The 115,343-nt window shown below is 28.6% G+C and carries 97 protein-coding genes, 1 tRNA gene, 1 riboswitch and 1 other annotated feature (1 of these 100 running past the window's edge); of the genes, 86 read left to right on the top strand and 12 right to left on the bottom strand.

All coding sequences use genetic code 11. The features are described from left to right. A protein-coding gene (locus ACYUEX_RS17415) for an FAD-dependent oxidoreductase (RefSeq protein WP_460289286.1) crosses the window boundary here: on the bottom strand, positions 1-364 show its 5' portion. Its footprint begins 2,264 nt before the window's first position; the window shows 364 of its 2,628 coding nt (coding positions 1-364); its start codon is at positions 362-364; the stop codon falls past the left edge of the window. Between the two features lie 453 nt (positions 365-817). On the opposite strand from ACYUEX_RS17415, the gene ACYUEX_RS17410 reads away from it, so the two are divergent. The 34 genes from ACYUEX_RS17410 (at position 818) to rlmD (ending at position 41,965) form a co-directional block, all read left to right on the top strand. Continuing rightward, positions 818-1,123, top strand: coding sequence for a DUF6514 family protein (locus ACYUEX_RS17410; RefSeq protein ID WP_460289285.1), 306 nt, complete (start codon positions 818-820; stop codon positions 1,121-1,123). A gap of 70 nt (positions 1,124-1,193) precedes the next feature. Next, entirely contained in the window at positions 1,194-1,562 is a 369-nt protein-coding gene (gene acpS, locus ACYUEX_RS17405) for a holo-ACP synthase (RefSeq protein ID WP_460289284.1), read from the top strand. Next, complete coding sequence (locus ACYUEX_RS17400) at positions 1,562-3,058, top strand: NAD(P)H-hydrate dehydratase (RefSeq protein WP_460289283.1); 1,497 nt, start codon at positions 1,562-1,564, stop codon at positions 3,056-3,058. The genes acpS and ACYUEX_RS17400 overlap by 1 nt, the downstream gene beginning before the upstream one ends. 74 nt (positions 3,059-3,132) lie before the next feature. Continuing rightward, positions 3,133-3,744 carry a germination lipoprotein GerS-related protein gene (locus tag ACYUEX_RS17395; protein WP_460289282.1) on the top strand — a complete coding sequence of 204 codons (612 nt, stop codon included), beginning with the start codon at positions 3,133-3,135 and terminating at the stop codon, positions 3,742-3,744. 251 nt (positions 3,745-3,995) lie between these two features. Further along, positions 3,996-4,238, top strand: coding sequence for a hypothetical protein (locus ACYUEX_RS17390; protein ID WP_460289280.1), 243 nt, complete (start codon positions 3,996-3,998; stop codon positions 4,236-4,238). An 8-nt stretch (positions 4,239-4,246) separates the two neighbouring features. Further along, positions 4,247-4,600, top strand: a complete 354-nt coding sequence (locus ACYUEX_RS17385; protein WP_411169133.1) for a type II toxin-antitoxin system PemK/MazF family toxin — start codon at positions 4,247-4,249, stop codon at positions 4,598-4,600. Between the two features lie 247 nt (positions 4,601-4,847). Further along, positions 4,848-5,672: a transketolase gene (locus ACYUEX_RS17380; protein ID WP_460289279.1), complete on the top strand. Its 825-nt coding sequence runs from the start codon at positions 4,848-4,850 to the stop codon at positions 5,670-5,672. Continuing rightward, positions 5,672-6,616 (top strand): transketolase family protein, encoded by a 945-nt coding sequence (locus ACYUEX_RS17375; RefSeq protein ID WP_460289278.1) that lies wholly within the window; start codon positions 5,672-5,674, stop codon positions 6,614-6,616. Before ACYUEX_RS17380 ends, ACYUEX_RS17375 begins: the two co-directional genes overlap by 1 nt. A gap of 251 nt (positions 6,617-6,867) precedes the next feature. Further along, the gene (locus ACYUEX_RS17370; RefSeq protein ID WP_460289277.1) at positions 6,868-7,713 is read left to right on the top strand and encodes a YitT family protein; all 846 of its coding nucleotides are present in this window, start codon (positions 6,868-6,870) and stop codon (positions 7,711-7,713) included. A gap of 44 nt (positions 7,714-7,757) precedes the next feature. Next, positions 7,758-8,594, top strand: a complete 837-nt coding sequence (locus ACYUEX_RS17365; RefSeq protein WP_411169129.1) for a YitT family protein — start codon at positions 7,758-7,760, stop codon at positions 8,592-8,594. 153 nt (positions 8,595-8,747) lie between these two features. Next, positions 8,748-9,434, top strand: a complete 687-nt coding sequence (gene ftsE, locus ACYUEX_RS17360) for a cell division ATP-binding protein FtsE (RefSeq protein WP_411169128.1) — start codon at positions 8,748-8,750, stop codon at positions 9,432-9,434. Further along, positions 9,424-10,314 carry a permease-like cell division protein FtsX gene (gene ftsX, locus ACYUEX_RS17355; protein ID WP_411169127.1) on the top strand — a complete coding sequence of 297 codons (891 nt, stop codon included), beginning with the start codon at positions 9,424-9,426 and terminating at the stop codon, positions 10,312-10,314. The genes ftsE and ftsX overlap by 11 nt, the downstream gene beginning before the upstream one ends. A gap of 140 nt (positions 10,315-10,454) precedes the next feature. Continuing rightward, positions 10,455-11,717: a S41 family peptidase gene (locus ACYUEX_RS17350; RefSeq protein ID WP_460289297.1), complete on the top strand. Its 1,263-nt coding sequence runs from the start codon at positions 10,455-10,457 to the stop codon at positions 11,715-11,717. An 11-nt stretch (positions 11,718-11,728) separates the two neighbouring features. Further along, positions 11,729-12,997 carry a PDZ domain-containing protein gene (locus ACYUEX_RS17345; protein ID WP_460289276.1) on the top strand — a complete coding sequence of 423 codons (1,269 nt, stop codon included), beginning with the start codon at positions 11,729-11,731 and terminating at the stop codon, positions 12,995-12,997. A gap of 103 nt (positions 12,998-13,100) precedes the next feature. Continuing rightward, positions 13,101-15,068, top strand: a complete 1,968-nt coding sequence (gene uvrB, locus ACYUEX_RS17340) for an excinuclease ABC subunit UvrB (protein ID WP_460289275.1) — start codon at positions 13,101-13,103, stop codon at positions 15,066-15,068. A gap of 141 nt (positions 15,069-15,209) precedes the next feature. Continuing rightward, a complete protein-coding gene (locus tag ACYUEX_RS17335; RefSeq protein WP_460289274.1) occupies positions 15,210-16,592 on the top strand; it encodes a WG repeat-containing protein in 1,383 nt (460 codons plus the stop codon). 21 nt (positions 16,593-16,613) lie between these two features. Then, complete coding sequence (locus tag ACYUEX_RS17330) at positions 16,614-17,510, top strand: radical SAM protein (protein ID WP_460289296.1); 897 nt, start codon at positions 16,614-16,616, stop codon at positions 17,508-17,510. Positions 17,511-17,557: 47 nt separating this feature from the next. Continuing rightward, positions 17,558-18,172 carry a DUF3267 domain-containing protein gene (locus ACYUEX_RS17325; protein ID WP_460289273.1) on the top strand — a complete coding sequence of 205 codons (615 nt, stop codon included), beginning with the start codon at positions 17,558-17,560 and terminating at the stop codon, positions 18,170-18,172. A gap of 337 nt (positions 18,173-18,509) precedes the next feature. After that, complete coding sequence (gene uvrA / locus ACYUEX_RS17320) at positions 18,510-21,335, top strand: excinuclease ABC subunit UvrA (RefSeq protein WP_460289272.1); 2,826 nt, start codon at positions 18,510-18,512, stop codon at positions 21,333-21,335. 76 nt (positions 21,336-21,411) lie between these two features. Then, the gene (locus ACYUEX_RS17315) at positions 21,412-21,864 is read left to right on the top strand and encodes an FHA domain-containing protein (RefSeq protein ID WP_460289271.1); all 453 of its coding nucleotides are present in this window, start codon (positions 21,412-21,414) and stop codon (positions 21,862-21,864) included. A gap of 10 nt (positions 21,865-21,874) precedes the next feature. Next, a complete protein-coding gene (locus tag ACYUEX_RS17310) occupies positions 21,875-23,110 on the top strand; it encodes an FtsW/RodA/SpoVE family cell cycle protein (RefSeq protein ID WP_460289270.1) in 1,236 nt (411 codons plus the stop codon). 51 nt (positions 23,111-23,161) lie between these two features. Next, entirely contained in the window at positions 23,162-24,625 is a 1,464-nt protein-coding gene (locus ACYUEX_RS17305; protein WP_460289269.1) for a peptidoglycan D,D-transpeptidase FtsI family protein, read from the top strand. 172 nt (positions 24,626-24,797) lie between these two features. Then, the gene (locus tag ACYUEX_RS17300) at positions 24,798-25,343 is read left to right on the top strand and encodes a dTDP-4-dehydrorhamnose 3,5-epimerase family protein (protein ID WP_411169117.1); all 546 of its coding nucleotides are present in this window, start codon (positions 24,798-24,800) and stop codon (positions 25,341-25,343) included. 127 nt (positions 25,344-25,470) lie between these two features. After that, positions 25,471-27,342 carry an excinuclease ABC subunit UvrC gene (uvrC, locus tag ACYUEX_RS17295; RefSeq protein ID WP_460289268.1) on the top strand — a complete coding sequence of 624 codons (1,872 nt, stop codon included), beginning with the start codon at positions 25,471-25,473 and terminating at the stop codon, positions 27,340-27,342. Between the two features lie 115 nt (positions 27,343-27,457). Beyond that, positions 27,458-28,378: a UDP-N-acetylmuramate dehydrogenase gene (gene murB, locus ACYUEX_RS17290; RefSeq protein ID WP_411169115.1), complete on the top strand. Its 921-nt coding sequence runs from the start codon at positions 27,458-27,460 to the stop codon at positions 28,376-28,378. A 156-nt stretch (positions 28,379-28,534) separates the two neighbouring features. Then, a complete protein-coding gene (locus tag ACYUEX_RS17285; RefSeq protein ID WP_322412585.1) occupies positions 28,535-29,017 on the top strand; it encodes an LURP-one-related/scramblase family protein in 483 nt (160 codons plus the stop codon). A 91-nt stretch (positions 29,018-29,108) separates the two neighbouring features. Then, positions 29,109-29,897, top strand: a complete 789-nt coding sequence (locus ACYUEX_RS17280; RefSeq protein ID WP_460289267.1) for a TIGR00266 family protein — start codon at positions 29,109-29,111, stop codon at positions 29,895-29,897. Between the two features lie 311 nt (positions 29,898-30,208). Next, the gene (rapZ, locus tag ACYUEX_RS17275) at positions 30,209-31,093 is read left to right on the top strand and encodes an RNase adapter RapZ (RefSeq protein WP_411170637.1); all 885 of its coding nucleotides are present in this window, start codon (positions 30,209-30,211) and stop codon (positions 31,091-31,093) included. Continuing rightward, a complete protein-coding gene (locus ACYUEX_RS17270; RefSeq protein ID WP_460289266.1) occupies positions 31,090-32,445 on the top strand; it encodes a gluconeogenesis factor YvcK family protein in 1,356 nt (451 codons plus the stop codon). The genes rapZ and ACYUEX_RS17270 overlap by 4 nt, the downstream gene beginning before the upstream one ends. 130 nt (positions 32,446-32,575) lie before the next feature. Beyond that, positions 32,576-33,526 (top strand): DNA-binding protein WhiA, encoded by a 951-nt coding sequence (gene whiA, locus ACYUEX_RS17265; protein WP_460289265.1) that lies wholly within the window; start codon positions 32,576-32,578, stop codon positions 33,524-33,526. Positions 33,527-33,559: 33 nt separating this feature from the next. Continuing rightward, a complete protein-coding gene (locus ACYUEX_RS17260; protein WP_460289264.1) occupies positions 33,560-37,117 on the top strand; it encodes a DNA polymerase III subunit alpha in 3,558 nt (1,185 codons plus the stop codon). Positions 37,118-37,533: 416 nt separating this feature from the next. After that, complete coding sequence (gene pfkA, locus ACYUEX_RS17255) at positions 37,534-38,493, top strand: 6-phosphofructokinase (protein ID WP_411169110.1); 960 nt, start codon at positions 37,534-37,536, stop codon at positions 38,491-38,493. Between the two features lie 117 nt (positions 38,494-38,610). Then, complete coding sequence (gene pyk, locus ACYUEX_RS17250; RefSeq protein ID WP_460289263.1) at positions 38,611-40,029, top strand: pyruvate kinase; 1,419 nt, start codon at positions 38,611-38,613, stop codon at positions 40,027-40,029. Positions 40,030-40,585: 556 nt separating this feature from the next. Then, complete coding sequence (gene rlmD / locus ACYUEX_RS17245) at positions 40,586-41,965, top strand: 23S rRNA (uracil(1939)-C(5))-methyltransferase RlmD (protein ID WP_460289262.1); 1,380 nt, start codon at positions 40,586-40,588, stop codon at positions 41,963-41,965. Positions 41,966-42,391: 426 nt separating this feature from the next. Here the strand turns inward: rlmD and ACYUEX_RS17240 are convergent, their stop codons facing one another. After that, entirely contained in the window at positions 42,392-42,562 is a 171-nt protein-coding gene (locus tag ACYUEX_RS17240) for a hypothetical protein (RefSeq protein WP_460289261.1), read from the bottom strand. 891 nt (positions 42,563-43,453) lie between these two features. Between ACYUEX_RS17240 and ACYUEX_RS17235 the strand changes: the two genes are divergently transcribed. From ACYUEX_RS17235 to ACYUEX_RS17160, 16 genes are all read left to right on the top strand, one after another. Beyond that, positions 43,454-44,344 (top strand): GGDEF domain-containing protein, encoded by an 891-nt coding sequence (locus tag ACYUEX_RS17235; protein WP_460289260.1) that lies wholly within the window; start codon positions 43,454-43,456, stop codon positions 44,342-44,344. Positions 44,345-44,645: 301 nt separating this feature from the next. Then, a complete protein-coding gene (locus ACYUEX_RS17230) occupies positions 44,646-45,476 on the top strand; it encodes a metallophosphoesterase family protein (protein WP_460289259.1) in 831 nt (276 codons plus the stop codon). A 500-nt stretch (positions 45,477-45,976) separates the two neighbouring features. Next, positions 45,977-47,455, top strand: a complete 1,479-nt coding sequence (locus tag ACYUEX_RS17225) for an Lsa family ABC-F type ribosomal protection protein (RefSeq protein ID WP_460289258.1) — start codon at positions 45,977-45,979, stop codon at positions 47,453-47,455. A 162-nt stretch (positions 47,456-47,617) separates the two neighbouring features. Next, entirely contained in the window at positions 47,618-48,652 is a 1,035-nt protein-coding gene (locus ACYUEX_RS17220) for a Cfr family 23S rRNA (adenine(2503)-C(8))-methyltransferase (RefSeq protein ID WP_460289257.1), read from the top strand. A gap of 642 nt (positions 48,653-49,294) precedes the next feature. Beyond that, complete coding sequence (locus ACYUEX_RS17215; protein ID WP_460289256.1) at positions 49,295-50,263, top strand: hypothetical protein; 969 nt, start codon at positions 49,295-49,297, stop codon at positions 50,261-50,263. Positions 50,264-50,577: 314 nt separating this feature from the next. Next, positions 50,578-50,819, top strand: a binding site (T-box leader). Between the two features lie 96 nt (positions 50,820-50,915). Further along, positions 50,916-52,493, top strand: coding sequence for an ABC transporter substrate-binding protein (locus ACYUEX_RS17210; RefSeq protein ID WP_460289255.1), 1,578 nt, complete (start codon positions 50,916-50,918; stop codon positions 52,491-52,493). A 76-nt stretch (positions 52,494-52,569) separates the two neighbouring features. Further along, positions 52,570-53,523, top strand: a complete 954-nt coding sequence (locus ACYUEX_RS17205; protein ID WP_460289254.1) for an ABC transporter permease — start codon at positions 52,570-52,572, stop codon at positions 53,521-53,523. A gap of 5 nt (positions 53,524-53,528) precedes the next feature. Beyond that, a complete protein-coding gene (locus ACYUEX_RS17200; protein WP_460289253.1) occupies positions 53,529-54,380 on the top strand; it encodes an ABC transporter permease in 852 nt (283 codons plus the stop codon). Between the two features lie 2 nt (positions 54,381-54,382). Next, the gene (locus tag ACYUEX_RS17195; protein WP_460289252.1) at positions 54,383-55,354 is read left to right on the top strand and encodes an ABC transporter ATP-binding protein; all 972 of its coding nucleotides are present in this window, start codon (positions 54,383-54,385) and stop codon (positions 55,352-55,354) included. A gap of 35 nt (positions 55,355-55,389) precedes the next feature. Continuing rightward, complete coding sequence (locus ACYUEX_RS17190; RefSeq protein WP_460289294.1) at positions 55,390-56,373, top strand: ABC transporter ATP-binding protein; 984 nt, start codon at positions 55,390-55,392, stop codon at positions 56,371-56,373. Positions 56,374-56,778: 405 nt separating this feature from the next. Next, positions 56,779-58,872 carry a 5'-nucleotidase C-terminal domain-containing protein gene (locus tag ACYUEX_RS17185; RefSeq protein ID WP_460289251.1) on the top strand — a complete coding sequence of 698 codons (2,094 nt, stop codon included), beginning with the start codon at positions 56,779-56,781 and terminating at the stop codon, positions 58,870-58,872. A 13-nt stretch (positions 58,873-58,885) separates the two neighbouring features. Then, entirely contained in the window at positions 58,886-58,987 is a 102-nt protein-coding gene (locus ACYUEX_RS17180) for a hypothetical protein (protein ID WP_411169097.1), read from the top strand. Positions 58,988-59,616: 629 nt separating this feature from the next. Beyond that, a complete protein-coding gene (locus ACYUEX_RS17175) occupies positions 59,617-63,399 on the top strand; it encodes a PAS domain S-box protein (RefSeq protein WP_460289250.1) in 3,783 nt (1,260 codons plus the stop codon). 250 nt (positions 63,400-63,649) lie between these two features. Next, positions 63,650-63,833: riboswitch (Lysine riboswitch) on the top strand. Positions 63,834-63,978: 145 nt separating this feature from the next. Then, positions 63,979-64,809: a transporter substrate-binding domain-containing protein gene (locus tag ACYUEX_RS17170; RefSeq protein WP_460289249.1), complete on the top strand. Its 831-nt coding sequence runs from the start codon at positions 63,979-63,981 to the stop codon at positions 64,807-64,809. 66 nt (positions 64,810-64,875) lie between these two features. Further along, positions 64,876-65,643: an amino acid ABC transporter permease gene (locus ACYUEX_RS17165; RefSeq protein ID WP_460289248.1), complete on the top strand. Its 768-nt coding sequence runs from the start codon at positions 64,876-64,878 to the stop codon at positions 65,641-65,643. Positions 65,644-65,669: 26 nt separating this feature from the next. Further along, entirely contained in the window at positions 65,670-66,410 is a 741-nt protein-coding gene (locus tag ACYUEX_RS17160) for an amino acid ABC transporter ATP-binding protein (RefSeq protein WP_460289247.1), read from the top strand. A gap of 154 nt (positions 66,411-66,564) precedes the next feature. Here the strand turns inward: ACYUEX_RS17160 and ACYUEX_RS17155 are convergent, their stop codons facing one another. Continuing rightward, positions 66,565-67,914 carry an aminotransferase-like domain-containing protein gene (locus ACYUEX_RS17155; protein WP_460289246.1) on the bottom strand — a complete coding sequence of 450 codons (1,350 nt, stop codon included), beginning with the start codon at positions 67,912-67,914 and terminating at the stop codon, positions 66,565-66,567. Positions 67,915-68,061: 147 nt separating this feature from the next. Between ACYUEX_RS17155 and ACYUEX_RS17150 the strand changes: the two genes are divergently transcribed. The 4 genes from ACYUEX_RS17150 to ACYUEX_RS17135 all read left to right on the top strand — a co-directional run bounded on the left by ACYUEX_RS17150 (position 68,062) and on the right by ACYUEX_RS17135 (position 72,220). Beyond that, entirely contained in the window at positions 68,062-68,997 is a 936-nt protein-coding gene (locus tag ACYUEX_RS17150; protein WP_460289245.1) for a DMT family transporter, read from the top strand. 425 nt (positions 68,998-69,422) lie between these two features. Continuing rightward, on the top strand, positions 69,423-70,076 hold the full coding sequence (locus ACYUEX_RS17145) for a lysoplasmalogenase (protein ID WP_460289244.1): 654 nt from the start codon (positions 69,423-69,425) through the stop codon (positions 70,074-70,076). A 292-nt stretch (positions 70,077-70,368) separates the two neighbouring features. Further along, on the top strand, positions 70,369-71,052 hold the full coding sequence (locus ACYUEX_RS17140) for an early set domain-containing protein (RefSeq protein WP_460289243.1): 684 nt from the start codon (positions 70,369-70,371) through the stop codon (positions 71,050-71,052). Between the two features lie 121 nt (positions 71,053-71,173). Continuing rightward, complete coding sequence (locus ACYUEX_RS17135; protein ID WP_411169087.1) at positions 71,174-72,220, top strand: hypothetical protein; 1,047 nt, start codon at positions 71,174-71,176, stop codon at positions 72,218-72,220. 128 nt (positions 72,221-72,348) lie between these two features. On the opposite strand, the gene ACYUEX_RS17130 is transcribed toward ACYUEX_RS17135, so the two are convergent. Next, a complete protein-coding gene (locus ACYUEX_RS17130) occupies positions 72,349-73,773 on the bottom strand; it encodes a spore germination protein (RefSeq protein WP_460289242.1) in 1,425 nt (474 codons plus the stop codon). 284 nt (positions 73,774-74,057) lie between these two features. Between ACYUEX_RS17130 and dhaS the strand changes: the two genes are divergently transcribed. The 8 genes from dhaS (at position 74,058) to ACYUEX_RS17090 (ending at position 84,185) form a co-directional block, all read left to right on the top strand. After that, positions 74,058-74,618 (top strand): dihydroxyacetone kinase transcriptional activator DhaS, encoded by a 561-nt coding sequence (dhaS, locus tag ACYUEX_RS17125; RefSeq protein ID WP_460289241.1) that lies wholly within the window; start codon positions 74,058-74,060, stop codon positions 74,616-74,618. A 619-nt stretch (positions 74,619-75,237) separates the two neighbouring features. Beyond that, positions 75,238-77,250, top strand: a complete 2,013-nt coding sequence (locus ACYUEX_RS17120; RefSeq protein ID WP_460289240.1) for a methyl-accepting chemotaxis protein — start codon at positions 75,238-75,240, stop codon at positions 77,248-77,250. Between the two features lie 224 nt (positions 77,251-77,474). After that, complete coding sequence (locus ACYUEX_RS17115; protein ID WP_460289239.1) at positions 77,475-77,843, top strand: rhodanese-like domain-containing protein; 369 nt, start codon at positions 77,475-77,477, stop codon at positions 77,841-77,843. 507 nt (positions 77,844-78,350) lie between these two features. Next, positions 78,351-79,139 carry an electron transfer flavoprotein subunit beta/FixA family protein gene (locus ACYUEX_RS17110; RefSeq protein WP_460289238.1) on the top strand — a complete coding sequence of 263 codons (789 nt, stop codon included), beginning with the start codon at positions 78,351-78,353 and terminating at the stop codon, positions 79,137-79,139. 11 nt (positions 79,140-79,150) lie between these two features. After that, entirely contained in the window at positions 79,151-80,353 is a 1,203-nt protein-coding gene (locus tag ACYUEX_RS17105; protein ID WP_460289237.1) for an FAD-binding protein, read from the top strand. Then, entirely contained in the window at positions 80,343-81,743 is a 1,401-nt protein-coding gene (locus ACYUEX_RS17100; RefSeq protein ID WP_460289236.1) for an FAD-binding oxidoreductase, read from the top strand. Before ACYUEX_RS17105 ends, ACYUEX_RS17100 begins: the two co-directional genes overlap by 11 nt. 125 nt (positions 81,744-81,868) lie before the next feature. Beyond that, positions 81,869-83,311 (top strand): FAD-dependent oxidoreductase, encoded by a 1,443-nt coding sequence (locus ACYUEX_RS17095; protein WP_460289235.1) that lies wholly within the window; start codon positions 81,869-81,871, stop codon positions 83,309-83,311. Next, positions 83,301-84,185 (top strand): tocopherol cyclase family protein, encoded by an 885-nt coding sequence (locus ACYUEX_RS17090; protein ID WP_460289234.1) that lies wholly within the window; start codon positions 83,301-83,303, stop codon positions 84,183-84,185. The genes ACYUEX_RS17095 and ACYUEX_RS17090 overlap by 11 nt, the downstream gene beginning before the upstream one ends. Positions 84,186-84,216: 31 nt before the next feature. Here the strand turns inward: ACYUEX_RS17090 and pflB are convergent, their stop codons facing one another. After that, positions 84,217-86,445 carry a formate C-acetyltransferase gene (pflB, locus tag ACYUEX_RS17085; protein WP_460289233.1) on the bottom strand — a complete coding sequence of 743 codons (2,229 nt, stop codon included), beginning with the start codon at positions 86,443-86,445 and terminating at the stop codon, positions 84,217-84,219. 265 nt (positions 86,446-86,710) lie between these two features. Between pflB and ACYUEX_RS17080 the strand changes: the two genes are divergently transcribed. From ACYUEX_RS17080 to ACYUEX_RS17050, 7 genes are all read left to right on the top strand, one after another. After that, positions 86,711-87,031: a (2Fe-2S)-binding protein gene (locus ACYUEX_RS17080; RefSeq protein ID WP_460289232.1), complete on the top strand. Its 321-nt coding sequence runs from the start codon at positions 86,711-86,713 to the stop codon at positions 87,029-87,031. Positions 87,032-87,260: 229 nt separating this feature from the next. Continuing rightward, positions 87,261-88,013: a DeoR/GlpR family DNA-binding transcription regulator gene (locus ACYUEX_RS17075; protein WP_460289231.1), complete on the top strand. Its 753-nt coding sequence runs from the start codon at positions 87,261-87,263 to the stop codon at positions 88,011-88,013. Beyond that, positions 88,010-88,915 (top strand): 1-phosphofructokinase, encoded by a 906-nt coding sequence (gene pfkB, locus ACYUEX_RS17070; RefSeq protein WP_460289230.1) that lies wholly within the window; start codon positions 88,010-88,012, stop codon positions 88,913-88,915. The genes ACYUEX_RS17075 and pfkB overlap by 4 nt, the downstream gene beginning before the upstream one ends. A gap of 197 nt (positions 88,916-89,112) precedes the next feature. After that, a complete protein-coding gene (gene rbr, locus ACYUEX_RS17065) occupies positions 89,113-89,700 on the top strand; it encodes a rubrerythrin (RefSeq protein ID WP_460289229.1) in 588 nt (195 codons plus the stop codon). Positions 89,701-89,899: 199 nt separating this feature from the next. Beyond that, positions 89,900-91,732, top strand: coding sequence for an ATP-binding protein (locus ACYUEX_RS17060; protein WP_460289228.1), 1,833 nt, complete (start codon positions 89,900-89,902; stop codon positions 91,730-91,732). Positions 91,733-91,751: 19 nt separating this feature from the next. Then, entirely contained in the window at positions 91,752-92,333 is a 582-nt protein-coding gene (locus tag ACYUEX_RS17055) for a response regulator (protein WP_460289227.1), read from the top strand. Between the two features lie 60 nt (positions 92,334-92,393). Further along, positions 92,394-92,684 carry a DUF3892 domain-containing protein gene (locus ACYUEX_RS17050; RefSeq protein WP_322413656.1) on the top strand — a complete coding sequence of 97 codons (291 nt, stop codon included), beginning with the start codon at positions 92,394-92,396 and terminating at the stop codon, positions 92,682-92,684. Positions 92,685-92,777: 93 nt separating this feature from the next. Here the strand turns inward: ACYUEX_RS17050 and ACYUEX_RS17045 are convergent, their stop codons facing one another. Together ACYUEX_RS17045 and ACYUEX_RS17040 are read right to left on the bottom strand one after the other, a co-directional pair. Next, positions 92,778-93,761, bottom strand: coding sequence for a DUF4097 family beta strand repeat-containing protein (locus tag ACYUEX_RS17045; RefSeq protein WP_460289226.1), 984 nt, complete (start codon positions 93,759-93,761; stop codon positions 92,778-92,780). Then, positions 93,761-94,462 (bottom strand): DUF1700 domain-containing protein, encoded by a 702-nt coding sequence (locus tag ACYUEX_RS17040; RefSeq protein WP_460289225.1) that lies wholly within the window; start codon positions 94,460-94,462, stop codon positions 93,761-93,763. The genes ACYUEX_RS17045 and ACYUEX_RS17040 overlap by 1 nt, the downstream gene beginning before the upstream one ends. A 566-nt stretch (positions 94,463-95,028) precedes the next feature. On the opposite strand from ACYUEX_RS17040, the gene sfsA reads away from it, so the two are divergent. Together sfsA and ACYUEX_RS17030 are read left to right on the top strand one after the other, a co-directional pair. Next, on the top strand, positions 95,029-95,724 hold the full coding sequence (sfsA, locus tag ACYUEX_RS17035) for a DNA/RNA nuclease SfsA (RefSeq protein WP_460289224.1): 696 nt from the start codon (positions 95,029-95,031) through the stop codon (positions 95,722-95,724). Positions 95,725-95,786: 62 nt separating this feature from the next. Then, positions 95,787-96,290, top strand: a complete 504-nt coding sequence (locus ACYUEX_RS17030) for an NAD(+) diphosphatase (RefSeq protein ID WP_460289223.1) — start codon at positions 95,787-95,789, stop codon at positions 96,288-96,290. A gap of 18 nt (positions 96,291-96,308) precedes the next feature. On the opposite strand, the gene ACYUEX_RS17025 is transcribed toward ACYUEX_RS17030, so the two are convergent. Next, the gene (locus ACYUEX_RS17025; RefSeq protein ID WP_411169067.1) at positions 96,309-96,653 is read right to left on the bottom strand and encodes a hypothetical protein; all 345 of its coding nucleotides are present in this window, start codon (positions 96,651-96,653) and stop codon (positions 96,309-96,311) included. A 3-nt stretch (positions 96,654-96,656) separates the two neighbouring features. Further along, positions 96,657-97,853, bottom strand: a complete 1,197-nt coding sequence (locus ACYUEX_RS17020; protein WP_460289222.1) for a DUF1576 domain-containing protein — start codon at positions 97,851-97,853, stop codon at positions 96,657-96,659. Between the two features lie 246 nt (positions 97,854-98,099). On the opposite strand from ACYUEX_RS17020, the gene ACYUEX_RS17015 reads away from it, so the two are divergent. The 7 genes from ACYUEX_RS17015 to ACYUEX_RS16985 all read left to right on the top strand — a co-directional run bounded on the left by ACYUEX_RS17015 (position 98,100) and on the right by ACYUEX_RS16985 (position 105,717). Beyond that, entirely contained in the window at positions 98,100-98,777 is a 678-nt protein-coding gene (locus tag ACYUEX_RS17015; protein WP_411169065.1) for a hydrolase, read from the top strand. A 175-nt stretch (positions 98,778-98,952) separates the two neighbouring features. Continuing rightward, positions 98,953-99,177 (top strand): DUF3006 domain-containing protein, encoded by a 225-nt coding sequence (locus ACYUEX_RS17010; protein WP_411169064.1) that lies wholly within the window; start codon positions 98,953-98,955, stop codon positions 99,175-99,177. Beyond that, positions 99,174-99,728, top strand: a complete 555-nt coding sequence (gene lepB, locus ACYUEX_RS17005; protein WP_411170635.1) for a signal peptidase I — start codon at positions 99,174-99,176, stop codon at positions 99,726-99,728. Before ACYUEX_RS17010 ends, lepB begins: the two co-directional genes overlap by 4 nt. Positions 99,729-99,753: 25 nt before the next feature. Continuing rightward, on the top strand, positions 99,754-101,646 hold the full coding sequence (gene ftsH, locus ACYUEX_RS17000) for an ATP-dependent zinc metalloprotease FtsH (protein ID WP_411169063.1): 1,893 nt from the start codon (positions 99,754-99,756) through the stop codon (positions 101,644-101,646). Positions 101,647-101,744: 98 nt separating this feature from the next. After that, the gene (locus ACYUEX_RS16995) at positions 101,745-103,844 is read left to right on the top strand and encodes a HelD family protein (RefSeq protein ID WP_460289220.1); all 2,100 of its coding nucleotides are present in this window, start codon (positions 101,745-101,747) and stop codon (positions 103,842-103,844) included. Between the two features lie 262 nt (positions 103,845-104,106). Then, positions 104,107-104,583 (top strand): hypothetical protein, encoded by a 477-nt coding sequence (locus ACYUEX_RS16990; protein WP_460289219.1) that lies wholly within the window; start codon positions 104,107-104,109, stop codon positions 104,581-104,583. 24 nt (positions 104,584-104,607) lie between these two features. Then, positions 104,608-105,717 (top strand): ABC transporter ATP-binding protein, encoded by a 1,110-nt coding sequence (locus ACYUEX_RS16985; protein WP_460289218.1) that lies wholly within the window; start codon positions 104,608-104,610, stop codon positions 105,715-105,717. Between the two features lie 145 nt (positions 105,718-105,862). Here the strand turns inward: ACYUEX_RS16985 and ACYUEX_RS16980 are convergent, their stop codons facing one another. Further along, positions 105,863-106,570: a superoxide dismutase gene (locus tag ACYUEX_RS16980; protein ID WP_460289217.1), complete on the bottom strand. Its 708-nt coding sequence runs from the start codon at positions 106,568-106,570 to the stop codon at positions 105,863-105,865. 109 nt (positions 106,571-106,679) lie between these two features. Here ACYUEX_RS16980 and ACYUEX_RS16975 point away from each other — a divergent pair, with 109 nt between their 5' ends. The 3 genes from ACYUEX_RS16975 to ACYUEX_RS16965 all read left to right on the top strand — a co-directional run bounded on the left by ACYUEX_RS16975 (position 106,680) and on the right by ACYUEX_RS16965 (position 109,401). After that, positions 106,680-106,979 (top strand): thioredoxin family protein, encoded by a 300-nt coding sequence (locus ACYUEX_RS16975; RefSeq protein WP_460289216.1) that lies wholly within the window; start codon positions 106,680-106,682, stop codon positions 106,977-106,979. Positions 106,980-107,136: 157 nt separating this feature from the next. Then, on the top strand, positions 107,137-107,835 hold the full coding sequence (locus tag ACYUEX_RS16970) for a response regulator transcription factor (protein ID WP_460289215.1): 699 nt from the start codon (positions 107,137-107,139) through the stop codon (positions 107,833-107,835). Positions 107,836-108,123: 288 nt separating this feature from the next. Further along, positions 108,124-109,401 carry a sensor histidine kinase gene (locus tag ACYUEX_RS16965; RefSeq protein ID WP_460289214.1) on the top strand — a complete coding sequence of 426 codons (1,278 nt, stop codon included), beginning with the start codon at positions 108,124-108,126 and terminating at the stop codon, positions 109,399-109,401. Between the two features lie 156 nt (positions 109,402-109,557). Here the strand turns inward: ACYUEX_RS16965 and ACYUEX_RS16960 are convergent, their stop codons facing one another. Further along, positions 109,558-109,818, bottom strand: coding sequence for a hypothetical protein (locus ACYUEX_RS16960; RefSeq protein WP_322379388.1), 261 nt, complete (start codon positions 109,816-109,818; stop codon positions 109,558-109,560). 161 nt (positions 109,819-109,979) lie between these two features. Here ACYUEX_RS16960 and ACYUEX_RS16955 point away from each other — a divergent pair, with 161 nt between their 5' ends. Next, the gene (locus ACYUEX_RS16955) at positions 109,980-111,482 is read left to right on the top strand and encodes an ABC transporter substrate-binding protein (protein WP_460289213.1); all 1,503 of its coding nucleotides are present in this window, start codon (positions 109,980-109,982) and stop codon (positions 111,480-111,482) included. A gap of 62 nt (positions 111,483-111,544) precedes the next feature. Here ACYUEX_RS16955 and ACYUEX_RS16950 read toward each other — a convergent pair whose 3' ends face one another. Then, positions 111,545-113,062 carry a hypothetical protein gene (locus tag ACYUEX_RS16950; protein WP_460289212.1) on the bottom strand — a complete coding sequence of 506 codons (1,518 nt, stop codon included), beginning with the start codon at positions 113,060-113,062 and terminating at the stop codon, positions 111,545-111,547. Positions 113,063-113,185: 123 nt separating this feature from the next. Between ACYUEX_RS16950 and rph the strand changes: the two genes are divergently transcribed. From rph to ACYUEX_RS16930, 4 genes are all read left to right on the top strand, one after another. Next, complete coding sequence (rph, locus tag ACYUEX_RS16945; protein WP_460289211.1) at positions 113,186-113,932, top strand: ribonuclease PH; 747 nt, start codon at positions 113,186-113,188, stop codon at positions 113,930-113,932. 5 nt (positions 113,933-113,937) lie between these two features. Continuing rightward, a complete protein-coding gene (locus tag ACYUEX_RS16940; RefSeq protein WP_460289209.1) occupies positions 113,938-114,549 on the top strand; it encodes an XTP/dITP diphosphatase in 612 nt (203 codons plus the stop codon). Between the two features lie 10 nt (positions 114,550-114,559). Next, entirely contained in the window at positions 114,560-115,039 is a 480-nt protein-coding gene (locus tag ACYUEX_RS16935; RefSeq protein WP_411169051.1) for a YfcE family phosphodiesterase, read from the top strand. A gap of 156 nt (positions 115,040-115,195) precedes the next feature. Beyond that, a tRNA-Pro gene (locus tag ACYUEX_RS16930) sits at positions 115,196-115,271 on the top strand. Positions 115,272-115,343: the final 72 nt, after the last annotated feature.

Below are 115,343 nucleotides of genomic sequence, written 5' to 3'. Positions count from 1 at the left end.
TTATTGATTCAAAGTCTCTATTTGCAATTTTTTTCATAAATTTAATTGCAGGAGCAGAGCCTACTACTTTGGCATTTGGTGAAATTTCTAACAACTTAGCCACTGATCCAGCATGATCAGGCTCAGTATGATCAAGAACGATATAATGAATATTTGTAATATCTATATCTTTTAATCTTTCTATATATTCATCAAAAAATTCAACCTTAACTGTTTCGAAAACAGCTGTTTTTTCACTTCCTTTAACAACATATGAGTTATAGCTTGTTCCGTAAGGTGTGTACATAATAATATCAAAAATTCTTAAATTTGGATCAAGAGCCCCAACCCAATGTATATCTTTTTTTAATTGTAAAGATTTCATAAATTTACACCTGCCTCAAATTAATATTATATAATAATAATTATTATAAAATTATTATATGTCTAATTATTAACAATATCAATAACTATTTAAAATATTTATTAATAATTTATATTTTATATTCCAGATTAATATAAGTATTTTTAAAGATATATATAGTCTAACAATAACATATCAATATTATTACTAAATCATCAATTATAGATATAAATTAGATAAGATTAATAATAAAAAGCAACAAATTCGACAAGAAGCTAATGTTATTTATAAAAATGTTTTATATTATTAAATAACTTTATGTTAAAAAAATATATTGAGAAAAAAATGTAAAAATATAAAGAAATATTTTAATGGTATAACAAACAATGTTTGACATTGTTTTGATAAATTTTATGATATGTTTTTATTGTAGTAGTTAATTAACCTAATATGGTTTATAAAGAGGGGGATAAAATGCATATTGTTGATAGTTTATACAATATTACAAAGAATGATAATAAGGAAAGCAGATATGCCTATAGAATGATAAAGGAGGATTTTTTTGGTGGACAAGCTTTTGGCATAGAGGCGGAAAGGCAAGACTTAGTTGAAGGAAATGTAATTACAATAGAAAGGGATGAGATTAGAAAAATATCTAATATTGAAGGAAAGGTTAAGGAACTTTTAAATTTAATATATGTTAATGAAGTGTCTCCAATACATCTTGTTGACATATTAGGAGAATATGTTGATAACTATGTATCAGATTTTAATTTGTAATTTTGAAGTAAGTTAAAAATCACATATAATCATATAGTATTTATAGTAAAATATATTAGAGGTGATTTTTATGATAATTGGAATAGGTACTGACATAATTGAAATAGATAGAATTGAAAATGCTATTAATAAAACAAATGGATTTATAGATAAGTTATTCACTAAAAGAGAAATTGAAATGTTTAAATCTAGAAATATGAGGGCAGAAGTAGTAGCAGGAAATTTTGCAGCTAAAGAGGCTATAAGTAAAGCCTTTGGAACAGGTATAAGGGGATTTTCTTTAAAAGAAATAGAGGTTTTAAGGGATAAGTTAGGAAAGCCTGAGGTATTTTTAAGTGATAATATAAATAACCTTATAGGTAAAAAATATAATATAAATATATCAATATCACATAATAATACGTCGTCAATAGCTTTTGCTATTTTGGAGGAAGCATAATGTATGTAATGTCAACAAATAAATGTATGTGTATAGATAAATACACCATAGAGAAAGTTGGGATACCAGGTATTGTCCTTATGGAAAATGCAGCAAATGAAGTAGTAAATAAAATTTTTAATATGGGAGAAAAATTTATTATTTTCTGTGGCAAAGGCAATAATGGTGGAGACGGGTTAGCTATTGCAAGAAAGTTAATTTTAAAAAATAAGGATGTGTTGGTAGTTGTCGTAAATAAAAATGATAACTGTTCTAATGAATTTTCTACTAATTTAGAAATAATAAAAAAAATTACATCAAAAATTACTTATATTAGTAATGAAAAGGACATAGAAAGTTTAATTTCTATCTTTAGTAGCTATAAAGTTGGAATAGACTGTCTTTTTGGAATAGGATTAAATAGAGAGTTAAGCGGATTATATATTGGTTTAATAGATACTATAAATAGATATGTGGAAACTAAAATAAGTATTGATGTACCATCAGGATTAAATGCAGATAATGGTGAAGTAATGGGGGCGGCTATAAAAGCTGATATAACTTATACATTTGAAGTTATAAAAAGAGGATTTATAGAGTATAAAGCATTAAGTTATTTGGGTAAACTTGAGGTTTTAAATATAGGTATTCCAGATTATGTTAAGCATGAAAACTCTGAAAAAATAACTATTTTAAAAAAAGTTGAGTATAGCAAATTGCTAAAAAAGAGAAATTTATATGACCATAAAGGAATGTACGGGAAAATTGCTATTTTAGCAGGTAGTAAAGGTTATACTGGAGCAGCATATATAACTACTGAAGCATGTGTTAAATCAGGTTCAGGATTAATTACCCTAGTATCTTCAGGATATGTCCAAGATATATTGAGTTGTAAGCTAGTTGAGGCTATGACTTTAGATATAAAGGAAGAGGAGAAAGTAAAAGGTTTATTGGAGAACTCAGATGTAATTGCGATAGGACCTGGTTTAACAGAAGGAGACTTATATAAAAATATACTAAAAGATATAAAAAGCTATGAAGAAAAATTTTTTGTAGTTGATGCAGATGGATTACAATTGATTTCAAAAGATAAGGATTTAATGAAAAGGATTAGAGGAAGGGCAGTCTTTACTCCACATCCGGGAGAAATGGCGAAACTACTAGGTAAATCAGTTGATTTTGTTGAAAGTGATAGAATAGGTATTGCAAAAAAATATGCAAAAGATAATGATGTAATAATAGTTCTAAAGGGGTACAATACTGTAATAACAAATGGTGATGATGTGTACATAAACAATACAGGGAATAGTAAGATGGCCTCAGGAGGAATGGGGGATTGCTTAACTGGAATAATATCATCACTTATAGGACAAAGACATTCTATTATGGATTCAGCTTTACTTGGTACATATATACATGGGTTAGCAGGGGAGCTTTCCTATTCCAATAAATATTGTACAGTAGCCTCTGAAGTTATAGAAAATATATCTAAAGTTATGGATTATATATCTAGATAAGTTTTAAAGTATGAATAAAATCCATCTAAAGCTAATATTAGTATTAATAAGTACTAAAGCTTTAGGGAGGATTTATGAAAAAGAAATTATTATTAATACTTATGGTATGCATACCAGTTATATTGATTCTTTTAGTGATATTATTTAGAATTACATCTGAGCCAAGTAATGAAGAGATAATAAAATCTCTAAGAGAAATAAAATGTTATAGTACAAAAGTAGAGTATATAATAAAAAATTCTAGGGGAGAGGAAAGAGAAGAAACTAAGCACTATTATTTAAAAGATATTGGTGAAAGAATTGACTTTGGAGAAGAAAGATCAAAGATATACAAAGATAATAAAATTATAGTTAAAGACAACATATCAAATAAAGAATATGCAATGGAAGATGATATGGATAAAATACATTCTTTAGCTTTTATGAATAAATTATTATCATACCCAATTAATGAAGATGGAATAAAAGAGGGACAAGAAGAGTGGGGAGACACAGAGTATATAGAATTTACCAGTGAGGTATTTTTAAAAAATAATCATTTAGATAAAATTAAGGTTTTCATAGATAAGAATGAAGAGACTCCAATTGGAGCCATCGTTTATGACAAAAATGGAAAAGATAGAATAAGGATTGTGTATAGGGATTTCCAAAAACTAAAGCAATTAGAGGATGGATTTCTAGATTAATTGATATAGAAACAAAGTAAAATAAAAATAACCAGTTCGATATTAGTACGCGTTAAGAGGTTAAAGAAAATGGAGTACATAAGTGTAAAAATAGTTTTATAAATTAAACCTTAATATTATTTTATTAAATTATAAAAAAACTATAGAAATATAAATTTAAACAAAGAATTTGAAACATATGTTTTGACAAAGTGACATAATTTGCAATATAATTGAGTTATACATAGATTTTTACTACCTGGAGGCAAATTATGTCTAATAAAGTTAAAAAACTAAATTTTATAAAAAATGTAGTTAAAATTAAAAAAAATAGTCAATTTATTGATTACAATTTAATAGAATATAATGAAGACCAACTTGATTTGGAATTTTTAGAATTAATGAAAGAGGGCTACAAAGAAATGTCTAAAATTAATTTGGAGCTTTCACAACTTCCTTTCGAGTGCGAAATTGCAGATATTAACGAATATGAGAACTGGCTTTGCGGAGTGTGATATTTCTAATGACGACTATGGTAGTAAAAAGAGGGGATATTTTTTATGCAGATTTAAGTCCTGTTATAGGTTCAGAACAAGGTGGGATTAGACCTGTTATAATAGTTCAAAATGATATTGGCAATAAATATAGTCCTACAGTTATAGTTGCAGCTATAACTTCACAAATAAATAAGGCTAAATTGCCAACGCATGTTGAAATTTCTTCAGAAGAATATGGATTGAATAGGGACTCAGTTGTTCTATTAGAACAAGTAAGAACTTTAGATAAAAAAAGATTAAAAGAAAAAATAGGGCATATGACAGATGCTGATATGAAGAAAGTTAATAAAGCCTTATTAATTAGTTTGAATCTTGCATAAATTTTTGAGAAAAAGAGTATATTAAATACTTAAGAAACCCGATTAGGGTTTCTTTTATTTATATAAAACATAGCAAAAGTGATATACTATTTTTAAATAGAGTATCACTTAAGTGTAAAAAATATATATTTTATTAAAAAACAGAACCAATAGTATATACAAAATAAAAATGTTATGCTAAAATAATTTTAGCGAATATAGGAAAATATATATTGACAGGTAAATTTAAATCTTAGGAGGATAAAAAATGATAAAAAATATTGAAGAATTAAAATCAGTAGCTAAAACTGTTCGTGGGGATATAGTTTCAATGCTAACAGAATCAGCATCAGGGCATCCAGGTGGTTCATTATCAGCGGCAGATATATTAACTACACTATTTTTTGGAGAAATGAATATAGACCCAGAAAATCCTAAGGACGAAAATAGAGATAGATTTGTATTATCTAAAGGACATGCAGCCCCTGTTTTATATAGTGTATTAGCAAGAAAAGGATATTTTCCTGTTGAAGAGCTTAAAACTTTAAGAAAAATTGGATCAAGATTACAAGGGCATCCAAGTATGAAATGCTTACCTGGAATAGATATGTCAACTGGGTCTTTAGGCCAAGGAATTTCTGCATCTGTAGGAATGGCTTTAGCAGGGAAAATTGATAAGAAGGACTATAGAGTTTATACACTTTTAGGCGATGGAGAGCTTGAGGAAGGCCAAGTTTGGGAAGCAGCTATGTCAGCAGCTCACTATAAACTTGATAACTTAACTGCATTTGTAGACTTTAATGGATTGCAAATAGATGGAGATATAACAAAAGTTATGAATCCATCACCAATAGATAAAAAGTTTGAAGCCTTTGGATGGAATGTATTAGTAATAGATGGTCATAACATAGAAGAAATAATAGATGCTATAGATAAAGCTAAAAATTGCAAAGGAAAACCTACTGCTGTTATATGTAACACTATAAAAGGAAAAGGTGTTTCTTTTATGGAAAATCAAGCAGCATGGCATGGAACAGCACCAAGTAAAGAACAATGTGAGCAAGCACTAGCAGAAATTGGAGGTAATAACTAATGAGTAAGAAGATTGCAACAAGAGAAGCTTATGGAAAAGCATTAGCATTATTAGCTAATGTTAATGAGAATATATTAGTTTTAGATGCGGATCTTTCTAAATCTACAAAAACTGCAGATTTTAAAGCTGTTTGTGAAGAAAGATTCTTTAATATGGGGATAGCTGAAGGAAATATGATGGGAGTTGCAGCAGGATTATCCACTTGTGGAAAAATACCGTTTGTTAGTACTTTTGCAATGTTTGCAGCTGGAAGAGCTTTCGAACAAATTAGAAACTCTATTTGTTATCCAAAATTAAATGTTAAAGTATGTGCAACTCATGCTGGTTTAACAGTCGGAGAAGATGGTGCATCTCATCAAGCTATAGAAGATTTAGCTTTAATGAGAAGTATACCTAATATGACAGTAATATGCCCAGCAGACGCAGTAGAGACAGAAGCTGCTATAAAAGCTATTGCAGAGTATGATGGACCTTGCTATGTTAGGCTTGGAAGAGCTGCTGTAAATGTTATAAATGATGAAAAAACTTATGAATTTAGAATAGGAAAAGGCGTGACATTATCAGAAGGAAATGACGTAACAATAGTTGCAACAGGAATAATGGTAGATGTTGCATTAGAAGCAAAAGAAGAATTAAAGAAAGATGGAATTAATGCAAGAGTAGTAAATATTCACACATTAAAGCCAATTGACAAAGAGTTGTTAGTTAAAGCTGCAAAGGAAACAGGAGCTATAGTTACTGTTGAAGAACATAATATAATAGGTGGACTTGGTTCAGCGGTTGCAGAAGTTTTAACTGAAGAAGCTCCAGTGCCTGTATTAAAGGTTGGAGTAAATGATGTATTTGGGGAAAGTGGATTGCCAAATCAATTATTAGAAGCGTATGGTTTAACAGCTAGTAATGTTATAGAAAAAGTTAAAAAGGCAATTTCTCTAAAAAAATAAAAAGTTTACTATAATAATTTAAATAAATTACTAAAAAAATAGCTATATTTACCACTAAAGCTGTAGAAAATTTCTACAGCTTTTTATTTTAAAATTTTAAATTACAATTTGCCAAAATAGTAATATAATAGTAACAGTGGTTTACTTAATTATTAAATGAAAATACTATAATATTAGGGTTAAAGCTGCGGATAGAAAAGAATAAAATGAGGAAAAATAATAGAAGTTCTCTAAGAAAGGGGCATATAATAATGAAGGAAAAAATAAAGGAATATGTTTTAATACTTACAGGTGTGTTTCTAGTTGCTATATCATTAGAATATTTTTTTATTCCTAATAATATAGCAGCAGGGGGATTGACTGGATTAGCTATAGTAATAAATCATTATATACCAGCGATGTCTACTGGACCATTAGTGTTTATTATGGATTTAATCTTGTTTGTAATCGGATTTATTTTTCTTGGGAAAAACTTTGGGGTCAAAACTATAGTATCTAGTTTTAGCTTGGCAGGAATGATGACAATAATAGAAAAATTTTTAAATCCTCAAGCAATAACAAATGATTTAATGTTAGCAGCAATATTTGGAACTCTTATAACCTCAATAGGAATGGCAATTGTGTTTAATGCAAATGCATCAACGGGTGGTACAGACACCATAGCAAAGATATTGAATAAATTTTTTCATATTGATATAGGTAAGTCATTATTATCAGTAGATTTTATAGTAACCTTATTAGGGGCAATTACTTTTGGCATAAACATAGGATTATATGGATTACTTTCAGTAATAATTAATGGAATTGCTATTGATAAAGTAATAGAAGGTTTCCATGTTTGTAAAGAAGTAACTATTATAAGTTCTAAAAATGATGAAATAGGTAGATTTATAATGAACGATTTAGAGCGAGGATGCACATATTTAAAAGGAGTAGGTGGATTTACCAATACTGATATTTATGTGATATATGCAGTATTGGGAAGAAGTGAATTTATAAAATTAAAGCAGTATATAAGTAAAATAGATCCTAAGGCTTTTATAACAGTTGGAGAAGTTCATGAAGTTATGGGAGAAGGATTTAAGAATATACAATAATTTTAGGGATGGGACTATTTATTAGAAGGAGAATAAAAAAACGTATGAATAAGTTAAAAGAATATATTTTATCAACTTTAGGAGTAGCATTAGTAGCAACAGGACTAGAATACTTCTTCTTTCCAAATAACATAGCAGCAGGTGGGGTATCTGGGTTGGCATTAGCGATAAATAAAATTATAAATATAAATCCAAGTATATTAGTATTTATATTTAACATTATATTATTTATCCTTGCATTTTTTTTGATAGGTAGTTCATTTGGGGCAAAAAGCATTTATTCAACCATTATGCTATCATTTTTTATGTGGATATATGAAGCATTTTTACATCCTAAAGCTATTACTGAAAATTTAATACTAGCATGTATATTTGGTTCAGCTGTATTAGCTATGGGAACAGCAATAGTTTTTTATCAAGATGCATCTACTGGAGGAACTGCAATAGTAGCAAAAATTTTAAATAAGTATCTTCATATACCAATTGGGCAGGGACTATTAATGGCAGATTGTACAGTTACATTATTAGCAATTTATTCATTTGGTGTTGAAAAGGGATTATTTGGACTTCTAAGTGCTATATTAATAGGAAATTTAGTTGATAGATTTATAGCTGGAATTAATCCAGTTAAACAAGTATTTATAATTACAAATAAAGAAAAACTAATAGTGGATTTTATAAATAATGAGATTGATAGAGGGTGTACTATTTTGTCGGGGAAAGGTGGCTATACAAAAGAAAATACAACTGTGATATATACAGTTTTAAGTTCTAAACAATTTATAACTTTAAAACAATTTATAAAGCATAGAAATCCAGAGGCTTTTTTAACAGTGAGTGAATCAACAGAGGCTTTAGGTAAGGGGTTCGCAGATTATTAAGAAATTAAGAGAATTCTGAAGAAAATAAAAAAAATATAGATTTTATTAGAAGTAAAAGTATAAAAAAAGTTTTTCCTTAGAGGATGTTATGCTATAATAACGCTATAGGTTTAGCAACTTTTAAAAAAATAGGCTGATGCGAGGTGTTTTGAAATGATAGAATTTAAGAATGTATCTAAGCTATATGATAACAATGTTAAGGCTTTAGCGGATGTAAATATAAATATAGAATCAGGTGAATTTGTATTTTTAGTTGGACCTTCAGGAGCAGGTAAATCAACTTTTATTAAGATGTTAATTAAGGAAACAGAACCAACAGTTGGAGAAATAGTAGTGTCAGGAAAGAAGCTTTCAACAATAACAAGAAGGCAAATACCTTACTATAGAAGAAAAATAGGAATGGTTTTCCAAGACTTTAGACTTATACCAACATTAAATGTATATGAAAATGTTGCGTTTGCTATGAGAGTTGTAGAAACATCAGCAAAGGATATAAGAAAAAGAGTACCAATGGTATTATCTTTAGTTGGTCTTTCCCATAAGTACAAAATGTTCCCAAATGAATTGTCTGGTGGAGAGCAACAAAGAGTGGCACTTGCAAGGGCTATAGTTAATAATCCTTCAGTTTTAATATGTGATGAGCCAACAGGGAATTTAGACCCAGAAACAGCTAAAGAAATAATGGATTTATTAGAAGATATAAATAGAGCAGGAACGACTATATTAATGGCTACTCATGCTAAAGAAATAGTTGATAATATGAAAAAGAGAGTTATTGCCATAGAAAAAGGATGTGTATCAAGAGATACTAAGAGGGGGATGTACGAAGATGAAGTTTAATACACTAAAGTACTTTTTTATAGATGCCTTAAAAAGTCTTAGAAGAAATAGAACATTAAGTATAGCAGCCATGATTACGGTACTAATAACATTCTTTATATTTGGTACATTTACTTTATTAGGGCTGAATTTTAATAAAGCAATAGAAGATGTAGCATCAAAAGTTGAAATAAAAGTTTACTTAAAAGAGGATGTAAAGTTATTAGATCAAAGAGAAATAGAAATGAAGCTTAATGAGCAAGATGGCGTTAAAGAAGTAATATATGAGTCAAGAGAAGAAGCTTTTTTAAATTTTAAAGAAAGTTTAAAAGATAATCCAGGATTATTACAAGGATATGATTTACAAAACAATCCACTTCCTAGCTCATTTATAGTAAAATTAAAAGATCCAGCTTATGCAAATGCTATTGGAAGCTCAGTAAAGGATATGACTGGTGTAGAAGATATTTCTAATCAACAAGAAATGATAAATGCAATAAGTTCATTTGTTGATGGAGTTAGAATAGCAGGATTAGTATTGTTTGTGGTATTTGTAGGAGTATCTATATTCTTAATTACCAACACAACAAAAATAACAGTGTATTCAAGAAGAAAAGAAGTTGGAATAATGAAATTTGTAGGTGCTACTGATTGGTTTATAAGGTGGCCATTTATAATTGAGGGTATGATAATTGGTATAGTAGGATCATTATTTGCAAGTTTATCATTATTTGCATTATATAAGTGGGCTTATGGATACATAGTGTCTAATATGTTCTTAGTTACATTAGTTACTCCTGGATTTGTTCTTGGAACCTTGACATGGATATTCATATTAGGAGGAACAATTGTTGGAGCAGTAGGAAGTTCTGTAGCATTAAGAAAATTCTTAGATGTATAAAATATAGAATAACAAGATAAAATAATTAATATGTTTTAAGTGGAGTATATACTCCACTTAAAACATATTTAAGGTAATCTAAGAGTATAGATAATGTATATACGACAGAATGAGTTTTTATGAAAGGAAGTATTAGGAATATGGAGGAGAATAACAGCAAAAATAAAAAAGTAAATAATAGCTCTAAAAAATCAATAATTATAGTGGCGATAGTTATAGCTTTTATATTTTCAAATATAATGTTTTTCTATATAGGAAATGTATTTGCATTTAGTGGATTAACATTAAAAAATGTAAGTGAAGATGTTGCCAAGGATTTAGGAGATATAAAAGACGTTAAGAAATATAACTTATTATTTCAAGTTAGGGAAGCATTATTAGCAAAGTATGATGGGCAAATAGATGATGATGTTTTGTTGGAGGCTGCTATAAAGGGAATGACTCAGTCGTTAAAGGATCCATATACTGTTTTTATGAATGCAAATGAATATAAATCATTTGTAGAGCAAAGTGAAGGCCATTTTGTTGGAATAGGAGCACAACTAGGTATTAAAGATGATAAGGTTACTATCGTAGCACCAATAGAAGGCTCTCCAGCTGAAAAAGCGGGATTAAAAAGTGGAGATGTCATATTAAAAGTAGATGGCACAGATATAGTTGAGCCTAATGTTGAAAAAACAATATCTATGATAAAGGGTGAGCAAGGAAAGCCTGTAACATTAACAGTTGCAAGAGCAAACTCACAAGACCTTGATATAACAATAGTTAGAGATGTTATTAAAGTAGTTTCAGTAAGAGGCGAAATTATAGATGGAAACGTAGGCTATATACAAATAGCATCTTTTGATGAAGATGTTGCAAAGAATTTTAAGGAAAAAATAATTGAATTAAAAAATCAAGGCATGAAAGGCATGATTTTAGACTTAAGAGGAAATCCAGGAGGTTTCTTAGGAGAAGCAGTTAATGTTGCTTCACAATTTATACCAAAAGGAAAGGTAGTAACATATACCGTAGACAAATATGAAAACAAACAAGAGTCAAAATCTGTAGGAGGAGAAGCTGAGGGCATGCCATTAGTAATATTAATAGATGGAGGAAGTGCATCAGCATCAGAAGTAGTTACAGGAGCCTTAAGAGATTATAAAGCTGGAACAATAGTAGGTACAACAAGCTTCGGTAAAGGTGTTGTACAACAACTTATAGAATTCAAGGATGGAAGTGGTGGATTAAAAGTAACAACTTCAAAATATTATACACCAAATGGAGAAAATATACACAAAATAGGAATAAAGCCAGATATAGAGGTAACTATTCCAGAAGAAATGTTATCAAAAGAGTATAATAGGAGTATAGATCCACAATTTAATAAAGGGCTAGAGGTTATAAAAGATAAGTTAAAATAGGAGGCTCAGAGATGGAGTTGATACTATATACATTAAGAACTGTAGCATATGCCATAATTGAGCCAATGCACATATTTATGCTAGTAGTTTTAGGAATAATGTTTTATTTAAAAAACAAAAGAATAACAATAATGCAAAAAATGACTATAGGGGAGAGTATAAATTCTCCTCTAGAGCTTACACTTTCTCAAATTTCATTAGGAATAATAGGCGGTGCAACAATAAGCTTAATTCTAAGTGGCTTAGGAATTGTATTCAATGAAAATTCTGGAATAGAAATAATGTTTATGATATCAGTTCTATTACTTTTTGTTAAAAAGAGATTCATATGTTTTTCATATTCAGGAGCTGTTTTAGGAGCAATAAGTATATTATCAAGTGTATTGGCTAATATAACAAATACTAAATCATATATAAATATAAATATATTAGCACTTATGACTTTTGTTGGACTTATGCACGTAGTAGAAGGATTTTTAGTAATCTTTGATGGAGGAAGAGGAGCGATACCTGTTTTTTCAAATAAAGATAATAAAATAGTAGGTGGCTTTGCTTATAATAGGTATTGGGCATTGCCAGTTGCTATATTCATAGCTTTTTCTGGAGATTTATCTAGTTTTGCTACAACAGCAATTGAAACACCAACTTGGTGGCCACTAATAAATCGAACAGAAACATTATTAATATTAAGTACAGCTATTATATCAGCAATTCCATTATATGGTGTTATAAGTTATAATTCTGTATCATTTACAAAGGGTAAAAATAAGAAACCAGTTTATTCAGGAATTGGAATATTAATTTATGGCATATCTTTAACAATTATAGCTCAATTAGCTCAATTTGGAATAATTGGACAAATTGTAGTTATAGTATTTGCACCATTAGCTCATGAAATTATGATAAGAATTCAGAAGAAATTAGAAGATTCTGGTGAATATATATATGTTACTGATGATAGTGGAGTATCTATATTAGAAGTGGCTCCTACTTCTCCAGCTTATGAAGCAGGTATAAGAAGAGGAGATAAAATAATAGAAATTAATAATGAAAAAGCTATGTCAGAAGTAGATATTTTTAAGATAGTTAAGGATAGTCTTCATGAAATTTCAATTAAGATAAAAAAGATTTCAGGAGAAATAGTAGATTTAAAAATAATTCCCAAAAATAAAAGACTAGGAATATTACTTGTACCTAAAATGGTAAATATAGATGATACATTAAATATAGATAATGATGATTTTAAGAAGGTATTAGAAGAAATGAAAAGGAAGCATTAAGCTTTCTTTTTGTTTTATAATAAAAAGATTATTATTCATTGAATAAGAAAGTTATAAAAGATAAAATATAAATATTAACAAATAATTTTATGGGGGTGAGTAAATGCCTGAATTTAAGATTGAATCAAAATTTAAACCTACTGGAGATCAACCGCAAGCTATAGATAGTTTAGTAAATTCTATAAATAAAGGGGATAAAGGGCAAACTTTATTAGGAGTAACTGGCTCAGGTAAAACATATACCATGGCAAATATAATAGAAAGAGTTCAAAAACCAACAATTGTTTTAGCTCATAATAAAACTCTTGCAGCTCAATTATGTTCTGAGTTTAAGGAGTTTTTCCCGAATAATATTGTTGAATACTTCGTTTCATATTATGATTATTATCAACCAGAAGCATATGTACCACAAACAGATACATTTATAGAAAAGGATGCATCAATAAATGATGAGATAGATAAGCTTAGGCACTCAGCTACATCAGCTTTATTAGAAAGACGAGATGTAATAATAGTTGCTTCAGTTTCCTGTATTTATGGACTTGGAAATCCAGAGGAGTATAAGAAGTTAACAATCTCTTTAAGAGCAGGAATGGAAAAAGAAAGAGATGAAATAATAAGAAAGCTTATAGAAATACAATATGAAAGAAATGATATAGATTTTTCAAGAGGAAGCTTTAGAGTTAGAGGTGATTCTTTAGACATAATCCCAGCATCTTCATCTAATAAAGGAATTAGAGTAGAATTCTTTGGTGATGAAATAGAGAGAATCAGAGAATTTGATGTTTTAACAGGAAATATATTAGGAGAAAGAAATCATGTATCAATATCTCCAGCATCTCACTTTGCTACTTCACCTGAAGTTTTAGAAAGAGCTATAAAAACCATTGAAGATGAATTAGAAGACAGATTAAGGGAACTTAATAGTCAAGAAAAGCTATTAGAAGCACAAAGGTTAAGACAAAGAACTAATTATGATATAGAAATGATTAGAGAAATGGGCTATTGTAGTGGAATAGAAAATTACTCAAGAATATTAGATAGAAGAGGGCCAGGAACCCCACCACAAACGCTACTAGATTATTTTCCAGATGACTTTTTAATGTTCATAGATGAAAGCCATGTTACTTTACCACAATGTAGGGCCATGTATGCAGGAGATAGATCTAGAAAAGATACCTTAGTAGAATTTGGATTTAGATTACCTTGTGCATATGATAATAGGCCATTAAAATTTGCTGAGTTTGAAAATAAGATGAATCAAGTAGTTTTTGTAAGTGCAACACCAGCACAATATGAAATAGATCATTCAACTAATATAGCTGAGCAAGTAATAAGGCCAACAGGTTTATTAGATCCAGTTATAGAAATAAGACCAGTAGAAGGTCAAATAGATGATTTATATGCAGAAATAAAGAAAACTACTGAAAAAGGGTTTAGAACACTTATTACAACACTTACAAAGAGAATGGCAGAAGACTTAACTAAGTACTTAAAAGACTTAGGTATAAAAACTACTTATATGCATTCTGATATAGAAACTATAGAAAGAATGAAAATAATAAGAGATTTAAGACTTGGAGAATTTGATGTATTAGTTGGAATTAACCTTTTAAGAGAGGGACTAGATATTCCAGAAGTTGCATTAGTTGCAATATTAGATGCTGACAAAGAGGGATTCTTACGTTCAGAGACATCACTAGTACAAACAATAGGTAGAGCAGCTAGAAACTCTGAAAGTAAAGTAATAATGTATGCTGATAATATAACTAAGTCTATGGATAAAGCAATAAAAGAAACAGAAAGAAGAAGAGAAATTCAAATTAAGTATAATGAAGAAAACGGAATTACTCCACAAACAATTATTAAGGGAGTAAGAGATGTAATAGAAGCAACAAAGGTAGCAGAAGATTCTGCGAGTTATGAAGTAGAAGAAGTAAAAGCGGTTTCTGAAAAAGATAAGAAAAAATTAATTAAGAAATACACAGAAGAAATGATGGATGCAGCTAAAAATTTACAATTTGAAAGAGCAGCAGAACTACGCGATATAATAAATAAATTAAAAAAGTAAATTAAATTTAGTTATAAAAGTATGGTGTATGATGTACTAATTCATATATCATACTTTATTAATTTAATTAAGGTATTTTAATTGTTCATTTTATAAATATATGGAATAATAATAATATAAATAGGGTTTTAGGAGGAATTCATGTCAAAGGGATTAAAGAAAAAATATATTGTTTTTATAATTATAAGTATAGTTATTTTGCTAGCATCGTTAATATCCGTACTAGTAAAATTAGGACTAGAATCATATAGTAAATTTAATGACTATAATTATGAAGCTAAAATAGAGGAAAACATAAATATAGAAGAAAATATTACTATAGAGAACGATAACAATATAAATAAGGATTCGGATAGTGAGGAGTTTAAATCTAATATATATGCTTTTGATAAAGATGGTTTATATGGATTTAAAAATTCATATGGAGATATTGTTATAGAGCCTAAATATAGTAGTGCATATGATTCATCAGAAGGGTTAGCTGTTATATATGAAAATGGAAGATATGGATACGTAGATTTAAAGGGAAATTTAGTAGTAAAGAATAAATATTATTATGCATCGCCTTTTAATAATGGACTTGCAGTAGTGGACTTTGAGGATGGTAAATCAGGAGTAATTGATAAAGAGGGAAATGAATTATTTAGAACAGATAAATATAGAATATTTAGAACAATAAATAACTATGTTGAGGTTGGAAATAATGATGAAAAAATAGGAATGGGCTACTTAGATAAGAGCGGAAAAGAAGTAGGACAAATAAAATATAATGTTTTAGGAAGTTTTGTAGATGGACTAGCTTTGGTTAAGTATGATGAGAAATATGGGTATATAAATGAAAAGGGAGAGGAAGTTATTCCGCTAATTTACGAATATGCAGAGGATTTTAGAAATGGATATGCTATTGTGAAGGATGGCGCAAGGTCAAAACTTATAGATACAAAAGGAAATGAAGTAAATAACCCAATAAGTTTCGAAAATTCGTATGATGGATTTATAGATGGAATAATAGTAGGAGAAGACGTAGATACTTCTGAAAATGTCGTATTAGATAAGAACCTTAATGAGATATATAGATTACCTATAGATTATATTTTTACGGGAACTACAAAATCAGGGGTATCTGTATTTTATAATCATTATAACGGGTTAAGCTTTATGGATTCAAAGGGAAATGAAAAGTTTAAGATTGATAATGTTAATATAAGGGTATATGACTCTAAAGATATAAAGGACTTTTTTATAATAGAAAATTATGACAGAAAAACTAAGGTTGGAGTTATAAATTTAGATGGAGAAGAAGTAATACCATTTAAATATTCTGATATTGAAGTAATAGATCAATTTTTTATTTGTACTAAAAAAGGATTTTTTAGAGACGATGTAGACATATATTACAGAGATTTAAAATTAACAAATAGTAAAATAAAAGCAGATTATATTGATAAGGCAGGGGAAGGAGTATTAAGCATAAGTAAAGGTGATAATATATATTTTCTAAATAAATACGGGCAAAAGTTTTAACTTACTTGAGGTGAAAAAGTGATAGATTTATTAGAAAACTGTAGTTTATGTCCAAGAAATTGTGGCGTTAATAGATTAAGTGAAAAAAGAGGATTTTGTGGAGCGGGAGATAAAATTAGGGTTGCAAGGGCCGCTTTACATTATTGGGAAGAACCCTGCATATCAGGGAATATAGGTTCTGGAACTGTATTTTTCTCTTACTGTACTTTAAAATGTGTATTTTGTCAAAATCATAATATTAGTCAGTGTAGCTTTGGAAAAGAGATATCTATTGATAGATTAGGAGAAATATTTATAGAATTGCAGGAAAAAGGAGCTCTTAATATAAATTTAGTTACTCCAACACATTATGTTCCTCAAATAATTGAAGCTATAAGAGTAGCAAGAAATAAAGGCTTAAATATACCAATAATATATAATAGCAGTGGGTATGAAAAAGTAGAGACTATAAAGCTACTAAAGGGTTATATAGATGTATATCTTCCAGATATGAAATATTTTGATAGTAAATATTCAGTTAAATATTCTAAGGCTAAAGATTACTTTTCATATGCAAAAGAAGCTATTGATGAGATGATTAATCAAGTAGGCGACGTGAAGTTTGATGAAAATGGAATAATAAAAAAAGGTGTAATAATAAGACACTTAATGTTACCAGGATTATTATTTGATTCTAAAAAAATAGTAGATTATATTCATAAAACCTATGGAGACAAGGTATATATAAGCCTTATGAATCAATATACTCCGTTAGAACATGTTAAGGAATATCCTGAAATAAACAAGCCATTAAATCAAAAACATTATGAAGCGCTTATTGATTATTCATTAGATATCGGAGTAGAGAAGGGATTTATTCAGGAAGAAGGAACAGCAAAAGAGAGTTTTATTCCACTTTTTAATTTTGAGGGAGTATAGTGAATATACTATAGAAATATAGATTTATATATGAAAGGATTTAATTTATGAGATATATAAAAAAAATACCTCCTACTGATAAAGAATTGAGTAATAAGTTAATATCAGAAGGATGGACAAAACTAAAAGAACCATCTAATTTATCGATAGCAACTTTGTTATCATTACCATTTATGCTTGTAAATGGAGGTGTTTATCTTCTAATTGTATTTTATTTATATAATCCATTAAAAGAACTTTTTTTTAGTGGAAGTGGCTTTAAACTTTCCTTTACATTAAATATATTTACTCTGATATATTTTTTTGTTATTTTAATATTTATGATAATACACGAATTTATCCATGCTTGCTTTATACCTAATGCATTAAAGTCAGATAAGACATATTGGGGTATAAATATTTTTTTTGGATTTATTTTTACTACTGAAAAAATCAGAAAGAATAGATTTTTAATTATTTGTATTATGCCATTTATTTTATTATCCATTGTATTACCCTTTATCCTTAATATTTTAGGGTGGCTAAATGGATACACCATATTACTTTGTTTAATAAATGCAATGGGATCATGTGTTGATTGTTTAAATATGTGTTTAGTTATGATTCAAGTTCCAAGAGGAGCATATATTGTTAACAATGGATTTGAAACATATTTTAAGTAAAGCACAATAACGATAAAAATTTTTGATAATTTAATCATTACTAAATTAGAGGTTGAATTTTTATTCATCCTCTAATTTTTCATACATATTTTAATACTATATTAAAATATAAGTTATTCTAGTACTTAAATAGATTTTACTAAATTTAATTGTTAGTAAAAATATAAAAAAAAGAAAATTAAGTTTATTATTCAGTAATTACTTCTATTAAATAATTTATTATGTAATTGACAATAATTATAATAAAACTTAGAATATAATAAAGAACGTTTGTTCGAGATTAAATTTCAAGAAAACTGAAAAACTAATGTTATAAAATAAGAAGGGGCATTTTAATATGAAAGATAAAATTATTATAAGAGGTGCAAAGGTACATAATTTAAAAAATGTCTCTCTAGAAATTCCTAGAGAGAAGTTAGTAGTTTTTACAGGGTTATCAGGATCAGGAAAATCATCATTAGCATTCGATACATTATATGCAGAAGGTCAAAGAAGATACGTTGAATCTCTTTCATCTTATGCAAGGCAGTTTTTAGGACAAATGGATAAGCCAGATGTAGAGTATATAGAAGGCTTATCTCCAGCAATATCTATAGATCAAAAAACAACAAGTAAAAATCCACGTTCAACTGTTGGAACTGTAACAGAAATATATGATTACTTAAGGTTATTATATGCAAGAGTAGGAAAACCATATTGTCCAAAATGCAAAATTCCAATTGAACAACAATCTGTTGATCAAATTGTGGATAGTGTTATGGCTCTTGGGGATAAAACTAAACTTCAAGTTTTAGCTCCTGTAATAAGGGGTAAAAAGGGAACTCATGAAAAAATATTAGACAATATAAAAAGAAGTGGATTTATAAGAGCTAGAGTTGATGGATCAATTTATGAACTAGCAGAGGAAGAAGTTAGTTTAGATAAAAATATAAAGCATAATATTGAAGCAGTTGTAGATAGAATAGTCATAAAAGAAGGCATAGAAGGAAGATTATCAGATTCTATTGAAACAGCACTTAAATTAGCAGAGGGATTAGTAGTTATAAATATTATTGATGGAGAAGACATATTATTTAGTGAAAAGTTTGCATGTTCAGAATGTGGTATGAGTATAGATGAATTAGCACCAAGATTATTTTCATTTAACTCTCCATTTGGGAAATGTGATTGTTGTGATGGATTAGGTACCTTAATTGAATTAGATGAAGATTTAATTATACCAAATAAAGACTTAAGCATACTAGAAGGTGCTATTGCTACTTGGGGAGAAGGTAGGCTAAAAGAAGACTCATGGACGTATGCTATATTAAAGGCTTTAAGTGAAGAGTATGATATAGATTTAGGTAGGCCTGTTAAGGAGCTAAGCAAAAAGGAATTAGATTTAATTCTTTATGGAACTGATGGTAAGAAGATGAAGGTGATTTACACTAGAGAAGGAGTTAAATCACAATATTCATATGCATATGATGGTGAAATAAACTCTTTAAAAAGAAGATATAGAGAAACTAATTCTGATGTTATAAAAAGTGAAATAGAGCAATATATGAGTAACAATCATTGTCCTAAATGTAAGGGAGCAAGATTAAAAAAAGAAGCTTTAGCTGTTAGAGTTGGAGAAAAGAATATACACGAGTTTACAAAGCTTTCAATAAAAGAGGAGCTTGATTATATAGATTCATTAATTTTCTCAGAAAAGGATAAAATAATAAGTGACCAAATAGTAAAAGAAATAAAAAGTAGGCTTAAATTTTTAATAGATGTAGGTTTAGATTATTTAAGTTTAGCAAGAAACTCTGGAACTTTATCTGGTGGAGAATCACAAAGAATAAGGCTTGCAACTCAAATAGGATCAGCTCTTATGGGAGTTTTATATATCCTAGATGAACCAAGCATAGGACTGCATCAAAGAGATAATGATAGATTAATAAATACACTTAAAAATTTAAGAGATGTAGGAAATACAGTAATAGTAGTTGAGCATGATGAAGATACTATTAAAGAAGCAGATTTTGTAGTTGATATAGGGCCAAGAGCAGGAGAACACGGTGGAGAAATAGTAGCAGCAGGAACTTTAGATGATATTAAAGAGTGTAAAGGTTCTATAACAGGGCAATACTTAACAGGAGAAAAGAAAATTGATATTCCTACAGAAAGAAGAAAGGGAAATGGTAACTTTATATCTGTTAAGGGAGCTAAAGAAAACAATCTAAAGAATGTTAATATAAAGGTTCCATTAGGAACTTTAACTATGGTAACAGGAGTGTCAGGCTCAGGGAAAAGTACTTTAGTTAATGAAATATTATATAAAGGCCTTAATAGATTAGTAAATAGAAGTAAAAATCCAGTTGGGGCACATAAAGAAATAACAGGTTATGAAAATATAGATAAAATAATAGATATAGATCAAAGTCCTATTGGAAGAACTCCAAGATCAAATCCTGCAACATATACTGGTGTTTTTGATATAATAAGAGAACTGTTTTCTACAACTCCAGAAGCTAAAATGAGAGGATATAAGCCGGGAAGATTTAGCTTTAATGTAAAAGGTGGTAGATGCGAGGCTTGTTCAGGAGATGGAATAATAAAAATAGAAATGCAATTCTTATCTGATGTATATGTTCCTTGTGAAGTATGCAAAGGAAAAAGATATAATAGAGAGACTTTAGAGGTAAAATATAAAGGAAAATCTATTGATGATATACTAAGCATGACAGTAGAAGAAGCTTTGAAGTTCTTTGAAAACATTCCTAGAATAAAAAATAAATTAGAAACTTTAAATGATGTTGGACTTGGTTATATAAGGCTTGGCCAACCTTCTACTCAATTATCAGGTGGGGAAGCACAAAGAATAAAACTAGCATTTGAACTTTCAAAGAGAAGTACAGGAAAAACACTTTATATATTAGACGAGCCGACAACTGGACTTCATATTGATGATGTAAATAGACTTGTTGAAATACTTCAAAGACTAGTGGAGTCAGGAAATACAGTAGTGGTTATAGAACATAATTTAGATATGGTTAAATGTGCGGATCATATAATAGACTTAGGACCAGAAGGCGGAGATAAAGGCGGTACAATAGTATCAGTTGGGACTCCAGAAGAAATAAGTAAGGTAAATAACTCATATACAGGTAAATATCTTAAAAAGATGTTAAGATAAGTCAAGTATACTTGTTATTTTTAACTAGAAGTTTTAATATATAATGGTAATAGAATACTAATTTTGAGGTGAAAAGATGGGTTTTTCAAAGCTAATGACATTAGTTTTTGGTGTGGCATTTATGATAATACTATATTTTATTATTTATTATGCACTAAAAATAATGTACAAGGATGTAAAAGGTGGAGGAAGAAGAAAGCAACCTTCTGCTAAAAAGAATTATGGTATAGAAGTGCTGAGTGTGGGTGAAAATTCAAGCTTAGAAGAAGGATCTATTTTATTGTTAAGAGGAATTATAACAATAGGTAGAAAAGAAGGAAATACAATAAAATTAACAGATCAATATGCTTCAGGAAACCATGCTAAGATTGTAGTTAAGAATAATGAGATAATTATAGAGGATTTAGATAGCACTAATGGTGTGTTTATAAATGATGAAAAAGTAGAAGGATATGCTAGGATAATGGCAAATGATAAAATAAGAATAGGTAGTGCTATATTTAAGGTTATAAGAGCAGATAAAAATTAGAGGTGAGATTATGAATAGTGCATTAAAGTTAGAAAAAAGAGTTCTTAAATTGATTTATCTTCTATGCTTACTTCTATTTACTAATCTAGCTCTATTGAAGAAACCTTTTGATACAAAAGCATTAATTATAGGAATTATTTTATGCTTAATAATAGGATTTTCTCATTATTTAATAAGGAGATTTTATCCTGATGGCGATAAATTTATGCTTATATTTTCAAGTATATTAGCTGTAGTTGGAATAGCAGTGCTCTATAGGATAGATCCTAGTTTTGCAATAAAACAATTAGTGTGGGCTGTACTTGGAATAATAGCATATATAGTTATAGTTGTAGCATTACCGGATTTAAAGAGTTTTGCTAAGTACAAAAAGATATATATGATTATTACATTAATACTTATGCCAATGGCATTGGTGTATGGTCTTGTATTTAAGGTAGAAACATATGGGGCTATGAACTGGGTTTTTATAGGACCCTTTGGTTTCCAACCATCTGAGTTTGGAAAAATAGCATTAGTTTTATACTTATCAGCTTCGCTTATGAACTATGAAAGTAAAAACGTAATTAAGGAAGATTTTAAACAATTAATAGAACCAGCATTAATAGTTATGTTTTCTTTGGTTTGTATGGTGCTACAAACTGACTTAGGATCAACCTTAATATTCTTTGGTATATCTGTAACTATGCTATATATTGCAACTTCAAAGAAAAAATATGTTTTTACTTGCTTAGGACTTTCAGCTATAGGAGCAGTAGGGGCTTATGGTGTCTTTGGACACGTACAAAGAAGAGTTAAAATATGGCTTGATCCTTGGAAATATGCACACGATGAAAGTTATCAAATAGTCCAAGGACTTTATGCTATAGCTTCAGGTGGTTTATTTGGAGTAGGATTAGGAAATGGGTATCCTGACTTAATATTTGCAAAAGAAAGTGATTTCATTTTTGCAGTTATTTGCGAAGAGCTTGGAATAATATTTGCAGTTGGATTAATGATAATATATTTCTTATTATTTTATAGAGGAATAAGAATAGCATTTGTAACTAATGATAAGTTCAGTCAACTTGCAGCTGTTGGATTTAGTACAATGATAGCTTGTCAAACATTAGTTATTATAGGTGGAATATTTACTGTTATACCGCTTACAGGTATAACACTACCTCTTATAAGTTATGGTGGAAGCTCAATGATAACAATGTTTTTTGCGTTGGGAATATTACAAAAAATATCAGAAGAGTATTAATTTTTATAGCTATAATTGTATTAATAGGTTTTACAGATTAAGGAGGATTTTATGAATGATTTAGCAAAAAGTGTACGAAACGTTATGGTTATATTCCTTTTTTGCTTTATAGCGTTGATATCATATATAGCCTACTTTCAAGTTTTTAAGGGTCCTGATATAGCAAATGATACAGGAAATAAAAGACTTTGGGCAAAAAGAAATGAAGTGCTAAGAGGAACTATATATGATAAAGATGGAAATCCGTTAACTAAAAGTGTTAGATTAGATAAGTTTAATCAAAGTAGAGAATATTTATATGGAGATTTATATGTTCACTCACTAGGATATATAGATGAAAGATTTGGATTAACTGGATTAGAAGAGGAATTTGATAGTGAATTATCAAAATATAATAGTTTTTCAAATGGTATTAGAAGCTTACTTAAAGATTTTGATTTAAAAAAAGCTTTTGAAAGTAGAAACGAAGAAAAAATAGGAAATGGTATAGTCACCACTTTAGACTATAAGTTGCAGAAGATTGCATATGAAGCTATGGGAGATTTAAAGGGAGCTGTAGTTGCATTAAATCCTAAAACAGGAGAAATATTAGCTATGGTTTCAAAACCAACATATGATCCAACTAATCTTGAAAAAGCTATAGAAGAAGCTAATACTGGTGTTGATGTAGATAGTAAATTATTAAATAGAACTATAAATGGATTGTATCCTCCAGGATCTGTATTTAAAACAGTAACATTATCAGCAGCTTTAGAAAATGATCCAAGTATAGTTAATAGAACATTTAATGATACAGGTAAAATAACTTTTCCGGATGGGACAGAACTTAATAACTATATGAAGCAAGCTCATGGAAATCTAGATTTACAAATGGCATATAGAGTTTCAAGTAATGTTGTATTTGGAACACTTGCAATGGAAATGGGAAATCCTAAGTTAAAAGAAGTTTCAGAAAGGTTTGGATTTAACTCTAGAGTTCCAGGAATAGGAATTTCTATATCAGAAAGTAGATTTCCAGCATTAAAGGATTACGAAGTGGGAAATATAGCTCAAAGTGGAATAGGGCAAGCAAGTGTATTATCAACTCCAATGCAAATGGCTATAGTTGCTGCGACTGTAGCAAATGATGGGGTTCTTATGGAGCCTAAATTAGTGAATAAAATAGTAGATAAAGATGGAAACACAGTAAAGGAAATACCTAATAAAACATTAAAAACTGATGTTATTTCAAAGGATATAGCAGAAACAGTAAAAAAATATATGGGTTATTTAGTATCAAATAATACCCATAGATGGCCAGCCTTTGAAGGAACAAATGCTGGTGGAAAAACAGGAACAGCAGATTATATAGAGGATGGAGTTGAAGGAATACCTCATGGATGGTTTATATCAGCAGCACCTTTAGATAATCCACAAATTGCAGTAGCTGTAATAGTAGAAAAGGGTGAAAATGGTGCAGGTTCAGCTGCTTATATAGCATCTCAGGTTGTGAGAGCAGCTGTTCTTGGAGAATAGCGTTTAAGAGGTTGATTTTACTTATCAACCTCTTTTTCTACAAAATTTTATCTTTTAATTTAAGCTTTCTCACTCTTTAAATTTTTTGTCATATATTAAGATAGAGACTTAATTTTAAGCTTTATTTATATAAAGTTAAAAAACTTTAAAGACTAAAAGGAGAATACAAGCTATGTTTAGGGTTAAGCAATTAGAAGTTGAGGGATGCTACTTAATAACACCAACTGTTTTTATGGGAAGTACTTGTGATTTAATTAAAGTTTTTAATGATACTCAATTTAATATATATGGGTTAAGCACAGAATTTAAAGAGGAATATTATGCAATAGCAAAGCCAGGGGTAGTAAGAGGAATGCATTTTCAATTACCACCAGAAGATCATGATAAGCTTATAACTTGTATAATAGGAGAAATACAAGATGTAGTAATAGATTTAAGAAAAGATTCTAAAACCTTTGGAAAGTATACAGTAGTGGATTTAGATGAATACAATAAAAATCTAATATATATTTCTAAGGGATGCGCACATGGATACTATATAAAGGGAAAGAGAGATGCTTTAGTTTATTATAAAGTTACAAAACCATTTATAAGAGAATTAAGGGGTGGAGTGCATTGGAATTCATTAAATATTCCATGGGATTTTAAAGATGAGGTTGAAGTCGAAAGTGAAGATAAACTTTGGCCAAAGTTTGAGGAATTTGATTCACCATTTTAGAAATTTAAGGATATAGCTAATTTAAAAGTTATATCCTTAAATTTCTATATAAATAAGTTTTGTTTACTTCTATATATAATGATAAAATTTATATTGAGAAGTATCATAATTGGAGGGAGGAACTCTGATGTTTGATTTTGAATATCATTTAAAAAATTTACCAGATAAACCTGGTGTTTATATAATGAAAAACTCACTTGGAGAAATAATTTATGTGGGAAAAGCAAAAGTTTTAAAAAACAGAGTAAAAAGTTATTTTCAAAATTCTAAGAATCATTCAGAAAAAGTTAAAGTAATGGTTAAAAACATATCTGAGTTTGAGTACATAGTAACAGATTCTGAAATGGAAGCTTTGATTTTAGAGTGTAATCTTATTAAGAAACATAGTCCAAGATATAATATAGCATTAAAGGATGATAAATTTTATCCATTTATAAAAATAACAGCAAATGATGACTACCCTAGAGTATTTGTAACTAGAAAATATGCAAAGGATGGTAGCAAATATTTTGGACCATATACAAATGGAACAGCAGTCTATGAAACTATAACTTTGATAAATAAAATATTTCCTATAAGAACCTGTAAGTTAATAATAAATGAAAATGGAGAAAAAGTTAGACCATGTTTAAATTACCATATTAAAAAATGTGTTGCGCCATGTGCTGGATATGTAACAAAAGAAAAATATGGTGAAATGATTGATGATATTATGGATATACTTAATGGTAAAGATAAAACAATACTAAATTCACTTAAAAAAGATATGGAAGACGCTTCAATGAATCTTGAGTTTGAAAAAGCGGCAAAATTTAGAGATAAGATACTTGCAATAGAGGCTATAGTGGAAAAACAAAAGATATTTAAAACTATGGAAGGCGATGAAGATTTTATAAATATATTTCAAGATGAGAAAGATAGCTGTATTCAAGTGTTTTTTGCTAGAGATGGCAAGGTGACTGGGCGTGAACATTTTATGCTTGAAAACACAGTAGATGATAAAATAGGAGAAGTATTACAAGCTTTTATAACATCTTTTTATGCAGGAGCCGCTAAAATTCCTAAAACTATATATATTCCGGAAATAGAAGACTTAGAACTTATGGAAGAGTTTTTAACCATTAAAAGAGGATCAAAGGTTTGGATAAAGATACCCCAAAAAGGTCAAAAGAAAGATATGATTGAAATGGTAAGAAATAATGCTAAAATAACTTTAGAGCAATTTAAGGATAAGTTCCTTAAAGAGAAGGAGATCAATAGAATATCCCTACAGGAGTTACAGTGTTTACTAGATTTAGATGAAGTACCATTTAGAATAGAAGCCTATGATATTTCTAATATACAGGGTGTTGACTCAGTTGGAACAATGGTTGTCTTTGAAGAAGGAAGATCAAAAAACAGCGATTATAGAAGATTTAGAATAAAATCTGTAAAAGGTGCCAATGATTATGATAGTATGAGAGAAATACTAGAAAGAAGGTTTGCCCATGGTCTTGAAGAAATAAAAAAAATTCAAGAGAGAAATCTAAACTTTTCAAGTGGTAAATTTTCTAGTTTCCCAGATCTTATTATGATGGATGGGGGTAAGGGACAGGTAAATGTAGCCTTAGAAGTATTAAAAAAGTTAAATATAAATATTCCTGTTTGTGGATTAGTAAAGGATGATAAGCATCAAACTAGAGGAATTATATATAACAATAAAGAAGTTATAATAAATAGAAGTTCTAACCTAATGCAAATGATAAGAAGGATACAAGATGAAGTTCATAGGTTTGCAATTACATATCATAGAACTTTGAGAGATAAGAGAACATTACATTCTATATTAGAAGATATTCCTAACATAGGAGAAAAGAGAAGAAGAAATCTTTTAATGAAATTTGGTAGTGTTGAAAATATTAAAAATGCAACCATAAATGAATTGCTAGAGACACCTAGCATAGATAAAAAAGCTGCTCAAAGCATAATAGACTACTTTAATACAAAAGAAAAGAAGTAACAAAAGGGTTACAACTTTGGTATAATATATAAATATGCCTTTGGTGGGTTGTTTCTTGAAGTTTTTTAATTTATACTATGTAAGGATATTACTACGTATTTATAAGGAGTTAGGTATGAATCAGTATAAAGTGTTTAAAGAATTATTTGAAGAATTTTATAAAAGTGAAAATGTTATTATTGATGCGGAAATGAAAAATTATGTTCACTTTAGAGTAGGTGGACCAGCAGATATTCTTTTAATTCCGGAATCTAAAGATCAGGTTATTAAGACAATAGAAAATTGTAGAGAAAAAAACATACCTTTCTACGTAGTTGGAAATGGATCTAACTTGTTAGTAAAAGACGGTGGATTAAAAGGCGTTGTTATTAAGTTAAATGAAGTCAAGAACATAAAGATAGTAGGAGATATAGTTGAGGCTGAATGTGGAGCTATGCTAAAAGATGTATCTAACACAGCTTTAAAAAGTTCACTAACTGGATTTGAGTTTGCATGTGGTATTCCAGGAACTGTAGGTGGAGCTGTATTTATGAATGCAGGTGCTTATAATGGAGAAATAGCGCATGTTATAGAGAGTGCAGAAGTTATAGATGATAAAGGTAATATAATTACTTTATCAAAAGATGATTTAGAATTAGGATATAGATCTTCTATAGTTATGAAAAAAAATTATATTGTTTTATCAGCTAGATTTAAATTACAAAATGGTGATGAAGATCAAATAAAAAATGCAGTTAATGACCTAACTAATAAAAGAGAATCAAAACAACCATTAGAATACCCATCTGCAGGCAGTACATTTAAAAGACCAGAAGGTTATTTTGCAGGTAAGCTTATACAAGATGCAGGATTAAAAGGATATAGTATAGGTGGTGCAGCAGTTTCAGAAAAACATTCAGGTTTTGTTATAAATAAAAATGGAGCTACTGCTAAAGATATATTAGATTTAATATCATATATTCAAGATGAGGTAAAAAGGCAATTTAACGTAGAATTACATCCGGAAGTTAGAATAATAGGTGAGGATAAAAGATAAATATTTTATTTTAAAAGACTTAAGAATTTTCTTAGGTCTTTTTTTAAAACTTTTTATAAAAAACTAACAAATTGTTGACAAGTAATAAGAGGTATAATATACTGTATTTAAAGTTTAAATAAATTATATTATATTGTGATTAGTGTGGAGGTATTTATGAGAAGGTTTTATGTTAAAGAAAGATTATTTGCTATAGGAGCTAAATTTGATGTGTTAGATGAGTATAATAACACAGCCTTTATTGCAGAAGCAGACAAGTTTGACATAGGAAAAAATATAAGTATTTATGATACAAATAATAGGAAAGTGTTATATATGAGACAACAGTTAAGGTTAGGAGCACATAAGTATATTGCTTATGATGAAAATATGAGAGAAATAGCAACAATTAAAAAAGAATTTATGGTTCCTGAATACAATATAACTGGATCAGTAGGGGTAATGGCTATGGAATCAAAAAGTATGTTAGGGAGACACTATATAATAAGAAAAGATGGTGTGGAAATAGGTAAAATAGATAAAGAGTTAACCTTTGGACGTGACAGATATTCTTTAGAGGTGTTAGATGAAAGCTATACTAATTTTTTTGTAGGACTATTAGTAATGATAGATATGGTAAGATTTCATAGTGATAATTAGTATATAAATTATATGTAGATAAGTGTACTATATTTATATTATTAATAATATAATATATTTTATAAAATTTATTTAAGAGAGGTAAATAATAATGGCTCATGAAGTAGATTATGAAATTGTAGGAAATGAAATGCAATATGTAGAAATTGAATTAGATCCAAGAGAAACTGTAGTTGCAGAAGCTGGTGCAATGATGATGATGGATAATAGTATAACTATGGAAACTATTTTTGGAGATGGAAGCGAAAAATCTCAAGGTGGTTTTTTTGGAAAGCTTGGAGGAGCAGCTAAAAGAGTTATGACTGGTGAAAGCTTGTTTATGACTGCTTTTACTAATTCAGGTGTTTTAAAACAAAAAGTAGCATTTGCAGCTCCTTACCCAGGGAAAATAATGGTTATGGATTTAAGACAATTAGGTGGTAGGTTAATTTGTCAGAAAGATTCATTTTTATGCTGTGCAAAAGGAGTAAGTGTAGGGATAGAATTTACAAAGAAGCTTGGAACAGGATTTTTTGGCGGAGAAGGATTTATTCTTCAAAAATTAGAAGGGGACGGATTAGCATTTATACATGCTGGGGGTACTATTGTAAAGAAAACATTAATGCCTGGAGAAACCATAAAAATAGATACAGGATGTTTAGTTGCAATAACTCAAAATGTAAATTATGATATACAGTTTGTAGGTGGATTTAAAAATGCTGTATTTGGAGGAGAAGGATTATTTTTTGCAACTTTAACAGGTCCAGGGGAAGTTTGGATTCAAAGTCTACCATTTAGTAAATTAGCTTCTAGAATTTATGCAGCTACACCACAGAATATGGGAAAGTCAGTTGATCAAGGTAGTGTTCTTGGAAGTTTAGGAAGTCTTTTTGAGAATTAATCACAAAATATTTATTAGATATGTCTAAGTGAATAAGAATTAGTGTAGGAACTGAAGAGCTGAATTTAGTAAGCTACTATATGATATTATAAAAGAAAGAGATATAAAATAAGTTAAAATGAGAGGAGTGACAGCTTTTCTCTTTTAACTTATTTTTTATTCTGCATCTAGGGTCTTTAAATAAAAATATTATTTTATAGAAAAGATATTACTGATTAGGTATAGTTATAATATTTATTATAACTTATATAAATAAGCTTAATATGATATAATTTAATCATATAATCTTCAAATTAAAAGGAGGCAGCATGATGAGATTTATAATAGTTACAGGATTATCAGGAGCAGGCAAGACAGAAGCAACAAGAAGCCTTGAAGATATGGGATACTTTTGTGTAGATAATCTTCCTCCAAAGTTAATACCAAAGTTTGCAGAAGCTTGTGTTCAAAGTCAAGGAAAAATTAATAAAGTCGCTTTAGTTATAGATATAAGAGGTGGAATCTTCTTTGATGATTTATTTGAAAGCTTAAATTACTTAAAGAGACAAGATTTTAAATATGAAATATTATTTTTAGACGCATCAGATGAGATTTTAGTTAAGAGATTTAAGGAATCTAGAAGAAGTCACCCATTAGCACCAGGAAGTAGGGTTATTACAGGGATTAATGAAGAAAGAAATAGATTAAGAGAAGTAAAAGATAGAGCAGATATAATTATAGATACATCAAAATATGCAATTAGAGATTTAAGAGAAGAAATGAACAAAAATTATGGAGATATGAAGCAACCTGAAAAGCAACTTTCAGTAACTGTTTTAAGCTTTGGATTTAAATATGGAATACCAGTTGACTCAGATTTAGTATTTGATGTTAGATTTATACCAAATCCATTTTATATAGCAGAGCTTAAGCCTTATTCAGGAAATGATGAACCAGTAAAGGATTATGTATTAAAGCAAGAAGAAACTAAAGGATTTATAAAAAGAGCAGATGATATGTTGGATTTCCTAATACCTAACTATAAGAAAGAGGGTAAAAGACAACTTATAATATCTGTAGGATGTACTGGTGGAAGACATAGATCAGTAGCTATAGCTAATGCTTTATATAAAAAATTATTAGAAAGAAATTATAATGCTTCAGTTGAACATAGAGATATAATAGAAGATGTACACCAAGGAGCTAAAAAACTATGAGTATTAAAGATTGGTTAAAGCCAGGAGTTAGAATTAAAAGGTGGATTTTCTTTGGAATATTTGGAATACTATTAATTGCCTTTGGCTTTACTGAACTAGCAATGCGTAGAGTTTACGATTTTTACTATAAAGTATTTTATATATTCCTAAATATAACAGGAATATTCGTTATATATATATCAGTAGTAGAGAGCATGAAATCTATAATAGCACTTACTAATAAGGGGTATATTCAGTTGTCTTTAGATAGCAGAAAGATGGAAAATCTTATTTATGAGAAGAGATTATTAGTAAAAGGACCTAAGATTGTAGTTGTTGGTGGAGGAACAGGATTATCCACTATGCTTAGAGGATTAAAATATTATACATCTAATATAACAGCAATAGTAACAGTTGCTGATGATGGTGGAGGATCTGGGGACTTAAGAGAAGATCTTGGTATGCTTCCTCCTGGAGATATAAGAAACTGTATTTTAGCTTTAGCAGATACAGAGCCATTAATGGAGGAGTTACTACAATATAGATTTCCGGATGGAAGGCTTAAAAATCAAAGCTTTGGTAACTTGTTTTTAGCAGCAATGGATGGGGTAAGTGACAATTTTGAAGATGCGATTCAAAAGATGAGCTCTGTACTAGCGGTAACAGGAAAAGTTTTACCAGTTACCTTAGAAGATATGAAACTTATCGCAGAGCTTGAAAATGGAAATAAAGTAGAAGGAGAATCTCAAATTCCAGATGAAGTATTAAGACAAAACTCAAGAATAAAGAAGCTTATGATAGAGCCAAAGGATGCAAAGCCATTAGAGGATGCAATAAAAGCAATAGAGGAAGCAGATGCAATAGTATTAGGGCCAGGAAGTCTTTATACAAGTATAATTCCTAATTTATTAGTAAAAGATATATCAGAAAGTATAAGAAAAAGTGATGCAATTAAAATATATATATCTAATATAATGACTCAACCAGGAGAAACACATGGGTTTAAGGCATCAGATCATATTAAGATATTAAAAAAGTATGCTGGAAGAGGAATTATAGATTATGTTATAGCGAATAGAGGAGATATTCCCGATGATGTAAAAAAGAAATACTTATTAGATAATTCTCAATTAGTAGAATTAGATATGAAGGAAATAAAGGCCTTAGGAGTAGAAGTAGTTGAGGCATCATTAGCAAAGATAGAAAAAGGTTATGTTAAGCACGATTCAGAGTATTTAGCAGAAGTTTTAGTTGATACAATAATGGAGAAAAAGTTATTGTATGATAGAAAGAAAATAATAGAATATATGTATGTATCACAAAGAATTAAAGAAAAAGAGAAAAAAAATAAGCTTAACAATAAAAGGAACTAAGAATTATACCTTCTTGGTTCTTTTTATAATATAGAAAACTATCCTAAAGCTATAATTTACATCTAAATTTTTATTAGTGTTTATGATATAATTACATGATAAGAATAGATAATAAGGAGAAATAGGCCATATGTCATTTTCATCAAAGGTAAAAGGAGAAATTTGCAGACATTCAGAATTAACAAAAGAAGAAGCATTAGCTGAGATATCAGCAATAATGAAAGTAAGTGGAACTATATCATTTAGTGGGTTAGGGTTAGCATTTAGAATTACTACTGAAAATCCAGCGTCTGCAAGGCATATATTTAGCTTACTTAAGGAGCATTTTAATATACATTCAAAATTAATGGTTAAAAAGAGTAATTCCCTAAAGAAAAATAATATATATATGGTACTTATAGAAGAAAATATGGGGGTTAGAAATCTTTTAAGAGAGACAGGAATACTTACAGAAGTAGAAGGCGTATTAACTTTGGATTATAGAATAGATGAAAATATGGTTAAAACAGATGAATTAAAAAGAGCATATGTAAGAGGAGCCTTTATAGGTGGTGGTAGTATAACCAATCCAGAAAAAACTTATCACCTAGAATTTGTTACTCATAGTGAAGATTATGCTAAAGATTTATCTGTGTTAATAAATACTTTTGGGTTAAATTCAAAAGTAATTCAAAGAAAAAACAGTTATATTATTTACTTAAAGGAAGGAGAACAAATATCTAACCTTTTAGGCATAATAGGTGCACATACTTCTTTATTAGAATTAGAAAACATAAGAATAATGAAGGAGATGAGAAATAATGTAAATAGACTTGTAAATTGTGAAACGGCTAATTTAAGCAAAACAGTTAATGCAGCAGTAAGGCAAGTTGAAAGCATAAAGCTAATACAAAGAGAAATAGGACTTCAAAGATTACCAAAAAACTTAAGAGAAATAGCAGAACTTAGATTAAGCTATCCAGATGAATCTTTAAAAGAGCTTGGAGAAATGCTTAATCCTCCAGTAGGTAAGTCTGGAGTAAATCATAGATTAAGAAAAATAGAAAAAATAGCAGAAGAAGTTAGATCAGGAACTTACTAAGAAATATATAAATAAACAAAGGTGGTGTTTTAGTTGAGTAAAAAATTTACACATCTACATCTCCACACTGAATATAGTTTACTTGATGGTTCAGGAAAGATTAAAAAATTAATAGGTAAAGCTAAAGAACTAGGTATGGATAGTATAGCTATAACTGATCATGGTGTTATGTATGGGTGCGTTGCTTTCTATAAAGAAGCTGTTGAACAAGGAATTAAGCCTATACTTGGTTGCGAAATATACGTGGCTGCAAAGTCTATGGACATTAAGATTAATGATAAAGAAAATAGTACTCATCACCTAGTTTTATTAGTTAAAAATGAAGAAGGATATAAAAATCTTATGGAGATTGTGTCTCAAGCATCTATAAGAGGATTTTACTACAAGCCAAGAGTAGATCATGAATTTTTAAGAAGTCATAGTGAAGGACTTATAGCTTTAAGTGCTTGCTTAGGGGGAGAGGTTCAGTCATGGCACCTTAAAGATAACTATGAAAAAGCTAAAGAAGTAGCTCTTCTATATAAAGATATTTTTAAAGATAGATTCTATCTTGAGATACAAAATCATGGGATGGATGAGCAGCGAAAGGTTACAGAAGCAAACATTAAGTTAGCAAAGGAAACAGATATTCCTTTATTAGCAACTAATGATGTTCATTACATAAATCAAAGAGATTCTGAATCACATGATGTATTAATGTGTATACAAACAGGAAAAACTATTGATGATCCAAATAGAAGAAGGTATCCTTCAGACCAATTTTACTTAAAATCCCCAGAAGAAATGTGGGATATGTTTTCATATATTCCAGAGGCTCTAGAAAATACAACTAAAATTGCAGAGGAATGCAATTTTGATTATGAATTCCATGTGTCAAAACTTCCTAAATTCCCAGTGCCAGAAGGAATTGAACCTTATGATTATTTAAAAGAGGTTTGTTATTCTGGATTAATTGAAAGATACGAAGTTTTTAAAGAATTTATAAATAAACCACTAAATGTGGAAGAGCTTGTGGATTATTATAAAACAAATGAAGAAGCTTGTGGATACATTAAAAGATTAGAATATGAACTATCAGTAATCAAGCAGATGGGATATGTAGATTACTTTTTAATTACTTGGGATTTTATAAAATTCTCAACAGATAATGGAATTCCAACGGGACCAGGGCGTGGATCTGCAGCAGGTTCAATAGTAGCCTATACTTTAGGTATAACCAAAATAGATCCAATAAAATATAGCTTACTTTTTGAAAGATTTTTAAATCCTGAAAGAGTAAGTATGCCAGATATAGATTCGGATTTTTGTTATGAAAGACGACAAGAAGTTATTGATTATGTTGTAGAGAAATATGGAGTAGATAATGTTTCTCAGATTATAACTTTTGGAACAATGGCTCCAAGAGCTTGCATAAGAGATGTTGGTAGAGCTATGAATTACTCTTATGCAGAGGTAGATAAAATAGCTAAGATGATTCCTACTATGCTAGGAATAACAATAGATAAAGCTTTAGAAATAAATCCAGAGTTAAAGGCAGCATATAATACGGATGAAAGAGTTAAAGAGTTAATAGATGTAAGCAAAGATTTAGAAGGCTTACCTAGACATTCATCAACACATGCAGCAGGAGTAGTTATAGCATCTAAGCCTTTAGTTGAATATGTTCCTCTGCAAAAAAATGATGAATCAATAGTAGCTCAATTTGATATGACAACATTAGAAGAGCTTGGATTACTGAAAATGGATTTCCTTGGTCTAAGAACACTAACAGTTATGAATGATGCTGTTAAAATGATTAAAGAAAATCAAGAAATAGAAATAAATTTAGATAAAATAAATTTTGAGGATAAAGAAGTTTATAAAATGCTTGGAGAAGGAAAAACGGCAGGTGTCTTTCAATTAGAATCACCAGGAATGACTTCCTTCATGAAAGAGCTAAAACCTGATTGTCTGGAAGATATAATAGCTGGAATATCTTTATATAGACCAGGACCTATGGCAGAAATACCAAGATATGTAGAATGTAAGCAAAGTCCTGATAAAGCTCAATACGAGACTTCAGAGTTAGAAGACATATTAAATGTTACTTATGGAGTAATGGTTTATCAGGAACAAGTAATGGAGATAGTTAGAAAACTAGCTGGATATTCTATGGGAAGAAGTGACCTTGTAAGAAGAGCAATGTCTAAAAAGAAACACAAGGTCATGGAGGAGGAAAGAAAAAACTTTATATATGGAGTTGTAGATGAAGAAGGAAATATAGAAGTTCCAGGCTGTAAAAGAAATGGGATATCAGAAGAAGCTGCAAATAAAATATTCGATCAGATGATGGACTTTGCTTCGTATGCGTTTAATAAATCTCACGCAGCAGCCTATGCAGTTATAGGATATCAAACTGCATATTTAATGAAATACTATCCTGTAGAAACAATAGCAGCAATGCTTAACTCTGTCATGGGAACAAGTGAAAAGGTAGCACATTATATTAACTTTGCAGAAAGTCTAGGAATTCAAGTGTTACCACCAGATATTAATGAGAGTTATTCTAAATTTACAGTAAAAGGTGATAAAATTAGATTTGGATTAGCAGCTATAAAAAATGTTGGTTATAATGTTGTTGAAACTATTGTTGCGTCAAGAAGTGAAAAAGGAAGTTTTGAGTCATTAATAGATTTTATAAATAAGATAGATTTATCTGCTGTAAATAAAAGAGCAATAGAAAGTTTAATAAAAGCAGGTGCTTTAGATTACTTTAATGTATTTAGATCAAAACTTTTAGCAGTATATGAAAAACTAATGGATGGAGTTTCAAGTGAAAAGAAGAGAAATATAGATGGACAAATAAGTTTATTTGGCTTAGAAGAAGAAGTTTTAGATATCCCTGAGGTAAGTTATCCTAATATAAGAGAATTTTCAAAGAAAAATCTTTTAGATATGGAAAAAGAAATGACAGGGCTATATCTATCAGGACATCCTTTAGATGAATATGCTGAGAGTTTAAGAGTTCAAACAACGACTAATATAGAAAAGATATATAAATCCTACGAAATAATTCAAGAAGCATATAATAATATTGAATTACCAGAAGATATAATACACGATGAGGAAAGGATTATTCTTGGAGGAATAGTTGCAGAAGCAAATCAAAAAATAACAAGAAGTAATTCAATGATGGCCTTTTTAAAGTTAGAAGATTTAACAGGTACTATTGAAGTCATAGTATTTCCTAAAACTTTAGATAAAGTTAGAGAATTTGTAAAAGAAGATAGTTTAGTTGTAATAAAAGGAAGAGTAAGCATAAAAGAAGATGAGTTGCCAAAGCTTATATGTGAAACAATTGAGCCTTTAGAGAAGATAAATACAGCTAAGGTCTATATTAGAGTAAATAATTTAGATGAAGGCAAGAACATGATGAAAGAATTGCGAACTATGCCAAAAGAATTTAAAGGAGATACAACCGTATTTGTGTTTACAGCAAATGATAAGAAGAGTTATAGAATGTCAAAGGATATATGGATTAACTTAGAATCGGATGCAGTAATTTATTTTAGAGAACTTGCTGGTGAAGATAATGTTAAAGTTATAGAATAATTAAAGCTAGTATCAAAAATGGGAAGGAGATAAAACTCTCTTTCCCTTAAATTATATTGTGAAAAATTTACAATTCTATATGTAATATTAATGAATTGTAAAATGAAAAAATTTACAATGATTAATTAAGAAAAATTTATTAATTAATATATAAATTATAATTAATTAGGTTATAATATACTTAAGAAAGTATAAAAAAGTCGATAAAAATCGTAATAATGTATAAAATCGTTAATAATATATTTATTTTAGTTGCATAAACTTAGAGTAGCAAGTAAAATAAATAAGGTAATAAAAATTAGTAAGAAAATTTAAATTAATATAGTGCAAAAAAATTATTATAGTAAATAAAAAAATGGATAATTCCACAGAATGTGGGACAACCTTTGTCCCGGTGGTGTTAAGGAGGAAACAACATGAAAAAAATAGCTATTTTAACTAGTGGTGGAGATGCTCCAGGAATGAACGCAGCAATAAGAGCCGTTGTAAGAACTGCTTTACATCATGGCATAGAAGTAATGGGCGTTCAAAGAGGATATAGTGGTTTAGTTAATGGAGAATTATTTACTATGGATAGATCATCAGTATCTGACATAATCCATAGAGGAGGAACTATTTTAAGAACTGCTAGATGTGTTGAATTTAAAAAAGAAGAGGTAAGAGTTAAGGCTACCAAAATATTAAAAGCATATGGTGTAGATGCATTAGTAGTAATTGGTGGAGATGGTTCATTTACAGGAGCTAAACTTTTATCAAAGTTAGGGGTTAAAACTGTAGGTTTGCCAGGAACAATAGATAATGACTTAACTTACACTGACTTTACTATAGGTTTTGATACAGCTTTAAATACAATAATAGATGCTATAGATAAAATTAGAGACACATCAACTTCTCATGAAAGAGTTTCAATAGTTGAGGTAATGGGAAGAGACTGTGGAGATTTAGCTTTATATGCAGGTATAGCAGGTGGAGCTGAATATATAATAACTCCAGAAAAAGGATTTTCAAAAGAAGAACTTTGCAAAATAATATTAGAAGGAAAACAAAAGGGGAAAATACACAATTTAGTTTTATTAGCTGAAGGTGTAGGTGGAGCTCAAGAATTAGCGAAATATGTTGAAGGCGTTACAGGAATTGAAACAAGAGCAACAATACTAGGACATATTCAAAGAGGTGGAAGCCCAACAGCTACTGATAGAGTTTTAGCATCTAAAATGGGAGCTAAGGCTGTAGAAGTTCTTTTAGAAGGAAAAACTTCAAGAGTAATAGGAATAAAAAATAATGAGATAATTGATCAAGATATAGATGAAGCATTGGCATTAGATAGAACATTTGATGAAAAATTATTTGATATAGCAAACGAAATTTCATCTTAGGATATACATATTTGATTTTATTACTCAAATTATATATGACTATATTTAGTCGATTTAATAATATTTAATCAAACTAACAATAAAAATTACATGCGTAAATTAAAGGAGTGTTATTACATGAGAAAAACTAAGATGATTTGTACTGTAGGACCAGCTAGCGAAAATCCAGAAATATTATCAAAAATAATAGAAGCTGGAATGAATGCATCAAGACATAATTTCTCACATGGAGATCATGAGGAACATGCACAAAGAATTAATTTGGTTAAAGAATTAGCTGAAAAACATAATAAAGAAATAGCTATAATGTTAGATACTAAGGGACCAGAAATAAGAACTGGAAAATTCGAACCTAAAAAAGTAGAGTTAAAGTCAGGTGATGACTTTGTAATATATGCAGGTGGAGATGTAGTTGGAGATACAACACAATGTACAGTAACATATGAAGGATTAGCTAACGATGTTAAGCCTGGTAATATTATATTAATAGATGATGGTTTAGTAGGATTAGAAGTTCAATCTGTAGAAGGTAACAAAGTTAATTGTAAAGTTAAAAATACAGGATTTGTAGGTACTCATAAAGGAGTTAATGTTCCTGGAGTTTCAATTAAATTACCAGCATTAACAGAAAAAGATATAGCAGATTTAAAGTTTGGTTGTGAAATTGGAGTTAACTTAGTTGCTGCATCATTCATAAGAAAAGCATCAGACGTTGAAGCTATTAGAGCAATATTAGTTGAAAATGGTGGAGAGCATATTCAAATATTCTCAAAGATAGAAAATCAAGAAGGTGTTGATAATATAGATTCTATATTAGAGGCTTCAGATGGTATAATGGTAGCTAGAGGAGATCTAGGTGTTGAAATACCAATGGAAAAATTACCAGCTGTTCAAAAAATGATAATTGAAAAATGTAACCATGTAGGTAAACCAGTTATAACAGCTACTCAAATGTTAGATTCTATGATAAGAAATCCAAGACCTACAAGAGCAGAAGTATCTGACGTTGCTAATGCTATATACGATGGAACAGATGCTATAATGTTATCTGGAGAATCAGCAAATGGAGATTGGCCAGTAGAAGCTGTTCAAACTATGTCTAAAATAGCTGTAGAAGCTGAAAAGCAATTAAGCTATGAAGTTGCAGTTTCAAAAGCTAAGAAGCATATTCCAGCTATAGCAGGAGTTATTTCAAGAGCTGCTGCAAATGCTGCAAATGAATTAAAAGCTTCAGCTATTATTTCATCAACTCAAAGTGGTGCAACTGCTAGAAGATTATCACAATGCAGACCAGATTGTCCAATAGTTGCAGTAACTCCAGATGAAAAAGTTGCTAAGAAGTTATCATTATGTTTCGGAGTTTACCCAGTTGTTGCAGGAAAAGTGGAGTCAACTGACGAAATGATGGAAGAATCAGTTAAGGCAGCACAAGCTAATGGTTTCGTTAATGTAGGAGATACAGTTGTTATAGCAGCTGGAGTTCCAGTTCATAAGGTAGGAACTACTAACTTATTAAAGATAAGCGTAGTTGAATAAAAAATAGAAGTATAATTTTACTTTTCAACTTAAGTAAAACTTACTTATTAACACAATAATTAATTTAAGAAATAAGCCTCTATGCTAATAGTTTTGTTATAAACTATTAGCATAGAGTTTTTTTATGTATTAAGAAATTAAAATTTGAAAAATGTTTAGTCAAAAGAAAATTATTATCAATTATAAAGAAAAAAGTTGATATTTAGTATAAAATTTGAATTAAATATGTTATAAAATAGTATTAAAATAGATAATTAACAAAAAGTTCATAATTATATTGATAATATTTAAGTTATAATGTATATTATGAAATGAATATTGTAATAATATTAAAAAGGAATTAAATGGCAACTAATTCTGAGTTAGGCATCTTATGATGCCATTTTTTTTTATCTAAAATAAATTTATAGGCATTATATATTGTGTGCATTAATAAGGTAAGTGTCTTATTAATATGCACCTTTTGTTTTATATATTTTTATGCTATTATAAGATGAAACTTTAGAGAGTATATAAGATTTCATATAGATAGATAAGATTTTAAGAGGTGATTATTTTGGTAGAAAAAAATAATGAATATATCTTAGATATAGTAGGAGTAGGTTACGAAGGTGAAGGTATAGCAAAGATAGATGGATATCCTATATTTATAGAAGGAGCCATATATGGAGAAAAAGTAAGGGTATTAATAATAAAAGTCAAAAAGAATTTTGCCTATGGAAAGTTATTAGAAGTTTTAGAAGCTTCAAAAGATAGAATAGAGCCAAAATGTAGAAATTATAAAAGATGTGGGGGTTGCTCTGTTCAACATATGAATTATAAAAAACAACTAGATTATAAATGGGAAAGAGTTAAAGATTGTATTTATAAAATAGGTGGATTATCAAAGGATATAGTAAAATATCCATTAGGAATGGAAGAACCAGAAAGATATAGAAATAAAGTTCAACTACCAGTTGGCTTAGTAAAAGGTAAGCTTGCAATAGGTTTTTATGCACCAAGAAGTCACGATATTATAGATTTAAATACTTGCTTAATTCAAGATAAAGTAGCAGATAAAGTAGCGGAATTAACAAGGTTATGGATAGAAAAATATAAAATACAACCAGCAACTATAGAGGGTAAATTTAATCCTAATGGTATAGTTAGACATATAATGATACGTAGGGGATTTAAGACAAATGAAGTTATGGTTGTATTAGTTACATTAAAAAAAGAAGTTCCTCATATAGAAGAATTTATAAATACAATAAAAAATGAGGTTGATGGAATAAAAAGCATAATACAAAATATAAATGATAAAGAAACTAATGTAATATTAGGAGAAAAGTGTATAACCTTATGGGGAGAAGGTACAATAACAGATTACATAGGAGATTTTAAATTTAATATATCTCCACTTTCATTCTTCCAAGTTAATCCTGTTCAAACAGAAATTTTATACTCAAAAGCTTTAGAATACGCAAATTTAACAGGAGAAGAAACTGTATTTGATGCATATTGCGGGACTGGAACAATAACACTATTTCTTTCTCAAAAAGCTAAAAAAGTATATGGAGTTGAGATAATAAAAGCAGCTATAGATAATGCAAATGAGAATGCTAGTATTAATAATGTCAATAATGTAGAATTCTTTGTTGGAAAATCAGAAGAAATAATACCAGAGCTAATGGAAAAAGGAATTAATCCAGAAGTTATAGTTGTTGATCCACCAAGAAAAGGATGCGATATAAAACTATTAGAAGCAATAGGAAAAGCAATGCCTAAAAAAGTTGTATATGTTTCTTGTGATCCAAGTACTTTAGCAAGGGACTTAAAGATATTGGAAGAAAAAGGATATAGGACTGAAATAGTTCAGCCTGTTGATATGTTTCCACATACATCACATGTGGAGACGGTGATAATGATGACGCGTTATGGTCAAGATGGAAAATAAATTATATCAACTTAATAACAATAGTGTGGGTTTTCTAATAAATTAGATTACTAAAAAAGACTATATAAAGTACTGCTCATTTATTTCAAGTTAGAGAGTTAGGGCGTTAATTAGGGGATTTTATGGTCTAACTTTGCATAGATATGGTAGAGATTCTTCATGCAAAAATGAAAATTAACCTGCTAACGGTAGCTTTTGAAAAATTAAAGCTACCGTTTTATGTTTTGCAACAAAATCAAGAATTGCGCTCATTTATCAAGTGCTTTCTTGTGGTTACTCTATAGAGATTTGTAGTAACTACACGAGATATACTCTTAGAAAATCAATGATGTACATCAACTTCTAATTTAAATTAACTATTATTTAGGTGATTTAAGATAAAGTGATGAATTTATAAAATATTTAGGCTTGTGGATTACTTCTGTATCAGAAGAATATAAGAAAATCTATAAGTCTTTTTTCTCTGAAAAGAGGCAGTCTTCTTCCAGTTAGGATTTTGCTTAATCCACTTGGTGTCATATTCATACTAATAGCAAAATCTGTTTTAGATATTTGTGCTATATTAATAAGTTCTTCTAATAGTGTACCTATCTCCATCTGATTCCTCCCAATTTAATTAAATTCTTCATAATGATGTAATTGGTTTTAACTTATTTGATAAAAGTAGAGGCATTGGATATATTATTACCTTTATTTATATATCAATTAATTTAATTTACACTCTTCCAATAATCATATAGATATTTTTTGATTTATTTTTATAATAGTACAGATGAAAAATGAAATAAGTAAAATAATATACTGTATAACTCTTACTATATTATAAATTATTTTTTATGCCTTTGCTTTCCTAAAAATAAAGATGGAGAGCAGAAAGGAATTGCTGAAATAAGCAATTCTTTTCTGTTGTGAAACGTCTATAAGACGAAGTTACAAACAAAAGAGAAGAATATAACTAGTGAAATAAATAATAGTAATTTGAAGAAATCGGACTATACTGCATAAAGCTGAGCAGGGCTATAAGACAAACTTGCATAAGTAAATTATACAACTAAAGTTAAAGTTAATGAGATGTTGACTTGTTGGCTTCACTCACAAATGCTAGAATAAACTTAATTATAAAAAGTTCTTACGGTGGAATGACACTAGTATACATTCAATAAACTAGATATTAACTAGCATGTTAAGTTATTTAAAATATAAACATTTTAAATGAAAAAGATAGAAAGCAACTGAAAGAAATAAGTGAAATGATGAACAAAATTATATTAGAATATCTTCAGAATAAAAAACGAGAGTAAGGAATGGTCCATTAAAGGATAACATAATGGCACTAAAATTAAGTAAAATGAAAAAATAAAGCAAAATTTTTTTAGATGATTGCAAATAAAAGATATGAATAAGCAAACATTAAAGTATCTACTCTATATTATTATTGGAAATCAGAAGAAGTTTTAATATTCTTGAAGATAAATTGGAGGAGTTAAAATGGACAAATATTTAAATGCTTTAACTGACAATTTGTCAATATTGGAGAATTTATATGATGTTATAAGGATAGTAGACCCATTAACGAAAAAAACGGTACATTATGATAAAAGTAAAATTAAAATTTTAAATAATAGTTGCTATGATTTTTGGAAATCTGAAGAATATTGCTCTAATTGTATATCTATGAGGGCATATAATGAAGCTGATACTTTTGTAAAAATTGAATATAACAAAGAAAAAATTTATATGATAATGGCATCACCTATAATTATGGAAAATAAGAAATATGTTTTTGAAATGTTAAAGGATGTAACAAATACAGGTATTATAGAAAATTTTTGTGAGAAAACAAGTGAGGAAATTCAGCTTTATATAAATGGAATGAATGATAAGATTATCAAAGATGAATTAACAGGAATATATAATAGACGTTTTATTGATGAAAGGTTGCCAATAGATATTTTAAAAAGTGCATCTCAAAAATCTCCACTATCAATTATAATTGCAGATATAGATTTTTTTAAATCTATAAATAGTAACTATGGACATTTAGCTGGGGATTATATATTGCTTGAATTTGCTTCATTAATTAAGAATTCAATAAGAAAAGATAGTGATTGGGTGGCAAGGTATGGAGGAGAGGAATTTATTATTGTTTTAGACAACACAGACAGTAATACTGCTTTTGAAATATCAGAAAAGATAAGGAAAAAAGTCGAAGAAAAAGTTTTTGAATGTGAAGATAACAAGATTAATATTACGTCAAGTTTTGGTATATATACATTAGATGAAGATAACTTTGATATAAATATAAAAAGCGCGATAAATTATGCTGATAAAAAACTGTATGAAGCTAAACAAACAGGGAGAAATAAGAGCATAAAATAGTATACGGATATTAAATAAAATTTATTAATATTTGAATAAATAAAAATTATTAAATTATAAATATAGCAATTATGTACAATCTCGAGGATAATATCCAAATTATAAAAAAAATGTTTGAACGCATGAATATACAACTGAAAGTAGTAATCGTCTTTTCTCATGTTTTATAAATATAAAATTCAAGTATAATGTTTGTTTTTTTATTAATACTATAAATAGGCATAGAGCATTATTTAACAAATATTTTATGTTAAGCCATGGAAAATATATATTAAAACAATAGAAAGGAGCATAAGATTACATGAAAATGAAAAAATTTAACAAACTATTATTTTTTATTATATTAACGTTACTGGTTAGCTCTTATGCGCCAACAGTTTATTCAGAAACTGTAAAGGATACTACATATATTGGAGTTACTTCAGATCTCCACCATAGTATTTCTAATTTGACACAATGGCTATCTAATTTGAAAAGTACTACAACATCGATGGATTACATGATTTTTGGTGGTGATTACGTAGGTCAAGATGATGCAGAATCATATGTCTCTGATGTGAAGAGCCAATTTAGCGGAACTTCATCCATATTAGCAAAAGGTAACCATGATAAGGGGAAAGGAGGAAAATATGATTCAGGATTAGTTGTTAACAATAGCAATTATGCTATATATGTAATGGATTCATCAAGTAAGTCTTTTACAACTGACGATATGGAGAATCTTAAATCTTCTTTGAATGACATAAATTCATCGAAGCCAGTTTTGGTTGTTTCTCATTGCCCTATTCATTATTTTGGGAAGAGAACAATTGGAAATTCAGAAGAACTCCTTTCTCTTCTTAATAATTATGGAAACGTAATATTCCTTTGGGGACATAATCATTCTCAAAATGATACAAATTATGGTACAGTTAAAGTGAAGGGGGATACCATACAATGCTCCAAGTCTTCTTCAGCAGTTCCTATTAATTTTACATATGCAAATATGGGATCAATGAAGGAAGGAAATAATGGAGCATATGGATTGCTTATAAATTTAATAAATAGCAGTGATAGCACAAATATTAATTTCTATTATAAAGATCTTTCAGGAAAAACTGTTTCAAATTATTCTGTGAACATCAAGCAATAGGTGTTAACTATACTAATGAAACTAGAGAAGAAATAGATTTTCTTGATCCACTATTTATTGACTTTTCAGATGCACAATAGTATAATGATGAAAAAATTGAAATTTGAGGTGAAAAAATGATTAATTTTTCTTGCTAATTTTTAACGTACATTTAATACAAAGATAAACAGGTGTATTCTGTTTGTTTTGTTGTACTTATGCAAGAAGGTTATTCTTTTTTTCTCTTGATATATACACTTGTGTTATGCTATAACCATTAGCTTAACTACGTATATCTATGAGCTGTAAGAATAATTAATTCTTGCGGCTCTTAATTTTTTATAAATAATTCGAATAAGGAGGATAAATAATATTATGATAAATAAAGACACTTTGCTAACGCATGATAATCTCCATATAGAGTCGGATACTGCAGGCGACACTTATATGGAGTAATAACAAGGTCGCCTATTGTTCCGACTTTGTTATTTATACTATTAAATACAGAGGAGGACAAAAATATGTCTTTAATAAATGTTACAAATCTAACCTTTGCTTATGAAGGTAGCTATGATAATATTTTTGAAAATATAAGTTTTCAAATTGATACCGATTGGAAGTTGGGCTTTACTGGAAGAAACGGAAGGGGAAAGACCACTTTTCTAAAGCTTTTGCTTGGGGAATGCGAATATAATGGAAACATTTCAGCTGATGTGACTTTTGAATATTTTCCTTATGAGGTGCAGGAGCAAAGCAATTTCACCATAGATGTCATAAGGGAGATTAGTCCAAATTCAATGGATTGGGAAATAGTAAAAGAATTATCTTTGTTAGATATGGACTACGATGCTTTATATAGAGAGTTTTATACACTATCTAAAGGAGAGCAGACCAAAGCACTGTTGGCTGCTATGTTTTTGAAGGAGAGCTCCTTCTTGCTTATTGATGAACCTACCAACCATTTGGATGCTGAAGCTAGGAAAAAACTAAGTAATTACTTGAAAAAAAAGAAAGGATTCATTTTGATTTCACATGATAGGTCTTTTTTGGATAATTGTGTTGACCATATCTTGTCTATTAATAAAACTAATATTGAAATACAAAAAGGAAACTTTTCTTCATGGTGTAGAAACAAAGAATTACAAGATGGTTTTGAACTAGCAGAAAATGAAAAGTTGAAAAAGGATATTAACAGACTTTCTAGCTCGGCAAAACGTACATCTACGTGGTCAGATAATGTTGAAAGTAGCAAGTATGGAACTACTAATTCCGGGAGTAAATTAGATAAGGGATATGTTGGACATAAGGCTGCAAAAATGATGAAGCGTGCTAAAAATATAGAAGCTAGACAACAAAACATGATTGAGGAAAAATCAAAGCTTCTTAAAAATATTGAATCTAATGAAAGTTTAAAAATAGTACCGCTTACCTTTCATGATAAAAAGCTTGTAGAACTTACAGATGTTGCAATTGAATATGATTATAGAATTGTCTGTGAAGGGATAAGCTTCACTATAGAACAAGGGGAAAAAATTGCTATTAAGGGAAAGAATGGCAGCGGAAAATCAAGTATATTGAAATTAATTTATGGAGAAGACATCCCCCATAGTGGAATTGTAAGAAAGAATAATAAGTTAATCATTTCGTATGTTTCACAAGATACTTCAGATTTGTATGGGAACTTATCTGAGTATGCAGATAAACACTGTATTGATGAGAGTTTATTTAAATCGATGCTTAGAAAACTTAATTTTTCAAGAGAACAGTTTGAAAAGAATATCGAGGATTTTAGTGGAGGACAGAAGAAGAAGGTATTGCTTGCCGGAAGTTTATGTGAGCGGGCACATTTGTATATTTGGGATGAACCATTGAATTTTATTGACGTCATTTCTCGTATGCAGATTGAGAAATTGTTAATTGAGCATGAAGCTACAATTTTGTTTGTTGAGCATGATAGTGCATTTTGTGAAAATGTTGCAACAAAATCAATAAACTTGTAAAGGTAGAAATGGCAATTAATATGTTTAATGAGAATATAAAAGTAACACACAATAGGCTTCATGCAAAGCCAGATATTTTGGGCGACGCTTGCATGGAGTAGTATAAGTCGCTAATTATACTGGCTTTGCTTCCTAACTATTAATAGTGAGGGGGAAGCCTACATGAAACAGACAAAAACAAAATATGAAAAAATGAAACAAATAGTATCAAATCTAAAATTACCTGATTATAGATACGAGCAGCTTACAAAAGCTATTTTTCATCAAAGAATAGATAATTTTGATGATATGCATATACTACCAAAAGTGTTAAGGATAGCTTTAGTAAATGAGTTTGGGAATAATGTATCTAGTGTAACACCTGTTTTTTCACAAGATTCTAAACAAGCTCAAAAATTGTTATTTGAATTGGCTGATGAAGAAAGAATAGAAGCTGTTGGACTAAAGTATAAACAGGGGTGGAAATCATTTTGTATTTCTTCCCAATGTGGTTGTAGTTTTGGATGTCGTTTTTGTGCAACGGGAAGTGCTGGATTTAAACGCAATCTTACTGCTGATGAGATAACTGACCAATTACTTTATTTTTATTTTAATGACCATAGATTGAATAGTATTTCATTTATGGGAATGGGTGAGGCTTTTGCAAATCCGGAGTTATTTGATGCAGTAAAAATTTTAACTGATCAAAATTTATTCGGGTTAAGTCAACGAAGAATTACTATTTCAACAATTGGCATTATACCAGGAATTCAAAGATTGACCAAAGAATTTCCACAAGTGAATCTGGCTTTTTCACTGCATTCACCATTTGAAAGCCAACGAAGCGATTTAATGCCTATAAATAAAAGATTTCCATTGAATGAGGTAATGAAAACATTAGATGAACATATCATTCATACGGGACGACGAGTGTTTATTGCTTATATTATGATTGAAGGAATTAATGATTCAAAAGAACATGCAGAGGCAGTTGTAGGTTTATTGAAAAATCGTGGTTCATGGGAGCATTTATATCACATTGATTTGATACCTTATAATTCTACGGATAAAACAACTTTTAAATTTCAATCTTCAAGTGCTATCAAGCAATTTTATAGTACACTAAATAAAGCTGGTATTAGTGTAACTGTTAGAACACAATTTGGTTCCGAAATTAGTGCTGCTTGTGGACAATTGTATTATGAAAATGAATTATGATGTTAGTTCAAAAATATTCATTTGAGTAAAGAGATAGTCTCATTTTAAAGGTCTTGAAGATTTTCAATTAAATATTGAAAAGTGTTGTATGTCCCTCAGACTTTACATTTGAGGGACTTTTTTGTAGTTACTCTATAGAGATTTGTAGTAACTACACGAGATAAACTCTTAGAAAAAAGTTAGATACAATTTGGGGGAGAAACTGGGAAGGTTAATCAGCATAGAAGATTACATTGTTATTATAAGGCTGATAAAAGAAGCTAGTGAAAATGAAAATTAACCTGATAATGGTAGCTTTTGAAAAATTAAAGCTACCGTTTTATGTTTTGCAGCAAAATCAAGAATTATGCTCATTTATCAGGTGCTTTCTTGTAGTTACTCTATAGAGATTTGTAGTAACTACACGAGATATACTCTTAGAAAATCAATAATGTACATCAACCATAAAAAATCATGAACGATTATATTAACACTTCAAAAATTAGTTTAATTCATCTGTTAAAAACTCTAAAGAGATTCATGAAATAAAATTACAAATATCAGTTATATTTATGGAATATATTTACAAAATAAATAAAAAATGTATAATAAAATAAAGGGGGGTATTTTTATTTTAATTAAGAATTAAAAGGGGTTGGAAAAATGAAAAGATATTTAAAATATTTTTCAATTGGAGTTATTATATGCCTATCGTTCTCATTAATTGGATATGATTCTTCTATTAAAGCAAAGAAGAAATCAACATGGAGTGATGCTACTTTAAAATCAATGGAATTATTTGATGATAAAGGAGGTTACTATACTGGTTTCAAACATCTAGAAGGTTTTAAACAAAATGCTTGGGAAGGAATGGATAAAGCATATAAGTTAGATTCTAAATCAAATACTCCTATTATTGATGTTGATGAGGCAAGGCCTTCATTTTGTTCATCAGCTATTTATATGTTGTTATTAAAAAGTCTATCAATATGGAATGAATCTCAAAAAGAGAATGTTATTTCTAAAGAGGCATGGATAAATTTAAAACCATATACACTTGATGAGAAAGATGATTCTGGCAATGTAATTCAAGCAAGGCAGGATGATGGGTTTGGTTGCTGGGGGAGAGCTAATGCAAATGGGCCTGGTATAGCTGTATTGGTTAATGAGTTAGATGCAGGTAAAAATTATTATATTGGTTCTCGAAGTGAGTATAGTAAAGAGAAGGATTATTATAATGCATGGAGCCAAGTAGAAAGATTTGATTTTTTAAAAATTTTCTGGAATGATGGTATTGGGTGTGATGATAATAATAGTGAGGGTGACGAACGTGGACATCTGGTATTATTCCTAGATAAAACTGTTTCTTACGATAAGAATGGAAATCGCGATGATATTGTATATTATTGGTCATCTAATGGGTCTAAGCCGGATATAAATGCTGGGTATGGAATAGCTAAGTGTAGAGTTTCTACTATAACAAGAGCTGTCGCTACTAGAATTACTAATCCTGAAAACTTCAATAATGCTAAGTCAATAGATCGTAATAATGAGAATAAATGGTTATCTGACTTAAATGGTAAGAAGCACGGGACAGTTGAAGAATTAAAAGAAGCATGTGGTATAGAATAAAGTTTTAGCATATTTTTTATAAAGTTACATTGTTAAAGGTATATAATCTAAGAGGATATGTATGAATAGTATAATAGATTGACATATTTATTGAATATTAATAAAATAACTCACTTAGAAGAGTAAAACTCTTTTAGGTGAGTTTTATTTATTAATTATTAAATAATGAAAGAGGCAAAATTATTTTGCAGCCTAAGTATCAATCTAGAAATATTTAAAATATAATAAATTAAAGTGAAGTCATAGAAAAAGCGTTGACAAATAAAAAAAATGTGCATATAATGAGTATATAATATACACTAATCCGATAGGAATTAACGGCTATGACAAGAAGAGTAAGTTAAGGAAAATTTACAGAGAGAAATCTCCTAGGCTGAAAGAGATTTTAGGTGGAACTTAATTGAAGTGCATCTTTGAGCCCTGAATCGAAATAATAGTAGACTTCAGCGGGAACGCCCGTTAAAGCGTTGAGGTATGTTTGTACCGAATTGATGAGATTTTATGCAATTGCATAAAAATCAGAGTGGAACCGCGAAGTTAAAGCTTCGCCTCTGAAAATAGAGGCGGAGTTTTTTTGTTTTTCAAAATCCGGAGTTTGAAGAACAAAGGCTCTAATTCTTATAAATATAAATTAATCTTAAGGGGGATTAAAATGAAATTCAAAAAACTATCAAAAATATTAACAGGAATAATAACCGCAACAATGATATTGACAGGATGCGGAACAAATAAAGGGACAAGCTCAAATGAAAATGGAGCTGCAGCTAAATCAGATACTTTTGTATATGGAATACCAGGTGATCCAGGTAATTCTGTAAATGTAATAACAACAAGTGATCGTTTTGGATTAATGACAATAAAGGCATTGTATTCACCGTTATATATGTATAATGCAGATGGAATTAATTATTTTCTTGCAGAAAGTATGACACAATCAGAAGATAAATTAACTTATACAGCAAAACTTAGACAAGATGTCAAGTGGAGTGATGGAGAAGATTTTACTGCAGACGATGTAGTTTTCACCTATAATGAAATGTTAAAAGAAAAAAATGCTGGTTGGGCATATAGCCAATTAATATTTAATGGAGAGCCAGTAAAGGTTACAAAGGTAGATGATTATACAGTTGACTTTACACTTCCAGAAGTTAGTGCACCTGGAATTGAGCTTTTAGCTAACATCTTTATAATGCCAGAGCATATCTATAAGGATGAGACTAATTTTGAAAATAGTCCTAAAAATGCAACACCAGTAGGTACTGGACCATACAAGTTAGAAGAATACAAGGCTGGTCAATATGTAAAGTTCACAAAAAATGATGATTATTTCTTAGGAGAGCCAAATATTAAAAATGTTATTTTTAGAGTAATACCAGATGCTAATACAGCTAAACTTTCTCTTCAAAAAGGAGAAATTAATGCATTATCTGTTCAATCAAGCGATTTATCCGATTTAGAAAAGAATAATAGCTTAACCACTTACAAATATGATGAAGGTAGAGTGGGTTACCTAGTTCTTAATTCTAATTCAAAAAAACTTAAGGATGCTAATGTGAGACAAGCAATATTATATGGATTAAATAGAAAAGATTTAATTAATGCTGCTTTTGGATCAGAAGAGTATGCTGCTGAAGCTTATACATTCCTTCCAAATGAAAATCCATTCCATACAGATAATGTTGAAAAGTATGATTTTAACCAAAATAAATCTAAAGAACTTTTAGAAAAGGCTGGAGTTTCTGGGCTTACACTTAAACTTGGCTATTCTTCAAATGATGTGCCTTCCCAAAAAGAAGCTGCTATAATTCAACAAAATCTTAAAGCTGTAGGAATAAATGTTGAACTAGCTGCAGGTGAGTCAACAGCAATAAGTCAACAAATGAAAAATAAAGATCCTGATTATGATATGTTCCTAGGTGGATATATTATGGGAATAGATCCTGATACATTTAATTCATTATTTACATCAGATAGCCCATCTAATTATAGTCACTTTGGAGATAAAGAAATTGATGATTTATTTAATGCTGGAAGAGTAGAAACTGACGAGGCGAAGAGAAAAGAAATATACAATAATGTTCAAAAGAAACTTCAAGATAATGCGTATTTTTATCCAATACTTGAAAATAAGAGAATTGTAGTTATGAGTTCTAACTTAGGTGGAGTAGAAGAGGCTAAGTTAGTTCCAGTTTATACTTTTGAAGATATGTCTAAATTATATTTTAAATAATAAATTTGAATTTTAGTATATTGGGAATAAGATCTTATTCCCAATATATAATTTTTTATTAAGGAAGTGAGAGTAAGTGGCAAAATATATAGTAAAAAGAATCCTTCAAGCGATTCCATTGGTATTATTAATTTCTATAATATGTTTTGTTTTAATTCAGTTAGCCCCATATAATGCAATTGATACAATGATTACGCCAAAGATGCCACAAGAAACAGTAGACCTTATAAAGGCTAAATACGGATTTGACAAACCAGTGTATGTTCAATATTTTTTATGGCTTAAAGGAGTATTGAGTGGACAGTTTGGATATTCAATAATAACTCATGAAAGTATTTCAAATGATTTGGTTGCAAGAATACCAGCAACTATTGCTTTAGTATTACCATCTTATTTAATTGCCATTGTAATATCAATAGTTCTTGGTTTAATATCAGGTTCAAATAAAGATAAATTAGTAGATAAATTAGTAGATGGTTTTTGCTCAATAGGTATAGCTATACCTAGTTTTTGGTTTGCAATGATTATGATATTTGTATTTGGATATAAGTTTGGTATTCTTCCTATATTAGGGATGAACACCATAGGGGTAAAAGGCTCAATTTCAGATTTCTTACTACATTTTATAATGCCAAGCACTGTTTTAGTTATTGCATATCTACCAGACTTAATAAGATATGTAAGATCATCAACTATAGGACAAATTTCAGAAGAATATGTAATTGTACAAAATGCTTTTGGAGCAAGTAAAAGAGAAATACTTTTTAACCATGTATGTAAAAATGTACTTTTACCTATAGTCACAAAGAGTGGTATGGCATTACCTATGTTAATTACAGGAGCAATGATAACAGAAACAGTATTTGGATGGCCAGGAGTTGGGCCATATTTTGTAAATGCTGTTCGTGCCTTAGATTATCCAGTTATCATGGCAATTTTACTATTATCATCTTCTTTAGTTATAATAGGTAACTTATTATCCGATATACTATATTCTCTGATTGACCCTAGAATAAAGGAAATGGGGTAAGAAATATGAATAGTAGAAGAATAAAAAATGTTAAGGATGAACTTAAAGGAAATAAGAGTACTTTAATTTCAATAGGATTTCTAATATTTATAGTAGTTATTTCAACATTTGCATTTGTAATACCTATAGATCCTGATGTTACAAATACATCAAATATACTGCAATCCCCTAGTTTAACTCATTTATTCGGTACAGATGAGTTAGGAAGGGATTATTTTGTAAGAACTGTATATGGAGGAAGAGTATCTCTTACAGTTGGAGTCCTTGCTATGATTATTTCTACTAGCATAGGGGTAGCTGTTGGTACTATAAGTGGATATTTTGGTGGAAAGATAGATAGTATTCTTATGAGATTTGTTGATTTAATATCATCTATTCCATGGATGATATTAGTAACTGTAATAAGCATATTTTTAAAGCCAGGGCTTCAAGCAATAATAATTGTAATAGGCTTATTTTCTTGGATGGAAACTGCAAGGTTAGTTCGTGCAGAAACACTTTCAATAAAGGAGAGAGAGTATGTTCTTTATGCAATTTCTATAGGGGAATCATCTAATAAAATAATATTTAAGCATATAATTTCTAGTGTATTTCCTACTATAATAATAGCTTCAACATCAAGTATTGCTAGTGCAATAATGACGGAATCCTCATTAAGTTTCCTAGGACTTGGAATTCAGCAACCTATGTCTTCTTGGGGAAGCCTACTTCAAAATGCTCAAACAAACTTACAAAGTGCTCCTTATATGGCCATATTACCAGGATTATTAATAGTATTAACAATATACTCATTTAATAAATTAGGTAATGTCTTAAGAGTATTTGTTGAACCTAAAGTTTCAGGGGGTGAAAGATAAGTATGAAAGATGAAACACTTCTTAAAGTTAATAATCTTAAAACAAATTTTTACAGTAAAAACAATAAAATAGAAGCTGTAAGAGGGGTTAGCTTCCATGTTAATTCTGGTGATATACTTGGAATTGTTGGAGAATCTGGTAGTGGAAAAAGTGTACTTATGAGATCGGTAATGCAAATACTTCCCAAAAATGCGAAGATAGATTCCGGAGAAGTTTATTTTGATGGCAAAGATATTTTAAAATCAGATTCAAAGGAAGAAAAAGGTATTAAAGGGAAAGAAATTGCTATGATATTTCAAAACCCTATGACTGCATTAAATCCATTAAAAAAAATAGGAGATCATATAGTAGAAGTACTAGTTAGACATAAGGGGATAAATAAGAAGGAAGCAAGAAAAATGGCAATAGAGGTTTTACGTGAGGTAGGAATACCTATGCCAGAGAAGAGAATTGATCAATATCCTCATGAATTTAGTGGTGGAATGAGGCAAAGAGTGCTAATAGCTATGGCTCTTGCATGTAGCCCAAAGCTTTTAATTGCAGATGAACCAACAACGGCTCTTGACGTCACAATACAAGCACAAATTTTAGACCTGTTAAGATCCTTGAAAGAAACGAATAATATGTCTATTATTCTTATAACTCATGACCTTGGAGTAGTGGCTAGTCTATGTAATAGAGTCGAGGTTATGTATGGAGGACTAATAATGGAGGAAGGACTTATAGATGAAATATTCTATGATGCTAAACATCCATATACAAAAGCATTATTAAATTCTATACCTAAAATCGAAGGTGATGAAAAGATAAGACTTAAGCCAATAAATGGCTCAGCGCCATCTCTTTTAAATCCACCTAAGGGATGTCCCTTTGCAGAAAGATGTCAATTTGCAAATAAAAAATGTTTTGATGAAATGCCTGTATATAAGAATTTCAGTAATACACATAAAGCTATGTGCTTCTTAGCGAAGTAGAGAAATTTATAATATAAGTAGTTAGGAGGGAAGTTATAGTGACGAAGTCTAATGATGTGTTAATAGAAGTAAGAGACTTAAAGAAGTATTTTCCAGTAAAAAATCAGTTTTTAAAAGGTGAAAAGAAGTTTGTAAAAGCTGTTGATGGAGTTTCCTTTGAAATAAAAAAAGGAGAGACTTTTGGGCTAGTTGGAGAATCAGGTTGTGGAAAATCAACTCTTGGAAGATCAATTACTAGACTTTATGATATAACATCTGGAGATATATTTTTTGAGGGTACTAATATTGCTAGATTTAATAGAAGAGATATGAAAAGTTTTTATAGAAAAATGCAAACTATTTTTCAAGACCCATATTCATCATTAAATCCCAACATGAATGTTAAAGAATTAATTGATGAGCCTTTAGCAGTGCATACAAATTTAACAAAAGAAGAAAGGGATAATAAAATACAAGAATTACTTGAAATGGTTGGTCTAAAAAAATCTGATATGGAAAAATTCCCATATGAGTTTAGTGGTGGACAATGTCAGAGAATAGGAATTGCAAGAGCAATATCAACAGAGCCAGATTTTATATTATGTGATGAACCTATTTCAGCATTAGATGTATCAATACAAGCTCAAGTAATAAATATGTTAGAAGATTTACAAGAAAAAATGGGATTAACTTACCTTTTTGTAGCCCATGACTTGTCTATGGTAAGGCATATTTCAGATAGGATTGGGGTAATGTATTTAGGGAAAATAGTAGAAATATCTGAGAGTAATGATTTATATAAAGATCCACTTCATCCATATACAAAAGGACTTTTATCAGCTATACCAGTAGCTGATCCTAAAAAGGCAAGGACTTCTGAAATACAAATTATTAAAGGAGATATACCTAGCCCAATAGATATTCCATCAGGTTGTAGATTCCACACTAGATGTCCATATGCGACAGAAAAGTGCAAGGAGGTTCAACCAGAAATGAAGGAAGTAGGAGTTGGACATTTTGTAGCTTGTCACTTATATTAGAATATAAGGATAGATGGTTTTTAATATTTATGTTTTTAAGATAAAAGGTAGTTTCTTTGGAAACTACCTTTTTATGATATAAAAAGGCAATTTGTTTGTATAAAACATTAGAATTACTTAGATAAGGCGTCTCACCTTTAGACTCTTATTTCCTTTTGCGAAGAAATTTTGTTATATTTTAGGACGTGAAGAATTCACCACAATAACAAAGTACATTAAAAACTATGTTAATAAAGAGTGTAGATACCATATTGAAACAAATAACACCATTTGGATTTAGTATTAAATAGGTTTTTTTACTCAAACGAAACTATGGTAAATGTTTACATGAAAGTATATCAGTGTTATAATTTTCATGGTATATAATTTTATCGATTATATATAAAGTTATAAGGGGATGAAAATATGAGAAATATTAGAAAAAGAGTTTTAACTACTATCTTAAGCACCGCAGTTTTACTTAACGGAACAATTTATTCTAATGGAAAAACTGTACAAGCAGAGGAAAAATCAGAGGTGAAAGTAACAATACTTGGCACTTCAGATTTACATGGAACATTAGTACCATGGGATTATGCATCTGATTCAGCAAATGTATCAGGAAGTTTATCACAAATTTCTAAGGTAGTTTCTGATGTAAGAAAGGAAAATCCAAATACAATCTTGATTGATGCAGGAGACTCAATTCAAGGTAACTTTATTGAGACATTTAAAGATGGTTATGTACAACCTATATTACTAGCAATGAAAGAAATGAAGTATGATACATGGACATTAGGAAATCATGAATTTGATTTTGGTCTTGATGTTCTAAAAAGAGCAACAGATCAATTAGTAGGATCAACAATGACACCTATATCAGCAAATATTTATAAGCAGGATGGAACAAGGTTTATTGAGCCTTATAAAATAGTTGAAAGAGATGGATTGAAAATTGCACTTATTGGAATAACAACTCCAATGGTTGAACAATTTAAAACACCAGAGCAAATAGGATTTATGAAATTTAAAAGTCCTATAGAAGAAACACAAAAAATTATTGCAGAGTTAAATGGAAAAGTAGATGCAATGATTGGAATTATGCATATGGGTATTGATAATGAAAATAACATATCAGATACTGGTGTAACAGATGTAGCCAATGCATGCCCAGAACTTGATGTTATTTTTGCAGGACATATGCATCAATTAGTTAAGGATAAGGCAATAAATGGAGTAAGAATAGTAGAGCCAGGAAAATATGGACAATATTTATCAAGGATTGATCTTACTTTTAAGAAGGATAGTAATAACAAACTAGCTTTAGATAAGAGTTCATTAAATGACAGCAGTTATACTATTAAAGGGGTAGAATCTGATAAAAATATTGAAGCTTTAGTTAAGCCTTATCATGATAAACTAAGAGCAGATGCAAATATTGTAATTGGGGAAGTCAAAGGTGTTAATATGGTAGATCCAGATGAGATTCCAGGAATTCCAACAATTCACTTAGAAGACACACCTCTTATAGATCTTTTCCATGAAGTAGCTCTTTATTATAGTAAAGCTGATGTAGTTTCCTTGGGAACAGACAATGAAAAAGCTAAGCTTAATGTAGGGCCGATAAAGAGAAAAGATATTGCATTTAATTACACATATGCAGGTGGAGAAGTAACAGTATATGAAGTTACAGGAGCTCAACTAAAAAAATATATGGAATGGTCAGCGGATTACTATAATACATTAAAGGATGGAGACATAACTATAAGTTTCAATCCTGTAAGAAGAGCATCTAAGTATAGTACAAACGATTATTTTGGTGGAATCAATTATACAATTGATTTGACTAAAGAATCAGGAAACAGAATAACAGATTTAAAGTATAAAAATGGAGCACCAATAAAAGATACTGATAAAATTAAGTTAGGAATGAACTCCTATAGAATGGATCAGCTTTTAGCTAAAGGTGGAATATTTGAAAACGAAAAAGATTTAATTAAGAAAACAGATTTTGATTCAAAATTAATTTTTGGAGAAGATGAAGGAACTATAAGAAATTTAACTATCAAATATATAAAAGAAGTTAAAAATGGAGTAGTTGAAAGTAAAAAACAAGATAATTGGAGAATAGTTGGAATAGATAGAGATTCTGCAGATTATAGAAAAGTAGCTGAATTGGTTAGAAGTGGAGAATTGGAAATACCTACAACAACAGATAAAAATGGAGTTGTTTATACTGCTACAGCTTCTATAAATAAAAAGGATTTACCGGTAGATAATACTGATGATAATGAAACAAATACTAATCCTGGGGATAATTCAGAAACAGGTACAAATACAGAAGATAATCAAGTAGATACTGACAAGGGAAACACTTCAATTAGTGAAGATGCAGGTAAGGGAGGAAATCTTCCTAATACAGGATCAGCAGTTACTCCAAATCAAATTTTAGTATTTGCTAGCATACTTATATTATCAGGAGCTATTTTGATTAAGAGAAAAAAGAAAGCTAGCTTATAAATGTTTAATTAATGTGGGGGAAGGATCAATCATTAATATTTCTTCTGTTGGAGGAAGTGTGCAAGATATTTCTCAAATAGTTTATGCTACTAGTAAAGAAATAGGATTGTATTAAAGATTTTAAGTAAATATTAAAGTGCTTTTCAGATTCCCTCAGACTTAGGTTTGGGGGAATATTTTTTCGTAAATAAAATTACAGAATTGTAAAGTATAAATTATATTTGAAATTCATTTAAATGATTTTTTATGAAATTGAAAGAGAATACTGCTTATTATACAGCGAATTAATAAAATCTTTAAAAGCTAATAATGTACCCATTAATAACATTGAGTTTAAACCAGTAAAAGAATTAATTATGATTGATTAATAAACATGGTGGTTTAATTAAATTAAAAGAAGAAATAAGTAATTTATATATGTTTACTTTTTTAATTTTATCTGCTATTCAATTACGTTGCAGACTACTTAAGTGTAACTATTAATTTTTATTACGAGCAATCATATTTTGTCAAGTATGGTAGAATGATGTCGATATATAATATATATTTAAATATATGGTGATATAAAACTGTGTATTAGTAATTTCACGGGAATCATCGCCATAAATTACGGTTTGCCTAAGTATAGGAATAGATTCTTTGTATTAAAGGATAAGTAGAAACGAGAGAAAAGAAATTTTATAGCTAGTATCAAAAAATGAATAGCAAATAATTAACTAAAAATAAATATGGAGGTAATAATATATGAACGATAATTTTTACAAACAATTAATTGAAAAATTGCCAATAGGATATGCATATCACAAGATAATATGCGACAAACAAGGTAATCCTTGTGATTATGAATTTCTTGAAATTAATGATTCATTTGCAAAAATTACACGTCTAAAGGCTTCAGAAATTGTTGGTAAAAAAATATCTGAAATATTACCTGAAATTAAAAAAGATGAATTTGATTGGATAAAACTTTATGGAGAAATTGCTATTAATGGTGGTGAAAAAGAATTCGAACAATATTCACAAATTTTAAAGCGTTGGTATAGAGTAAAAGTATACTCTCCACAAGAATATTATTTCATAACAATTTTTATTGATGTAACTGCAGAAATGAGAGGAGTGGAAGAAAAGACAGCCATACTGACCACATTAAATGATATTATTTTTGAACTAGATAAAGATTATAGGTTTAATAATATAATTGTTTCTGATGATAACCATCTGTTTACGCCTAAGGAAAAAATTATTGGTAGAACTATTAAAGAACTTTTTTCTGAAGAATTGACAAAAATATTTATTTCTTCTTTTGAAAAGGCAGTAGTTTCTGGAGAAAAAGAATCTATTATTTATAAATCACCTTTACAGAATAGTGAGCAGTGGTTCAAAGCAGATATTAAACATACTGGAATTGGAATAGAAAAAGGGTATATTGTAAGTATTATTAATTTTACTGAGCAAAAAAAACTTGAAGATAATTTGTTGAAAAAAACACAAGAATTGGAAAAGTTTTTTTCTGTAAATTTGGACTTGCTATGTATAGCGGATACAGAAGGCAATTTTCTTAATGTCAACAAGGAATGGGAAAATATCCTAGGATATTCTAAAGAATATATAGAGAAAAGTAATTTTTTGAAATTTGTGCATGCTGAAGACGTTGAAGTTACTATTGAAGCTATTAGGAAACTTGAAAAGCAAGAGCAGGTTTTAAATCTTGTAAACAGATATAGATGCAAAGACGGTTCTTATAGATATATAGAGTGGCGTTGTCAACCATATGATAATTTAATATATGCTGCTGCTCGTGATATTACAGAAAAAATAGAAGAACAAAATTTATTAAAAAAAATGGTGAGTTTTTCAGAAGAATTTCTACAGTTATATGAAAAAGAGTTGAATTATCAAAAAATTACTGATGACTTTTTACATATGTCAAGAGCTAAATTTGCTGCATTCAATTTATATGATGAAGTTGGCAAACAATATAAGGCCATGGCTATATCAGGTGACAATGATTTAATAAAAAAAGCTATTCAGTTGTTAGGTATAAAAATAGAGGGTAACAACTGGGCGCATGATTTAATAAGGGCTGAAAAAATAAAAGACAAAATAGTTACACGGTTTACTTCGTTAAAGGAATTTGCAGGTGATTTTATTTCTAAACCTCTACTTGATCTATTAGTAAATACATTTGATATTGGAGAAATTATTGTAATTAAAATTCTAAAAAATAATACTATTCTCGGAGATTTTACCTTTATTATGCCTAACGGGAAAAGCTTTAATAATGAAATTATAGCAGAAATGTACACTAGACAATTAGGTATGGTTATTACACAAAAGAGAACAGAGAATTTATTAAGGATAGAAAGAGAAAGATTAGAAAATATTCTAAAAGGTACTAATGTAGGTACTTGGGAATGGGATATTGAAAAAGGAGAAATAGTATTTAATGAGCGATGGGCAGAGATAATTGGTTACAAGTTTAATGAACTATCAATAATTAATTCTAAAGATTTAAAAAGATTTTTTCATGTTGAAGATTTAAGAAAATGTAGGATTCAATTAAAGAAAATATTTTCAAAAGAAATAGATTATTATGATATGGAACTTCGTATGAAGCACAAAGATGGTAGTTGGATCTGGGTACAAGATAGGGGGAAAATAACTTCATGGAATTCTAATGGTAAGCCTTTATTAATGAGTGGTACTCGTAGTAATATCAATCATCGAAAGCAAGTTGAAAATGAACTGATGAAAAGTGAAGAAAAATATCGTTTGATTTTTGAATATTCTCCACTTGGTGTTTACCATTTTGACAGTAGGGGAGTTATTACTGATTGTAATGACAATTTTGTAAAAATAATTGGATCATCTCGTGAGGAACTGATAGGGTTGAATACTCTTAAGCTACCAGATGAAAAGTTAATAGAAGAAATAAAAAGAGCACTTCATGGATATGAGACAACTTATGAGGGGAATTACAAGTCGTTTACAGGAAATAAGATAACATCAGTAAGAGTGATGTTTGCCACAATACTTTCAGATGATAAGAGCATTGAAGGGGGAATAGGTATTGTGGAGGATATTACAGAACGTAAAAGAATGGAAGAGATAATATTTGATGAAAAAGAACGTTTAAAAACAACTCTCCTTTCTATTGGTGATGGTGTTATTTCTACTGATAGTCATGGAGATATATTGCTATTAAACAGAATAGCTGAGAAGTTAACTGGATGGACACAAGAAGAGGCTGTTGGTAAACCATTAGAAGAAGTATTTAATATTATTGATGAATTTACAAGAGAAAAGTGTAATAATCCTGTATATAATGTTCTAAGAACAGGTAATATAGTTGAACTTTGTAATAATTCCATTTTAATATCTAAAGATGGAGAAGAAAGATTTATCGAAGATAGTGCAGCTCCAATTAAAGGTGAAAATGATGTTATTAATGGAGTAGCGTTAGCATTTAGAGATGTTAGTGAGAAGAAAGAAAGGCAAGAAAAAATTGAATATTTAAGCTTTTATGACCAACTAACTGGATTATATAATAGAAGATTTTTTGAAGAGGAATTAAAGAGGTTAGATACTAAAAGTAATCTTCCAATAACTCTTGTTATAATTGATGTCAATGGATTAAAACTAACTAATGATGCTTTTGGTCATTTAGAGGGAGATAAACTTTTACAAAAAGTTGCTAAGGTGATAAAAAAAGAATGTAGAAATGAGGATATTATTTCTAGAATAGGTGGAGATGAATTTACAATTATATTGCCTAAAACTAGTTCTGAAGAAACAGAAAAGATTTTAAATCGAATAAATAGTGCTATTGATAAGGAAAAATTTAATTCGATTAATGTATCAATTTCTTATGGGTGGAAAACTAAAATAGAAGAGAATGAGGAAATGCTAGCAGTATTTAAGAAAGCTGAAGACTATATGTATAGGCGAAAGTTATCTGAAAGTACCAGTATGAGGTATAAGACTATAGAGGTAATAATAAAAACTTTATACGAAAAAAATGAAAGAGAAGAGAAGCATTCCATACGGGTTGGAGAACTATGTGCTTTAATAGCATCTACTTTAAATTTAAGTGATGCAAATATAAGAGAGCTTAGAACAGCAGGACTGATGCATGATATAGGGAAAATAGCCATTGATGAAAAAATTCTGAATAAACCTGGTTCGCTTAGTGATTCTGAGTGGCTAGAAATCAAGAGGCATCCTGAAATTGGATATAGGATATTAAGCTCTTTAAATGAATATGCACCAATTGCAGAGTATGCTTTAGCACATCATGAAAGGTGGGATGGAAAGGGATATCCTAAAGGACTAAAAGGAGAAGAGATACCTTGGCAAGCTAGGGTTATAGCAGTGGCTGATGCTTATGATGCTATGACTAGAGATAGACCTTATAGGAAAAACTTAAGCAAATCTGATGCAATTGAAATAATAAGAAAAAATGCTGGAACTCAGTTTGACCCAGAAATAGTTAAATTATTCATTGAAAAGGTGCTAAATGAGGAATAAAAAAGAAGCTTAATAATTTCGTTCAAAGATTTAAAATATAAAATTTAATAATAAATTTTATATAAATTAGAATGTATAACATATAGTTTAGGAATCCTAAGGAAATTTAGGGTTCTTAAATTTTTTAATTATAATATATTGTTCTAAATTTTCAAATTAATAAAATATTGAAAAAATTCTTTTTTAGGTATTGACAATAATGAAATAAGATTGTACACTGTATATAATTTAATAAATACCTCACTTTTATATGTGAGGTAGAGGCGCAAAATTTAACAGTTTTTAGTGGAGCTTGAGAAGGTGATGATGCTAATGAGAAGGAAATTTTGCCGAAGTTTGTAATATTTCTCAGTATTACTTGCTGGGTCTGTAGTTAAGAGCTACAGGACTGTCTTAATAAATGTCCCGGTTTATTAAGTTGTGCTATCTCAAATGGGAAAGATGAGGATTAGGTTAATTATATAAGTAGACCTGAGCTTTGCTCAGTTATTTTTTTATAGTTAATTATCCGAATATTTAAGATAGCACCAACCTAAGTAAAGGTTGGTTTTTTTATTATAAAAAAGGAGAGGATTTACTATGAAGAAAAAACTATCATTATTAATTTCATTATCATTGACAGCAATGTTAACACTAACAGGGTGTGGCTCAGGAAAATCATCAGGAAATAAAGGTGAAGATGTCTTTAGGGTGGGACTTGAAGCAGGATATGCACCATTTAACTGGACACAAATGAATGATTCAAATGGTGCAGTAAAAATTGATGGAAGTGCAGAATACGCAGGAGGCTATGATGTAGAAATTGCCAAAAAAATAGCTGATGGCTTAGGAAAAAAATTAGTTATTGTTAAAACAGAGTGGGATGGATTAGTTCCAGCATTAACATCAGGTAAAATAGATGCAATAATAGCTGGGATGTCTCCAACAGAAAAGCGTAAAGAAACAATTGATTTTTCAGATAACTATTATACATCAGATTTAGTTATGCTTGTTAAAAATGGAGGAACCTACGAAAATGCTACTTCATTAAAAGATTTTTCAGGAGCTAAAATAACAGCTCAATTAAATACATTCCATTATTCAGTAATAGATCAAATTCCAGGTGTAAATATACAACCAGCTATGGATAACTTTCCAGCTATGAGAGTTGCTCTTGAGTCAGGAGTAATTGATGGATATGTAACAGAAAGACCAGAAGCTGTAAGTGCTCAAATGGCTAATTCAAACTTTAAAATGATTGAATTCAAAGATGGATTTGTAACATCACCAGAAGATACAGCAATAGCAGTAGGGCTTGCAAAAAATAGCGAGTTAACTAAAAAAATAAATGAAATTTTAGCTGGTATATCACAAGAAGAGCAAAAAACAATAATGGACAATGCTATTAAAAATCAACCAGCAGCTCAATAAAGCTAGAGTAGAATTGGTTAGCCTTAACCAATTCCCTCTTATTATATTTAATAAGGAGAATAAAAGATGAGTATAGAATGGATAATAAGAATTGTTGAAAATAACTGGCCAATGTTTTTACGTGGGGCAGGAATGACATTATTAATTTCTATAGTTGGTACTTTAGTAGGTTCATTAATTGGTTTATTAGTAGGTGTTGTACGTACTATTCCAGTACCAGATAGAGGAATTAAAAGAGGAATTTTAAAGTTTATTAATGCTATTCTTTCAATTTATATAGAGTTTTTCCGTGGAACACCTATGATTGTGCAAGCTATGGTAATTTATTATGGATCAGCACAATTCTTAGGGATAGATATAAATAAAATAGTAGCAGCTTTATTTATAGTATCTATTAATACAGGTGCATATATGTCAGAAATAGTTAGAGGAGGTATTGTTTCAGTAGATAAGGGACAATTTGAAGCAGCTCAAGCCATTGGAATGACACATTCTCAAACAATGATTAATGTAGTATTACCACAAGTGATTCGTAATATTTTACCAGCAACAGGCAATGAGTTTGTAATAAATATAAAAGATACATCGGTACTAAATGTAATTTCGGTATCAGAGTTATTTTTCCAAACTAAATCAATTGCAGGAAATAATTTTAGATATTTTGAGTCATTCTTTGTATCATGCATAATTTACTTTGTAATGACATTTACAATTACAAGAATTTTAAGAGCTATAGAAAGAAAAATAGATGGTCCAGACAATTACATTATGGCAGGTAATCAAATGCAAGTAGAAACACCTGAAGATATACTACGTAAGAAGAAAGTACTGTAGTAGTATAGTTTAATGGAGGAGAGAATATGGAAAAAGTAATAGATATAAAGCATTTAAATAAATCCTTTGGAACACATGAAGTATTAAAAGATATTAACTTTTCAGTAAATAAAGGAGAAGTTGTTTGTATAATAGGTTCATCTGGGTCAGGAAAATCAACTCTTCTACGTTGTATAAATCTTTTAGAAAAACCAAGTGGTGGAGAGATAATTTACAATGAAGAAAATATTTTGGATGATAACCATAATATATATAAATATCGTACTAAACTAGGTATGGTATTCCAACAATTTAATTTATTTAATAACCATAATGTATTAAAGAATTGTGTTGTAGGACAAATGAAGGTATTAAAGCGTTCAAGAGAAGAAGCTGAAAAAGTGGCAATGAAATATTTAGAAGTTGTTGGCATGGGTAACTATATTAATGCTAAACCCAAACAGTTATCTGGAGGACAAAAGCAACGTGTAGCTATTGCAAGGGCATTATCAATGGAACCAGATGTTATTCTTTTTGATGAGCCAACATCAGCTCTTGATCCAGAAATGGTAGGAGAAGTTTTAAAGGTTATGAAAGAACTTGCTGAGAGCGGTCTTACAATGCTAGTAGTAACACATGAAATGGGATTTGCGAAAGAAGTATCTGATCGTGTAGTATTTATGAATAATGGAGTCATTGAGGAAGAAGGCACTCCAGAAAAAATATTCAATAATCCAACTAAAGAGCGTACTCGTGAATTCTTAAAACGTACACTAAATAATATATAGAAATCGCTACTGTCAAAATAATTTTGATAGTAGCGATTTTTTATAAGAAAAACATTTCAGTAAACTATAATCAATTTAATTTATTATAGTTTTTAATATGCCTATATAGTAACTTGTTTTAATTATAGAATAATGTATATTTATTTATGATAACTTAAATTTTCATATTTTTTATTTCTTGAATTATATCAATAATACCATTTTCAATAAGATCTTCTCTTACGGTTGTTACATTTAATTTCAAAATCTTTTCTTTCTGGAAAGTATCTAGATAATGACCTTGCTCAGTAGCAACTATGATTGATTTCTTTTTTAGATTACTTAAAAGGTGCTCCCTATTTATTTTATCGTTAAAAGTTATATAGGTATGAATACATTGATTTTTATTAGAATGATACTTAAAAATATCACTGTAATATTTGTATTGATGCTCTAGCGTTGAATTTAAGCAAGTACTTCTTAAAGAATAAGAGGTTTTAATTTTTTGCTTATGACGCTCAAACATACCACTTTTTATATAGATTTCTAATGCAGCTTGAGAGAGCATAGGACTATCTACATCTATAAGCTTTTTATATTTACCAAAATCATTTTTAATAGCATCAGGAATGATAGCAACTCCTATTCTTAATCCAGGAAATATAATTTTTGAATAGCTTTTTAAGTAAATAACATGAGAAAAATTATCATAAGCATATAATGGATCAGCTTTTGAATTTTTTTCTAAGTCAGCTAAATAGTCATCTTCTACAATAAATACATCATATTTTTTTGCTAATTTTACTATTGCCTTTTTTTCTTCTTGAGAATATGAGGTTCCTAATGGATTATGAAATCGTGGCATGGTATAAAAAAATTTAATGCTTTTTGTTCTAAATAATTTCTCAAGTTGATTTAAATCAATTCCTGAACTAGTTCTTCTAATGCCTAATACTGGTATATTATGAGTTTCTAAATAATCTATAAATAAATGATATCCAGGTTGCTCTATTAAAATAGTTTCTTTTTTATTTGGAAAAGGTAATTTAGCTAGTATGGCTAATGCTTGTTGAACTCCAGAAGTAATAAATATATTTTCTTTATTTGCAAAAACTTGATAGTTAGCTAAATGCTTTTGAATAACGTTAATTAATGATGGCAGTCCTTTAGAAGTTCCATATATAAATAACTCATTTTTATATATGTTAATTGCTTCGTTAATACAATGCTGAAAATCTAAATATGGAAAAATTTGAGGGTCTGGAGACGCAGATGAAAAATCCAATATAGAGCTTTTAGAATTATCAAAATTAACTTTTCTTTTTACAAGATAATACCCACTTCTGGGTATAGAATAAACTATATGTTTTCTTTCTAATTCATTAAAAGCTCTTATTATAGTACTTTTATTGCAGCAATACATATCAGAAAAAGTACGAATAGAAGGTAACTTATTTCCTTCTTTATATTCTCCATTTTGAATCAAATTCTCAATATTATTTAATATTTCTAGATATTTATACATGATTTTTACCTCTAAATTAAGTTCTGTATCGGTACAGATAGCTTTTATTAATATTGTATCATATATATTAATTTACTAATATATAAGCATACCTTATTAAGTTTAAATTTAAAGCTTATAAATATATAATTTTAGGAGGAATAAATAATGAAATTTTCACATAAAAAAAAGGCTTATATAGCTGCCATATTATATTCTCTTATAACAGGGTTATCATTTTTATTTTCAAAATTAACTTTAACTTTAACTAATCCTCTCGATACATTAGCCCATAGGTTTACCGTATCATTTGTTTTTGCTTCCATACCTGTTTTGTTAGGTTGGATAAAGTTAGATGTAAATAAGAAAGATATAATTCGTATTTTACCTCTTTCATTATTTTATCCAATTATGTTTTTTGGATTTCAAATTTTTGGACTAGTATACATTTCTTCTTCAGAAGCAGGAATTATTCAAGCTACTATCCCTATTTTTACAATGATATTGTCAATAATATTTTTAAAAGAGAACCCTAGTACATTACAAAAGATATCGATGTTGATATCTGTATTAGGAGTAGCTTATATATTTTTTATGAAGGGTATAAATTTAAAAAGTAATATTTTTATAGGAATATTGCTTATTCTTTTATCAGCTATTTCATCTGCAGGAAATAACGTACTATCAAAAAGAATGTCAGTAAGATATAGCCCCATTTCTTTAACTTATATAGTAAATTCTATGGGATTTATATTTTTTAATAGCATATCTATTATTAACCATATTTTCAAAGGAACAATTAATATTTATTTTAAACCATTTGCAAATCCGGTATTTGTAGGATCAATAGTGTACTTAGGAATACTATCTTCTCTAATGACATCATTACTAGCAAACTATGCTCTATCTAAGATAGAAGCATCTAAGATGAGCGTATTTAGCAATTTTTCAACATTAATAACTATGATTGCAGGAGTAATTTTCTTGGGAGAAGAATTAAAACACTTTCATGTAATTGGAGCAATTATGATTATAATTGGAATAATTGGAACTAACTTTTTGGATAATGCATATAGAGATTTAACAGAGGAGTGCAAAAGTTAAGCATAAGCGAATAATATTAAAAATTAATAAATAAAGTTTGAGAAGAGTAATTATTATAGGTGTTATTTTATTATAATAATTTATTTATAAGCTTGAATTGAGAAGTTTAATATTCTTTAATTCAAGCTTTTTAACATATTAAATAAAAAAGCTTTTCTAAATTCACTGAGACTTATACTATAAACTAGTTTAAAACATCTGTAAATATACTATTTAACATAAATGACATTAGAATTTTCTTATAGCATTTATTTTATAATTATAAGATTTATTGATGTTATAACAAAGAGATTAAAGGTAGTTAATAATTAAAGTAACATATACTTTTTATATTCTAATAACAGGTTTAATTATTTTAGATGTACATATATATATAATAATATGGTAAAATATACATAAATTACTATGGGGTTTAAGGAGGGGTTATGGTGACGAAATTGATAATTGGGGGATTATTTTTTGGAATATTTGTCATGCATATGATTTTTACTAAAAATGAATATATTAAGGGGCGGTACTACACTAAGCCATTTTTAATGATATTACTAGCAATTTATTATATATTAAGTGTACCTGAAATTAACAAATTCATTGTATTAGCATTAGGATTTGCTTTTATTGGTGATGTATTTTTAATGTGGTCTGAAAGAAAAAGTTATTTTATTATAGGATTAGTAGCTTTTTTAATGGGTCATATTTGTTATGTTTTACTTTTTTTACAGGACATTTCTTTCACAAAAGATATACCAATATGGTTTTATCTTTCTATTATAATATATGTTATTGTAGCTATAGCTGTAATGAAAAAATTAAAGAATTATTTAGGTAACATGAAAATACCTACCTATGTATATGTGACAATTATTTCATCAATGAGTTTTGCTAGCTTAGCACGTATTTCAGTTATGGGGATTAGTACATCATCTTTACTTCCTTTTATTGGATCATTGTTATTTTTATGTTCAGATTCTATATTAGGATTTTATACTTTTAAAGGTAAATTTAAAAATGGAAATGTATATATTATGCTAACTTATGTTTTAGCTCAAGTTTTAATTGTTGGCGGATATTTATTTTAATATATAAAAATCGCTACTGTCAAAAGGTTTTTGATAGTAGCGATTTTTTAGGGGAATTTTGAGTAATGGCCAAATTATTCAAAGAGAAATTCATATATTACAGGTAGTAATTTCTATGAAGTTTCAAGGGTTTTTGCAGATAATATTGTTTGAAATATTCTCAAGGTTATAAATATACAGAATATTATGAAAATAATCTATATAATTTGTAAAAAAGCCTAAATATTATCAAGAATATTACGAAAATATATATAAGAAGCAAATTTAGAAATTTATAGGAGGATAACTTGCTATGGAAGTAATTTTTGAATACGAAGAAAATATTTATCTACCAATTGAAACTATATCTGTAATTGGAAAGTTTAATAATTATGATCCTATCAAGGGAAAGATGGTTAAAGACAATAATAAATGGATATTTAAATGTAATTTAAAATCAGGAGAGCACCCGTATAAATTTCTTATTAATGGGGAACTAAAGCTTAATGATTCAGCTGCTAACATATATTTACCAGATGATAATGAGGAACTTTGGTCTATAGTCATGATTAATGAAAATGACCAAAGAATGTATAACAATACTCAATATACAACCCATATAGAAAAGTATAATATAAGTTCTGCAATAAGCGAAAAAGAGAATATTGCAAATAAAAAGAATTTTAACTTGTTGTTAGATAAGAAAATAGTAACAAGATTTCAATTTACAAATGTAACTGGACTACATACTGTAACGGCTGCATGGTATACACCTAAAGGTGAGTTATTCCAAATAAATGAGAATAATCTATTTGCCCCACCAGATGAGAAAAAGCCAATAATGTTATGGTTTTGGATGGACTTAACAGATAATACTCGTGAATATTCTATTGGAAGTTGGAAGATGAAGCTTTTTATAGATGGTGAATTTATATTAGAGGATGAATTTCATTTGCTAAAAAATGCAACATATTCAGCACAAGGAAAGTACTTTTAATACTTTATATTAAAAATAGTTTATATTATGTATCAAATCAAAAGATTAACTGATTTAACTATAGATATAAGCACCTAAAGGTGAGTATATAAATTATAAAAAGTAAAGGATGTGAAAAGTTATGAAAATAACTAGTGATGTTAGTTTAAATGTGAATGTCTTATCTAAAAAAGATGACAGTAAATTTAATAATAATACAAAAAGTATTAATTGTAATACAGATAAGCAAGCATCTAGCATAAAATCAGCTGCAGCTAACTATAAGGATTCAATTGTTAGTATATCAGAAAATTCTCCAAAAGTTGTAGCTGAAAAAAAAGATACAACTAAAAGTTCTATAGGGAAATTTTTCAAGTCAGTATCTGATAAATTTTCATTTGTAGCTAGTGAATCAAAAAAATTCATTAAAACAGCAGTTTCTGTAGGTGAAAGTGTTATTAATACAGTAAGTTCAGTATCAAAAACTATTTTTAATACTGGAAAATCTATATCAAAAACCACAAGAGATGCTTTACAATCAGTAGGTAATAAAATATCAGATAGTGCATCAAGAATATCTAACACTGTTAAACAAGTAACAACAGCCTCTGTGGAGCTAAAGAAAGCGGCAGAGGATATTAAAAATTCATCTATATCTTTAATTGAAACAGGAGCAAAGACAACTGTTTCAGTAGGAGCAGATGTTATGGAAGTAGTAGGAAAAGTTGGAGCATCAGTAGTTCAGATTAAAGAAACTTGGAATAGTCCAAACAGTGGTGTTATAGGTAAAATAGTTCAAACTGGTGGAATTGCCAAGGATGGAATAAACTCTATAAAGGATCCTATAAAAAGAATACCTAATACACTTTCAACAGGATATAATGAAATTAAAAAGGATTATAATAATATAAAAAATTCTATTAAAAGTTCAATGTCTCATATACAAGAGGTTAAAAAGATGATTATATCAGTTAGTAGAGATGTAATTGATACAGCAAAATCAGTTGTAAATGAAGTTAAAGAAACAAGTAAAATTGTGGCTAATAGTATAAATGATGCTGTAACTAATATAAAAGATACAGTTTCCAAGGGATATAAAGACATAAGCAATGCTATTGAAAATGGATATGAAAAGAAGAATGACAGTAGTTTAGAAGGTAACATAGGTATATTGCCTAATTTAGCTTAATTGAAAATGGTGTTGTATTAAAATAACTTTTGATAATGGCACATGGAAAGAGAGGGTTCGTAAATTGAATCCTCTTTTTCTTGTGTATCAATCATGGGCAACAACTTGAAAGTGCAAGTTAGTTATAGTTAAGATTTTTTATTATTTCTAATTTCAGGTATAGGTCTTCTTAAAAACATATTGAAAAATGCTTTTTTATCAAAAGGTATTAGTGGCCATAGGTATGACTGGTTTCCAAAAGCCTTTGTTGTGCCTATTATTACTAAAATAATTATTAGGCCTATAGAGAAGCCTATTGTTTTGAATAAACCAGTTAATATTATTAAAAACAATCTAAAAATACGAATTGCCATACCAAATTCAATACTTGGTGATGCAAATGTACCTATTGCAGCAATAGCCATATATAATATAGTTTCCGGAACGAACCAACCAACATTTACGGCCAATTCACTTAATATTAAACCTCCTATAATACCAAGGGATGTTGAGAGTGCATCAGGAGTATGAATAGATGCTGTTCTTAAAAAATCCAGACCAAATTCTAAAATAATAAGTTGAATAAAAAGAGGAATATATCCTGTTTCTTTAGGTCCTATAAAGGCAAGATAAGAAGGTAAAAATTCCTGATTATATACCAATAATAGCCATAATGGTGAAATAATAAATGCTAAGAACATAGCAAAAAATCTTATCCATCTTAAATATGTACCAACTAAAGGATTTTGATAGTAGTCTTCAGCATGTTGCGTAAAATGAAATATTGTTACAGGTAGAAGAATTACACTTGGAGAAGTATCAACTATTATTGCAATATGTCCTTCAAGAAGATGGGCAGCCACAACGTCTGGTCTTTCTGTAAATCTAACTTGAGGAAGTGGATTGTACCATTTCTTTTTAATTAAAAGCTCCTCAAGGGTCTTTTCTGCCATTACAAGTGCGTTCACATCTATTTCATCTAGTTTATTCTTAAGTTCACCTAATAGTTTATGATCTACTACATTATCAATATAACCAATAGCTACATCTGTTCTTGATTGACTTCCTACATTTTTCAATTCAAATATTAAATTAGGATCTCTAAGCCTCCTTCTTATTAGTGTTGTATTAAAGATAATAGTTTCTACAAGACCATCTCTTGACCCTCTTGTAACTTTTTCTAAATCAGGTTCTTGAGGACTTCTTACAGGATATTCTCTTACATCTAGTATAATTCCTTCATTTTCACCATCTATTAATAAAGCGGCCCCTCCAGAGAGGACTGATGTTTTCATTGGCTCTAAGGTATTAAAGGTATCTACTTCTATATATGCAATTTCACTTTGGATAAGTTTAGCTATAAAGTCAGCAGAGATTTCTTCTTTTTTTAGATTTTGAAGTCTTTCAATAACGTAAAGTAATATTTGGTCTTTTGCAAAGCCGTCAATAAAAATTAAGTAAGAATTTATATTTCCTATATTAATATTTCTGCCAATTATATCAAAACTTTTACTTATTGCTAGTTGTTCCTTTATTAATTTTATATTTTCATTTAAATTTGAAGATAAAGCCATGTAGGCACCTCCTTTACAATATATGTCTAATCATCTTTATATAAAAGTAGTATGTGAATCCTAGAAGAGAATATACTAAACTTTTTTATATTAAAAGTATTATGGAGAACTAAAAAAGTATAATGCACATATTAAAAAGTTTGAGATATAGTGAAAATAAAGAGTTTTCATTGAAAGTTGAACTAAGATATAAGTGATGATATAATTTTAAAGTATAATACATTAAAAGCTTCGATTTAATCTTCGAGGCTTTTTTGATATATAATAAGTTAGGGGTGATTTATATGTCCAGTTCTTTATTAACTAAAAAATCATTAGCTAGATCTTTAAAAAGTTTAATGAAGACAACACCATTACATAAAATATCTGTAAAGGATGTAGTCCAAGATTGTAGTTTAAACAGACAAACATTTTATTATCATTTTCATGACATATATGATTTAGTAGAGTGGATATATAAAACCGAAGCCCTTGAAAGTATATCAGAATATAAGAGTTATAATACGTGGGTTGATGGATTCTATAAGATATTTTTATATATAGAAAGTAATAAAGCTTTTTGTTATAATACTTTAAACTCATTAAGTAGAACTCATCTAGATATGTATCTTTTTTCCGTAATAAATGATTTGCTTATGGGAGTTATTAATGAAATATCTAGTAACATGAACGTTAAAGCAGAAGATAAAAATTTTATTGCTAATTTTTATACACATGCTTTTGCAGGATTAGTAATTCAATGGATGAAAGATGGAATGAGAGAGGATCCAAAGATTTTAATAGAAAAGCTTAGAGAGTTAATAGAAGGAAATTTTATAAGAGCATTAAGAAGATATGAAGTTTAAACATATCTTTATCAATATATAGTTTAACTGTTTCGATGTTTTTATCTGTAACTGATGAAATACTAAATATGATAAATTAGTAAATACAGGCGCACCATTTGACAGTAAAATATTAATAATTTTGGGTATAATTATGACATTATTAGGAGTATTTGGATATAAAAGAGAGATAATAAAATAAATTTTATTGAAATTCAGATAATCTATAAATAAAAAATATATTTTTTAAATTTTCATAAAAATAATCAGTTATAAAACAACCTACTCTCTAAAGAGTAGGTTGTTTTATTTATATAATTTTATACAAGGAAAATGTACTAGAACATTAAGTAAAATATTAAATAAATTATACCTTATGCAGGGGAGTAATTTACAACAATGAGAGAAGTAATTAATATATATTATGAATTTCTAAGAGAAAAATGGTTTTATTTAACAAACATAAACATTTACATAAAAATATGAGAAAAAATAAACGAATATTGTTGAATTTTAGGGTTTTTAACTAAATTAACTTTAAAAAGATTCGAAATTAGAAATATAGATTAAAATATACGAAAGTAAAAAAATTTGTATAAGCAAGAATAAAATATATTATAAAGGGAGATGAAAAAAGTAAATGAAAACGAAAAAGATAAGAGAAAAAACAATAAAACAAGAAATATTTCAACTTTTAATTATGACCTCAATAATACCTATATTAGTGATGGGAGTGGTTAATTTTTACTCACTTAATAAGAACATCAATAAGTCTGTTGATATTACAATTAAGGGTAGTGTTGATATTATAAAAGAGGCATTAGTAAATAGTAATGCAAACAGTTATAGAGATATAGATTATTTATCAATGGATCCAAATGCTAAAGGGATAAAGGAAAATAAAAATAATGAGGCATTATGGTTCGGAAAAACTTTACAAAGTTATTTCGAGAAAAAAACTGATATAATGAATTTGTCTATTGCAAGTGAAGATGGGAAGTATATATTAGTTCCACATGAAGATATGGGAAGTGATTTTAATCCAAGAAATAGACCTTGGTATAAGGAAGCAATTAATAATCCATCAGAAATTATTATGTCTGAACCATATGAAGATGCAGTAAATAAAAAAATAGTGGTTACCTATTCTAAAGCAGTTAAAAGTGATAATGGTGAAATACAAGGTGTAGTATCATTAGATAAGAATCTAGATAGACTTTCAGATATAGTAAGAAATATAAATTTTGGGAATAATTCATTTGCAACTGTTTTAAGTGAAAATGGAACTATTGTTGCACATGGAGATAATAGCTTAATAGGAAAAAATGCAAAAGAGGTTCCTTGGATAGAAGAAGTACAAAATATTGAAAATAATACGAGTAAGAATATAGATATAGATGGAGTAGAGTACTTAAGTTATAAAACAATAGAAAATGGAACTGGTTTATCTGTAGTTGTATTTGTTCCAACGCAAGAATTATTTATGGCAGCGCTAAAAGAAATGTTATTACCTTTAGGAGTTTTTATAGCAATTATAATACTAATTGTAATAGTTTCAAAAATATTTACAGGTAAATTAACAAATCCTATAAGAGAAGTAGTAGAAAGTTTAAATAAAATCAAAGATGGAGATTTTACTAAGAAAGTAGAAAATAAATTCTATTATAATAAGGAAATTAATTCAATGATTAATGGGTTAAATATATTAATTGATGATATGATAATCTTATTAGGTGGTGTAAAGGAAGCTTCAGATAAAGTAAATGAAGGATCGGAGATATTATTTGGAATTATAAAAGAATCTAGCAATGTAGGTGAAGAAGTTGCAAAATCAGTGCAACAAATAGCAGAAGGAACTACAGATCAAGCAGCTGAATTAGATGCTGGGGTTCGTATAGTAGGGTTATTAGAAGAAGAAGTTAATAAGTCTATAGAAAGCTCCAATATGATGCTAGAAACTTCGAAGGATGTTAAAACATCTTCAACAGAAGGAACAGTTGCTTTAAGAAACCTAAGTACAACATACGAAAAAAACAAAGAAGCTAGCGATAATATAGCTGTAAAAGTAGATATACTAGCAGCTAAGTCAGAAGAGATTGGAATTATCGTTGATGCAATTAAGTCAATTACAGGACAAACTAATCTTTTAGCTCTAAATGCAAGTATAGAAGCTGCAAGAGCTGGAGAAGTAGGTAGAGGATTTGCTGTTGTTGCAGAAGAGGTAAGAAAACTAGCAGAAGAATCAGCTAAGTCAGCAACAGAAATTAATAATGTTATAGAGGAAGTAAAAGGAAGCATAAAAGAACTTTATGAGGATACTTTAACTACTAAAAAGTTAAATGATGAAACAGAAAAAAGTTTAGTAGTAACAAAAGATAAATTTAATATAATAGACAATATGATTAGCGAGCTAGAAGAAAATATAAATGATGTTACAGCTTCTTTAGATAAAATAAGAGAAAGTAAGGACACTGTTGTTGAAAAGATATCAGAGGTTGCAGCTGTATCTCAAGAAACTGCAGCTATAACTGAAGAAGTAAGTGCTGCATCAGAAGAACAATCATCAGGTCTACAAGAAATGGCTCAACAATCAGAAACTTTAAAAGATTATTCAGATATTTTAAATAGACTAATTAAAAAATTTAAAATATAAATATAAATAAATGGCTCAATAGGAAATCTATTGAGTCATAATTTTTAAAAAAAATAACCTCATTTTATTTGAAGAAAATTTATGATAGAAGCTAAATTTAAAATGTACTTTAAATAAATAAAGAATTAATCAAATAAGACATATAAATATGCGCCTAAGAAAAGTAAACAATGAATATAGTTTCGCATATGATAGAAAATATTATTGTATTTCTAGGGGAAATAATGTTTGTAAAGTTCGAGAATATAAATGATAGAAAGATTATAGATGTTAGAACTAAATCGGAATTTTTGATAATGAATATGACAGAATATAATATACCAGTAATAAATGAACTTCAGCATCAAAAGATAAAAAAGTTTTATCCATTGGCTATTTTTATAATAAGCATAGGAATAATAAAAAATAGAAAGAAAATAAAAAAATTATTATTGGAAATATCGAACAATAGAAATGATGAGGTTATAATAGCTTGTTCTAGAGGGAGGCTAAGAAGTCCAATTACTTATTTATATGCTAGAATTATAGGTGTAAAATGTAAAATACTATGGGGTGGATTAAAGAAAAAATATTACGTGAAAATGAAACAGTAGGTAGATTTGTTTTAGAACAAATCAACTACTGTTTTTTCTATAGGATAAATTAAAATATCAAGTACAAAGCTAATTAAATGCAAAAAATAATCACATTGGCACTAGAAGAAATATTCAGATTCAGTTTGTATTCCTGTATATACAAAATAGTTAAAAGTACAATAAGAAGTTCTCCATAATTCAATCCAGTACATGTAATGAGGTAGGTTAAGTATTACAAATAAGTTAAAAGTATAAATAACTTTTCCTTTTGGATGAAATGAAATTTCAGAAAAAAGACAAAAATGCGTTATAAAAATAACTATTATAGACAACCTTTTATAAAAGGTTTACAATTGGTTTTAGATAACGTTTAAATAGGAATAATTTACAACCATTTTGGGGGTGGGGTGTAAAAAGTAATTAGAGTTTAATATACAAAATTGTGTATATTAAAGTAAATTTTATGAATGTTTTCTTAAATTTATATAGAAGACTTAAAAATAATAAATCAGGGGAGATGAATTCATGAATACTATAGTGTGTATCAAACAGGTACCAGGAACATCAAAGGTTGAGGTAGATGAAAAAACAGGAGTTCTAAAAAGAGATGGAATAGATACAAAGATGAATCCATATGATCTTTATGCATTAGAAACTGCTTTTAATATTAAAGAACAAAAAGGTGGAGAGGTAAATGTAATAAGCATGGGACCACCTCAAGCCATGGAGGTAATAAGAGAAGCTTTTTCCATGGGGGCTGATAATGGAGTATTAATATCAGATAGAAAATTTGCAGGTGCAGATGTTTTAGCAACTGCATATACAATATCACAAGGAATAAGAAAATCTGGGGAATTTGATTTAATTATTTGTGGTAAACAAACAACAGATGGAGATACAGCACAAGTTGGTCCAGAAATGGCAGAATATTTGGATATTCCTCATGTTGCTAATGTTAGAAAGATTTTAGAGATAGCAGATGATTACATAGCAGTAGAAATGGACATGGCAGATACAGTTGAAATTGTAGAAATTAAATATCCTTGTTTATTAACTGTAGAAAAAGACATATTTGAACCTAGATTACCTTCATATAGAAAAAAGATAGAATCAAAAGGCAGGGAAATTAAGGTTATATCATTAAATGACTTTGAGGATAAAGATGAAAATAAATATGGGTTAAATGGCTCACCAACGCAAGTAGAGAGAATATTTCCGCCTGAATCTAATGCACACCATGAAATATGGAGTGGAGATTCAGATGAAATAAGTGAAAATATAGTTAATAAATTAAAAGAATTAAAGTTTATTTAGGGGGATATGATATGGCTAAATTAGTAATTAATCAAGATAAAGTAATAAATATAGATGAGATTATTAAAATTTGTCCTTTTGGAGCATTAGAAAATGATAATGGAAAATTAGATATAAATTCTAATTGTAAAATGTGTAAGTTATGTGTAAAAAAAGGACCTAAGGGAGCTGTAGAGTATTTAGAAGAAGAAAGAATATTGATAGATAAAAGTAAATGGAAAGGGATAGCAGTATATGTAGATCATGTTAATGGAGATATACACCCTGTTACCTTTGAACTTATAGGAAAGGCAAGAGAATTAGCTAATAAAGTGAAACAAGATGTATATTGTATTTTTATAGGACACAATATAACTGAAAAAGCAAAGGAATTGCTACATTATGGAGTAGATAAAGTATATATATATGATTATGAGAAGTTAAATAACTTTATTATAGAACCATATACAGCGATGTTTGAAAGTTTTATAGATGAAGTTAAACCATCTGTTATTTTAGTTGGAGCAACTAATGTAGGAAGATCATTAGCACCAAGAGTAGCAGCAAGATATAGAACAGGTTTAACGGCTGATTGTACCGTTTTAGATATAAAAGAAAATACAGATTTAATACAGATAAGACCAGCCTTTGGCGGAAATATAATGGCTCAGATAATTACTCCAAATTCAAGACCTCAGTTAGCTACAGTTAGGTACAAGGTTATGTCTGCCCCAGAAAGAAGTAGGGAAGCACATGGAGAGTTGGTAATTTGTAATATAAATAAAGACAAGCTGAATTCTAATATTACTGTTAGAAGTGTAGTAAATAAAGAGAAAGAGCATAGCATATCAGAAGCTGATGTTTTAATTGTCGCTGGAAGAGGAGTAAAAAGCGAGAAAGATATGAATATGATTAGAGAATTAGCCAATCTTTTAGGAGGAGAAGTTGCAGTTACTAGACCTTTAATTGAATCAGGATGGGAAGATGCTAGCAAACAGGTTGGTTTAAGCGGAAGAACAACTAGGGCTAAGCTTATAATAACATGTGGAGTATCTGGTGCAGTTCAATTTACAGCTGGTATGAATAACTCAGATTATATATTCGCTATAAATAAGGATGATAAAGCACCAATATTTAAGGTTGCTCATTATGGAATTGTAGGAGATATATATGAAGTAATTCCTAAATTGATTCAAAAGATTAAGGAAAATGGAGGGGAAGCATATGCAATATAACAAAGTAATAAATCAAAATATAGAGGATATAAAAGCATTAATTAATGATAACGATAGAATTTTCTATGGAGAAAATATAAATGAGGACTATAGTCATGACGAATTAGGCTTTGTTAGAAAACTACCAGATGCAGTTGTTAAAGTAATTACAACTGAAGAAGTATCTAAGATTATGAAGTATGCTTACGAAAATAATATACCAGTAACAGCAAGAGGTTCTGGAACAGGATTAGTTGGAGCGTGTGTACCATTAGAAGGTGGAATAGTTATAGATTTAAGCGGAATGAATAATATATTAGAATTAGATGAAGAAAATCTAACTCTAACAGTAGAACCAGGAGTTTTACTTATGGAAATAGGAAAGTTTGTTCAAGAGCACGACCTTTTTTATCCACCAGATCCAGGTGAAAAGACAGCTACAATAGGTGGAAATATAAGTACTAATGCAGGTGGAATGAGAGCTGTAAAGTATGGTGTAACAAGAGATTATGTAAGGGGCTTAGAAGTTGTAACTCCAAAAGGGGATATTATAAATATAGGAGGAAAGGTTGTAAAAAATAGTTCAGGATATAGTATTAAGGATTTAATAATAGGTTCAGAAGGAACTTTAGGAATAATAACTAAAGCAATATTGAAGTTACTTCCATTACCTAAAAAAGCAATAAGTTTATTAGTACCTTTTAAAGAATTAGAAACAGCTATTGAAACTGTACCAAAAATAATTAAATCAAAAGCTGTTCCAACAGCTATTGAATTTATGCAAGGTGAAGTAATACTTGCAGCAGAAGAGTATTTAGGTAAAAAGTTCCCAGATCATAGTTCAGATGCTTATTTATTATTAACCTTTGATGGAAATTCAAAAGAGGAAATAGAAAATAATTATCAAAGAGTTGCTGATATATGTTTAAATGAAGGTGCTATAGATGTATTTATATCAGATACAGAAGAAAGACAAGAAGCTATATGGTCTGCAAGAGGAGCTTTCTTAGAAGCTATAAAATCTTCTACAACTGAAATGGATGAGGTAGACGTAGTAGTGCCAAGAAATAAGGTTGCTAGCTTTGTAAAGTTTACTCATAAGCTTCAAGAAGAGCATAAAATAAGAATAAAAAGTTTTGGACATGCTGGAGATGGAAATTTACACATTTATATTTTAAAAGATGATTTAAATGAAGATGAATGGCAAACAAAACTTAATGATGTAATGAAATGTATGTATGATAAAGCTAAAGAACTTAGGGGACAAGTTTCGGGAGAACATGGAATAGGATATGCTAAAAAGGGATATCTAAGCGAATCATTAAGTGATGAAAATATAGAGTTAATGAGGGGAATAAAATCAGTTTTTGATCCTAAGAATATATTAAATCCAGGAAAAGTATGTTATTAGAATGAACTATAAAAAGCCTAGTGAATAGAAATGTCACTAGGTTTTTTATTAAATAATTATTTAAATAACCATATTGGTTTAATTAATCAAATTAATGGAATAATAACCAATGAGGTGATATTTTTATGAAGTCAGTTTGGAGTGAAAGTTATACTGTTAAAGAAAGAAAATCATTAAATGGTGATATTGAAGTAGAAGCAGTAGTGGTAGGTGCTGGAATTGCAGGGCTATTAATAGCTTATATGCTTAAAAAAAGGGGAGTAGATGTTGTTGTTATTGAAAGAGATAGAATATTAAATGGAAACACTTTAAATACTACAGCTAAGATAACTATGCAGCATGATATAATTTATAGTAAATTAATTAAAGAATTTGGGCAAAAAAGTGCAAGGGATTATGCAGTTGCAAATCAATTAGCAATAAAAACCTATAAAGATATAATAAATGAAAATAAAATAGACTGTAATTTTGAAGAAAAGGATGCGTATATATACACTTTAAATAATCCTAAAGAGATAATTGATGAATATGAAGCTGCTAAAAAATTAGGAATAGATGCAGAACTAGTTGATGAAATTGAATTGCCATTTAAGATAGAGAAGGCTTTAAAATTTAAAAAGCAAGCTCAGTTTAATCCCATTAAGTTTTTAAATTATATAGCAGAAGATTTAAATATTTATGAAAACACAAAGGTTACAGATATAAAGGAAAACATAGTAATAACTGAAAAAGGAAATGTTAAAGCTAAAAATATAGTAGTTGCAACACATTTTCCAATTATAAATTTTCCAGGCTATTATTTCTTAAGAATGCATCAAGAAAGAGCTTATGTAATAGCATTGGAGAATGCTCAAAAGTTAAATGGGATGTATGTTGATGAAAACAAAACTGGATATTCCTTCAGAAGCTATGAAGACTTAGTAATATTAACTGGAGCAGATAGAAGAACTGGTAGTAATGAAGAGGGCGGAAGATATGATGAGCTAAGAAAACTTGCGAAAGAATTATATCCAGATGCAATTGAAAAATATAATTGGTCAGCACAAGATTGTATGACTTCTGATGGAATTCCATATATAGGATTGTACTCTAAAGAAATGCCAAATGTTTATGTTGCAACTGGATTTAATAAATGGGGAATGACATCCTCAATGGTTTCAGCAATAATTTTATCAGATAAGATAGCTGGTGTAATGAATGACTTTTACGATATATTTTCACCAAGCAGATTTGATATGACTGCATCGATAAAAAATATGCTTATAGATGGAGCACAAACAACTTATAATTTTATAGCTCAAAAAATTCATATTCCAATGGACACTATAGAATATATAGAAAATGGAACTGGTGGAATAGTTATTTATAATGGTGAGAAGGTTGGTGTGTATAAAGACGATGAAGGAAGAGTGTACGCAGTTTCAACAAAATGCCCACATTTAGGTTGTGAATTAGGTTGGAATAGTGATGATTTATCCTGGGAGTGCCCATGTCATGGATCAAGGTTTGATTACAAGGGTAATCTACTAGATTCACCATCTATTAAGAATTTAAAATATGAAGAATAATAGCACATATAATAAGAAAAAAAGTTTTTTTGAAGGATGGTATTTTAAAAACCAATATAATGGTGGTAGCATTGCATTTATTCCAGGAATAAATATAGATAAAGACGGGCTTAAATATGCTTTTATTCAAATTATAACAAACACAAACTCATATAATATAAAGTATAAATTTGAAGATTTTTCAGTTAGCTATGATAAACTAACAGTTAAAATAAAAGATAATATATTTTCTAGAAAAGGTATAATATTAAATATAAAAAGTAACGAAATCAAAGTAAATGGAAAGCTAAGTTATGATAGCATCATACCTATTAAATACGATATAATGGGACCTTTTTCATTAGTTCCATTTATGGAGTGTAATCATGGAGTAATAAGTTTACATCATAAAATTAATGGGAAATTAAATATAGATAACAAAGAAATTGTAATAGAAAATGGAGTTGGCTATATTGAAAAAGATTTGGGGACATCATTTCCTAAATCATATTTATGGATTCAAAGTAATAATTTTAAAGAAGAAAAAACGAGCATTATGGTTTCCATAGCAGATATACCTTTTTTAGGATTTGAATTTAAGGGCTGCATAGCAGTAGTTTTATATAAAGGTAAGGAATATAGATTAGCAACTTATAATGGAGTTAAAATAATTAAATATGATGAAAAAGGATTAATTATAAGAAGAGGAAAATATAAATTAGAAGTACTAATAAATGAAAATTATCCACAAAAATTGTTAGCTCCTGATGGTGGTGAGATGGTTAGAACTATTTATGAAAACATAGAGTGTACAGCAAAATTTAAATTTTACATAAATCAAGAAAAGATATTTGAATTAGAAAGTAAGAATACTAGTTTTGAGTATGTAAAGTAAAAGGACTTAGAAAACCTAAGTCCTTTATATATTACATTGATTTGTGGAATGTTCTGTTTATAACATCTAATTGTTGTTCTCTTGTTAACTTAATAAAGTTTACAGCATAACCAGAAACTCTAATAGTTAATTGAGGATATAATTCTGGATGTTCCATAGCATCTAATAAAGTTTCTCTATCAAATACATTAACATTTAAGTGATGAGCATTTTGACCAAAATATCCATCCATTAAGGAACTTAAGTTCTTAATTCTGTCTTCAGAAGTTTTTCCTAAAGCATCTGGAATTATTGAGAAAGTATTTGATATACCATCTTGAGAATGTTCATATGGTAACTTAGCAACTGAGTTTAATGATGCTAATGAACCACTGTTATCTCTTCCGTGCATTGGGTTTGCTCCTGGAGCAAATGGTTCTCCAGCTTTTCTTCCATCTGGAGTAGTACCAGTTTTCTTACCATAAACAACATTTGAAGTTATAGTTAATACTGATTGAGTGTGGTAAGCATTTCTGTAAGTCTTGTTTTGTCTGATTTTGTTCATCATGTTTTCAACTAAATATACAGCTATATCATCAACTCTATCATCATCGTTTCCGTATTTAGGGAAATCTCCTTCAATTTCAAAATCGATAGCTACGCCTTCTTCATTTCTTATTGGTTTTACTTTAGCATATTTAATAGCTGAAAGTGAGTCAGCACAAACTGAAAGACCAGCTATACCACAAGCCATTGTTCTAAATACATCTCTATCATGTAGAGCCATTTGTAATTTTTCATAAGAGTATTTATCGTGCATGTAGTGAATAACATTTAAAGTATTAACGTAAAGGTTAGCTAACCAATCTGTCATTAGCTCAAACTTTTCCATTACTTCATCATAATTTAAGTATTCACTAGTTATTGGAGCTAATTTTGGTCCAACTTGCATTCCATATTTTTCATCTTTACCACCATTTATAGCGTAAAGTAAAGTCTTAGCTAAGTTAACTCTAGCACCAAAGAATTGCATTTGCTTACCAACCTTCATAGCAGATACGCAACAAGCTATAGCATAATCGTCTCCCCAGTAAGGAGCCATTAAATCATCATTTTCATATTGAACAGAGCTTGTATCAATAGAAACCTTAGAACAGAAATCCTTAAAGCCTTGAGGTAATCTTGTTGACCATAAAACAGTAAGGTTTGGTTCTGGTGATGGTCCTAAAGTGTATAAAGTGTTAAGAATTCTGAAAGAGTTCTTAGTAACTAAAGTTCTTCCATCTAATCCCATACCACCGATTGACTCAGTAACCCAAGTTGGATCTCCTGAGAATAAATCATTGTATTCTGGAGTTCTTAAGAATTTAACAAGTCTTAGTTTCATAACAAAATGGTCAACTAATTCTTGAGCTTCTTCTTCAGTAATTAATCCAGCTTTTAAATCTCTTTCAATATATATATCTAAGAAAGTTGAAGTTCTTCCAAGAGACATAGCAGCACCATTTTGGTCCTTGATAGCTCCTAAGAAACCAAAGTATAACCATTGAATAGCTTCTTTAGCATTAGTAGCAGGTCCTGAAATATCTAAACCGTAAGTTTCAGCTAATCCTTTTAATTCTTTTAATGCAACGATTTGATCTGAAAGTTCTTCTCTTAATCTAATAACATCTTCATCTATGCATCTAACTTCTAAGCTCTTCTTTTGAGCAATTTTATCTTGTATTAATCTATCAACACCATAAAGAGCAACTCTTCTGTAGTCACCTATGATTCTTCCTCTACCATAAGCATCAGGAAGACCAGTTATAACACCTGATTTTCTTGCTAATCTCATGTCATCAGTATAAGCATCAAATACTCCTTGGTTGTGGCTCTTTCTATATTTAGTAAATATTTCAGAAATTTTAGGGTTTATTTCATATCCATAAGACTTAGCTGCATTTTCAGCCATTCTTACTCCACCAAAAGGCATAACTGCTCTTTTTAATGGGGCATCAGTTTGAACACCAACTATTTTTTCAAAAGCTTTGTCTATATAACCAGCGTTATATTCATTGATTCCAGAAATAGTTTCGGTATCAACATCTAAAACACCATTTTCTCTTTCTTTTTTAAATAATTCACTTACTTCTTCCCATAACTTAGTTGTTGCTTCTGTAGCACCGACTAAAAAGTTATCATTTCCTTCGTATGCAGTATAATTTAGTTGTATAAAGTTTCTTACATCAATAGATCTAGTCCATTGACCTTCTTTAAAATTGATCCATTCTTGCTTCATATAGTGCACCCCTTTTTCTAACATTTAATAAACATTAACTTTATTGGAAATAATTATCAATGAATAACGTTTATCAAATAAATTTTAACATCAAAGCTGATTTATTGCAATGAGTTAGTGAATAAATTGAGTAATAAAAATAAAATAGGTAAATCGATATACTAAAAATATGGATAAAATAAATTAATTAATAAAAAATATTGAATAATATATTTTATCGATATATAATTATAAAGAAATAACAGATATGTTTTAGGAGGAAGTTATGGCTGGAGATAGAAAAATTTGTAGATGCAGAAATGTAAGCTACGTCGATATAAGAAAAGAAATGATAAATGGAGCAAGAACGCTAGAAGAAATAATGGAAAAGACAGGAGCAGCTACTTGTTGTGGAGGATGTACTAGTGAAGTTAAATCAATTTTAGAATCTGTATGTGGTTGTAAAGGTGTATCATTAGAAGCAGTAGTAAATGCAGTTAATAATGGTGCTGATACAGTAGAAAAAGTTGGAGAAGTTACAAAAGCTGGTACTGGATGTGGTAGATGTAAATCTCTGATAGAAAATGTTATAGAATTAAAGAAATAGAGTATATTTTGCTATTAATTACACGGAAATAAACCTTAAGGATAAAATACCTTAAGGTTTATTTTTTTAGAATTAACTTATTAATTAAAGTGAATAAAAATGACTGGAACTTTAAAAATATTTAATTATACATATGAATAAACATTAATGAATGAAAATGAACGAAAATGAATTAAATTGGTTGAAATTGATTTTTAAAAGTTGTATTATTTAGTTGGGAGTGATTTTAATGTTAACTGAAGAAAGACATAAGCGTATCCTAGAAGAACTTAAAAATAATTCTGTAATACACGTAAATGAACTTGTGAAAATATTAGACACATCAGAGTCAACAATAAGAAGAGACTTAAATTTCTTAAATAAGGAAGGAAAATTAAAAAAGGTTCATGGAGGTGCTACTCTATTAGAAAAAGAGTTTAATACTAAAGATGATTTGGTATCAATAAGAGCAACATTAAATATAAATGAAAAATCAATGATTGCAAAGTATGCAGCAAGCCTTATAAAAAAAGATGATTTTGTATATATAGACTCTGGAACAACAACTAATTTGATGATTGATTTTATAAAAGAAAGAAATGCTGTATATGTTACTAATGGAATAAATCAAGCTAAGAAGTTAATAAGCAATGGATTTAAAACTTATATACTTGGAGGAGAAATAAAGGCATCTACAGAAGCTGTAGTAGGTGTTGAGGCCATAAATAGTTTAAAAAAATATAACTTTACAAAGGGGTTCTTCGGAACAAATGGTATATCAGATTGCAGGGGATATACTACGCCAGATATTAAAGAAGCACTAGTAAAAGAAGAAGCATTAAAAAGAACAAGAAGTCCGTATATCTTAGCAGATCAAACTAAATTTGATGAAATAAGTTGTGTAACTTTCGGAGAAATAGATGGAGCAGTAATAATAACAACAATATTAAATAAGAGTAATTACAATAATAGAGCAAAAATAGTGGAGGTTTTAAAACTATGATTTACACTATAACTTTTAATCCAGCACTAGATTATATAGTGAGGGTTGAAGATTTTAAATTAGGACAAGTAAATAGGACATCTTATGAAGAAGTTTATGCTGGGGGTAAGGGTATAAATGTTTCTATAGTATTAAATAATTTAAATGTGGAAAATGTAGCACTTGGATATATAGCTGGATTTACTGGCGATGAGATAGAGAGAAGGGTTAAATCTTTTGGCTGTAGTACAGATTTTATAAAGCTTAAAGATGGTGTGTCTAGAATAAATGTTAAATTAAAGGCTAATGAGGAATCGGAAATAAATGGGCAAGGACCAAATATTACAAGTAATGATTTAGAAGAGTTATATAAAAAACTAGATTTATTAAAAGAAGGCGATATTTTAGTCTTAGCTGGAAGTGTTCCCAAAACTCTTCCTAAAAATATATACGAAATAATAATGGAGAAGTTATCTAATAAAGGTATTAAATTTGTTGTTGATACAACAGGAGAGCTTTTATTGAATGTATTAAAATATAATCCATTTCTAATAAAACCTAATAATCATGAATTAGCAGAATTGTTTAATACTACCATAGATATTGAAGAAGAAATAATAATTTATGCAAAAAAGCTTAGAGAAATGGGAGCTAGAAATGTTCTAGTTTCTATGGCTGGCGATGGAGCTATATTTATAACAGAGAATGATGAGATAATTAAGTCAGAGGTTCCAAAGGGAAAGCTTATTAATTCAGTTGGGGCTGGTGATTCAATGGTAGGTGGTTTCATAGCTGGATATTTAAGAAATGAAAGCATAGAAGAAGCCTTTAAGATTGGTGTTGCAACCGGAAGTGCTAGTGCATTCTCAGAAGGGTTAGCAACAAAAGAAAAAGTTTATGAGTTATTGAATGAAATACTATAGTTTAGAGGGGAATTATAATATTTTTGTATATATAATAGATTAAATAAGTATATTTACAAAGGAAGCCATGTGAGTGAATTTAGAATAATTAATAAGAATATTAATTATTTATTCAATTTGCTAATTAATTATATATGTAATATAATACAAGTATGGGTAAATGATGAAAATAAATCTATAATATGGAGGGTGATGAGATGAAAAGCTTAAAAGGTACTAAAACAGCAGAAAATTTAATGAAGTCTTTTGCAGGAGAATCACAAGCTAGAACAAGATATACTTATTATGCTAGTGTAGCTAAAAAGCAAGGCTATGTTCAAATAGCTAATATATTCCTAGAAACTGCAGAACAAGAAAAGGAACATGCAAAGAGATTTTATAAGTTTTTAAAGGATGATTTTGCAGGAGAGGCTGTAGAAATAAATGCTGCGTATCCGGTAGATTTATATGATGATACTGCTAAAAACCTAATGGCAGCAGCTAAGGGTGAGCATGAAGAATGGTCACATGATTATCCTGAATTTGCTAGGATTGCGAGAGAAGAGGGATTCCCTGCGATTGCAGCAGCTTATGAGAGAATATCAGAAGTAGAAAATAGACATGAAAGAAGATATAATAAGTTATTAAAGAATATAGAAGAAGGAAAAGTGTTTAAAAAGGATAATGTAGTTTTATGGAAGTGTAACAATTGTGGGTATATTTTTGAGGGTGAAGAAGCTCCTGAAGTATGTCCAGCATGTTTACATCCACAAGGATATTTTGAAGTATTTACAGAAAATTATTAATAGTAATTAATGGCTTAAGAGTACATACTCTTAGGCTATTTTTTTAATCTATATAAAATAGTTAATAATAATATTTCGTATTTATAAGTTTTTGAGATATTTATATTATAAAAGTAAAATAAATGTGGAATATAGCTTTGTTTATTATGTATAATTAATAAAGTAAATAGCCAAAATTTTGAATTGAGAGGTTAAAGTTATGACTAACTCTTTAAAAAAGAAATTTACCGCCATATATATTACTTTAGTTATTATTATTATAGCAGTGGGCATGGTTTCTACATTTAATATATATACTCTTAGAAAATCTATAAATGGATTAATTACTAATAATTATAAAAGTATTGATACAAGCAATAATATGATTAAATGCATAGATAATCAAGATAAAGCTATATTAATATATTTACAAGAAAACAAAGAAGAGGCATTAAATCTATTTCATACAAGTGATGATGAATTTTACAAGTGGTTTTATATTGAAAAGAGTAATATAACAGAAACTGGTGAAGAAGAACTAGTAAATGAGATAGGCTTACAGTATATAGAGTTTAGCAAGTTATTTTCATCCTTACAAGATCATAATAATGGTGCAAATCATAATGAATTAGTAGAAATATATAAAGAAAGAATAGCACCTCAAATAATATTGCTTAAAGAAAAGCTTAATGCTTTATCAGATTTAAATGAAGAAGTTATGTTTAATAAAAAAAGTAATTTAAAAAATAGTGCAGAGTCATCAACATATTTAATTATATTGGTATCAGTTGTAGGAGCAATATTTGGAGGATATATAGCTATGTTTTTTACCAATAGATATTTTAATCCAATACAACTTCTATTAAATGCTATAAAATCAGTAAAAGAAGGTAATTTAAATAAGCAAGCTCCAGTAATATATAATGATGAAATAGGGTTATTAGCTAAAGAATTTAACAATATGACAAATAGATTATACGAATTTGAAAAAAGTACTAAGGGAGACTTAATGTCTGAAAAGAACAGATCTATAAGTATAATCAAAAGCATATCAGATCCTATAATAGTCTTAGACGATAAATTTAAAGTTAAGTTCATAAACAATGAAGGAGAAAACTTTTTTAATATAGAAGAAAAAGATATTGTTGATAAAAATTTTCTAGAAGTAATAAATATATCAGAAATATATGATTATGTTATAGAAGTTATAAATAATGATGACGAAAATATAGAAAAGTTAATAGAGATAACAAAAAACAATAAAAAATATTTCTTCAATATAACAGCCACTATTATTAAAGGATCAGAGAAAAAAATTAATGAAGTAGTTGTATTATTTAAGAATATTACTGGACTAAAAGAGCTTGAAATGGTAAAAGTAAATTTTATAGGAACAATATCTCATGAGCTTAAAACTCCATTAACCTCAATAATGATGGGAGTTGGACTTATAAGTAATAGCAATATAGGCAGATTAAATAAAAAACAAGAAGATATATTAGAAACTATAAAGGAAGATGTACAGAGATTAAATGATTTAGTATCAAATTTACTAAAGATATCACAAATTCAATCAAACAGAGCATCATTTAATATAAAATCTAATGATATTAATGAATTAGTATATGAATGTGTAGAAAATTTTTTAACTCAAGCAAATGAGAAGGGAATAGATTTAAGTTTAGAGTTAGAAGAAAGGCTGCCGTATGTTATGATAGATGAAGAAAAAATAAAGTGGGTATTAAATAATTTAATATCTAATGCAATAAGATACACAAAAAATGGAACAGTAAAATTATCAGGATACATTAAAGAAAACTATATAGTTATATCTGTAAAAGATACAGGAAGGGGAATACCAAAAGATTATTTAGAAAAGGTATTTGAGAAATTTGTTAGAGTAGAAGGATTTGAAATCCCAGAAGAAAGTACAGGTTTGGGGTTATCCATAGCAAAAGAGATTGTAGAGATACACGAAGGTAAAATTTGGTGCGAAAGTAGAGTTGGATTTGGAAGTAAGTTTACATTTACTATCCCAATAGCACAAAAGTAATTAATTAGGAGCTGATTATATGAAGAGGGTTTTAGTGATTGATGATACAAAAAATATAAGAATATTATTAAGTACTTGCTTAGAGTTGAGAGGATATGAGGTTATTACGGCAGACAATGGTATTGAAGCATTAAATATAATAAACAATGTAAATGAAAATATAGATTTAATATTTTTAGATATAAGAATGCCAGGAATAAGTGGAACAGAAGTTTTAAAAAATATTAAGTTTAATTGTCATGTTGTTATAATGACAGCTTTTGCAACTGTGAAAAATGCAATAGAATGTACTAAATTAGGAGCAGTAGCATATTTACAGAAACCTTTTTCACCAGACAGAATAAATCTTGTATTAGATGAAATTGAAAATAAAGATTTAGATAATAAGAAGGATAATGAAAACATAAAGGATAATCTAGATAGAGTAAGAGAGTTGTTAAATTCAAATAATATAGAAGCTGCTCATGATCTTTTAAAAGCTTCAATAGGAATAGATCCATATAATAAGGAAATATATTTATTAATAAGTAAAGTTAATGAATTAGCTGGCAATATAGAAGAAGCAAATAGATTTAAAGAGATATATAAGTTATTTAACTGATTTGAATTAAAAAACTGTTAATGGATAAAATAACACTATACTTAACAGGAGGTGTTATTTATGAAAGAAAAAAATGAAGCAATTGATAGATTACCAGAAAATAAAGAGGTGCAAACACCACATAGTAATGCACAATCAATAAGAGCTGTAGTTAAAAAGTCTGGTGAAATAATTGGATATGAACTTTCAACTGGAGAAAGGATATCAAAAGAAGAAGGAGTTCAAATGGCTAAGAGTGGTGAAATAGCTGGTGTTTCAGTTTCTATATCTAGGAAAGGTGAGGAATATTTAAGAAGTCTTCCAGACCAAGACGAGAACAATAATTTAAGTTCTTTACCAACAGTAAAATAGAATACAAAATAATTTAAGTTATGATATGAATTTATTTTAAATAAAAAGGCTAAGGAAAAGCTAATATGTGTTCCTTAGCCTTAATTTATATAGTTAATATGATAGATTTAAGTTTCCACTAACTGTTTTTATATTGGCTTTAGTTGAGCCATCTCCAAGGGTTAATGAAACATTTTCTTTATTAAGTTGTTTGTTATTATCTTTATTTTTATAAAAATCTCCATTTACTGTTGAGTAGTTAATGGATAAATTACTATCATTAGGTGTAGATAAATAAACCTCTCCAGAAGTTGTATTAATATCGATATTAGTTAGGGATGGTGAAATTAAGGCTGAAACATTTCCATTAACAGTTGAAAGCATTACCTTACCAGAAAGCTCTGTTGATGATATATTACCATTTATAGTATTTAGATATAAATCTTTAGTTCTAAAAGTGTTAGTGGTTATATTTCCATTAGTGTTAGAAATATTTGAAGTTTCACAGGTTATATTACTAAGAGATATATCAGAGCTAATTGACTTCAAATTAAGAGATTTTAGCGTTAAATTATCTAATTTTATACTGCCAGAGAATAAATTTGCACTTAAATTATTAGAATATGAGTAAGGTATCTTTATTAAAAAGTCAATATTCTTTTTATTATTTACAACAGAAGATAAATTACTAGATGGTAATAAATTTAATGTCTTATTGTCTACATTACTTGATATAAAATCATTATTATTTTGTATTTGGATTCCTTCGCTAGAGTATGCATATAAGCTTAAAGTATCACCAGGATAACTTTTAAGAAAAACAGTATATCCATTAAAATCTATATTTATATTATCAATTTCATTTAAATTAAATGTTTTTGAAAAAATTTCATCTCCGTTTATAGTATTAGTTCTATTAACTGAGTGCTTATTAAAAAGATCTTCAAGTATAGATTCATTTACATTAAAATAATTGCTAAGCTTAAAATTACTATAATATAATTGAATAAATGCGGTACTGAAGCATATTATAGATGAAACTAGGAGAAAAGACATAAAGAATTTCATTTTAGTGCTAATTATTTTTTTGTTCGTCATTACTTTTCCTCCTTTATTTTTGAAGAGATCCAATTTACTAATCTTTTAATTAATATAACACATAGTTTTATTACATAATATAAACTTAATATTAAAAATATAAACAATAGCGAGCTTCCAGCAACAGTAAAAGCTATAACTGAATTTGGAAAATCTAATATAAATGAAGGAAAAATAAAAATTCCTATTGTATTAGTAGCAACTTTTCCAAGGAGAATACCTATACCTACAACACTAATAGAAAGAGTAGTAACTATTAAAGAGATTATAATAGCAAATATAGTTCCTGTTATCCCAAGAGTTATTGGTCCAAATAGGATTAAACTAAGAATTATTATTATTAATGTTATAATAAAATTATTAGAAGATCTTTTTTTGCTTTCATGTGCATATTGATCATGATAATTTAAATCACTATGATTTTGTTTTGAATTATAAGCATTTTTATACTTTAAATCTTCTTCATTATTTATATTTTCTTCATTTAAAGGAGCTTGATATTTTTTTAAGTATCCATTTCTATATTTATCAACTATGTCATATGGATTTCCAAGTTCATTAATTATTTCATCATCACTTTTTCCAGATGCAAAGCTAATATCAAAATGCTCTTTGTAATCATATAAAATATCACTTAACTTTCCTTCGGGAAAGTCATTTAAACCTTGTTTAAGAATATCTAAAAATGTATCTTTAGTCATTATAATTATACCCCCTGTAATAACATTACTAATAGAATTTATAAATTTCTTTTAGCGAGGTTATTAAAAACATTTATTTAATATTAGTATATGAAATAGTATTATATATCACAAGGTGATAGATAACCTTTAAGAAAATTTTAAGATGTAGATAAGTAAATATTAAGAAGTGGAAAAATGTTAAAAGTGTGGAAAGTTATCCACAAAATGTGGACAACTTGTAAAAACTGTTGAAAACTTTTAAAAAAGGTATTGACACAATATATATGTGAAGAATATATGTTTGTAACAATATGATGATTTTTGGCAAAGAACGTTAATATATGTACTAGAGTGTAGTGGTTAAAATTCTTTAGTTTCATATGTTAAAATAAAGTTATGCACAGTTTGTACAAAATGTGGATAAAAACTGTGGATAATGTTACACTAATACTATAAATATAGAGAAATTAAGGATTATTTAAATTTATCCTGTGGACAACTTATATATTAATAAGGAATGTGGATAAAGTATATGCTAAAATTTGTTGAAATTTAGAAAGATAATCTAACTTAAGGAGAGAAAAATGAAATATAATAAAAATATATATGAAGCAGTATTTAAAAAAAGACCAAATAGATTTAATGCTATAGTTATATTAAAGGATGAAGAGATAGTTGCACATGTTCCTAACACAGGAAGATGTAAAGAAATATTAAAAGATGGAACAAAGGTATTTTTAAGAGAAGAGTTAAATCCAACAAGAAAAACAAAGTATGATTTAATTGCAGCTATTAAGGGAGATACTTTAATTAGTATAGACTCTCAAATACCTAATAAAGTAGTTAATGAGGCATTAGTTAATAAAAAAATTAATATTTTGAATAAGTACACTAAAATTAGCAGAGAAAAGACTTTTGGAAAAAGTAGATTTGATTTTAAGTTATCCACAGAAGATGAAAAGGAAATATATTATTTAGAGGTTAAGGGAGTAACATTAGAGGAAAATGGACATTGTATGTTTCCAGATGCTCCAACAGAAAGAGGGGTAAAACATATAATGGAGCTTATAGAAGCTAAGAAAAAAGGTTTTGGAGCAGGAATTTTATTTTTAATTCAACTAGATAATGTTAAGACCTTTTCTCCTAATGATATAACGGATGTTGAATTTGGTAATGCATTAAGATTGGCAAAAGAAAACCATGTAGATATAATGGCGTACAGCTGTATAGTTGATAGAGAAGGAATTGAAATAAATAATATTGTTGATATAATATTATAAATAGTAGATTAAAATAATTATAAGCTTATATTAATATTATTTGCTGAATTAAGAGGTGTATTATGAAGTACAAGTTTTGTCCTTTATGTGGTAAAGGATTAGAAGAAAAATATAGTTGGGATGAGGGTGGTGTACCTTATTGCGCACATGATGATGTTATGTTTTTTGATACACCAAAGCCATGTATAATGGTCGCTATAGTTAAAGAAGATGAGATATTATTGCTAAAGCAAAGTTATATATTTGAAAATTCTAAGGTTTTATTATCAGGATATGTTGGAAACAACGAAACGGCAGAGCAAGCAGTTTATAGAGAAGTAAAAGAAGAAGCTGGAATTGATATAAATAATATTACATATCTAGGATCTGACTATGTAAAAGATAAAGAAATCTTAATGATAACATTTATGGCAGACTATGTTTCAGGAACTATAAAAAAATCTACTGAAGTTGAAGGTATGGGATGGAGCAAGCTTTCAAGTGCTTTAGATGAAATGAAGGAAGATATAATAGGAACAAAAGTAGTAAAAAAGGTTTTAGAGATAAAAGAAATAAGAGAAGAATAAACTTCTCTTATTTTTTTACTAGTAATCATTTCTATATATTTTTAAAGTTAGTATATTATCATTAAAAGTTATATCAGCTTTATCTATCATCATTCCAACTAATGAAAGTTCACCATCTAGTTCATATTCTCCACCTAAACTCCAATAGTACTCTTCAACTTCATGTTGGCGTTTAGTATTTAATATATTTCTTAAATTAGATAATTCTATGTCATCAATTTCTCTAACTTTTCCCCATATGAGAAATTGAGAAGAGTTTTCCTCCGTGTGCATTGTAACATGAATATCATGAGCCCCCAACTTATAAAGATAGGTGATTAATTCATTTATTATTCTAAGGTTTTTTTCAAATTTAAATTTCATTTTTTAGATAAGCTCCTTTTTAAATATGTTGATTACTGGAATTAGAAGCATTGCAACAAAGCCAGCAGCTAACCCGTTATTATATAAATTAAGACCACCATGAAGATATCCTATATTTGTAACCATATTTACATGCAAGAAACCAGCTAATATTCCTATTTTCCATCCAAATTTACCTGCAATTGGAGCAAGCGCAGTAGAAAATAAAATAGAAAGTATTAAAGATGGTGAATTTATAGGGTTTATATTTATAATAGCTCCTAATAATGCACCAATTATTATAGGAGTAACATTTCTTATATGTTTACCAAAAGCTCCAAATCCAATTATAGTAAATATTCCGGAAATGGTTGGTCCATTTAAATCTCCGTTTAAAATAATTACAAGAAAAGTAGCTAGAAATCCAAGGATACCCATATTAATATAACATGTTTCTCCAAAGAGTAAATAAAAATCACTAACTAATCTACCAGGCTGTTTAATTATAGACATTAATTTTTCTTTGGGGTCAGAATTATGAAATAAACCAATTAATATTAAATATGATGAAATTATAATTAGTATAATGGAAAATATGTGATTAGATCCAGTATTCCATATCATTCTAGTCTCAAATTCTATTCCTACAGCTCTAAGTATAGACATTAATAAAGTAGCAAATAAACCAGCAGCAAAGCCTATATTATATAAGTTATAACCATTATGAGCTTTTATACAATGCGAAGCTATAGGTGCTAAAATAAAACCTGTACAAATACCTATTGTATAGCCTAAAGTTATTCCTGATAAAGTTGAAAAATATGGTGTAAAACTTAGCTGACTTACAGTAGGTGCTAAAGTTGTTGATAGTAAAGCAACTAATGTGTAATTAAGAAAAGGTTCTTTTTGATACTTGGAGTAAAGATAAACTCCTATAATTATTGGCCAAATATTTAATAAATTTTTACCGAAGAATGCAAATCCAGTCATTAGCCATAAAGACATAATTGTAGATCCATTAGGCTTAACTCCAGTTAATACTAACATTAATATAGAGAGAATACTTGTTAAAGCAGAATTAACAAGTGATGCGCCAATTCCTCCTATTTCAACATAATCTGTTATTAAAATATCCGGACTTAAAATTATTTTCTTTAAACCGAAATAGATTTCAGTTGGTGTATCTAATATAAATGCAACAACAATAAAAAATATATACATTAACAATAAAACAACATAAGGGGGGTATAACTTTCTTTTTCTTATAAAAATCACCTCTCAAGATTTTAAAATAAATTTCTGCACAATAATTTCAAATTATTAACAAATACTATTGATTAAATTAAATTAATTTTATAAAATTAGATGGTTATATATATTTAAATATATGATATATGGTTAACGGAGTATAATATAATTATAACTGAAAAAAAACTATAGTTAAATATAAAATAGGGGGAGTTTGGTATGGAGGTTAAGAAGCAAAAACAAGTACCAGAGATAAAAGGTATATTAAGAAGCCATGTAATAGAGGTTCCTTCTTGTATAAGAGAATGTACTGGAATAAAGATATTTGGAAAAAGAATAAAATCGTTACTCTTTACTACGGATGTTGCTATTATAAGAAATACTAATGCAGATGCTATTATAGCGGTTTATCCTTTTACTCCTCAACCACTTATAACTCAAGCTTTAGTTATGGCAGCGGATGTACCGGTATTTTGTGGAGTAGGAGGAGGAATAACTCAAGGTAAAAGAGTAGTGAATCTAGCTTTAGATGCAGAGTTCAAAGGTGCAATGGGCGTAGTAGTTAATGCACCTACAGCAAATGATATTATAAGAAAAATACGAGAAACTATAGACATACCAGTAATTGTTACTGTAGTTTCAGAGTGTGAAAATGCTGCTGAAAGAATAGAAGCAGGAGCAACTATATTAAATGTTTCAGGGGGTAAAAACACTCCTAATATTGTAAGAAAGATAAGAGAACAATTTCCTTCCTTTCCAATAATAGCAACAGGTGGCCCTACAGAAGAAACTATAATGAGAACCATAGAAGCAGGTGCAAATGCTATAACATACACTCCACCTCCATCAGGAGATGTAATGGGAAGTTTAATGGATAAATATAGAGATCAAAATTAAAATTATAAAAATATATTTAGTTTCAATTAAGAAATTCTACCACTATGAAAAACCATAGTGGTTTTATTTATTTTATTCTTAATAAGATTTAATCTATTTATTTAAATTTATAATAAATATGATATACTAAAATATAAGATTTAAAAGTGAAGAGGTGAATAATAGTAAATATATTATGGATAAAACTGAATATATAGTTGATAGAATTGAGAATGATTATGTTATATTAGAAACAAAAGTAAATAGTTTAATTAATATTAAAAAAAGTGATATAATAGGAACAGTAAAAGAAGGAGATATTTTAATTAAAAAAGATGGTCTTTACTTTATAGACGAAGAAGCTACGAAGTTGAGGCGTGAAAAAATTAATACAATAATGAAAGGGTTATGGGAAGAATGATTGAAAAAGATAAAGTAAATGAAGTAGAAGAAAATAATAAAAATTCTATGAAAAACTTCATGAATGAGTGGGGAATTCCAATAATCTCAGCAATAATATTAGCTGTTCTTATAAATAAGTTTATACTATTCAAGGTTTTAATACCATCAGAATCTATGGTTCCTACATTAAATGTTGGAGATAGACTTTTTGTTACAAGAGTCTATAATCCGGAGAAGCTTAAAAGAGGAGATATTATAGTATTTTACTCAGAAGAACTTCAAGAGTCTTTAATAAAAAGACTTATAGGATTACCAGGAGATAAAATAAAAATAGAAAATGGTAAAGTATTTGTAAACGGAGAAATGCTTGAAGAGAATTATATAGGAGCTGAGGATAAATTTAATGGTGAATACCAAGTTCCAGAAGGAAAATACTTTTTTCTAGGAGATAATAGACTTTGGTCAAAAGATTCAAGATACTGGATTAACCCATATATAGATGGAAAGGATATAAATGGAAAAGCACAAATCAAGGTTTATCCTTTTAATCAAATTGGAAAAATAGAGTAAAATAAGTATATGGAAAGGAAGAATTATGGATAATAAAAATACAGAAGAAAATAATAATAAGAAAAAGCAGTATTCAATATTTTATGCGATTATGGCAATTCTATTTTTATACGCTTTTACATCAACAAAAAATTTTATGACTACTCAAGAAATACCTTATAATGAGTTTTTAAGTATGGTAGAAAATAAGGAAGTTGAAAGTGTTACAATTTCATCAAGTGAAATAAAAATATTACCTAAGGAAGATAGTAGTAATAAAATAAGCGGTAAAATATTGTACACAGGAAATGTTGATGATCCTAATTTAATAAGCATTTTAAATGAAGCAGGTGTAGAGTTTAGAGCAGAAGCAATTCAAAATAATTATATAATAGAATTTATTATTACATGGATAATAACTCCTATAATATTCTTCTTTATTTTTAGGTTTATTGCTGGGAAAATCGGAAGAAAAATGGGAACACCTCCTATGATGGGAATGGGTAAAAGCAATGCTAAGATTTACAAAGAAAATGATATAAAGATAACCTTTGATGATGTAGCTGGGCAAGATGAAGCTAAGGAGTCTTTAAAGGAAATAATAGACTATTTAAATAATGCTGAAAAATACACTGATATAGGAGCTAAGCTTCCTAAAGGTGCTCTTTTAGTCGGACCTCCAGGAACAGGAAAGACGTTGCTTGCTAAGGCTGTAGCTGGAGAAGCTAATGTACCATTTTTATCAATTTCAGGATCAAACTTTGTTGAAATGTTTGCTGGTATGGGAGCTGCTAAAGTTAGGGATCTTTTCCAAGAAGCAGAAAAGAATGCTCCATGTATAATATTTATAGATGAAATAGATTCTATAGGTAAAAGCAGAGATTCTCAGCTTCAAGCAAATGATGAAAGAGAACAAACATTAAATCAGCTTCTAACTCAAATGGATGGTTTTGATTCATCAAAAGCTATAGTTATTTTAGCAGCTACAAATAGGCCAGAAATATTAGATAAAGCACTATTAAGACCTGGTAGATTTGATAGAAGAGTAATAGTAGATAGACCTGATTTAAAAGGAAGAATAGATATATTAAAAGTACACTCTAAAGGGGTAAAGCTTGGAGATGATGTAAATCTAGAAGAAATTGCAAAGAGTACTCCAGGGGCTGTTGGAGCAGACCTTGCAAATATAGTAAATGAAGCAGCTTTAAGAGCAGTTAAACATGGAAGAGAATTTGTAATGCAAGAAGATTTAAGAGAAGCTGTTGAAGTTATAATTGCAGGAAAAGAAAAGAAGGACAGAATACTTTCTCCTATGGAAAAAAGGGTAGTAGCGTTTCATGAGGTAGGTCACGCACTTGTTGCAGCTTTATTAGACAAAACTGACCCTGTTCATAAAATAACTATAGTTCCAAGAACTATGGGAGCCTTAGGATATACCATGCAATTACCAGAAGAAGAAAAATACTTAGTATCAAAAGAAGAATTAACAAGTCAAATAATGGTTATATTAGGTGGTAGATCTGCTGAAGAAGAGGTATTTAATCTCGTTTCAACGGGGGCATCTAATGATATTGAGAGAGCAACTCAAACAGCAAGAAGTATGGTTACTATTTATGGTATGACTGATAAGTTTGATATGATGGCTTTAGAATCAGTTCAAAATAGATATTTAGATGGAAGAGCGGTAAGAGAATGTAGTGATGATACTTCAACTCTTGTAGATGAAGAAATATTAAACATAATAAGAACTTGTCACAAAAATACTAGAAAACTATTAAATGAAAATAGAGATTTGCTTGATAAAATATCAGAATATCTATTAGAGAAAGAAACTATATTTGGAGACGAGTTTATGGAGTTTGTTTATGAAAAATATCCAGAACTAAAAGATAAGAAAGATAAGAAAAACAAGAAATTTGATGAAGTAAAAGAAATTTAAAAAAGATTAATGAAATAGTTAACGAAAGGGTGTACATAATTTTTTGTTACACTCTTTCTTAATCATACAAATATATAAAATCAAAGGGGGAATAACTCTTGGATAAAATAGAACTATTAAGAGAAGAAGAAAATCTAAAAAATACATTAAATATACTTAATGAAGAAACACTTAAATATATAGAAAAAAGAAAAAGCATATCAGAATATATACTTGACTATAGAAAAAAATATATTGAGGAATATAGAGATGATGAAGATAAACTTATAGAGTATTTCGATCATGAGAGATATATAAAGGAGGAATCCTACAAAACAATAGATAAAAGATTATCTGAATTTGTTAAACTTAAAGAATCACCATACTTTGGTAAAATAGGATTTATAGATGATGGGTATTCAGAAGAACTTTATATAGGTAGATATGGGTTAACACCAGAAGGAACTTATGATCCAGTTATTGTAGATTGGAGAGCTCCTGTTTCCTCATTATTTTATAAAGGAGTACTTGGGAAAACTAGTTATAAAAGCCCACAAGGAGAAATTCCAGTAAATATATTATCAAGAAGACAATTAATTATAAAAAAGGCTAAGTTAGAAGGATATTTTGATTCTGATATAAATATACAAGATGAAATACTACAAATGGTCCTTTCATCTAATTCTGGAGAAAAACTTAAAGATATAGTAAATACAATACAAAAAGAACAAGATGAAATAATAAGAGCTGATAGAAATAAGGTTATTGTAGTTAATGGTGTTGCAGGTTCGGGAAAAACTACTATAGCACTTCATAGAATTGCATATCTTTTATACAATTTTAGAGATCAATTAACTGATAAAGTACTAATTTTAGGTCCGAATGATATATTTATGGATTATATTTCAGAAGTTTTACCTAATTTAGGAGAAACAGCAGTAATAAATGAAACATTTTTATCTTTTGCATATAAGGAAATAGGATTACAAGAAGCTGTGAAAGATATAACCTATTACCTAGAAGAAGTTTTAAATGGAAATGAAAGTATACTAAATGAAATAAAATATAAGTCATCAAATGATTTTATAGAAAAATTAGATAGAGAAGTAGAAAATATAGAGGAAAACTATTTTAATATTAATCCAGTTAAATTTTTAGGTGAAGAAATAGTTTCTATAAATGAAATAGATGAGTTATTCAATAAGCATTATAAATATATGCCGATATTTAGAAGAAGTAATAAAATAAAGATGATACTTATTTCTAAAATAAAAGACAAAAGAGATGAAAAGGTAAGAGAAATTAATATAAAGGCAAAAGAAGAAAAAGCAAGATTATCTGCAGAAGAATTAGTCATCGAAGAAAATAATATAGAGTTTAGAAGAAAGCTTGAAATAAGAGATGTAATTAGAGAAGTAATGAAAGCTAAAGATGAAATAGATAATTGGATAGAAAATGAAAGTGTTGTAAAAATATATAAAGACTTTATAAATACTGAAGAATTATCTTATTTAGATCTACCAGCAATTCTTTATTTAATGATAAAATTAGAAGGCAAAAAATCTAAAACTGAAATAAAGCATATAGTTATAGATGAAGCTCAAGATTATAATATGTTACAGTTTATAGTTTTAAAAGAATTAACAGGATGTAGAAGCTATACTATAGTAGGAGACTCCAACCAAAGACTTATTAAAGCAGAAGAAGCATCAGCTATGTTAAAGCTAAAGGATATATTTGGAGGATTCTTTAAGTTATTTGAACTAAACAAAAGTTATAGATCAACTTATCAAATAATGGAGTATGCAAGCAGGCTTTTAGATGAAAATGCAGTTGTTCCTTTTGTTAGAAAGGGAGAATTTGATGTTTTAGAGACAGTTGTTCCTAAAGATGATAAGGAAGATTTAATAGATGTTATATTGAATTTATTAGAAGATTACCAAGAAGAGAAGTATGAGAACATTGCTATTATAACAAAGGGAAAAGATGAACTTAATATTATTGCTCCAGAACTTAAGAAGTATACTAATATACTAGCATTTAATAATGTAGATGTAGTATATAAAGGAGGAAGAGTTCTTATTCCATCATATTATGCAAAGGGATTAGAATTTGATGCTGTAATTGTTGTTGATTTTGATGAAAATACTGATAATTTAATTAAATATATTATGTGTACTAGGGCACTGCATAGACTATCAGTTATAAAAGTTAGATAAAATTATACTTACATTAAGATAGAGGTTTAAATAAATATTATTACTAAAAATAATATCCAGAGAGTAATATCCCTGGATATTATTTTATAAATAATAATAAAATAATTATTGTTTTGTAACATTTCACAATATATTTAAATTTTTATTAGTCATAATTTAAGAAAAATTGATAATGGTCTTAATAAGATTGAATTTAAAATAAAAGCCATTATAATAAAAACATAAGCTTTTTGTAAACGATATTAAAGGAGGGGGTTGAAGAGTGGAGTGCTTTTATGAACAATTCCAGACTAAAGATTATAGCAGTTTAGAGCGAATATTGAATATTCTATCTAAAGTATCATTAGTTATTGCACTATTGTTTTTAGTAATGTTTAACTTTATAATTGCAGCAGTCTTTGCTTTAATATATTTAATTATTTTTATTTTATCCAGAAAGATTATAGTTGAATATGAATATGAGCTTACAGGAAACGAGCTAGTAATATTCAAAATAATGAATAAGAGTAAGAGAAAAGAAATAGGGAGCTTCAATATAAGAGATATATCAAGTGTAAAGAACTCAGAAAATATTGGTAAAACAAATAATAAAATTGTAAAAGCTTATTTAGAGGATACTGGGTTAAAAGATAAAATTTATATGGCAAAAACATCTCAAGGAATGGTAGGATTTCAATTAGCTATGGATGAAAATTTAACAAATTTAATTAAAAGAGTTAATCCATTAGCATTTTATTAATATATAAAATTGGAGGAGAAAATTATGGCAGGCGTAACTTTGAAAAATATTCAAAAAGTATATGAAAATGGGTTTAAGGCAGTTCAAGATTTTAATTTAGACATTGAAGACAGAGAATTTATAGTTTTTGTTGGACCATCAGGATGTGGTAAATCAACAACATTAAGAATGATAGCAGGATTAGAAGAAATATCTGGTGGAGAATTATATATTGATGATAAATTAGTAAATGACGTAGCACCAAAGGATAGAGATATAGCAATGGTTTTCCAAAACTATGCATTGTATCCTCATATGACAGTTTATGAAAATATGGCATTCGGATTAAAGCTTAGAAAGCTACCAAAGCAAGAAATAGATGAGAAAGTTAGAGAAGCAGCAAAGATATTAGATATAGAACATCTTTTAGATAGAAAACCAAAGGCTTTATCAGGTGGACAAAGACAAAGAGTTGCTATGGGAAGAGCTATAGTTAGAAGTCCTAAAGTATTCTTAATGGACGAGCCTTTATCAAACCTTGATGCTAAGCTAAGAGTTCAAATGAGAATAGAAATTTCTAAGTTATATAATAAGTTAAATACAACATTTATATATGTAACACATGACCAAACAGAAGCAATGACTTTAGGAACAAGAATAGTTGTTATGAAAGATGGAGTTATTCAACAAGTTGATTCACCAACTGAAATCTATAATCACCCAGCAAACTTTTTTGTTGCAGGATTTATAGGAAGTCCTCAAATGAATATGACATATGGACAAAACTTAGTTAAAGATGGTAAAAACTATGTTAAGGTATTTGATAAATTAATTGAAATTCCAGAAGACAAAGTTAATATTGTAAAAGAAAAGAATGCTGAAAATATAGAAGTTATAGTTGGTGTAAGACCAGAAAATATTCATCATTTAAAAGAAGAGTTGGCTAATCCAGGAGTTGTTATTTTTAAAGGAGAGGTTGATTTAAAAGAAAATTTAGGTGCAGAAACATATATCCATGTTAAGAAGGATGGAGCAAACTTTATAATTAAATCAAGAACTGGTGCTGATTATAAAATTGGAGATTCAATAGAATTTGGATTTGATGCTAATAAAATTCATATCTTTGATAAAGAAGAACAAAACACAATATTCTAATAAATTTAAGAATCTGAAAAGGGGTGCGTGAAACGCGTACCCCTTTATGTAATTAACAAAGGTAAACTAGAGAAATTTAGTAAGCATAATATAGACCTCTTTATTAAATATGCATTAGCTATATAAAAAACAAATATTTTTCAAATTATTTTTTATAATTTTTTTCCGCTTGTTCCCAATTAACTACATTCCACCAATTGTCTATGTATTCAGCACGTCTATTTTGATATTTAAGATAATATGCATGTTCCCAAACATCTATACCTATAATAGGAGTTAAACCTATAGATATAGGAGAGTCTTGATTTGCTGTAGAAATTATAGACAATTTACCATCCTTATCGAAAACTAACCAAGCCCAACCAGATCCAAATCTACCTAATGCAGCTTCTTTGAATTTAGCCTTAAAATTATCATAAGACTCAAAATCTCTATTTATTGCATTTAATAAATCTCCTTTAGGACTTTGATTTTTCTTTGGGCTCATTATACTCCAGAAGAAGTCATGATTATATACACCACCTGCGTTGTTTATAACAGTTTGCTTTATATCAGATGGGATTGAATCTAAATCCTTTAAGATTCCTTCTATGCCCTTAGAATATAATTCAGGATGTTTAGCAATAGCTTTATTTAAATTATCTAAATAAGCCTGTTCATGTTTATCATGATGAAGCATCATAGTTTCTTTATCAATATATGGTTCTAATGCATCATAAGCGTATGGTAGTGGCTTAAGTTGAAATTGTGCATCTCCTAAGCTTTTACCTGTAGCTAAAGATGATGGTATTAAAGTTAAAAAAGTAATAAGTGATAAAGCTATTAATGATAAAAAGTTAAGTTTCTTGTTCATTTTATTTCACCTCCTAAGTTAGTATTTGTTTTAAAATATTATTTTATAAATAAATAGTGAAAGTGATATAATAGCTATATTGATAATTTAAGGAAAAGATGGTGATAGTATGGAGGAATTAATAAAGAATAATTCAATAAGTATAATATATTTTAGTGGATCAGATTGTGGAGCTTGTGATGTTATCAAAGAAAAAGTTCAATTTTTAATAAAAGAATATAATGAAATAAAATTTTTAGAAATTAATGCAATAAAAAATAAAGAGTTAGCAGCACAACATGATATATTTTCACTACCTATTTTATTATTATTTATTAATGGAAAAGAAGCATTGAGATTAGGAAGATATTTTGATGTTTTAGAATTTAAAAATTCAATAGATAGATACTATAATTTAATTTATAAATAAAGGTACAATTTTTTATTGTACCTTTATTTATTAAGAAACTTTTAATAAATATGATAGCAGTTTCTTAATTTCCTCAAATTAAACTTATTAATAAGAGCAAGGTTACTTAATATCTATATTATGGTAAAATATTAATAAAAAGACATTGGGAGGACTTATGAGTAAGTTAAACATTTTAGTAGTAGATGACGATAAGGAAATTACAGAAGCAATAGAGATTTATCTTATAAATGAAGGGTATAATGTATTTATTGCTTATGATGGAATACAAGCTTTAAAAATAGCTAAAGAAGAAAGTATACATTTAATAATAATGGATATAATGATGCCTAATCTTAATGGTACTAGAGCCACAATTGAACTTAGAAAGGAAAAAGAAATACCAATAATAATGCTATCTGCTAAATCGGAGGATTCAGATAAAATTTTAGCATTAAACCTAGGAGCAGATGATTACATAACTAAGCCATTTAATCCCTTAGAACTTATAGCAAGGGTAAATTCACAAATAAGAAGATATACAAGGTTTTCTTCTATAAATAAAGAGGAAAATAATGAGAAGATTATAGTTGGAGGATTAGAATTAAATAATAATAATAAAGAAGTAACTGTTAATGGAAAAGAGGCCAAGCTAACACCACTAGAATTTAAAATTTTAAGTCTTCTTATGAGCAATTTAGGAAGGGTATTTTCTATAGAAGAGATATATGAAAGAGTTTGGAATGAAGTTGCATATAACGTAGATACAGTAACTGTACATATAAGAAGGATTAGGGAGAAAATAGAAGTAGATCCTAGAAATCCTCAATATCTAAAGGTAGTTTGGGGAGTTGGATATAAAATCGACAAAAAATAAAGATCTCAAAGTTGATTAGGAGTGATTAAAATAAAATCAATGGAAAAATTATATATAAAACTACCGATGGACATAAAAATTATGGTTCCTGTCTTGTTAATATGCCTTATAAATGAGTTACTGTATAATGTTATCCCTAACTATAATGTAGGACTGTATTGTAATTTTATAATACTGGCTACATTAATATTTATACTAACAACATATTTATTTATAAAAGATATAATATTAATTATAAGTAAGAAGCGAAGTTCTAGTAAATTTATATTAAAAAAATATTTAGTAATTATGTATAAAAAATTACCAATGGATATAAAAATTATAATTCCTATTTTGCTAATATTTCTTATAAATGAATTAAGATATAATGTTATTGTATATTATGATGGAGGGCTATATTCTAATTTTATAATACTATCTACATTAATATTTGTAATATTAACATCCTTATTCATAAAAGATATAATACTAATTATAAGAAAAAAGCAGAAGCCTATTAAATTTATGATAAAAGAATTTTTAGTTATCGTAATAAATAAAATTAAACAATGTTATATGATAAAAGCTACAGGAGTAAAAGTAAGCATATTAATATTGCTAACAATATTAGCATTAGTGTGTATTAAAGTAATTATTATACATTATTACTACTGGCCATATAATATAGTATTAACAGCGCAAACATATGTCATTTTATATATGATATTATTGACTGCCTATATAATCACAATACTTGGAGAAGTGAATGTATTAAAAATCAAATCAAATCAAATTACAAATGGAGAGTATGAAAAAGAAGTTAAAGATAATCAAATGATTATTCTTAAAGATATAGAAAAGAATATTATAAATATAGAAGATGGATTAAGAGAATCTGTAAGTAAGGCTATAAAAAGCGAAAGAATGAAGAGTGAATTAATTACAAATGTATCTCATGATTTAAAGACGCCTCTTACATCTATAATAAATTATGTAGGTTTATTAAAGGAAGAAAATTTATCACAAGAAAAAAGAGATAAATATATAGATGTTTTAGATATTAAATCAAAAAGGCTTAAAATTTTAATAGAAGATTTATTTGAAGCTTCAAAAGTTGCATCAGGTAGTATAGAACTTCAAAAAGAAGATTTAAATATAGTATCATTACTTAGACAAATATTAGGCGAGTTAGAAGAAAAAATATCTTTAGCAGAATTAAATATAATAACTAAATGGCCAGATGAAAAAACTATATTATTTTTAGATGGAAGAAAAACATTTAGAGCATTTGAAAATTTAATAAATAATATAATTAAATATTCAATGAAAAAATCTAGGGTATATATTGAAGTTATAAGTGAAGAAAAAGAAGTATCTGTAATAATGAAAAATATTTCATCATATCAGTTAGATTTTACAGCTGAAGAGATTGTTGAAAGATTTAAAAGAGGAGATAAATCAAGAAGTACAGAGGGATCTGGACTAGGGCTTGCAATAGCTAAAAGCATAGTTGAATTACAAGGCGGTACTTTTGATATAGAAATAGATGGAGACTTATTTAAGGTAATTACAACCTTTGAAAAATAAAATTTACAAAGTTTTATTTAGTATGAAATTGTATTTATTTTCAAATAAAAAAGATAGGGTATAAAAATGTACTTTATAGAAGAGACTTTTTAAAAAGTTTATTCTATAAAGTACATTTTTATTTTTATCATCTCTATTTAATTATAATTGAAAACTTTAATTCTCATCTTCATCTATTAAATCATCAACGCCAAGTAATTCTTCATCAGAATTTTCATTAAGAGAACTGCTACTTTTATATGTTATTTGATTAATGGCTTGATATATTTTTTCTAAAAGATAATTTTGTATTCTTCTAGCTTTATGCGTTTTATTAAAGATAATGAAGCTCCATATTCCTATTATAGAGAAAGTTATCATAAACAAAGTACCTATGCTATAGAATACTATTTGAAAAATTTGAACAGCTAAGTCCATATTATATTACCTCCAAATTTTTATATAAAAATATTATATCATAGAAAATAATATAATTTAGATTAAATTAAAATAAATGTATAAAATTTCATATTCATGATTAGTATTTAGCTTAAATGTCTATAATTTAAAAAAGATATTAATCAGAAGGAGAAGCATATATGAAAAAAGTAATATTATTAGTAATATCTACAGTATTATTGATTGGATTTTTGCTGGGGTTTATAGAGGTAGTAAATAAGGAAACAACTGAAAACAAAGAAGTATTTACATATTCAGTATCTTCAGTGCCATCTGACTTTAAATCTGTAGGAAATTTAGATAAAAGAGTACAGGATATAGTATGTGCAACTAGTAGGGGATTAGTTGAATTAAATGCTTCTAAAGATATAGTACCTTCATTATCAGAAGGTGTTAAAGTTAGCGAAGATGGATTAGAGTATGACTTTAAAATAAAATCAGATATTTATTGGAGTGATGGAACCCAAATAACACCAAAAGATATAGTAGCCTTTTTTAGAGAAATATTGACAGAGGAAAATGAAAAAAATATAGGAGCTTTATTAAATGTATATGGAGCTAAAAACTTTAGAGATGGAGAAGGGTCATTTACTGAAAATGTTGGAATAAGAGCTGGTGAGGATAATGTTGTATTTAGATTAAATTCTAAGGATGACAAGTTTATTAAAGAGCTAACTGAACCACAATATAGACTTAGAAAAAATGTTTTGTTATGGGAAAATATAAAACAAAATTATGATAAGTTAATTTATTCAGGATGTTATGAAATTTCAGAAATGACAATAACAGAATTAACACTTAAAAGAAATAGCAATATAAATCCTAAGTTAGTTGAAACTATAAAAATTGTGGATGATGAAGGTGAAGAATTAGCTATGGCAGCTTTTGAAGTAGGGGGAAGGGATATAGTTATCAATCCACCTAAAAGCCAATTAAGTCGATTGAGTAGAGAAAATAGGCTTATAACTTTAGAATCAAATAAAGCTATGTATTTAACCTTTAACCCCAATTCCGATATTATACCATTAGAAGGCAAAAAAGATATATATAGATTATTAAATAGATCTATGGAACAGTATCAATTAGAAAATAGTATGTTTATAGGATTAGCAGAAGGAAGTTACTTTAGAGAAGATAAAGAAGATTTACTAAAGCTTCAAGCAAGAAAAGTTATGAGTAATGAAATAGTTCAATGGGATAAACCTGAAGAAGTTGTATTAGTTGCAGAAGAAAGTACTCAAAATAAGGAAATTTGTGAGTATATTGTTGAGTGGTTTAAAAATAATACTGATATATACTTAAGTTACAAGCTTATAACAAAAGAAGAAGTTACTTCAATAAAGGATGTAAATTATTATAATATAGCTTTAATTCAAGGAGATTCAAGTATATCATCTAATAACTCTATATATAGTGTGCTTATAAACTTTCTTCCAGAAAAGCATAGAAGTCAATTACTATTAGCTAAGACAGAAGGGGAAAAATTAAATACATTTTCTAAGCTTGAAGATGAATTATTTAATACTTATCAAATGCTTCCTTTAGTTTTTTACAATGATAATATAGCCGTAAATAGTAGAATAAAAAATATGATATTAGATGGAAATGGGAATATAGATTACAATAAAATAGAAAAATCATAAAGACTAAGGCTACACCAAGGTCTTTATGATTTGTTTTATATATTTAGTGTATCTCTATCAAATTATTCATTAATTTCAGGGTTTAGAAACTCTTCTTCTTCAACAGCAGTTATATTACTTTGAGTAAGGTCATCAGCTACATCATTGATTGTAAGTTCACTAGCAGAATCTGTACTATCACTTAGTTTTTTTGGAGAGTCTGATGTAATAAGTTTTATTTCATTCATAAAGTCATCTTTAAATAGAAAAATTATTAATTGATATATATACATATTTTTAAAGCTATCAAATGAAGAACTTGATGATAAAAATGAATCTCTTTTTTTAGAGTAAGAAATACTTTTATTAAAAATAGGAGCTATTCCCAAGTTAGTTGGTGTTGATGTTGTTGGCATTCTAAAAAAGTTTTCTTCTAGCATATCAGCTGAATTTAATGTTAAACCCTTATATCTTTCAGCATCATCTAATGTAGGAGCCTCTGGCCAACAAGTTATTAAACCTGAGTTAATAAAATACTTTCTATACAATGATGATATCATATTTCTATATTCACCATATCTATTGGATTCTTTTGCATAGATAATAATAGCTAAGAAATAGAAAGTAACATCAAAACATGAGTATTTCAGTTCTTTCTTACCAGAAAGTTTAAGGAAAACTTCCTTTTCATCATCATATAAAGATACTAGTTTATTATTTATTTCCCTTGCCTTTTCGTTAAATGTAATCATTTGAGTATGTTTAAATGATAGCATCAAGTTTATGCAAAATAAGCACGTAAAATCTAAAGAATCGACATAGTAGTCTTTTTCATCAAATTTATTTATTAGAAAATCTGTTAAATCAATAATTAATATTTGAGAGTCTAAATTTTTTGAAAAACTATAAAAAATATTAATGGATGTAAGTATTTTACATATTTCCTCGAAAGAACATTCGTAAATTTTTTCCTTAAACTCTATAAGCATTTGTAATATTTCTAATGAAAATTTATTATAGTCTTCTGAAATTTCATCTTCTGGAAATAATGTTGAATATAGATTATATGCAACCATCATGCAGGCTTGGTCAGAAAACTTAAATTTATTGCTTTTATCTGAAAGGTTAAAGCCTTTATGGTTATTTTCAGACAGATTTTTCTTTTCGATAAATACTCCTTCATTGTTTCTTAAGTTCATTGAATAAAAATCAAGTTGTTCTCTTGCTAGTTTCTTATATACTTGAGAATAAGAATATAATCTTTCATCAGCATCTTTAAATCTTGAGTAATAAGTAGTTAATTGTAGTATGGATGTAGTCATTAATGCATTAGTTATTGGAGATATATCCTTTTTAAAGGAATCCTCATCAAACCCATTATAGTTTTTACTATGAATATAATTAGGAGAAGATTTTCTATATATACATAGTAGTGGAGAAAAATTACCAGATGTGGTAATATCAATGGAGGACGATGTTTTTTTATAATTTTTAATTGAATCTACTAATCCACATTTTGATTCAAGGACTAATGTCCTTATGGCCTCTTTTGATAAGTGAAAAAGTTGGCCGTTAATTTCTTTTGGGGATAGTTTATTCATTCTAAAAAATGGTCCTATATATCGCAATTTATTCACCTCTTCATTAATCCTTATATTAATAATATGAGGTTAATATTAAAATAGTGCATAAATTTTAATAATATTAAGAATTGGAGGCAAATCATGAGAATAGATGGAAGAAAAAATGAACAAGTAAGAACTACAAAAATAACTAGAGGATATACAAAATATGCAGAGGGATCTGTATTAATAGAGGTTGGAGATACAAAGGTGATTTGTACTGCATCCATAGAGGATAAAGTTCCACCTTTTCTAAAGGGGCAGGGAGAAGGTTGGATAACAGCAGAGTATAATATGCTTCCAAGATCAACAGGAACTAGAAAAGTTAGGGATATAGCTAGACTAAAGCTGGATGGAAGAACTATGGAGATACAAAGGTTAATAGGAAGAGCTTTAAGGTCAGTTATGGATCTAAAAGCACTTGGAGAAAAAACAATATGGATAGATTGTGATGTTATTCAAGCTGATGGTGGAACTAGAACTGCATCAATAACTGGAGCTTTTGTAGCTTTGGTAGATGCTATAAATAAGCTTCATAAGGAGAAACCTTTTGATGTTTATCCAATAAGAAACTTTGTAAGTGCAACTAGTGTAGGAATAGTAAAGAATGAAAAAGTTATAGACTTATGTTATGAAGAAGATTCTAATGCAAAGGTTGATATGAATGTTATAGCTACAGATGAAGGTGAATTCATAGAAATACAAGGTACTGGTGAAGAATCACCATTTAGTAGAAGTGATTTAAATGAACTTTTGGATTTAGCACAAAAGGGAATAAAACAAATGGTACAAATACAAAAAGAATCCTTAAAGATGGATGCCCTTTGGATAGGTACTGGAGGTAAGTAATACTTATGAAGAAACTTATAATAGCAAGCAATAACCAAGGAAAGATAAAAGAAATAAAAAAAGTCTTAGAAAATATACCACTTAAAGTACTTTCTTTAAATGATATAGGAGTAGATATAGATGTAGAAGAAGATGGTATAACATTTGAAGAAAATGCAAAAAAGAAAAGCGAAGAGATATATAAAGAATTAATAAACAGAGGCGAAAGCGATTTTATCGTAATGTCAGATGATTCAGGTTTAGAAGTTGAATACTTAAATGGAGAACCTGGAGTTTACTCAGCAAGATATGCAGGAGAACATGGAAATGATAAGAAAAATAATGAGAAATTACTTATAAGATTAAAGGGCGTTAGTTATAAAAATAGAAAAGCTAGATTTGTATGTCAACTAGCTTTAATAGATGAAAAAAAATCATATAAATCAGTGACTGGAACGGTAGAGGGATATATATTAGAAGAGGGAAGAGGAAAAGATGGTTTTGGATACGATCCATTATTTTTGTATGAACCTCTTAATAAGACATTAGCAGAGATGACAATTAAAGAAAAAAATGAAATATCCCATAGAGGGGCTGCTTTAAAAAAAGTTGATGCAATTATAAAAGAACTTTTATAGGAGGAAGAATATGAAGATTGCTGTATTGAGTGATTCTCATTATGAGGTTTCATCTTTAATTTCTATAAAAAAGTATTTAGTAGATGTAGATATTATATTACATTGTGGAGATGGGGCATCAGATATAAAAATATTAATGGATGATTTTAAGGGAGAGATCTATGCAGTTAAAGGGAATTGTGATGTTACTATGGATTATCCCAGTGAAAGAATTATTGAAATAATGGGTTTGAAACTATTTATTACTCATGGACATATGTATAATGTAAAGAATGAATATAATACTATATTCTATAAGGGAAAAGAAGTAGGTGCTAACATAGTTCTTTTTGGACATTCTCATAAGGCCTTAATAAGTGAACATGATGGATTAACTATAATGAATCCAGGAAGTGTAACACTACCTTATGGAAGAGCTAAGAAGACTTTGGGATTTATAGAAATATTAGATAACAATAAAACTAAGATTTATTTAAAAGAAATAGAATGATAAATTTTATGCAATCCGTTATAAATAGGCATTATTTTTAAATATCTATTTAAACCTCTAAAATTCTTATATATAGATTATTTTTTTAAAAATGTATTGACGGATTGCTATTCCTATTGTAGAATAAACATTGTCGCTGAAAGATATAGAGGATATCGGGGTGTGGCGCAGATGGGAGCGCGCGTGGTTTGGGACCATGAGGTCGCAGGTTCAATCCCTGTCACCCCGACCACTTAAAACATAATATGCGGGTGTAGCTCAATGGTAGAGCCCTTGCCTTCCAAGCAAGTTACGTGAGTTCGAT

The sequence above is a fragment of the Clostridium sp. CTA-7 genome (assembly GCF_054768095.1).
The sequence above is the reverse complement of the archived record's forward strand: the minus strand, read 5'-3'. Positions and strand labels throughout refer to the sequence as shown.

Bases quoted from the DNA above. Each gene is read 5' to 3' on its own strand.
- ACYUEX_RS17410 (WP_460289285.1), top strand. From the start codon at position 818: ATGCATATTGTTGATAGTTTATACAATATTACAAAGAATGATAATAAG.
- acpS (WP_460289284.1), top strand. From the start codon at position 1,194: ATGATAATTGGAATAGGTACTGACATAATTGAAATAGATAGAATTGAA.
- ACYUEX_RS17400 (WP_460289283.1), top strand. From the start codon at position 1,562: ATGTATGTAATGTCAACAAATAAATGTATGTGTATAGATAAATACACC.
- ACYUEX_RS17395 (WP_460289282.1), top strand. From the start codon at position 3,133: ATGAAAAAGAAATTATTATTAATACTTATGGTATGCATACCAGTTATA.
- ACYUEX_RS17390 (WP_460289280.1), top strand. From the start codon at position 3,996: ATGTCTAATAAAGTTAAAAAACTAAATTTTATAAAAAATGTAGTTAAA.
- ACYUEX_RS17385 (WP_411169133.1), top strand. From the start codon at position 4,247: ATGACGACTATGGTAGTAAAAAGAGGGGATATTTTTTATGCAGATTTA.
- ACYUEX_RS17380 (WP_460289279.1), top strand. From the start codon at position 4,848: ATGATAAAAAATATTGAAGAATTAAAATCAGTAGCTAAAACTGTTCGT.
- ACYUEX_RS17375 (WP_460289278.1), top strand. From the start codon at position 5,672: ATGAGTAAGAAGATTGCAACAAGAGAAGCTTATGGAAAAGCATTAGCA.
- ACYUEX_RS17370 (WP_460289277.1), top strand. From the start codon at position 6,868: ATGAAGGAAAAAATAAAGGAATATGTTTTAATACTTACAGGTGTGTTT.
- ACYUEX_RS17365 (WP_411169129.1), top strand. From the start codon at position 7,758: ATGAATAAGTTAAAAGAATATATTTTATCAACTTTAGGAGTAGCATTA.
- ftsE (WP_411169128.1), top strand. From the start codon at position 8,748: ATGATAGAATTTAAGAATGTATCTAAGCTATATGATAACAATGTTAAG.
- ftsX (WP_411169127.1), top strand. From the start codon at position 9,424: ATGAAGTTTAATACACTAAAGTACTTTTTTATAGATGCCTTAAAAAGT.
- ACYUEX_RS17350 (WP_460289297.1), top strand. From the start codon at position 10,455: ATGGAGGAGAATAACAGCAAAAATAAAAAAGTAAATAATAGCTCTAAA.
- ACYUEX_RS17345 (WP_460289276.1), top strand. From the start codon at position 11,729: ATGGAGTTGATACTATATACATTAAGAACTGTAGCATATGCCATAATT.
- uvrB (WP_460289275.1), top strand. From the start codon at position 13,101: ATGCCTGAATTTAAGATTGAATCAAAATTTAAACCTACTGGAGATCAA.
- ACYUEX_RS17335 (WP_460289274.1), top strand. From the start codon at position 15,210: ATGTCAAAGGGATTAAAGAAAAAATATATTGTTTTTATAATTATAAGT.
- ACYUEX_RS17325 (WP_460289273.1), top strand. From the start codon at position 17,558: ATGAGATATATAAAAAAAATACCTCCTACTGATAAAGAATTGAGTAAT.
- uvrA (WP_460289272.1), top strand. From the start codon at position 18,510: ATGAAAGATAAAATTATTATAAGAGGTGCAAAGGTACATAATTTAAAA.
- ACYUEX_RS17315 (WP_460289271.1), top strand. From the start codon at position 21,412: ATGGGTTTTTCAAAGCTAATGACATTAGTTTTTGGTGTGGCATTTATG.
- ACYUEX_RS17310 (WP_460289270.1), top strand. From the start codon at position 21,875: ATGAATAGTGCATTAAAGTTAGAAAAAAGAGTTCTTAAATTGATTTAT.
- ACYUEX_RS17305 (WP_460289269.1), top strand. From the start codon at position 23,162: ATGAATGATTTAGCAAAAAGTGTACGAAACGTTATGGTTATATTCCTT.
- ACYUEX_RS17300 (WP_411169117.1), top strand. From the start codon at position 24,798: ATGTTTAGGGTTAAGCAATTAGAAGTTGAGGGATGCTACTTAATAACA.
- uvrC (WP_460289268.1), top strand. From the start codon at position 25,471: ATGTTTGATTTTGAATATCATTTAAAAAATTTACCAGATAAACCTGGT.
- murB (WP_411169115.1), top strand. From the start codon at position 27,458: ATGAATCAGTATAAAGTGTTTAAAGAATTATTTGAAGAATTTTATAAA.
- ACYUEX_RS17285 (WP_322412585.1), top strand. From the start codon at position 28,535: ATGAGAAGGTTTTATGTTAAAGAAAGATTATTTGCTATAGGAGCTAAA.
- ACYUEX_RS17280 (WP_460289267.1), top strand. From the start codon at position 29,109: ATGGCTCATGAAGTAGATTATGAAATTGTAGGAAATGAAATGCAATAT.
- rapZ (WP_411170637.1), top strand. From the start codon at position 30,209: ATGAGATTTATAATAGTTACAGGATTATCAGGAGCAGGCAAGACAGAA.
- ACYUEX_RS17270 (WP_460289266.1), top strand. From the start codon at position 31,090: ATGAGTATTAAAGATTGGTTAAAGCCAGGAGTTAGAATTAAAAGGTGG.
- whiA (WP_460289265.1), top strand. From the start codon at position 32,576: ATGTCATTTTCATCAAAGGTAAAAGGAGAAATTTGCAGACATTCAGAA.
- pfkA (WP_411169110.1), top strand. From the start codon at position 37,534: ATGAAAAAAATAGCTATTTTAACTAGTGGTGGAGATGCTCCAGGAATG.
- pyk (WP_460289263.1), top strand. From the start codon at position 38,611: ATGAGAAAAACTAAGATGATTTGTACTGTAGGACCAGCTAGCGAAAAT.
- ACYUEX_RS17240 (WP_460289261.1), bottom strand. From the start codon at position 42,562: ATGGAGATAGGTACACTATTAGAAGAACTTATTAATATAGCACAAATA.
- ACYUEX_RS17235 (WP_460289260.1), top strand. From the start codon at position 43,454: ATGGACAAATATTTAAATGCTTTAACTGACAATTTGTCAATATTGGAG.
- ACYUEX_RS17230 (WP_460289259.1), top strand. From the start codon at position 44,646: ATGAAAATGAAAAAATTTAACAAACTATTATTTTTTATTATATTAACG.
- ACYUEX_RS17225 (WP_460289258.1), top strand. From the start codon at position 45,977: ATGTCTTTAATAAATGTTACAAATCTAACCTTTGCTTATGAAGGTAGC.
- ACYUEX_RS17220 (WP_460289257.1), top strand. From the start codon at position 47,618: ATGAAACAGACAAAAACAAAATATGAAAAAATGAAACAAATAGTATCA.
- ACYUEX_RS17215 (WP_460289256.1), top strand. From the start codon at position 49,295: ATGAAAAGATATTTAAAATATTTTTCAATTGGAGTTATTATATGCCTA.
- ACYUEX_RS17210 (WP_460289255.1), top strand. From the start codon at position 50,916: ATGAAATTCAAAAAACTATCAAAAATATTAACAGGAATAATAACCGCA.
- ACYUEX_RS17200 (WP_460289253.1), top strand. From the start codon at position 53,529: ATGAATAGTAGAAGAATAAAAAATGTTAAGGATGAACTTAAAGGAAAT.
- ACYUEX_RS17195 (WP_460289252.1), top strand. From the start codon at position 54,383: ATGAAAGATGAAACACTTCTTAAAGTTAATAATCTTAAAACAAATTTT.
- ACYUEX_RS17185 (WP_460289251.1), top strand. From the start codon at position 56,779: ATGAGAAATATTAGAAAAAGAGTTTTAACTACTATCTTAAGCACCGCA.
- ACYUEX_RS17175 (WP_460289250.1), top strand. From the start codon at position 59,617: ATGAACGATAATTTTTACAAACAATTAATTGAAAAATTGCCAATAGGA.
- ACYUEX_RS17170 (WP_460289249.1), top strand. From the start codon at position 63,979: ATGAAGAAAAAACTATCATTATTAATTTCATTATCATTGACAGCAATG.
- ACYUEX_RS17165 (WP_460289248.1), top strand. From the start codon at position 64,876: ATGAGTATAGAATGGATAATAAGAATTGTTGAAAATAACTGGCCAATG.
- ACYUEX_RS17160 (WP_460289247.1), top strand. From the start codon at position 65,670: ATGGAAAAAGTAATAGATATAAAGCATTTAAATAAATCCTTTGGAACA.
- ACYUEX_RS17155 (WP_460289246.1), bottom strand. From the start codon at position 67,914: ATGTATAAATATCTAGAAATATTAAATAATATTGAGAATTTGATTCAA.
- ACYUEX_RS17150 (WP_460289245.1), top strand. From the start codon at position 68,062: ATGAAATTTTCACATAAAAAAAAGGCTTATATAGCTGCCATATTATAT.
- ACYUEX_RS17145 (WP_460289244.1), top strand. From the start codon at position 69,423: ATGGTGACGAAATTGATAATTGGGGGATTATTTTTTGGAATATTTGTC.
- ACYUEX_RS17140 (WP_460289243.1), top strand. From the start codon at position 70,369: ATGGAAGTAATTTTTGAATACGAAGAAAATATTTATCTACCAATTGAA.
- ACYUEX_RS17135 (WP_411169087.1), top strand. From the start codon at position 71,174: ATGAAAATAACTAGTGATGTTAGTTTAAATGTGAATGTCTTATCTAAA.
- ACYUEX_RS17130 (WP_460289242.1), bottom strand. From the start codon at position 73,773: ATGGCTTTATCTTCAAATTTAAATGAAAATATAAAATTAATAAAGGAA.
- dhaS (WP_460289241.1), top strand. From the start codon at position 74,058: ATGTCCAGTTCTTTATTAACTAAAAAATCATTAGCTAGATCTTTAAAA.
- ACYUEX_RS17120 (WP_460289240.1), top strand. From the start codon at position 75,238: ATGAAAACGAAAAAGATAAGAGAAAAAACAATAAAACAAGAAATATTT.
- ACYUEX_RS17115 (WP_460289239.1), top strand. From the start codon at position 77,475: ATGTTTGTAAAGTTCGAGAATATAAATGATAGAAAGATTATAGATGTT.
- ACYUEX_RS17110 (WP_460289238.1), top strand. From the start codon at position 78,351: ATGAATACTATAGTGTGTATCAAACAGGTACCAGGAACATCAAAGGTT.
- ACYUEX_RS17105 (WP_460289237.1), top strand. From the start codon at position 79,151: ATGGCTAAATTAGTAATTAATCAAGATAAAGTAATAAATATAGATGAG.
- ACYUEX_RS17100 (WP_460289236.1), top strand. From the start codon at position 80,343: ATGCAATATAACAAAGTAATAAATCAAAATATAGAGGATATAAAAGCA.
- ACYUEX_RS17095 (WP_460289235.1), top strand. From the start codon at position 81,869: ATGAAGTCAGTTTGGAGTGAAAGTTATACTGTTAAAGAAAGAAAATCA.
- ACYUEX_RS17090 (WP_460289234.1), top strand. From the start codon at position 83,301: ATGAAGAATAATAGCACATATAATAAGAAAAAAAGTTTTTTTGAAGGA.
- pflB (WP_460289233.1), bottom strand. From the start codon at position 86,445: ATGAAGCAAGAATGGATCAATTTTAAAGAAGGTCAATGGACTAGATCT.
- ACYUEX_RS17080 (WP_460289232.1), top strand. From the start codon at position 86,711: ATGGCTGGAGATAGAAAAATTTGTAGATGCAGAAATGTAAGCTACGTC.
- ACYUEX_RS17075 (WP_460289231.1), top strand. From the start codon at position 87,261: ATGTTAACTGAAGAAAGACATAAGCGTATCCTAGAAGAACTTAAAAAT.
- pfkB (WP_460289230.1), top strand. From the start codon at position 88,010: ATGATTTACACTATAACTTTTAATCCAGCACTAGATTATATAGTGAGG.
- rbr (WP_460289229.1), top strand. From the start codon at position 89,113: ATGAAAAGCTTAAAAGGTACTAAAACAGCAGAAAATTTAATGAAGTCT.
- ACYUEX_RS17060 (WP_460289228.1), top strand. From the start codon at position 89,900: ATGACTAACTCTTTAAAAAAGAAATTTACCGCCATATATATTACTTTA.
- ACYUEX_RS17055 (WP_460289227.1), top strand. From the start codon at position 91,752: ATGAAGAGGGTTTTAGTGATTGATGATACAAAAAATATAAGAATATTA.
- ACYUEX_RS17050 (WP_322413656.1), top strand. From the start codon at position 92,394: ATGAAAGAAAAAAATGAAGCAATTGATAGATTACCAGAAAATAAAGAG.
- ACYUEX_RS17045 (WP_460289226.1), bottom strand. From the start codon at position 93,761: ATGACGAACAAAAAAATAATTAGCACTAAAATGAAATTCTTTATGTCT.
- ACYUEX_RS17040 (WP_460289225.1), bottom strand. From the start codon at position 94,462: ATGACTAAAGATACATTTTTAGATATTCTTAAACAAGGTTTAAATGAC.
- sfsA (WP_460289224.1), top strand. From the start codon at position 95,029: ATGAAATATAATAAAAATATATATGAAGCAGTATTTAAAAAAAGACCA.
- ACYUEX_RS17030 (WP_460289223.1), top strand. From the start codon at position 95,787: ATGAAGTACAAGTTTTGTCCTTTATGTGGTAAAGGATTAGAAGAAAAA.
- ACYUEX_RS17025 (WP_411169067.1), bottom strand. From the start codon at position 96,653: ATGAAATTTAAATTTGAAAAAAACCTTAGAATAATAAATGAATTAATC.
- ACYUEX_RS17020 (WP_460289222.1), bottom strand. From the start codon at position 97,853: ATGTATATATTTTTTATTGTTGTTGCATTTATATTAGATACACCAACT.
- ACYUEX_RS17015 (WP_411169065.1), top strand. From the start codon at position 98,100: ATGGAGGTTAAGAAGCAAAAACAAGTACCAGAGATAAAAGGTATATTA.
- ACYUEX_RS17010 (WP_411169064.1), top strand. From the start codon at position 98,953: ATGGATAAAACTGAATATATAGTTGATAGAATTGAGAATGATTATGTT.
- lepB (WP_411170635.1), top strand. From the start codon at position 99,174: ATGATTGAAAAAGATAAAGTAAATGAAGTAGAAGAAAATAATAAAAAT.
- ftsH (WP_411169063.1), top strand. From the start codon at position 99,754: ATGGATAATAAAAATACAGAAGAAAATAATAATAAGAAAAAGCAGTAT.
- ACYUEX_RS16985 (WP_460289218.1), top strand. From the start codon at position 104,608: ATGGCAGGCGTAACTTTGAAAAATATTCAAAAAGTATATGAAAATGGG.
- ACYUEX_RS16980 (WP_460289217.1), bottom strand. From the start codon at position 106,570: ATGAACAAGAAACTTAACTTTTTATCATTAATAGCTTTATCACTTATT.
- ACYUEX_RS16975 (WP_460289216.1), top strand. From the start codon at position 106,680: ATGGAGGAATTAATAAAGAATAATTCAATAAGTATAATATATTTTAGT.
- ACYUEX_RS16970 (WP_460289215.1), top strand. From the start codon at position 107,137: ATGAGTAAGTTAAACATTTTAGTAGTAGATGACGATAAGGAAATTACA.
- ACYUEX_RS16965 (WP_460289214.1), top strand. From the start codon at position 108,124: ATGTATAAAAAATTACCAATGGATATAAAAATTATAATTCCTATTTTG.
- ACYUEX_RS16960 (WP_322379388.1), bottom strand. From the start codon at position 109,818: ATGGACTTAGCTGTTCAAATTTTTCAAATAGTATTCTATAGCATAGGT.
- ACYUEX_RS16955 (WP_460289213.1), top strand. From the start codon at position 109,980: ATGAAAAAAGTAATATTATTAGTAATATCTACAGTATTATTGATTGGA.
- ACYUEX_RS16950 (WP_460289212.1), bottom strand. From the start codon at position 113,062: ATGAATAAACTATCCCCAAAAGAAATTAACGGCCAACTTTTTCACTTA.
- rph (WP_460289211.1), top strand. From the start codon at position 113,186: ATGAGAATAGATGGAAGAAAAAATGAACAAGTAAGAACTACAAAAATA.
- ACYUEX_RS16940 (WP_460289209.1), top strand. From the start codon at position 113,938: ATGAAGAAACTTATAATAGCAAGCAATAACCAAGGAAAGATAAAAGAA.
- ACYUEX_RS16935 (WP_411169051.1), top strand. From the start codon at position 114,560: ATGAAGATTGCTGTATTGAGTGATTCTCATTATGAGGTTTCATCTTTA.